The sequence below is a fragment of the Bacillus sp. FSL M8-0350 genome (assembly GCF_038593345.1).
In the GTDB taxonomy this organism is placed as follows: domain Bacteria; phylum Bacillota; class Bacilli; order Bacillales; family Bacillaceae; genus Bacillus; species Bacillus safensis.
Window position 1 is genome coordinate 1,436,640 of record NZ_CP151985.1, and the last position, 115,343, is coordinate 1,551,982.

Genomic DNA, 115,343 nt, shown 5'->3' on the forward strand with positions numbered 1-115,343 from the left:
TCCTTATTTAGACAGCTTAAATAATGGACTTACGTATGTCATTGAGCGGTTCAAAGGACAGCAAATATCTGGACATGTCAAGCTTGTCAAAGGAGAAAGGTCTGGACTTGCACAGCTTGCAGCTGATTTGCTGTAGTCCAGACCCTCTGTCTTATGTAATGATGAGCTCTTTGACACCTTTTATCGGTTGAGTGAGGTTGGACTGATCCGCGAAATAAACGTGGATTGGTCCTTCTTCTGTCATAGGCTTTCCATTTTGGCTGAAGTGTGCAATGCTTTCCATTGCCTGAGAAAGCGGCACAGCAATTGTCCCTGTTTCTGTGACAAATTCGCATGTAGCTGCATGTTTAAGCGGTTCTGCATTTTTCAGCATATCACCTAGCTTCATTCCGAAGCTGCCTGTGACGAGTCTTTCCTTTTCGTACTTCTTCTCTGTTTTTAAAGTAGGTGGAAGTGTTTGCCCTTCTCTAATCACCCGCTCTTGGTCAAGCTCCTGATCCAGCTGATTTTCTTCATTTGCTGCGCTTTTTTCAAAAAATGAATCCATTAAAAATTTGCGGTCATCAAAAATCCAGACACTTGGATCAATGGTGATCTTGTACTTTACGTTCCCCTTAATTTGAATGATGCTCATGTTCAAGACAACCCCTTTCCACCATAAATTATAGAAGTTTTCGCCTGCTTTGTCACTTTCATAAACAAGCTTCTCCTTGTACACACTAATCGTACATGAAAGATAGGAGGATGTTGGGCATGGCATGTCGTGACAATGAAGAGCTTAAGCGTTTTGTGGAGGAAGCAAAAAAAGTGGCCAAAGATGGCAAAGTAGCATCCTATATTCCCGCTCTTGCCAAAGCGGAAAAGACAGATTTATCTGTGGCTGTGTATCATGTAAGTAATACTTGCCACTCGGCAGGAGATGTAGATAAGCGCTTTACCCTTCAAAGTATTTCTAAAGTATTAGCTCTTGCGCTCGTGCTTTCAGAAGAAGGACCAAAAAAAGTCTTTCAATTTGTTGGACAAGAGCCTACAGGTGACCCGTTTAATTCAATGATTAAGCTGGAGACAGCAAGTCCGAATAAGCCGCTGAATCCAATGATTAATGCAGGAGCGCTTGCAGTCACAAGCTTAATAAGAGGGGCGACTCCGCAAGATCAGCTGAATCGCTTGCTCCGCTTTATTAGAGAGCTCGCAAATGATAAAAGCATTACATACTGCAAGGTAACAGCCGCATCCGAATTTGAGACATCGATGATTAACCGGGCTATGTGCTATTATATGAAGCAATATCATATTATTAGAGGGAACGTAGAAGAGGTCATGGATGTGTATACGAAACAATGTGCCATTATGATGAACAGCTTAGATTTGGCGAAAATTGCTTGTGTTTTTTCATTAGATGGCAGACATCCAGAGACGGGGCAGCAAATTCTTTCAAAAGATGTCGCTAGAATATGTAAAACTTTTATGGTGACGTGCGGAATGTACAATGCAAGCGGGGAATTTGCCATTAATATCGGCATACCCGCTAAAAGCGGTGTTTCAGGCGGAATTATGGGAGCGGCTCCATATGATTTTGGGATCGGAATTTTCGGTCCTGCCCTGGATGAAAAAGGGAATAGTATTGCTGGGATTAAGCTGCTTGAGCTCATGAGTGAAAAATATGAGATGAGTATCTTTTAATGATGATTGTCTTCTTTTTATTTTTACAATGCGAACTGTACAAATCTGCTTGCAATTTTGGCCGTTTCGCTTTATGATAAATAGAAGAATTAGGTACTCGCCTGGGGAACGGAGGGATACTTTTGGCGTCAGAAATTTTAGTCGATCATCGGCAAAAAGCACTGGCTTTATTAAAATTGGATGCAGAGAAAATTTTAAAATTGATCCAAGTGCAAATGGACAACTTAACGATGCCGCAATGTCCTCTTTATGAAGAGGTTTTAGATACTCAAATGTTCGGATTATCGAGAGAAATTGATTTTGCTGTCCGGCTTGGATTAGTTGATCAACATGAAGGCAAGAAACTACTCGATAAACTTGAGAGAGAGCTTTCCGCACTTCATGATGCGTTCACAAAAAAATAATGATTGAAAACTCAAACTTTCATAACACAAGTTTGAGTTTTTTTGTCCTCTCATTTCTTTTGATGGATTAACGGCAAACGGACTTGATTCTTTCATGAATGACGAACAATATAAAAGAGGTAAAACGGGATCAAACAGAGAAAATGTAGTAGAATAAGAACAGCTAAGAAGATATCAAGCAGTAGAAACAGACGTTAGGAAGAGGATTATATGTTAAAGAGAATGCTAAAATCGTATGACTACTCATTATTGTTCGCCATTATCTTAATCAGCGCATTCGGTTTGGTTATGGTGTATAGCTCAAGTATGATTACATCTGTTATCAGATACGATGCTCCGCCAGATAACTTTTTTAAGAAACAGCTCTTATTTATGATTGTTGGGGCAGCCATCTTGATCTTTACGGCATTGGTTCCATATCAGCTGTTTTCAAATAAGAAATTCCAGATTGGTATGCTGCTGCTTTCAGTTTTTTCCCTCATCTATGTGTACTTTGGCGGTCATATTGCAGGGAACGCAAGAAGCTGGATCAAATTAGGCCCTTTTAGTCTTCAGCCAGCTGAATTCGTGAAGATTGTTGTCATTATCTATCTTGCTGCGGTGTATGCCAAAAAGCAGCATTATATTGATCATATTTTAAGAGGTGTTACGCCTCCGATCGTGATTGTCTCTATCCTGTGCGGATTTATCATTTTGCAGCCGGACTATGGGACAGCCTTTATTATTGGCATGATAGCCCTTGCGATGATTTTATGCTCAGGCTTTAGCGGCAAAACGCTTGCGAAGCTGCTCGCGCTATTTAGTGCCGTAATGGTCGTCGTGACCCCATTTATTATTCTTTTTTGGGATAAAATTTTCACGCAAAATCGTCTTGGACGTTTTGAAAGTTTCCAAGATCCCTTTAAAGATGCAGGGGCTACTGGGCATCAATTGATTAATTCGTATTATGCGATTGGATCAGGCGGCTTTTTTGGACTCGGTCTAGGGGAAAGCGTTCAAAAGTACGGGTATCTTCCAGAGCCGCACACAGACTTTATCATGGCAATTATCTCAGAAGAGCTTGGCTTTTTCGGCGTGTTTTTTGTTCTCGCTCTTCTTGGTTTCATCGTCGTGAAAGGTTTTTATATTGCGAGAAAGTGTGAAGATCCGTTTGGAAGTTTGCTTGCAATAGGAATTTCCTCCATGATTGCGATCCAAACTTGTATCAATTTAGGCGGTGTTTCAGGTCTTATTCCGATCACCGGGGTGACACTTCCGTTTATCAGCTACGGAGGATCGTCCATCATTTTACTTAGCATCTGTATGGGAATGCTGCTGAATATCAGCATGTTTACTGAATATAAAGAGCGTTACAAAAAGAAAAAATCAATGAGCAAACCATCGATTGAAAAAAATGGATTGCAGAAAACTTTGAATCTTTAGAAAACAAAAGTGTACAGTTTTCATTTCTTCCTTTATTATAGAGTACATATAAAATTTTAAGGGATATGGAGGAGTGAGAATGTCACAGAGAACAATTCAAAAGGTTCTAGTTGCAAACAGAGGGGAAATCGCTATCAGAGTCTTCAGGGCCTGTACGGAGCTCAATTTACGTACAGTGGCCATTTATTCCAAAGAAGACTCGGGCTCTTATCATCGCTATAAAGCGGATGAAGCATATCTAGTTGGAGAAGGGAAAAAACCGATTGATGCCTACCTCGATATCGAGGGGATCATCGAAATTGCAAAACGAAATGACGTGGATGCGATTCATCCAGGCTACGGATTTTTATCCGAAAATATTCATTTTGCAAGACGATGCGAAGAGGAAGGCATTCAATTTATCGGCCCAACTTCCCGCCATTTAGATATGTTTGGAGATAAAGTAAAGGCGAGAGATGAAGCGAAAAAAGCTGGTATTCCAGTCATTCCAGGAAGTGACGGACCAGTTGATTCGGTTAAAGAAGTCGAAAAATTCGGTGAAGAATACGGTTACCCGTTTATTATTAAAGCTTCACTAGGCGGCGGCGGCCGGGGTATGCGGATTGTCAGAACAAAAGAAGAGCTGAAGGAAGCCTATGACCGTGCGAAGTCAGAGGCAAAAGCTGCTTTTGGAAATGATGAAGTATACGTTGAAAAGCTGATTGAGAATCCGAAACATATTGAAGTGCAGGTGATTGGTGACAATCACGGCAATATCATTCATTTATATGAGCGTGACTGCTCTGTCCAAAGGCGGCATCAAAAGGTCATTGAAGTGGCACCAAGTGTGTCTCTAACAGATCAATTGCGTGAAGATATTTGCGAAGCAGCTGTTCAGCTGGCCCAGAATGTATCGTACATCAATGCTGGGACTGTAGAATTTCTTGTTGCAAATGGAGAGTTTTACTTTATTGAAGTTAATCCAAGGGTGCAGGTAGAACACACGATCACAGAAATGATTACAGGTGTCGATATCGTCCAAACCCAAATTCTTGTTGCAAAGGGGTATAACCTTCATAGCAAGGAAGTTGGTATTCCAAAGCAAGAAGATATCTTTACACACGGCTTTGCCATTCAATCAAGGGTCACAACAGAAGATCCTCTAAATGACTTCATGCCAGATACAGGAAAAATTATGGCCTACCGATCAGGTGGGGGATTTGGTGTACGTCTTGACACAGGGAACAGCTTCCAAGGTGCGGTCATTACACCTTATTACGATTCACTATTGGTCAAGCTGTCCACATGGGCACTCACGTTTGATCAAGCGGCTGCTAAAATGGTTCGAAATTTACAAGAATTCAGGATTCGCGGAATTAAAACAAACATCCCATTTCTTGAAAACGTAGCTAAGCATGAAAAGTTCCTTAAAGGGGAATACGACACATCGTTTATCGACTCAACACCAGAACTATTTAATTTCCCTAAGCAAAAAGACCGCGGAACGAAAATGCTTACTTATATTGGTAACGTTACCATTAATGGGTTCCCTGGTATTGCGGAGAAAAAGAAGCCTCATTTTGACAAGCCAAACGTACCGAAGCTTCCTCTCCATCAAGAGATTCCATCTGGGACAAAACAATTGTTAGATACGCATGGACCTGAGGGCCTTGCCAATTGGGTAAAAGAACAAAATAGCGTCCTTTTAACCGATACAACCTTTAGAGATGCGCATCAATCTCTGCTTGCGACACGCTTTAGAACACATGATTTAAAGAAAGTTGCCCAGCCAACAGCAGGTTTATGGCCTGAGCTGTTTAGTATGGAAATGTGGGGCGGCGCTACATTTGATGTTGCGTACCGTTTCTTAAAAGAAGATCCTTGGGAACGATTGAAAGAGCTTCGTCAAGAAGTGCCAAACACGCTGTTCCAAATGCTATTAAGATCATCAAACGCTGTTGGATATACAAACTATCCGGATAATGTGATCAAAGCATTTGTGAAAGAATCAGCTGAGGCAGGCATTGACGTATTCCGTATTTTTGACAGCTTAAACTGGGTCAAAGGCATGACGCTTGCCATTGATTCTGTTCGGGAATCAGGCAAAGTGGCAGAGGCGGCCATTTGTTATACGGGGGATATTCTTGATCCATCTCGTCCAAAATACGATCTTGAGTACTATGTATCTCTTGCAAAAGAGCTTGAATCTGCCGGCGCACATATTTTAGGTATTAAAGATATGGCGGGGTTATTAAAACCGCAGGCGGCCTACGAGCTAGTCTCTGCTTTAAAAGATGAGCTTACGATCCCTATCCATCTTCATACACATGACACGAGTGGAAATGGACTGTTCACCTATGCAAGAGCGATTGATGCAGGTGTTGATATTGTGGATGTTGCCGTCAGCTCTATGGCAGGACTCACATCGCAGCCAAGTGCAAGTTCACTTTACTATGCTTTAGATGGGCATGAAAGAAAGCCAGACATGAATGTCCAATCTGTCGAACGCCTTTCTCAATACTGGGATTCCGTCAGAAAATACTATCATGAGTTCGAAAGCGGCATGAATTCACCTCATACAGAAATTTATGAGCATGAAATGCCTGGCGGTCAATATAGTAACTTGCAGCAGCAGGCGAAAGGTGTCGGTCTTGGCGAGCGCTGGAATGAAGTAAAGGAAATGTACAGACGTGTGAATGACATGTTTGGTGATATTGTGAAAGTGACACCTTCCTCTAAAGTAGTTGGAGATATGGCACTTTATATGGTGCAAAATGATCTGACAGAAGAAGATGTTTATGAAAAAGGAGCAACACTAGACTTCCCGGATTCTGTTGTGGAATTGTTTAAAGGCTATTTAGGCCAGCCGCATGGCGGATTCCCTGAAAAACTGCAAAAGCTGATTTTAAAAGGGGAAGAGCCTCTTACTGTCAGACCTGGTGAGAAGCTGAAGCCAGTGGACTTTGAAGACATTAAGAAGCAGTTCAAAGAATCTCATGACCTGACGTTAACAGAGCAAGACGCAATTGCGTATGCCTTATATCCGAAAGTCTTTTCTGAATTTGTCCAAACAGCAGAAAGTTATGGTGACATCTCTGTTCTTGATACACCAACATTCTTCTACGGGATGAGGCTTGGAGAAGAGATTGAGGTAGAAATCGAAAAAGGAAAAACCCTTATAGTCAAACTTGTATCAATTGGTGAACCGAATCCAGATGCCACAAGAGTTCTTTACTTTGAGTTAAATGGCCAGCCGCGTGAAGTGGTGATTAAGGATGAAAGCATCAAATCCTCCGTTCAAGAAAAAATGAAGGCGGACCGTTCGAATCCAAATCACATCGCCGCATCGATGCCAGGCACTGTCATCAAAGTACTCGTGGAAAAAGGGCAGAAAATTTCACAAGGTGAGCATTTGATGATCAATGAAGCCATGAAAATGGAAACGACTGTACAAGCACCATTTTCTGCGGTCGTAGATGAAATACATGTGACAAATGGAGAACCGATTCAAACCGGTGATCTGTTAATCGTATTAAAGCCTGAATAAGAAGTGAGACACATCCACCGTGATGTGTCTCAGCGTGTAGACAAACCCTCGCATTCTTTGTTAGTCCTGTGCGCTGGTGCTCACGAATGTCAAATTCGCTCTGCAAAAGTAGCTGTACTTCCTAGACTGCAAAGGTTTTCTATCACGCTGAAAAGAAGACAAAGGTCTAAAAAAGATCATTTTAGACCTTTGTCAACAATCGGAGACACATCCACCGTGATGTGTCTTTTTTGAGCGCATTAAAATGTGCAGCAGCCAGTGAGAGTGATTACACTATAGAGTGAGGTGAAGAAGGTTGGACAACATTGTTGTGATTTGGTTTCGCCGGGATATGCGATTAGATGATCATATCGCCTTATCAAAAGCGATCACATATGCAAAAAAACACGAGTACAAATTATTTGCTCTTTATCATCTAGATCCATTTTTTACTGAAATGGACCTCGATTTAAACAACGAACATTTTTTTCAAAGCTTGGCGCATTTTATCAAGAAAGCAAGAGAATCTCAAATGTATGTTCATCTTCTCTATGGTGATGTCTTGCGTGCCTTTCAGCAAGTTATCGATGTGTATGACATCAAAGCTGTCTTTTTTAATGAAGATCAAGTGGGAATCGGTCAAAAGCGTGACCATCAAGTAACCGCTTTTTTAGAAAAGAAGGGCATTCATGTATCAAAATGGCAAGATACACACCTTCACGGGGCGCAAGATATCTTAAAAAGGGATGGCACTCATTATCAAGTGTTTACTCCATACTATCAATCATGGCGAAAGCAAGAGAAGCAGCCTGTGATAAAAGTTGACAAATCATTTCTCAGCAGCGCTCATACGATTTGTGATGAGTCACTTTCACACAAAGGGAATGACAAACTACGCAGTATAATCATGAGATGCTCAAGAAAATTTGATCAAATCGGTTCACGCAAAGCGATGAACACGCTGCATGACTTTATCCAAAAAAGACTAACACGTTACCATGAAAAACGAGATATGCCATCTGTTTTTGGAACGAGCAAGCTGTCACGTTTCTTGAAAACAGGGACTATCTCAATTCGAACGATCTTTTATGCGGTACATGAGGAAGCACTGTTTGAAGACGAGGGCAGAGAAACCTTTATCAAAGAGCTGGCGTGGCGAGATTTTTACCATATGATTTATGCTCATTATCCAGAAATGAAAGAAAAAGAAATCAATTCAGCGTTTCAAGGGATGAAATGGAATGAAGATGAGACGCTGTTTGAAGCATGGTGTAAAGGTGAAACAGGCTTTCCTCTCGTTGATGCAGGGATGAGACAGTTAAATGAGGAAGGCTGGATGCATAACCGTTTAAGGATGGTCACCGCCTCATTTTTAACAAAGGATTATTTGATTGATTGGAGAAAGGGAGAATCGTATTTTGCAAAAAAGCTTGTGGATTATGATGAGGCTTCGAATATCGGAGGATTTCAGTGGGCAGCTTCTGTTGGGACAGATGCCGTGCCGTACTTCCGTATTTTTAACCCAACGACCCAGTCAAAGCGGTTTGATCCAAGCGGGGAATATATTAGAAGATATGTACGAGAGCTAGAGCATGTTGAGGAAAAATGGATTCATGAACCAAGTAAAATGCCGATAGATGAACAACGGAAATCGAGCTGTGTGCTGGGTGATACATACCCGCTGCCGACAGTTGATCACAAGGAAAGACGCAAAAAAGCCATCTCGCTATTCGAAGAAGCAAAACGACAATAAAGAATCCCCCTCTCTACATGAAAGGGGGATACAATTTTTATCTAAATGGCTCTTTGCTTTCATATTTAAACCGGGCAATAAGTAAGCAGAAGTAGCATAGTACCCCAAACAAACAAGAAATAAAGAATGAATGAGCCAGCGCGTAACCAAGTGCAAGCTGAGAATAAACAGACATCACACCTGAAATGGCTTGAAGTGTAATCAGAATGGCTGAGATAATCCACCCATAATACAGCTGCTTCTGTTCTTTATAATGTTTCAGGGCATGGAACATAGCGACAAATATCCAGACGAATAAAAGAAGTGCTGCTGCTCGGTGAGACATTTGAACCCACTGATTAAAATACGCTGGAAGCGCACCGTCTTTTGAACAAAACGGGAAGACAGAACAAGCAAGGCTTGACTTTGTATGTCTCACATAAGCGCCCGTATATACCACGATATACGTATACGTGATCAACCCATAAATATGGAACTGCATTTTTTTGCCGATATGAAGCGGCTTCACAAGCTTTGTTTCAGATCTGGTTGCTTCAAAGACAAGAAGTGCAAGCAGTAATACTGAAGCAAATGAAATGAGTGAAATACCGAAGTGCAGTGCCATCACAAGTGCGTTAGAACCAAATACGACGGCAAGAGCTCCTAACAGCGCTTGAAGCATTAAAAATATAATGGACATGATGACCAAAAATTTGGTTTCACGGAATACTGGACTAATTTTTTTCCAGCATAAGACCGCCAGTGCCAGAACAAGAATGGTGGAAACCCCTGTTGACATGCGGTGACTCCATTCGATGATGGAAGCGGGGTTCATTTCAGGAAAGAAACGACCGTGGCAAAGGGGCCACTGTCTACCGCAGCCAAGACCCGAACCGGTTTTCGTCACAAGCGCACCGCCAATCAGTACGATCAGCATCACAAACGTTGTGATCACGCTCAATAGCCTTAAAGCAAATTTCATCAAATTATTTCACCTTCTCTAAAAAACTTCTGATGTAAATGAAAACCTCACATGCTCTCAAGTTTAAGCCAAATGCGTGTTCTGTTGCAATTCATAATGACCAAAGTTCACAAAAAAATGATATGTTAGTTCACAAAGTTTACAGATTTAGAGTGCTTGATCTTTCTTTGACAGTCTGATAGAAATAGAGGAGAGAATATTTCATTTTGCACCGCCTTCTGAAACACATATATATCCTAATAAATTCACGAAAAGTTCACAAATAACTTCAAGTTTGTCGTTTATTATTTAATAGGATGTTTTTTTACAGCTGTTTATCTTGTATGATAGAGTTGTAATGATTTTACGTGTCATTCGTTCGTTTGAAGGTTTGGGCAAGGGAGGTTATACACATTGGCAAATTCCAAAACAGCCGCGGAAGCAGCTATTCATGGACAAATAGAAGAAACAACAGCGTGGAAAGATTTTCTTGCTCTGATTAAAATGGGCATCGTCAATTCCAATTTCATTACGACATTTACTGGAATGTGGCTTGCTTTTTATTTTACAGGTATGAGTTTTCTTGGAAATCTTGATATTGTGCTGTTAACAATGATTGGTTCTTCTCTTATTATTGCCGGTTCATGCGCAATTAATAATGCGTTTGACCGTGATATTGATATATTAATGGAAAGAACAAAAACAAGACCGACGGTTACAGGTAAAATTCAGCCGGGGCAAGCGTATGCATTTGGCATTCTGCTTGTTGTATTAGGACTCATTATGCTTCTGATGACAACCATTACATCAGCAGTGATTGGATTTATTGGAGTCTTTACTTATGCGGTTCTTTACACCATGTGGTCTAAACGCCATTACACGATCAATACAGTTATCGGAAGTGTATCTGGCGCGGTTCCGCCATTAATCGGCTGGACAGCTGTTACAGGTACAATCGACACAACGGCTTGGGTTTTGTTTATGATTATGTTCATTTGGCAAATCCCGCACTTCCTGTCACTTGCGATTAAGAAAACGGAAGATTACCGTAAGGCGGGCATTCCAATGCTGCCAGTTGTTTACGGCTTTGAAGTCACAAAACGCCAGATCATCATTTGGACAGCATGTCTTCTACCGCTTCCATTTTTCTTAGGTGGATTAGGATGGCCGATTGTCGCACTTGGTACATTGCTTAATATTGGATGGCTTGTTATTGGCCTTATGGGCTTTAAAATGAAAGACGTCATGAAGTGGTCGACGCTCATGTTCGTTTATTCATTAAACTACTTAACCATCTTTTTCGTAGCGATGATTATTATTACACTATTCTAGAGTGAAATACACTTTGATCACATCAAAACAATGGCTATATCTTATAACACAACATTTTCTAACAACTATGAAAGCCGCCTGATATTCAGTTCTATTTAGGCGGCTTTCTGTTTATACATAGATGGTATTTTGAGTAAAAACATCATTTTTTTATGAAAAGAGGAAATGTAAGTGCTTTTATAAGAGGCGGGGGTTATAGATGGGTGAGAAGTGATTTTATAAATAAGAGGTAAAAAGCGAAAGGCAAAGGAGATCAAGCAAAAGGGGTTGGGACAAATTATGATAAGAAAATGGCGTGTTTATTCACTGTTTCTCTTACTGACGCTCGTTTTGGCGGGCTGTGGTGAACCATACTTATCAACACTCAAGCCAGTTGGGGAAGTAGCAGATAAACAGTTTTTCCTAACGGTACTGAGTACACTTATTATGGTTCTTGTCGTCATTGTTGTATCGATCATTTTCTTTTACGTCATCATTAAATTCAAACGTTCTAAAGTGGGAGAAGATACGATTCCAAAGCAGGTGGAAGGGAACCGCAACTTGGAAATCACATGGACAGCGATTCCGATTCTTCTACTCATTATTCTCGTTGTACCTGTTGTTGCATACACGCTTGAACTAGGGGACACAAGCGCTATGGATAAGAAAAAACGAGATCCTGAAAAGACACTTGTTGTTAATGTAAGGGCCAGCTTATATTGGTGGGAATTTGAATACCCTGATTATGGGATTGTCACAAGTCAGGAATTGATCGTACCAACAGATCAAAAGGTGTATTTTAAGCTGAAAGCATCCGATGTCAAACACTCATTCTGGATTCCATCGGCTGGCGGTAAAATTGATACAAACACAGATAATGAGAACAAATTTTATTTAACCTTTGACTCGAAACGAACGAAAGATGCAGGGGAATATTTCTACGGGAAATGTGCGGAGCTTTGCGGGCCGTCACATGCTTTAATGGACTTTAAAGTTAAAACGCTTTCTCAAGATGAGTTCTTAGGATGGACGAAAAAAATGGCTGATTACAAGAAGCCTGAATCCACAAAGGATCTCGCTTTAGAGGGTGAAAAGCTATTTAAAGAGAAAAACTGCTTAAGCTGTCACGCAGTAGAGCCTGGTGACAAGCGGCCGGAAGCAGCAAGGACAGCACCAAACCTTGCGACCTTCGGAGAGCGAACGAAAGTAGCTGGAATCAAAGACATGAACAAAGAAAATGTGAAAGCATGGCTGAAAGATCCGGAAAGCTTTAAACCAGGTAATAAAATGACAGGAACGTACCCTAAATTAAATGACTCAGAAGCAGATGCACTTTACGAGTATTTAAAAGGTCTTAAAATCGAGTAACAACTAGAGCAGATATTCAAGAGGGTATGTGATCGATGTGAAGTTTTTGTTAAGAGCTCCCGAATATGTCTCTACAACCGAGAAGCCGTCATCTGTCAGACATAGTCTGCTTAAAGGATCGTGAAGAAAGACATCTATATGAAAAGGGGCAAATGGGAGATAAGAGGGGGATTTCATGGTGAGTACAATAGCTAAAAAGCGGGGGTTTGGCGCTGTCTTATGGGATTACTTGACAACGGTTGACCACAAAAAAATTGCCATATTATATTTAGTGGCAGGGGGATTTTTCTTTTTGGTTGGCGGGATAGAAGCGATGTTTATCCGTATTCAGCTAGCCATCCCTGAAAGTGATTTTGTCAGTGCAGGGGTTTACAATGAAATCATGACGATGCATGGAACGACAATGATTTTCCTTGCAGCTATGCCGCTTTTATTTGCATTAATGAATGCGGTTGTACCAATTCAAATTGGTGCACGTGACGTAGCATTTCCGTTTGTGAATTCACTTGGTTTTTGGTTATTCTTTTTCGGAGGAATTTTCTTAAACCTTGGATGGTTTATGGGCGGAGCACCTGATGCTGGCTGGACTGCATACGCTTCGCTCACGCTGAATTCAGAAGGGCATGGAATGGATTTCTATATTTTAGGTTTGCAGATTGCGGGTATTGGTACGCTGATTGCCGGGATTAACTTTCTTGCAACGATTATTAATATGAGAGCGCCTGGCATGACGTATATGAGAATGCCGCTCTTTACTTGGACGACATTTGTCGCCTCTGCACTTATTTTATTCGCATTCCCGCCGCTGACAGCAGGGCTTGCGATGCTGATGCTTGATAGAATGTTTGACACGAGCTTTTTCAATCCAGAGCTTGGAGGAAATACAATCATCTGGGAGCATTTGTTCTGGATTTTCGGACACCCGGAAGTATATATCTTGATCCTGCCGGCATTCGGAATCTTCTCTGAGATCATTCCGGTGTTTGCAAGAAAAAGATTGTTTGGTTACTCGTCCATGGTGTTCGCTACTGTATTGATTGGTTTCCTTGGATTCATGGTATGGGCGCATCACATGTTCACTACGGGGCTTGGACCTATCGCCAATGCGATCTTTGCTGTAGCGACCATGGCAATTGCGGTGCCAACAGGAATTAAAGTATTCAACTGGCTGCTCACGATATGGGGCGGTAATGTGAAGTTTACAACGCCGATGCTTTATTCTGTTGCCTTTATTCCGTCGTTCTTACTTGGCGGGGTAACTGGGGTCATGCTTGCGGCAGCTGCAGCGGATTATCAGTTCCATGATACGTATTTTGTTGTGGCGCATTTCCATTACGTCATTATCGGCGGGGTTGTATTCGGTATTCTAGCAGGTGTGCATTACTGGTGGCCGAAGATGTTTGGGAAAATACTGAATGAGAAGCTTGGAAAAATTGGCTTTGTGCTGTTTTTCATCGGTTTCCATTTAACTTTCTTTATCCAGCATTTTCTCGGTCTATGGGGCATGCCGCGCCGGGTCTTTACATTCCTGCCAGGTCAGGGTCTCGAGCTTGGGAACTTGATCAGTACGATTGGGGCACTGTTTATGTTTGTAGCTGTTGTGATCATGCTGATTAATATCATCTGGACAACAGCCAAAGGGGAGCGTGTATCGAGCGATCCTTGGGGAGATGGAAGAACACTTGAATGGGCAGTGTCTTCGCCTCCGCCAGAATACAACTTTAAACAGCTTCCGCTTGTCAGAGGACTAGATCCATTATGGATTGAAAAAATGGATGGTAAAAAAGGAATGACAGCATCTGAACCGCTCGATGATATTCACATGCCGAATAACTCCATCTTGCCTGTCATTATCTCATTCGGTCTATTTGTGTCAGCGTTTGGTTTCATGTATCGTCAAGAGCACAGCTGGGGGCTTCCGGTGATCTTCATTGGTCTTGGCATTACGTTTGCGACCATGCTGGTTAGGTCTCTGAAAGATGATCATGGATACCATATTCACAAAGAAGATTTGACTGACGACGATGATAAAGGGGTGAAAGCATAATGGAACCACAAAAAATGACGGCGGAAACCTTTCCGGCTTCTCCTGAGAAGGCCACGTTAGAAGGGAAGAATAAGTTTGTCGGGTTCTGGCTGTTTCTTGGAGGAGAAACCGTTCTGTTTGCATCGCTTTTCGCCACTTATTTGGCGCTGAAAAACTCAAATGCAGGCGGAGCAAAAACAACTGATATGTTTGACCTCACACTTGTCTTTATTGCCACAATGCTTCTATTAACGAGCAGTTTAACGAGTGTGTATGCCATGTATCATATGAAAAACTTTGCCTTTAAAAAGATGCAGCTTTGGCTTGGTATCACGGTCCTTTTAGGTGCTGGATTTTTAGGGGTTGAGATTTATGAGTTTTATCACTATGTGCATGCGTATGAGTTTACGATTACCAGCTCAGCTCTTGGTTCTTCCTTCTATACACTTGTTGGAACTCACGGAGCTCACGTTGCCTTCGGACTTTGCTGGATTACCGCTCTTATGATTCGAAATATGAGACGCGGACTTGATTTATACAATGCGCCGAAATATTATGTGGCAAGTCTCTATTGGCACTTCATTGATGTTGTGTGGGTCTTCATCTTTACCGTTGTATATTTAATGGGAATGGTGGGATAAGAATGGGAAATAAAAACACAAATCAGTCCAAAGTCGATCTTGTATATCGTAAAAAGAAAAATGCCGAGGAAATGAAGCATCAGCTCATTTCCTTCGGCTTGATGATTGGATTAACATTTGTTGCGTTTTTAACGATCGCCTCAGAAGACGTTGGAAATTGGTTCGCAGTACCATTTATTTTACTGCTTGCAGGCATTCAGGTAGCTTTTCAGCTTTATTATTTTATGCACATGAACCAAAAAGGGCATGAAACACCCGCCTTGTTTCTATACTCAGGTGTGTTTGTTGCGTTTATTACCGTATTAGCCTTTTTGACCATTATATGGTGGTAAACCCGCTTTGCCCTTGAAGGAGGCGCAGCAATGGAGAACTTAGAAATATTTGGATTTCGGGCATTATGGAGCCCTTATTATTTGACTTGTATTGTGATAGCAGCTGCTCTTTATCTGCTTCTTGTGACAAAGGGAAAGCACCGTGCGACGGTGAAAGAGAAAACGTTATTTCTGACGGGGCTTGTTCTGTTATATGCTGTGAAAGGGAGCCCAATTGATTTAATGGGGCATATTATGTTTAGTGCACATATGGCGCAAATGGCGGTGCTATACCTAGTCATCCCGCCTCTCCTTATTACAGGATTGCCTCCAGCCATATGGGAGCGGATCATTCAAACACCAGGTATTCAAGCTGTTTTCCGTTTGTTTTCCAAACCTTTAATTGCACTGCTTGGATTTAACGGATTGTTTTCGCTGTATCACATTCCGCTTGTGTTTGATTTTGTGAAAACAGATCCGTTTTACCACGCATTGATGACGGAGGTTATTTTTATCGCTGCCTTTTTCATGTGGTGGCCGCTTGTCCATAAAGTCCAAAGTCAGCCGCAGATCACAGGCATTTTGAAGCTTGGATATATCATGGCAGACGGGATATTGATGACTCCGGCCTGCGCACTCATCATGTTTAGTGAGGCACCGATCTATGCAACCTATTCAGATGCAGGCGCCTGGATACAAGCACTGCATTTATGTGTGCCAAGTGATATGCTTGCTGGCCTTGCTCTCACTGGCCCTGATATGTTCCACACCTTGCCGCTGCTAGAGGATCAGCAGCTAGGTGCCATTTTAATGAAAATTATTCAGGAGATTGTGTACGGCTCTATTCTTGCTGTTGTCTTCTTTGACTGGGCAAGAAAAGAAAGAGCGAAAGATGCCGTACCAGATGCGCTTATTCCGAAATATGAATAAAAAAAGCACAGCCATCTGGCTGTGCTTTCATCTAGGGCTAAAATAAAGAATATTTTAGCCCTTTGTTTTATGCTTCAGCCGTCATGGCTTCTAGTTTTTCCTTCAGCTGTGCAAGTGTTTTTTTGCTCGATTGGATGAGAGACTTAGGGAATTCTTCGCCTTCGCCGTATTCAACGCCATGTGGATAATAGTGTTTTCCAAGTAATGGTGTTAGAAGCTGAATGTGTGCCTTTTTGGCACCGACATCTCCTTCAGTAGCGTAGCCGGAAATCCGTAAATAAAAGGTTCCCTCTACCATGCTGTACTTTCTGTCGTACGTCACACGCTCATAATCCCATTGATCGGCTCGTACAAATCCTTCGCTTTCCATAATGAAATCTAATTTATTTAAGTCAGCTGATACCTCTTCAATCCCCGTACCTTCAAACTTCACCCAAAACCCCTCCTTATAAAATTTCCCTTTACTGACAATCATAGTATGAAAGCGTTAAACTTTCAACTGTGAAAGGTATGTTCTTTTATAAGCTGGTTACAGTAATAAAGAAAATAACGGATGGAGGAATCAACGTGAAAACGAAAAAAATCAAAGATATTATGACAAAAAAAGTAGTGACATGTCAGCAAGATGACAATACGTATGAAGCAGCAGTCAAAATGAGAGATGCTGATATCGGTGCCATTCCAGTGGTTGACGGAGATCAGCTCGTTGGGATAGTGACAGACCGTGACCTTGTGCTTAGAGGCATTGCAGAAAAAAAGCCAAACTCACAGGAAGTGGGCTCGCTGATGACAAAGGAAGTACTAACAGCTGAAGAAGATGCAACACTTGAAGAAATTGTCCGGCTCATGTCAGAGCATCAGCTCCGCCGAATTCCTGTTGTAAAAAACGGCGCATTAACAGGGATTGTCGCTCTAGGAGATTTATCAGTCGAAGATTTATCAAATGATCGCGCGGGAGAGGCACTGACAGAAATCTCTCAACAGGATCAAGATCATGGACAAGGATTTCTTCATTAAGAGGGGCATATTTTAAATTCGTGTTAAATAGGCTGTATTGTCGTTGATAAATGGAGCAAGTTTTGTTTAAATGACAGTAGAAGGTACTTTTTGTACCTTGCCAATTTAACGGAGGTGTTTATTTGAAAACTGTGCTCAAAACACTCCTCATCCTCCTGATTATATCTGGAACATACGTTCTGTTTATTCAATATGGATCTTCACCAGAAAAAGAAAACAGCAATGAACCGAAGGTGTCTAATGAAGAAACATCTAGCGATAAGCCGATCAACATCCCAAAAAAGGGACTCATGTCCTTTATGGGGAAATCTTCAAACGAAGTGCTTAAACAGCTGGGAGAACCAGATCGCATTGATCCTTCCGCATATGATTATGACTGGTGGATTTACAACCAATCGAAGAAGCACTATATTCAAGTAGGGGTAAAGGATAGTAAAGTGGTGACCTTGTTTGCAACAGGAGACGGACTGAATGTAGAACCGTTTAAAATCGGTCAAGCCACAAGTGAAGTATTTAAGAAAACACAAATTGCACCTTACATTCATGTAGAGGATGAACAAAATTCATACCGCTTTGAATTCTCAGAAGATGATATGAATACAAGACCCACTGTGAAAGTGGGAGATGATGTGTATGTTCAGCTTTACATGGATAAGTTTGAAAGCACCCTTTCAAGTATCAGGGCCTTCAACGCAGATACATTTGTGAAACAAAAGCCGTATGAGGTGGTCTATCGAGGTCAATTGATAGAACCTGAGGCGATATCAGGCGAAAAGTGGAAAGATATCGAAGCTTCCAGTCAAAAACAAATTTTTGATATGACCAATATTATCCGCCATAAGTACAACCTGCCGATCTTAAAGTGGGATGATGAAACCTCTGAAGTGGCCTTCATGCATAGTGAGGACATGAAAGAGAATCATTATTTCTCCCATGAATCTAAAAAATACGGTACGCTGAAAGACCGGTTAGAAAGAGGCGAGGTGGGCTTTCAGCTCGCAGGTGAAAACATTGCTTATAACTATGTCGATGGACCCGCAGCGGTAGAGGGCTGGCTCAATAGTGAAGGTCACAGGAAGGCATTATTAAATAAAGATTACACGCATCTTGGCGTAGGGGTAAAAGAAAAATATTACACCCAAAATTTCATCAAGAAAACATCTTAAACGAAAGCAGCTGCATGGTCGCAGCTGCTTTTTTGATGGTTAAAAAGAGGCTCACCAAAACAGATGCTGATGTATATAGTATAGTAGGCATTTGTATGGGGGGGTGAGGATATGACAAACAAGCAAAAACAAACATCCATTGATGAATTTAAACAATTCGTCAGACGCCATCCGAAGTTAATTCAAGAAGTGCAATCGCAAGAAAAAAGCTGGCAAAGTGTATACGAGAATTGGGTCATGTTTGGTGAGGAAGATGAGATGTGGTCACCTTACCGGCAATCGAAATCTGAAGATGCGAAAGAAGAAAAAGCCTCTAAGCCAAGTGAAACAGGAAAAGCAGATTTTATGTCTAAAATGGTTTCTGCTGTGAAAAAAATGGACGCTGATCAAATGAATGAACAGATTAACAAAATGAGCCAGTCTATTTCCTCTTTACAAAGCTTACTCGGCCAATTTTCATCCAATGGTTCAAAGAAAGGTTCATCTGGAGGCAGTCAGCACCCATTCTCCTTCAGGAAAGATTAAGTGAAAGGGGATGCTTCTGGTGCGAAAAGAAGTACAGGAATTTGTCATGGCCGAAGAGGAGCGAATCAAATTCATAAGGCAGCGTCCTATCTGGTACAGACAGCTGACGCGGCATCCTGAAAATCTAACGTCCTTTGAATTAGATAAAATGAACTTTTACGAAAAAACCATTCCTCATCGTGTGAGTCAGTTGAGCAATAGCGTCCAAATGGCTGAAATGATGATTCAAATGTTCCAAGCAATGCGCAATCAAAATGGAGCCGGCTGAGGCTTTTTTTGAGTTGATTAAGATGTCTATTTCCTGAGCATCCTATAAAAGTAGATGAAAGGAGAATCAGATGATGAAATGGATGCTGTCAATAGGCGCATTGCTTTTTCTTGTTACCGGGTGTCAAAGTCAACATGGAGAAGAGCAAGTGATTAAGCAAGACCCAGCAGTACCAGTCATGCAGCAGGCCCAAAGCGAAATGAAGCAGCAAGGCTTTTTGAAATACAAAGTGCAAGGGTCATCTGTCTATATAGAAAGTACACTTCAAGATTTTCATCTTCAGCCAGAGCGTCTGAAAAAGAACGAGAAGGCGGGATATTTTACAGTGTATGTAGACGGGAAACGTGCAGGGAATGAGTATACCGCGGCATTTGTGGTCAAGCATCTTTCAAAAGGAAAGCATAAAATGACCGTTGTGCTGAATTCCCGTCATCCAGAATATAAACAGAAAAGAGAAACATGGGATGTATTTGTCACGTAAAAGCATTTTCTGATCCATAGGTTTCGTGGTAAACTATGAATTGGAGGTGCAACATTTATGTATGCGACAATCGAATCTGTGGAGCTCCAAGAGGAAGCAAATCAATTGGCTGCTATGATTCTTCAGTCGGAGGAGGCTGAACATTACCGCAACTGCTTTAAGCGTCTCCAGCAAGACGAAGAAGCCCAACAAATTATTGCCCATTTTACAAAAGTAAAAGAGCAGTATGAGGATGTGCAGCGGTTCGGCAAGTATCATCCGGACTATAGAACGATCTCAAAGGAAATGCGTGAGGTCAAAAGAAAGCTAGATCTTCACGATACAGTGGTTGATTTCAAAAAAGCAGAAACAGCGATTCAATCCATCTTAGATGAGATTAGTATTGAAATCGGTCAAGCTGTATCAGCATATATTAAAGTTCCAACAGGGAACCCATATTTTGATGGTCTATCATCATGCGGCGGCGGCTGTGGATCAGGTGGCAGCTGCGGCTGTAAAGTATCTTGACGAGACTTGAATGTCTCGTCTTTTACATAATGAATGAAAAGAATTGAAAAGCGGCAGGTGAAAAGATGGAAACCAAACGTCAAGGGATGGTTGTCTGGCTGCATTCGTTAAAGCAGTCAAAAGCGCTAAGAAAATTCGGGAATGTTCACTATATTTCAAGGAAAATGAAATATGCCGTGATCTATTGTGATATGGATGATCTTGAGCGCCATATGGCTAAACTCAGCTCGTTACCATTTGTGAAACGTGTTGAGCCTTCATATAAACCTTTTATTAAATTAGAGTACGAATCCAAATTGGACAAAGCAAAAGAGTATGATTATAAGGTGGGCTTTTAAAGACACAAAAAAATCCCCGCGGCATCACCCGCGGGGTCCTTCTATTCTTAATGATTCATTAAGGAGAAGGCAAAGGGAGAGGAGAAACCGGAGGAAGAACTTATGGGGAAACGTAAGTCTTCTCCGCGGTTGGCAACAGCACCACATCAGATGCTGTTATAAGTAGTATGACCCCGGATTTCTTGATCTATACATAGAAAATGAATGAATATCCGCGCATTGTTCCTTGAGGAGTGATGTGATAAGATAATGTTGAATTTTTTGTCATAAACAATGACGAATAGAAGCAAGCAGAAAAAGTGGTGGAAAAATGAGAGTCATCTCTGGAACGAGAAAAGGCCGCACACTTAAAGCGGTACCAGGTCAATCAACAAGACCGACGACAGATAAAGTAAAAGAATCAATATTTAATATGATCGGCCCGTATTTTGATGGCGGATGGGCTCTTGATTTATTTGCAGGAAGCGGTGGTTTAGGGATTGAAGCGCTTTCTAGAGGATTCGATCATTGCATATTTGTTGATCGAGATATAAAGGCGATTCAGACGATTAAAGGAAACCTGAATCAATTGTCGCTAATGGATCAAAGTGAAGTGTTTCGAAATGAAGCAAAGCGTGCACTCGCAGCTGTTGTGAAACGAGAGGAATCCTTTCAAGCCATTTTCCTTGATCCGCCCTATAAAGATCAACAGCTAAAAGCACTTCTTGAAATGATTGACGAGCACGCCTTGTTAACAGATGACGGCGTGATCGTGTGTGAGCATGATAAAGATGTGAAGCTGCCAGAAGAAGCAGGGCAGCTCCACATCACAAGACAGGAACTGTACGGATTGACTGGTATTACGATTTATAGAAAGCGGGGAAATTAGCATGGGGAACATAGCCGTTTGTCCGGGCAGCTTCGATCCAGTTACATTGGGGCATTTGGATATCATCAAAAGAGGTGCAAAGATTTTTGATGAAGTGTATGTATGTGTATTAAATAACTCATCTAAAAAACCGTTATTTACTGTTGAAGAACGGTGTGAGCTTATTCGCCAAGCGACGAAGGAGCTGCCAAATATCAAAGTTGAATCGTTTCACGGCCTGCTTGTTGATTATGCAAAGCAAAAAGAAGCCAAAGTCATTTTACGCGGATTAAGGGCTGTGACGGACTTTGAGTATGAGATGCAAGGCACCTCAATGAACAAAGTGTTAGACGATGAAATTGAAACGTTTTTTATGATGACCAACAATCAGTATTCCTTCTTAAGCTCCAGTATTGTCAAAGAAGTAGCGAAATATCATGGGGCAGTCAAAGATCTTGTACCAAAAGAGGTAGAAGCAGCGCTGAAGGAAAAATTTAATGGATGAGTGCACCCAGCACTCATCCATTTTTTAATTTCCGATAGTACAGTGCGATATACACAATCAAGCTGCAAAGTGTGATCAAAGGACCAGCTGTCACAAGCTGATTCCAAACCACGCTGCTGAACATGACGACCTGCTGGCCTGCATCAAAGGCACCCGCTGGGAGAGCCATGTCTGATCGAGAGACATAAAGAGGCTTGAATAATAAAAAGGCAAAAACAGCTGCATAAATTCCGTGAAGCAAACGGGCGAAGAAAAACGGTTTAAAGCGGATATCGGTTGCCGCCAAAATGCCGGCGACTTGGGCTTGAACAGAAAACCCGCTGAATCCTAAAATAAAGCTGACGACAATGGTTTTAGCGAGAAGGGTGACTTCCTGTGACCCCGCCATCTGGCTTCCTAATGTGATTTCAAATAAACCGGCAATCATGGCAAGGTCTAATTCTGACGGAAGATGCATCGTTTGCAGCATATATCCGAGCCCGATGGATAAAAGGTCTGTCACATGGACAACTGACAGCATTTTGCTAAACACAGAAAATAAGATAATAAAGCCGCCAATCATAAAGAGTGTTTGGACTGATGACATGACTGCATCACTTAAAATTTGGCCGAGCGGTCTTTTCTCTGCGAGTCTTGCTGTATGAAGAGCATTGAATGCCTCTTTAAACGGCGGGAATAAAAACTTCTTGCGGCTTCTTAGGTGTGCATCATGCCGCGCTTTATACGCGCGCATCGTCACACCAACAGCGAGATTCCCTAAATAATGAGCGCTGGCGAGTACAATGCCTAAAGCTGGGTGATGAAAAAAACCAACAGCCACCGCACCGAAAATAAACAATGGATTTGATGAATTTGTAAAGGAAACGAGACGCTCTGCTTCGATCCGCGTCAGCTGCCTTTCCTGCCTCAGTCTTGTCGTTAATTTCGCACCAGAAGGAAACCCTGAAGCCATTCCCATAGCCAGTACAAATCCGCCTACACCCGGCACCCGGAAGATGGGGCGCATAAATGGCTCTAATAATACCCCGACAAATCTGACAATCCCGAAACTAATTAATAGCTCGGACAAAATAAAAAAAGGAAGCAATGATGGAAATACAACCTCCCACCACATTGCAAGTCCATTTTTCGACGCTTGCAAAGAGGCTTGTGGATGTGTAATCACAGTGGCTGTTAAAAAAATAAAAAAAGCAGCGATGAACAGAGTGTTCCATTTTTTCATGGAGATTTCGCCCCTTGCCGTTATGATCTATTGGCGAGCTCGTGATATTAGAAAAAGAAACTAGCCGAGCCTGTCTTCTATTACTATACGAGCAGTAGGGGCATGTTTAGACCTATAGATTCGTATATATGCATAGAAAGAGGAGGGTGGATTTTCATGAAGCGACCGATCATCGGGCTTGCACTAGGCTCCGGGGGTGCGAGGGGAATGGCGCATATCGGGGTATTGTCTAGTCTTGAGAAGCAAGGAATACAGGTAGATATGATTGCTGGAAGCAGTATTGGCGCACTTGTTGGGAGCTTTTATGCAGCAGGACAAGACGTAGAAAAAATGAAAAAACTTGCACTTGTCTTCAGAAGAAAGTATTATGCTGACTATACACTGCCAAAAATCGGTCTTTTAAAAGGAAATCGAATTTTGCAGCTGATTCACACGTTTACATATGGGAAAACATTCGAAGAATTAAGAATGCCCCTTGCGGTGGTTGCCTGTGACCTCGAAACAGGGGAGAAGGTTGTGTTTAAAGAAGGGTCTGTCTCACAAGCAGTCAGAGCAAGCATCAGCATTCCAGGCGTGTTTGTTCCTCACGAAATGGGCGGCAGACAGCTAGTGGATGGAGCGGTTGTTGACCGCATTCCTGTGTCTGTTTTAAAAGAAATGGGCGCAGACCTTATTATCGCCTCTGATGTATCAAGGGTGAAAAAAACAGAAAAGGCGACGAGATTATCGGATGTAATTATGCAAAGTTTGGACATCCTTCAAAATGAATTGGTCCGTCATCAAACCATTCATGCAGATCTCATGATCCGGCCGAGGCTTGAAACATTTAGCTCTAGTTCGTTCACCCAGGTTCAGGAGATGATTGAAGCTGGTGAGCTCGCCGCAGATCAACTAGCAGGTAAACTGAAAGATGTCATTGATAAATGGGAGTGTTAATCGAATGAAAAAATTGAATATTCGCTGGCTCAGCTTTTTTGTCGTTGTTCTTGTCTTATTTGGCTTAACTTTTGTTAAACTGCCGTATTACGTGACAAAGCCGGGTGATGCAACAGAGATTGCCCCTCACATTCAAGTGGACGGTGGATACGGCGAGAAGGGCAGCTTCTCTCTTATGACGATAAAAGTAGGTCCAGCCAATCCGTATACGTATTTACTTGCTAAAATGAATAAATATGACGAGATCGTCCCAGAAGAAAATATTAAAGCGGACGGAGAGTCGGATGAAGATTATATGAAAAGACAGCTTCAGCTGATGAAAAGTTCTCAAGAAAATGCCATGATTGCAGCGTATACAAAAGCAGGCAAAAAAGTAGATTATACGTTTAATGGGGTATATGCCAGCTACGTCATGAAAGGCATGCCTGCTTATGGCAAAATTGAAGTGGGCGACCGGATTAAAAGCGTTGATGGCAAGACGTATGATTCTGCTGATAAAATGGTGTCGTATATCAGCCGTCAAAAAGCTGGTACATCTGTCCGTTTTGTCCTTGAACGAAACGGCAAGGATATCACGCAGAAAGTGAAGTTAAAACCTTTTAAAGAAGAGCCGAACCGAGTTGGAATTGGCGTATCATTATTTACAGACCGAAATGTGAAAGTCTCGCCTTCCATTAAGGTCGATATTGAAAATATCGGCGGCCCGTCGGCAGGTTTAATGATGTCACTTGAAATTTATAACCAGCTGACAAAAGAAGACGAAACACATGGTTATGCGATTGCAGGGACTGGAACGATTGACGCTGATGGCACGGTCGGGCCAATTGGCGGAATAGATCAAAAGGTTGTTGCAGCAGATAAAGCAGGAAAAGATATCTTCTTTGCACCAAACGATAAAGGTGATCCAAATTCAGACTACAAAAATGCAGTGAAAACAGCAAAAGATATCAAAAGTAATATGAAAATCGTTCCTGTGGACACAATGCAGGACGCACTGAACTATTTAAACAAGTTAAAAGAGAAAGCATCTTAAGTGAAAAAAGAGCAGCCTTTATCAAAAGCTGCTCTCAGCGTGTAGAAAAACCCTCGCATTCGGTGTCAGGTCTCTGCGCCGGTACTCACGAATGTCAAATTCGCTCCGTTCCGGTGCTCGCCCTTCCTAGACTTCAAAGGTTTTCTATCACGCTGAAAAGAGGACAAAGGACTAAAATAAAGATCCTTTTAGCCCTTTGTCAACAATCAGAGAGCAGCCTTAGGCTGCTTTTTTTATCGAGATTGGAAGAGACCAGTCTCTTCATCATAGCGGATCGGTGAGGTTTTAAATTCTGCTTCTGTTAACTTTGTTTGCATTGGTTCGCTGATGGGAAGGCTGAAGACGCGGGAAGCGCGAATGTCAAGATCAAGGGCAGGATGTGAAAAGGAAGACAGCTTGCTGACAAGCGGTACGTCCAATTCCTTTTTTACAAGAGATAAGTATTGCTGACCTTTCTTTGACATACCAAGTAAACGAATGTATGGTGCTTGTTTCTCCTTTAGCAGCTCATGCATGACCGTTTTCTTCACCCTCATTAAAAGGTGCGTATTCATCCGCTGCAGCCTTGTCCACGTATATCGTTTTGTTTTCACAAGTGATAGATATTCCTCGTAGGAGGACGCATGTGTGATCGCCTTTTGCATGCGGTGTTCGATGCCTTCTTCAATTTCATAGATGCCTTCTAGTTCTGCTGTATCCATTGTGTGAAACACATGTTTTAAGAAGCTGAAATAGTCTTCTTGCGTATGTAAAAGATCATAAGAAGAATAATAGTCATGTAATTGCTTAAGCGAGGCTTCCGGGAGATAAGAGGCGACAGTTTCAAATGACCCATTCTCTTTTAAGGCTTTTCGGATGCTTGTAGCGCTTGCGATTTTCTGATGTTTAGGAAGCTCTTGATCATGATAACCGGATGCAATTCTTTGAGAGGTAGAGGGCTCTATGTGAGGAGATCTCTCTAAGATGGCTTTGACATAATGGAAGCCTAAAATGTTATTAGGCCTAGACAGATCCAGTAAGTGTTTCGGATCAATGACCTCTTGAAACGCAGCGGCAGCGGCAGCCGGATAACTAAGACCTTCTTTTACCTTTGCTTTTGTGAAAAGGTCGATTTCTTCTTTTTTCTCATGCCAAGCGTGAGCTGTTCGCTCAAATGCTTTGATGTTTCCGTCCTCACTTCCGAAAAAAAGGGAGCGGCATTTTAAAGCATCTAGAATAGACACAGCGCCGTTTGCGAAGGTTTCTGCCTTTTGCACTGCATATATGTATGGAAGCTCACACACGATGTCTACACCGTTTTGCAATGCCATTTTTGTTCGTGCCCATTTGGAGACGATAGCGGGCTCTCCGCGCTGGAGAAAGGATCCGCTCATGACGGCAATGGCTACATCTGAGGAGGTATGTGTTTTCGCCTGGCGAACATGATAGGCATGTCCATAATGAAATGGATTGTACTCGACAACAACTCCTGTTGCTTTCAATAGATGTTCCGCCTTTCTTGCTATGGTTAAATGGTCTATGCTACAGTAGCATAAGGGAAAAATGAAGCCCATTTTTTTCAGTGTAGGCATTCCGTGAACTGATGTCAAACAACGCTCTGACATCACAAAGGACTGTAAAGAAAAAATATTGACAAATAGCATGATGAAAGCTATAATCATGTTTGTTGCTCTTAGAGGTGATACAATTGAAATGGACAGTTTATCAGTTACATCAAAAAGCTAAAAACAGCTTCGATTTTCATGAGACGGTTGACTTAAATGAACTTACTAGCCTTCATTCAGATATACGTCGTATTTCACCGGTAGAGGTGAAAGGGACTGGAGTGATCGAATCAAAGCAAGTCGCATTTGATTTAACCATCACAGGTGAAATGACACTGCCTTGTTCAAGAACGCTTGTTGATGTAAATTATCCATTTGCGATTTCAACGAAAGAACTATTTGTACTTCATAAGACAGACGATATAGAAGATGAAGACGTATCTGTTGTAGAAGACGATATCATCGACTTAACGCCTATAGTCAAGGAAGAAATTCTTCTTGAAGTGCCGATGCAAATCTTTTGCGACCAAACAGACGTAAAAGGTGCTGCACCACAGGAAGGGAATGACTGGGCGGTCATTTCGGAAGATGCACATCAAAACCGAATTGATCCGCGTCTGGAAGGCTTGAAGAAGCTCTTAGAAGAAAATAATGAATCTTAACTCTTTAAGGAGGTGGGAATAATGGCTGTACCTTTTAGAAGAACTTCTAAAATGAAAAAAAGATTGCGTCGTACGCATTTCAAACTACAAGTACCTGGTATGGTAGCTTGCCCAGAATGCGGTGAAATGAAAATTTCTCATCGTGTCTGCAAATCTTGCGGAACATACAAAGGCAAAGACGTAAAAAGCAACTAATGCTTGATAAAAAAGCGTAAGGGAATCTTCCCTTGCGTTTTTTTATTTGTCTATTTTTTAGGTTTCTCTCCTGCAAATAGTCTATCTACTCTAGTAAGCGCATATGATGTGGTATTCAGATTCAGGGGGGATGATCAATTGACGATTACAAGGCAGGACGCATGGACACAAGATGAAGATTTACTTTTAGCAGAAGTCGTCTTAAGGCATATTCGAGATGGAGGAACGCAGCTTTCCGCATTTGAGGAAGTCGGGAAAGCATTGTCAAGAACAGCGGCAGCATGTGGCTTCAGGTGGAATTCATACGTCAGAAAACAATATCAGGCAGGCATTGAGCTGGCGAAAAAACAGCGAAAAGAACTGCGTAAAAAGATTGGGATTCATTCCTCGGGTTTACCACAGAATACGTTAACGATAGAAGAAAAGGCAACTTCAGATCAGGCTGAATTGACCTTGCGAGAAGTGATTCAGTTTTTAGAGAAGCTTGAAAAAGAACCGTCTGGCTCAGCTTATTTACGCGAAGAACTGGCGGACACGCAGCATCAACTGAAGTCGCTCACAGAAGAAAATGAACATTTGAAGCGGCAATTAAAAATGACGGAAGAAGATTACCGGGCACTCATTGGGATTGTTGAAAGAGTCAAACAGAATATCAACTTAAAAGAATATGCTAAATAAGAAAACGCCCCTCACAGAGAAAGGAGGGGCGTTTTGCCATCAGTGATTAAGCGGATTCACCTGTATTCTTTTGAATATGGGCAGGTTCCCAGATGAGTGGATTTTCACCTTTGTCGCGTTCCATATCATATTTTACCGCTTCAAAGCCCATTTTATCCCAAAAACCAGCAGATTTGACGCGTGGATTGGTCCGGATTGGCAGTCCGAAAGATTTGGCGAAATCAACAAGTGCCTCGCCGTACCCTTTACGCTGATACCCAGGAAGCACTTCCAGCTTCCACAGCTCTAAATAATCATGATTGTGGTCAAAATACGTTGTCGTCGAGCCGTCCACTTGATAAAGGCTCATACGTGCAACCAGCTTATCTCCAAAATAAATCCCGTAAAATGGAGAGTTGCTGTCATTTTCAATCATATTACTTTCAAGGTCTTCAAGCATGGATAGTTCTTGTATGCCATATTCCTTAAATTGTTTAAATTCCTCTAAAGTTTTGTAATTGATTAGAAGTCGTTTTACTTGTGTCATATGATCTTCCCCCTTACACACATAATGTTGACAGTGATGTCGTTGAAGGCGTTTTCATCCCATCCGCCTCAAAAAGTTTTTACACTTATTATTATAGTTTTTAAATTAAAAAAATTCAATCGCGGCGCGCCATCTGCTTTTTGCATCGCGGCTTGAAACTGTTAAAATGGTTGATATGATGAAGTAAACAGAAAAAGGGAAGTGCGGCAGTTGAACATTGGAATCATTGGCGGCGGTGCGATTGGTCTGCTTTGTGCCAGTTATTTATCACAGCATCATGACATCACTGTTTTGACAAGAAGAAAAGAACAAGCAGAGAAGATTCGAACATCAGGTATTAAGCGAACGGTAAAAGGAGACACATTCCTGGCGTCTGCGGAGGCAAGGGCAGGGATTACAGGAGTATTTGATCTGCTGATTGTGACGGTGAAATATCACCAGCTGCAAGAGGTGCTTGATGAACTATCCACATTACCTCGTCAACGAATCTTATTTTTACAAAATGGCATGGCCCACTTATTAGATTTAGAAAACTGGGACACGCCGCATTCAATATATATAGGTGTCGTAGAGCACGGGGCGATGAAGGTATCAGATCATGCAGTAAACCATACAGGGATTGGTGTCATCAAGTGGGGGGCTTTTCATCCTGAGGATGCAGCTGATGTGAGAAATGCTTTGAATGAAACGCCGGCCCAATTTCAGATGATTTATACGGATGAATGGAAAAAAGTGCTGGAGGAAAAACTGCTGGTCAATGTCTGTATTAACCCGCTCACGGCTTTATTGCATGTGAAAAATGGAGAATTGATCGCAACTCCTGCATATGAATACATGATGAAATGTGCATTTGAGGAAGCATTGTCCATTCTAGGTCTGGCTGAAAAAGAGCGGCTCTGGTCACACGTCGTTTCCATTTGTAAGAAAACGGCCGCCAATCAATCGTCAATGCTTCAAGATATCGTCAAAGGCCGTGAAACCGAAAGAAAAGCCATCGTTGGCTATCTTTTAAAAAAGGCTCAAGCTCAAGAAATTCTGGCGCCACATCTTACTTTCTTCAATCGAAGCTTGGAAGTATTGGAAAAAAAGCAAACAAAATCTTTTGAGTGAGCTCATTTACATGCTATACTTTTTTCGGGAAACTAACTATTTATTGAAGAAAGGAAGTTCTAAACATGCAATTGACTGAACTTTCCATCCGAAGTCAGAATTTATTCATACGTGATTATATAGAAGAAAAAAAAGAGATGACTGCTTTTTTTGATTATGATATACATTCTGAGCACACATGGAAAAAAAGATACGACGATCTCATGGAAATGAGCTTCCCGCGCGAGGCTTTAGCGGATTATATGAGCGCATACCACGCAAAGTTTGAATCGGCAGCGATGCGTCAGAACATTGAAAAGATCCGTGATGAACGGAGTGTCATGGTGGTTGGAGGACAGCAGGCAGGTCTACTTTCAGGACCGCTTTATACCATACATAAAATCATATCCATTATTCAGTTCGCAAAAGAAAAAGAATCAGTGCTTGGCGTTCCTGTGATTCCAGTCTTTTGGGTAGCAGGTGAGGATCATGACGTAGATGAAATTAATTTTGTCTACACATCTGGCGAAAAAGGTCCAGTCAAGCAAAAGCTGCCATTACATAACGTCAAAAAAACTGCTGCCAAAAGAACACCTCTGCATCAAGAAAAAACAGAGAAATGGCTCCGCGATGTGTTTTCAACATATGAAGAATCTGCGTATACAAATGACTTGCTTGATCAGCTTCTTCGATGTTTACGCAAATCACAAACATTTACGGATTTCTTTGAATGGATTGTATGCGACCTTTTTGAAGAAGATGGACTGCTTCTATTTAATTCAGGAGACTTAGGCGTCAAACCACTTGAGCGTACGTTATTCAAGCATATTGTTGAGACAAATGATGCGGTCACAGCTCGTTTGAATGAAACGCAGGCTGCCATGAAACGAGCGGGATATCAGCCGATCATAGAAGCTGGTGACAATCAGGCGAACCTGTTTTACGAATATGATGAAGAGCGTTTCCTTATTGAAAAAGAAAACGGCCAGTTTTCTATATCAGAAGTGGGGCTTACGTGGACAAAAGAAGAGCTTTTGCAGGAAATTGAGGAGCACCCAGAACGGTTCAGCAACAATGTGGTGACGCGTCCCTTAATGCAGGAAACCCTTCTCCCAACACTTGCTTTTATGGCAGGACACGGTGAAGTCAACTATTGGGGAGAACTGAAAGGAATTTTTGAGCATTTTGAATTAAAGATGGCACCCGTTCTTCCAAGACTGCACGTGACCATTCTTGAAAGGCACATCGATAAGAAGCTGCCGGTCAGAGAACTTTCTCTAAAAGAAGTGCTCACAAACGGAGTAAAAGAAAAGAAAGAGGCTCACTTTGAGCAAAGCCTTCCAGACAGCTTTGTTCAAGCCGTTGATCAGGCGAAACGTGAATTAGCGAATGTTCATGGCGTATTGAGGCAAGAAGCACTGGAGGTTGAACCAAACTTCGAACAGCTGCTAGATAAAAATGCCAAATTTATCGAAGACCAGCTTCAATTTGTTTATCAAAAGGTGGCGCAGCGTGTGGAAGAGAAGGAAGGTTATATCCTTCGAGACTTTGAACGGATTGAAAACAGCTTAAAACCATTAGATGCCCCGCAAGAAAGAATTTGGAATATCATGTACTTTTTAAACAAATATGGTCCAGAATTCTTCAAAACGTTCAAAAATCTGCCATTTTCATTTCGAAACAAGCAGCAAATTGTCAAACTTTGAAATAAAGTTTTAATGAACCCTGACTAGTTCAGGGTTTTTTTTTATGTAGAAACAGTGTAAAATAAGTTTTGTGGAGAGAAGTGGTGGATAGTGGAGAGTAAGGGTGAGAAAGTGGGGCTCTGATTATCATGTTCATGGGTGAATACCAACATACGATTGATACAAAAGGGCGCATGATCATCCCTGCTAAATTTAGAGACGGTCTCGGAGAACAGTTTGTGCTGACGAGAGGGCTTGATCAATGTTTATTTGGCTACCCTATGAGTGAGTGGAAACTAATTGAAGAGAAACTCAAAGCACTGCCGCTAACGAAAAAAGATGCACGTGCGTTTACCCGGTTCTTCTTCTCCGGCGCAGTTGAATGTGATCTGGACAAGCAGGGGCGCATTAACATCGCATCAAACCTACTCCAATATGCAAAACTCGAAAAAGAATGTGTGGTCATCGGCGTTTCAAATCGAATTGAGTTGTGGAGTAAGTCGATCTGGGAACAATATACAGAAGAGCAAGAAGATTCTTTTGCTGAAATTGCTGAAAACATGATTGGGTTTGATATATAATAATCCCTTGTGCAGCAAGCTTTCTACACATTCATTTCTATTTGAAAAAGGTGGGACCATAACATCATGTTTCAACATGAGACAGTATTATTAAAAGAAACAGTTGACGGTTTAAACGTCAAAGAAGACGGTACATATGTAGACTGCACGCTGGGCGGAGCAGGTCATAGCTCATATTTACTATCTCAACTATCAGAAAAAGGTACATTGATTGGATTTGACCAAGACGATGCTGCACTGGATCATGCACGAGAGAAGCTCGCAGATTCAAAAGCGAACATTCTTTTCATAAAGAGCAACTTCCGATATTTAAAAGAACGTCTGAATGAACAAGGCATTACAAGCGTAGACGGTGTGATTTTTGACCTTGGGGTTTCATCTCCTCAGCTCGACACACCAGAGAGGGGCTTTAGTTATCACCATGATGCACCTCTTGACATGCGAATGGATCAAACAGCCGCATTGTCGGCAAAACAAGTGGTGAATGAATGGCCATTTGAAGATCTAGTTCGGATTTTCTACAAATATGGGGAAGAAAAATTCAGCAAGCAAATCGCACGCAAAATTGAAGAAGCTAGAAAAAAAGCACCAATTGAAACAACAGGTGAGCTTGTCGACATTATCAAAGAAGGAATTCCCGCACCTGCAAGACGAACTGGCGGACATCCAGCAAAAAGAGTGTTTCAAGCGATCCGAATTGCCGTAAATGATGAATTGAAAGTTTTTGAAGAAGCACTAGAACAAGCAATAGAGTTACTCAATCCGAAGGGGAGAATTTCTGTCATTACATTCCATTCACTTGAAGACCGGATTTGTAAAAGTACTTTTAAAGAAATGTCTTCTCTTCCAGAACTTCCGCACGGACTACCAGTGATTCCAGAAGGACTTGAACCAAAGCTGAAGCTGATCACGAGAAAACCAATCGTTGCATCAGAACAAGAGCTGGAACATAACAACCGTGCCCGTTCAGCGAAGCTCCGAATTGCAGAAAAAAAGTAAAACGACACCATAGATGATGATAAAAAGGAGGTTTCTTATGAGTAATTTGGCTTACCAAAGAGAAGTAAAACAATATCAAACAGAGCAGCAAGGCCAATCGGTTGTTATTAAAAGAAGAGGTTCTATCACACTTGGTGAAAAAATCTTACTTGTCATGTTTGTCATGGCTCTTATGTGCAGCTCCATTCTCATCATTTCTAAAGCCTTTGCTGTCTATCACGCCAATATCGAGGTGCAGAAATTAGAGCAGCAAGTATCTTTAGAATCGAAGAAGATCACTGAGCTTCAAAAGGAAAAAGACTTGCTGAGTGAACCAGAGAGAGTCATTGATACTGCGAAAAAAGCTGGCTTAAGCATTTCGAAAGATGTTAAGAAGGTCGATTAAGATGGCGATGCCTAAAAAGAATAAAATGATGAACAGAGGCGCGGCAATTGCGAGTATTTGCTTCGCCCTGTTTTTCTTTATCATCCTTGCACGTTTTATTTATATTCAGATTACAGGAACGGTCGATGGCCAAGTGTTAGCCGCAAAGGCAAATGAACAATATCAATCGAAGAAAACACTTGAAGCGAAAAGAGGGTCTATTTTAGACCGAAATGGGAATGTGATTGCCGAGGATACGTCTGTCTATAAGCTCATTGCGATCATGAGCAAGAAAATGACGGTCGATCCAAAGCACCCGATGCATGTCGTCGACAAAGAAAAGACAGCAAAAGAGCTGTCAAAAGTCATTGATATGAGTGAAAGCGAAATTTTAAAGCGTCTGAATACAAAAGATGCGTTCCAAGTTGAGTTTGGTAAAGCTGGGAAAGACATCAGTTTTTCAACAAAAGAAAAAATTGAAAAGCTAAAGCTTCCAGGGATCGCATTTGAAAAAGACACGAAGCGATATTATCCAAACGGCATGTTTGCGTCGAATCTGATCGGTTATGCAAGATTAGATGAGGCAACGAAGGACATGTCAGGCGCGATGGGACTTGAGAAGGCGCTGAACAAATTTTTAAAAGAAAAAGACGGCTATGTGACATATAACAGTGACAGAAGCGGATGGGCTCTTCCAAATAGTAAAGAAGACATTGTCGCTCCGAAGGATGGAAAAAATGTCACGCTGACCATTGATCAAAAAATCCAAGCGTTCCTTGAAGAAAGTATGACGCAGGTTGCCAAAAAATATAAACCGAAGAAAATCATTGCCACAGTCGTTGACCCAAAAACAGGAAAGGTGCTCGCGATGGGACAGCGGCCAAGCTTTAATTTAAATGAATTAGACATTACGAATTATAACAATGATGTCATTTCATATGCGTTTGAACCAGGTTCAACGATGAAAATCTTCACACTTGCTGCGGCAATCCAAGAAGGGGTCTACCAAGGCAATGATAAATATCAATCTGGTACTTATAAAGTAGGAGGCGGCCTTGTAAGAGACCACAACAATGGAAATGGCTGGGGGAAAATTGACTTTCATGAAGGGGTTCTCCGTTCGTCTAACGTAGCTTTTGCAAAGCTGGCAAAAGAAAAATTAGGCTTCACGCGCTACGAACAATATTTGCAGAAGTTCCATTTCTATGACAAAACAGGTATTGACTTACCGAACGAAGCGTCTAGTAAAATCAATTACAGATACGAATATGACAAAGCATCGACGGCTTACGGTCAAGCGTCTGCCATTACACCGATTCAACAAATCGAAGCAGCGACAGCAATAGCAAACGGCGGAACGATGATGAAGCCATATGTCATTGATCATATTACAGACCCGAACACAAACAAAACGATTTTACAGCACGAACCAACAGTAGCTGGAAAACCAATTTCCTCTGATACAGCAAAGCAAGTCCGTGACATTTTAGGTGAGGTGGTTTCCTCGAAGATTGGAACAGGCCAGCCTTACCAAATCAAAGGATTTGACGTTGCTGGGAAAACAGGAACAGGACAAATTGGCGGTGCCGGCGGTTATCTCAAAGGAAGAAACGATTACGTCTTTTCATTTATGGGAATGGCGCCAAAAGATGATCCGAAGCTGCTCGTTTATGTCGCTGTACAGCAGCCGCAGCTGTCTGATACAGAAACTGGCTCTGCCCCAGTTGCACAAATCTTTAACCCAGTCATGAAAAATAGTCTGCTATATTTAAATATTGCACCAACAAAAACAGACGATAAAAAATCGGGCGAACAAAAAGTGAAGCAAGAAACAATGCCTTCATTCTTAGATTTAGAAGTGAAGCAGGCGGAAACAGAAGCCAAAAACAAAAACTTAACGCCTGTTGTCATCGGCGACGGCCTCTCCATTAAACGACAGTGGCCAAGTGCAGGCTCTGAATTCTCTGAAAGCCAGAAAGTTTTCTTGAAAACAGCAGGAAAAACGATAAAAATGCCTGATATGACAGGCTGGTCGAGACGGGAAGTCCTTCAATATGCATCCATTTCCGGTGTGCATATCGAAACAAAGGGACAAGGATATGCTGTCAAACAAAGTGTGAAAAGAGGATCGGAGATTTCAGATAAAGTCGTCACTGTGACATTTAAAAGTCCGAATTAACTGCAAAACCTAGCAAACCACTTGCTAGGTTTTTTCTTTTGCCGAGCGGGATAGACGAGACGTTCTACATAAGGACGGGCCTGCATATGATGGAAACAAGCCATATGTATGTAAGGAGTGAACCAGGCGTGCGAGTATCAAGTGTAACAGTGAGAAAACGATTGCTTTTCGTGCTGCTGTTTGGGGTGATCATTTTTTTCATCATAGATACTAGATTAGGATATGTACAGTTTATTATGGGCGAGAAGCTCACAAGCTTAGCAAAAGATTCATGGAGCCGGAACCTCCCGTTCGAACCAGAAAGGGGAGATATTTTGGACCGAAATGGGGTAGAGCTTGCGACGAACAAAAGTGCCCCATCTATATTGGTCGTCCCGCGGCAAATTAAAGATCCGGCAGAAACAAGCAAGAAACTGGCGGCAGTACTGAATATGTCTGAAGAGAAAGCGTACAAGCACGTCACAAAGAAAACATCCATCGAACGAATTTCTCCAGAAGGGAGAAAAGTATCTCATGAAAAAGCAAAAGAAGTCAGAGAGCTTGATTTAGATGGTGTTTATGTTGCAGAAGACAGCATCAGACACTATCCGTTTGGCAGTTTTCTTTCTCATGTGCTGGGCTTCGCTGGAATTGATAATCAAGGGTTACTTGGACTGGAAGCCTATTATGATGATGACCTAAAAGGTGAAAAAGGCTCTGTAAAGTTCTATTCCGATGCAAAAGGGCAGAAAATGCCAGATGAAGCAGATGATTATACACCGCCTAAAGATGGTCTTGATATGAAGTTAACTGTCGATGCGAAGGTGCAAACCATTATAGAACGGGAATTAGACAATGCGCAGGCAAAATATAACCCAGATGGGATGATTGCAATTGCGATGAACCCGAAGAACGGTGAAGTGCTTGGGATGTCGAGCAGACCGGATTTTGATCCAGCGGATTATCAATCAGTTGACTCGAAAGTGTTTAACCGAAATCTACCGGTGTGGAGCACATATGAGCCAGGTTCGACGTTTAAAATTATTACGCTTGCAGCAGCACTAGAAGAGAAAAAAGTCAATTTAAAACGCGATCATTTTTTTGACAGCGGTTCTGTGACAGTTGATGGTGCAAGACTTAGGTGCTGGAAAAAAGGCGGCCACGGATCACAGTCATTTTTAGAAGTGGTTCAAAACTCCTGTAACCCCGGTTTTGTTGAACTAGGCGACCGTCTAGGAAAGGATAAATTATTTTCCTATATTAAAAATTTCGGATTTGGCCAAAAAACAGGAATCGATCTTCAAGGGGAAGGGCGAGGCATTTTGTTCCCGCTGGACCGGGTTGGCCCTGTAGAGCAGGCGACAACTGCCTTTGGTCAAGGTGTATCTGTTACGCCGATACAGCAAGTAGCTGCCGTAGCAGCTGCGGTAAATGGCGGAACACTTTACACGCCGTACATTGCAAAAGAATGGATAGATCCAATCACAAAAGAGGTAGTGAAAAAGCAATCACCGATTGCCAAAAAGAAAGTGATTTCAGCAGAAACATCCAAAGAAATCAGATATGCGCTTGAAAGTGTAGTCGCTCAAGGAACTGGCCGAAATGCATTTGTTGAAGGATATCGAGTTGGCGGAAAAACAGGGACAGCACAGAAAGTAAAAGACGGCAAGTACATGGAAAATAACCACATTGTGTCGTTTATCGGGTTTGCGCCTGCTGATGATCCAAGTATCGTTGTATATGTGGCTGTAGATAACCCGAAAGGCACTATTCAATTTGGCGGGACAGTTGCTGCACCAATTGTGGGTCATATTATGCGGGACAGCCTGCCTGAGATGGGTGTGAAAAAAAGAAAAGGACAAATTGAAAAGAAGTACCAGTGGCTGGACACAAAAACCATTGAAGTACCGAATCTTGTAGGGGGATCTGTTTCAGACCTTGAATCCTTACTGATTAACCTTAAGATCGATGCTTCTGGAACGGGCAGTAAAGTGGTGAAGCAATCACCTGCTGCCGGGACAAAGGTCAAGGAAGGCTCCACCATCAGATTATACTTAAACGATGAATAATAAAGAATGAACAGAGGGTAGCCGCACTCATTCGGCTGCCTCTTTTTGTTGAAAGAGAAGGTCTGTTTGAAAAAAAGAGCCTAAAGTGTGTTTTTTCCAAGAGAAACTTAAGGAATACGCTGGATGTATCCTTTTTTTTACGATAAAATATAGACTGTGTGTTTTTTTCACAAGACATGCACGTGAACGAATTTGAGAGGTTTGATATGAAATGAAATTACAAGAACTCCTTACATACTTTAAAAGTGAAAATAACGAATTAATAAACGAAAATCCTGATATCACTTCCATTGAAATGGATTCAAGAGAGGTGAAAAAAGGGAGCCTTTTTGTCTGTATAAAAGGCTATACAGTAGATGGACACGATTATGCTGAAAAAGCGGTGAAAAGCGGGGCTGCAGCGATTGTAGCAGAACACCCTCTTAACATATCAGATGTACCAGTCATTATTGTAAAACACTCTCAAAGAGCTCTTGCAAGAATAGCTGATGCGTTTTACGAGCAGCCAACTCATAAGCTGAATCTCATCGGGATCACAGGAACAAACGGAAAAACTTCGACAACACACATGATTGAACAAATGATGAGAAAAGCTGAAAAGAAAACAGGCTTAATCGGTACAATGTATATGAAGGTGAATGATGACATTCTCGATGTGAAAAACACTACACCTGAAAGTGTCACACTTCAGAAAACCTTTAAACAGATGCTTGACCAAGATGTAGACACAGCCATTATGGAAGTATCATCACATGCACTGCATCTTGGCAGGGTACATGGATGTGATTATGATATTGCCGTTTTCACAAACCTTTCGCAGGACCATCTTGATTACCACAACACAATGGAAGAATATAAACATGCGAAAAGCTTGCTATTTTCACAGCTTGGCAGTGCCTTTCATCACGATAAGCCAAAGCATGCGATTTTAAATGCAGATGATGACGCTTCGAGTTATTATGAAAAAGTTACAGCTGCTGAAGTCATGACATATGGCTTAGAGCAAAAAGCAGATGTGATGGCAAAGAATATTCAAATCAAACCGAAGGGAACTCAATTTGATTTGATTACTCCAATTGGCACAAAAAATGTGACAGTTGCCCTCATCGGTAAGTTTAATGTGTACAACATCCTAGCAGCTGTATCAGTTGGGATCGTATCTGGCTTAACATTTGAAACGATTGTAAGTGCTATTGAAGAGCTGGAGGGAGTCAAAGGCCGATTTGAACTTGTGAACTGTGATCAAGATTTTCCTGTTATTGTCGATTACGCCCATACACCTGACAGCTTAGAAAATGTCCTGACAACGTGTAGAGAATTAACAGAGGGCAAAATTTTCTGTGTGATAGGCTGCGGCGGTGACCGTGATAAAACAAAGCGTCCTCAAATGGCCCAAATCGCTGTGAAGTATGCAGATGAACCTGTATTTACATCAGACAACCCAAGAAGCGAAGATCCTTCAGCTATTTTAAAGGATATGGAAAATGGGGTGCCAGACGCATATTATCATAGTTTTGTGAATCGCAAACAAGCCATCTTTTTTGCAATTGCCAATGCGAAAAAAGGCGATACAGTCTTAATAGCGGGTAAAGGTCATGAGACATATCAAATCGTTGGCGATCAAGTTTACGATTTTGATGATGCAAAGGTTGCTATGGACGCTATTTTAGATCTAAACAAATCTTAAAATGATGAAAAGAGTGTAATGAAATGAAGCATTTTGTACAAAAACAACATACGAAGAACGTGAATGAATACCTTAATAATGAATGTAATTTTCTGATGGAAAACGGCTTTGGAAATTCGGAAGGAGTAAAGAACGATGCTTGAACAGGTGATATTGTTTACAATCATAATGGGATTTTTAATCAGTGTTCTTTTATCCCCGATTTTTATTCCGTTTTTAAGAAGGCTTAAATTTGGTCAAAGTATTAGAGAAGAAGGACCACAGTCTCACCAAAAGAAATCAGGTACTCCGACAATGGGCGGAATTATGATTATCTTTTCTATTACCATTACAACGATTGTGATGATCAACAAATTTTCTGAGATTAGTCCAGAAATGTTTTTATTGTTATTTGTCACGCTTGGCTACGGTCTATTAGGATTTTTAGATGATTATATTAAAGTAGCGATGAAACGAAACCTAGGTTTAACATCGAAACAGAAATTAATCGGTCAAATTGTGATCGCAGTGATTTTTTATGCAGTCTTCCATTATTATCAGTTTGCAACGACGATTCGCATTCCAGGAACAGATGTCAGCTTTGATTTAGGATGGGCTTATTTTATCCTTGTCGTTTTCATGCTTGTCGGAGGTTCTAATGCCGTGAACTTAACGGATGGACTGGATGGTCTATTATCTGGAACTGCTGCAATTGCCTTCGGAGCCTTTGCTATACTGGCTTGGAATCAATCACAGTACGATGTAGCGATCTTTTCAGTAGCTGTTGCTGGAGCCGTTCTTGGGTTTCTTGTGTTTAACGCGCATCCTGCAAAAGTATTTATGGGTGATACAGGGTCGCTTGCTTTAGGCGGAGCGATTGTAGCGATTGCCATTTTAACAAAGCTTGAAATTTTGCTTGTCATTATTGGAGGAGTATTTGTTGTCGAAACGTTATCTGTTATTCTTCAAGTGATCTCCTTTAAAACAACTGGAAAAAGAATCTTTAAGATGAGTCCGCTTCACCACCACTATGAGTTAGTTGGCTGGTCTGAGTGGAGAGTAGTTGTCACCTTCTGGACAGCTGGTTTATTACTTGCTGTTTTAGGAATTTACATCGAGGTGTGGTTATAATTGAATAAGATGCAAATGTTAAAAAACGAACATGTATTAGTATTAGGTCTTGCAAAAAGCGGATATGCGGCAGCTTCAATTCTTCATGAGCATGGAGTAAATGTCATAGTAAATGACCAAAAGCCGTTTGAAGAAAATGAACCTGCTCAGCTTCTTTCTGAAAAGGGGATTGATGTCGTTTGCGGCAGCCATCCTCTTTGTATGTTCGATGATAAAGAAATTACGATTTTAATTAAAAATCCAGGAATTCCATATGAAAATGTGATGGTTCAAGAAGCGCTTCGCCGACGAATTCCAGTTTGGACGGAAATAGAATTAGCTTATCATTTAACCTCAGCTCCTTTTATTGGGATTACTGGTTCAAATGGAAAAACCACTACCACGACTTTGATTTATGAAATGTTGAAACAAGACAGTCAAAAAACTTTAGTAGCAGGTAATATTGGCACAGTTGCCAGCGAAGTCGCTGCAAAGGCAGCTGGCGATGAGTGGATCGTAACTGAACTCTCTTCTTTTCAGTTAATGGGAACAGTTGATTTCAGACCTAAAATCAGCTTAATATTAAATATTTTTGATGCACATTTAGACTATCACCACACTCGTGATGAATATGAAAAAGCAAAGCAGAAAGTATACGCACATCAACTTGAAGATGACATAGCTGTTATTAACCTCGATGATCCATCAGTCGTAAAACTGGCTGAAGCTTCAAAAGCAAAAAAAGTGTTTTTCTCAGTGAAAGAGCAAGTAGAACATGGTGCGTATATTAAAAATGGTGCGATCTACTACATGAATGAACATATCATCGATTTAAAGGATGTTGTTCTTCCTGGTGAGCATAACCAAGAAAATATTTTGGCAGCTATTTGTGTTGTGAAAAATGCAGGCTGTTCAAATGAAGCAATCGCACACGTTCTCACGACATTTAGTGGAGTGAAGCATCGTCTGCAGTTTGTAGATACAATTCAAAGCAGAAAATTCTATAACGATAGTAAAGCCACCAATATACTGGCAACAAGTAAAGCATTGTCAGCTTTTAATCAGCCGACCATTTTACTAGCTGGCGGGCTTGATCGCGGCAATGAATTTGATGAATTGAAACCTTTTATGAAAAATGTAAAAGGAATTATCACATTTGGTGAGACGGCACCTAAGTTTGTGAAGCTTGGTGAAGAACTGGGAATACATCACGTAAAACATGTCGATAATGTTGAACAAGCAGTACCTGCGGCGTTTAACATTTCTGAAGAAGAAGACGTGATTTTATTATCCCCGGCTTGTGCAAGCTGGGATCAACATAAAACATTTGAAGAACGTGGAGACATGTTTGTAAACGCCGTGCATATGCTTAAATAAGGGCTTGTCTCTCGTATGACTGACAGCCCAAATGAAATTATGCTTGGGGTGTCGGTCTCTTGACGAATAAGAAAACTTCTCCGGACTTTTTGCTTGTTGTCATTACGTTACTTTTATTGACGATTGGTTTAATTATGGTGTACAGCGCTAGTGCTGTGTGGGCATCGTATAAATTTGATGATTCGTTTTATTTTGCAAAAAGACAGCTTTTGTTTGCCGGAATCGGAGTTATCGCGATGTTTTTCATTATGCGAGTCGATTATTGGACGTGGCGGACTTGGTCAAAGATATTGATTGCTGTTTGTTTTCTCCTTTTACTGCTTGTACTTATTCCTGGTATCGGTATGGAGAGAAATGGATCAAGAAGCTGGATCGGTGTCGGTGCGTTTAGTATTCAGCCCTCTGAATTTATGAAGCTTGCGATGATTGCGTTTCTTGCAAAATTCTTATCTGAAAAACAAAAAAATATCACATCCTTTCGTAAAGGTTTCGCACCAGCATTAGGCATTGTATTTTCTGCATTTGCCATCATCATGCTGCAGCCAGATTTGGGAACCGGGACGGTAATGGTTGGAACCTGTATTATTATGATATTTGTTTCAGGTGCGAGAATTGCTCACTTTATATTTCTCGGTCTTTTAGGGCTCAGCGGATTTGCTGCACTAGTCTTATCAGCGCCCTACCGCATAAAACGAATTACATCGTACTTAAATCCTTGGGAAGATCCACTAGGCAGTGGGTTTCAAATTATTCAATCCTTATACGCTGTTGGTCCAGGCGGTCTGTTCGGAATGGGTCTCGGTCAAAGTAGACAAAAATTCTTTTATTTACCTGAGCCTCAAACAGACTTCATCTTTGCAATATTGTCTGAAGAGCTCGGCTTTATAGGAGGATCACTCATTTTGCTGCTCTTTAGTGTTCTATTATGGAGAGGCATACGAATAGCACTTGGAGCCCCAGACTTATATGGAAGTTTCCTAGCAGTTGGTATTATTTCAATGGTTGCCATTCAAGTGATGATTAATATCGCAGTTGTTACTGGACTTATCCCTGTGACAGGTATCACGCTCCCATTCCTAAGTTATGGCGGCTCATCACTGACATTAATGCTGATGGCAATTGGCGTACTCTTGAATGTAAGCAGGTACGCTAGATATTAGTGCTGCTAGTTCATGAAACCATGATGACATTTATTTTGCAAAAGTACAAAAAAATGATTTGAAGAGTAGAAATGACAGATTTTGTTTTGGAAACATGTTTTTTGACTCTTCTTTACAGGTTTTAACGGAGCCCTGTTGTTTAAAACAGGGTTTATACTTTGTTCAGAGCAGAAAAAAATTGAGGGGAAATGGTATAATGCGTATAGTAATCAGTGGAGGCGGAACAGGCGGACATATTTATCCAGCCTTAGCTTTTATTAAAGAAGTGAAAAGACTGCATCCTGATGTAGAATTTTTATATATTGGTACTGAAAATGGACTTGAAAAGAAAATTGTAGAAAGAGAAAATATCCCTTTCAAATCCATAGAAATTTCAGGTTTTAAAAGAAAGCTTTCCTTTGATAACGTAAAAACGGTGATGAGATTTCTAAAAGGCGTTCAAAAAAGCAAATCTTACTTAAAGGAATTTAAGCCAGATGCGGTCATTGGAACAGGTGGTTATGTGTGCGGGCCTGTCGTTTATGCAGCTTCTAAGCTGAAAATCCCGACCATTATTCACGAACAGAACAGCCTGCCGGGTATCACTAATAAGTTTCTAGCAAGATATGTTGATAAGGTAGCCATCTGCTTTGAAGAAGCAAAGGCACATTTTCCTTCTGAAAAGGTTGTATTTACGGGAAACCCTAGAGCCTCTGAAGTCGTCTCTATAAAAGAGGGGAAATCTCTGAAGGAGTTTGGACTGGATGAAACGAAAAAAACGGTTCTTATTTTTGGCGGAAGCCGGGGGGCTGCGCCAATTAATAGAGCAGTTATTGACATGCAAGATGGATTAAAGGCTAAGAACTATCAGCTTTTATATATCACGGGTGAGGTTCATTATGAAAAAGTGCTGAACGAACTAAAGGAAAAAGGTGCAGCACCTAATATGATCACAAAGCCTTTCTTGCATCAAATGCCGGAGTACTTGAAATCGATTGATGTGATTGTTGCAAGAGCCGGTGCCACAACGATTGCTGAAGTAACAGCCCTTGGAATTCCAACTATTTTTATTCCAAGCCCATACGTGACGGCAAATCACCAGGAAATCAATGCAAGATCACTAGAAAAGCATGACGCTGCAATCGTTTTAAGAGAATCAGAGCTTTCTGGAGAAAGCCTCCTTCATGCCATTGATGAAATTGCTGGTAATGAAGAAAAATTAAACGAAATGAGCCGTTTAACAAAAGAACTTGGAGTACCAGATGCGGCTGGACGTTTATATAATGTATTAAAAGAAATTACGACTACATGATGGAATGATATTAGGTAAGGCGGAGGGTAATATGGAGAACTTGAAGAATGAATTATTAGAAGCGCAAGTCGGTAAAGTGCTTGAAAATGAGCCGCTTGCAAATCATACGACAATGAAAATAGGCGGGCCGGCAGATCTATTGATCGTTCCTAAAGATATCGATTCAGTTAAAACGATCATGGATCAGATAAAAAAACACCACGCGGACTGGACGGTTATTGGAAGAGGGTCAAATTTACTCGTACTTGATAAAGGAATACGTGGCGTCGTCCTGAAGTTAGGCGCTGGACTTGATCACTTAACTGTAAATGAAGAAGAAATTACAGTTGGCGGCGGCTACTCTGTTGTAAGGCTTGCAACGTCTCTTAGTAAGCAGGGTCTTTCAGGGCTGGAATTTGCAGCTGGTATCCCAGGGTCTATTGGCGGCGCTGTTTATATGAACGCAGGTGCGCACGGATCTGATATCAGTAAGATTCTTGTGAAAGCGAGAATCTTATTTGAAGATGGAAGCATCGAGTGGCTAACAAATGAACAGATGAACTTTAGCTATAGAACGTCTGTCCTTCAAAAGGAACGACCAGGCATTGTTCTCGAGGCCGTGTTTAAGCTCAAACAGGATGATCGCGAGAAAATCACAAAGAAAATGCAGCAAAATAAAGACTATCGCAAGGAAACACAGCCTTATAATCGACCATGTGCCGGAAGTATTTTTCGAAATCCGCTGCCTGAATATGCAGGACAGCTTGTAGAAAAAGCGAATTTAAAAGGGTACCAAATTGGCGGAGCAAGAATCTCTGATATGCATGGCAACTTTATTGTGAACGCTGGCGGGGCTACTGCTCAAGACGTGCTGGACTTAATCCAGTACATCCAAAAGAAAATTAAAGATGACTACAATGTAGATATGCATACAGAAGTAGAAATTATCGGTGAAGCAAATTAAAAGCAAGTTTTATGAATGATGGCATCACAGGAAAACAAACGGCATGAAAGAATGCCGTTTGTTTTCTCATCAAAAGATGACCCAAAGGTGTGGACAAGCAGCTTTGAATGGGGTGAAGAATATATATGCGGCCTGATCATGAAAATGAAAAGATCGTCAATATAGAAGAACGAATTCCTAAAATTAAAGAACAAAGGAAGCAGAAAGCGAATCGGAGATTAATCTCTTTTATTCTACTGTTTTTTATCATGGTTTTAATCATTATTTATTTGCAGACACCAATCAGTAAAATTTCTTCTTTAACTATTACGGGTAATGAGCATGTCCCTACAAAACAGCTTGTGAAACTTTCCCAGATTAAAGAAGGCGAAACAGAGTTTTGGAATTTAAATAAAGATTTAACAGCAGATCATATTAAACAAAACAAACTGATTAAAAGTGTCAGTATCAAAAAACATTTTCCAAATAAGGTTAGTATTGCTGTCAAAGAATATGCCAATATTGCGTATCTTCAAAAGGGAAATTTATACTATGAGCTTCTTGAAAATGGGACAGCATTACCAGAAGAAGTCACACCAAGTCATGCAGGACCTATTTTTGTTGATTGGGACAATAAAGAGAAGCTGAAGCAAACGGTTAGATCTTTAAATCAGCTGCCAGCCTCTATTCAGGAACTCATCTCAGAAATATATTATGTGCCAACAAGCTCAAACCAGTGGCTCGTTAAATTTTATATGAATGACGGGAACACCGTGATTGCATCAATTAAAACATTCGCTGATAAAATGAAAACCTATCCTGCCATTGTAAAAGAACTTTCGCCATCTGAAAAAGGCACAATCCATATGGAAGTCGCGACGTATTTTGAAGCGTTTAAATCTAAGAAAAAGGAAGATGAACGTTGAGAGGCAAAACAGTTATATTCTCAATTGTCATGCTTGTTCTTGGTTTTCTGATTTCTTTTTCATACCAATATACTAAGCAGCATCAGGCAGATGTCATTCGAACAGAGCAATGGAAAAAAGAATACTCCTTGAAAAGTCAGCTGACAAAGCAAGAAAAGGCGAATCAGAAACTTGAAAAAGAATTATATAGTCTTCAATCACAGGTTCAAGCCACTGAGTCCAATTTGAAAAATGAAAAAGAGCAGTATTTTAATGTATTGGAAGATGTTGAGAAATACAGGATGTTTACAGGAGAGATCGGTGTAAAAGGAAAAGGGGTAAAAGTATCCCTTGAAGATGCATCTTATATCCCGAGTGGACAAAATGTCAATAATTACATTGTTCATGAGAGCCACATTTTTCATGTGATAAACGAACTGTTTATATCAGGGGCCTCTGCCGTATCTATTAATGGACAGAGAATTACACACCAATCATACATACATTGTAACGGCCCAGTTGTCACAGTTGACGGTGTTCAGCATCCAGCGCCATTTGTTATTTCTGCTATTGGTGATCCGGCTGTGTTAATACCTGCATTAAATATTGCAGGAGGAGTGGTCGATCAGCTGACAAGTGATCACATTTCGATGACGATTGAAAAAAAGGATATTCGTATGAATCCTCTTTTAAAACACAAAGATTAAAAGTGAAAAGGTGAGTGGTGTTGAGGAAAAAGAAGCCTTTACTTAGTTTGACAGCCTTAATGGTGATATTCGGCATCATGGTCTCCATCCAATTTAATTCATTGCAAAAGCCCAAAGTTCGTGATACTCGCGATGTGTGGGAGCTAAGAGAGGATTTATCTGCATCTAAAAGTAAAGAATTGGATTTACTGAAAGAAATTGATAAATACGATGAAATGCTGAAAAAGTATGGTCGTCAAGGAGATCAATCAAAAGAGGCTCAACTAACTAAAACATTAAAAGATTTAAAAGAAAAGGCTGGTTTTACAGAAGTGACAGGGGAGGGAATTGAAGTTGACATCTCTCAGCTCTTCTCCAAGGATCTGACCGGGGAAGAAGTGAAAAATATCCCGCCTGATCTTCTGAAAAAGCTAATCAACGAAGCCAATATGTATGGGGCAAAACATATTTCCATTAATGACCACCGTGTGATTAATACAAGTGTGATTCGAGATATTAATGGCACGACGAAAATGGATGGCTACAGCTTAGATGGTGATGAAGTGACCATCAAGATGATCAGCGACCAGGCCGACAAATTATACAGCCGTTTAAATGTATCAGATATTGGTGATTTGTTTGCTCAGGAAAATTTCGGCTTAAGTATTAGCCAGCCGAAGCAGCAAATTCAATTAAAAGCATATGACGGTGCAATTCAGTTAAACGAGTTGAAGCCTCTTGACGATGTAAAGGAGGGAAAATCTTAATGTGGCTTCCTGTACTTGGCTTAATCATAGGAGTTGCGATCGGTTTCTTAACAAATTTTACGATACCGAATGAGTATTCTAATTATCTTTCCCTCGCTGTACTTGCTGCGCTTGATACATTGATTGGTGGAATCAGGGCACATCTGCAAGGGGCATACGATGAACTAGTGTTTGTATCAGGCTTTTTCTTTAATATTATACTTGCAATAAGTTTAGCTTTTCTGGGCGTCCATCTTGGTGTAGACTTGTATTTAGTCGGAATGTTTGCTTTCGGCGTTAGATTGTTTCAAAATATAGCAGTTATTCGCAGAATTCTACTAACAAAATGGACAATTTCTAGAGAAAAAAAGAAAAAAAGTGAGTCATAAAAAAGGATATACATATGATGTAACGAATATTTTCAGTAATCCTAATAAAAAATGTTGATTTTTTAAGTTTTGTTACACACTTGTAAAAACACATTCATTGTATTGTTGTTCAGCAAATAATAGAATAGAAAGTATTGATATGTGAGGAGGTGCCATAGAATGAACAACAATGAAATTTACGTCAGCCTTGACATCGGTACATCCAATATAAAAGTCATCGTCGGAGAAATGGCGGATGATTCGCTTAACATTATAGGTGTTGGAAATGTCCCTTCAGAAGGGTTAAAAAAAGGATCGATTGTTGATATAGATGAGACAGTTCATTCTATTAGACAAGCATTTGAACAGGCTGAGAGAATGGTAGGTTTTCCTTTACAAAAGGCGATTGTCGGAATTAACGGAAACCACATTCATATTCAGAATACGAGCGGCGTGGTCGCAGTATCTAGTGAAAACAAAGAAATACATGCTGAAGATGTGAGACGTGTCTTAGATGCTGCACAGGTAGTATCTATTCCTCAAGAACATCTCGTCGTAGACGTTATCCCGAGACAATTTATCGTCGACGGAAGAGATGAGATCACTGATCCGAAAAAAATGCTTGGTGTTCGGCTAGAGGTGGATGGATCGTTAATTACAGGTTCTAAAACGATTCTACATAACTGGCTCCGATGTGTAGAAAGAGCTGGAATTGAAATTATGGATATTTGCTTGCAGCCGCTCGCATCGGGCTCAGCAGCATTATCGAAAGATGAAAAAAATCTAGGGGTAGCTCTCGTCGATATTGGCGGCGGATCTACAACGATTTCCGTATTTGAAAACGGGCATCTCTATTCTACTCACAGTATCCCTTTGGGCGGAGAGAACATTACAAAAGATTTGTCTATAGGACTTAGAACTTCTACTGAAGAAGCTGAACGAATCAAAAAACAATTTGGACATGCGTTTTATGATGAGGCATCGTCTGAGGAAACATTTGAAGTTTCTGTCATCGGTACCGATCAGAAACAGACGTATACACAGCTTGAGGCGGCTAATATCATCGAGGCTCGGCTGGAAGAAATCTTGCTCTTTGTGGCAGAGGAATTAAGAAATATGGGTGTCCATGATTTGCCTGGCGGATTCGTTCTAACAGGTGGACAGGCAGCTATACCAGGTATCCTTTCTCTTGCACAAACGGTCTTGCAAAACAATGTTAGAATTGCAAGTCCGAATTATATTGGGGTGAGAGAACCTCAGTATATGACAGGAGTGGGTCTGATCCACTTTGCTTATCGCAATGCAAAGATTCAGGGCAGACAAGTTGGATTCCAAATGCCGGATGAGGCGTTTCATGAAGTAGGCGCATCCATGGAGCCGGTTTCTTCTGCACCACAAGTGAAAGAAGCGCAGCCAAGACCGAAAGTAAAACAAAAAGCACAAGAAGAGACAAATAAAAAACCGGGCAAAATGAAAAAACTATTTAATATGTTCTGGGAATAGAATTAGATTTTCGACGGATTAGGAGGATTCAGCATGTTGGAGTTTGAAACAAATATAGACGGCCTAGCATCAATTAAAGTAATCGGAGTAGGTGGAGGCGGAAATAACGCTGTCAACCGAATGATCGAAAATGACGTACAAGGTGTCGATTTCATTGCAGTCAACACAGATGCACAGGCGTTAAATCTATCAAAAGCAGAAACGAAAATGCAAATCGGTGCTAAGCTGACAAGAGGGCTTGGAGCAGGTGCGAATCCTGAAGTCGGTAAAAAAGCTGCTGAGGAAAGCAAAGAACAGATTGAAGAAGTATTAAAAGGCGCAGACATGGTCTTTGTTACTGCTGGTATGGGCGGTGGAACTGGTACGGGTGCTGCACCTGTCATTGCAAAAATCGCAAAAGATTCTGGTGCATTGACAGTTGGAGTCGTGACTCGTCCTTTCACATTTGAAGGAAGAAAGCGTCAGCTTCAAGCAGTCGAAGGAATTGCTTCTATGAAAGAAGCAGTTGACACTTTAATTGTGATTCCAAACGATCGCTTGCTTGAAATTGTTGATAAAAACACGCCAATGCTTGAAGCATTCCGTGCAGCAGATAACGTGCTACGACAAGGTGTTCAAGGGATCTCAGATCTTATTGCTACACCAGGTTTAATCAACCTTGACTTTGCTGACGTGAAAACGATCATGTCCAATAAAGGTTCTGCTCTTATGGGTATCGGTGTTGCGACTGGTGAAAATCGTGCCGCTGAAGCTGCGAAGAAAGCTATTTCTTCACCACTTCTAGAAACGGCAATCGACGGTGCACAAGGTGTCATCATGAATATTACTGGTGGTACGAACCTAAGTCTTTATGAGGTACAAGAAGCAGCGGACATTGTGGCTTCTGCATCTGATGAAGATGTAAACATGATTTTCGGTTCTGTCATTAATGATAACTTGAAGGATGAAATTGTGGTAACTGTGATCGCAACTGGATTTATTGAGCAAGAGCCAGAGGTGTCAAAACCACAAAGAAATCCATTAGGGCAAGGATTAAAGCAAAATCAATCCATTCCTCAAAAACGTGAAGTAAAACGTGAGGAACATCAGCAGTCATCATCTCAGCCGAGACAAAATACACAATCAAGCGATGATACGCTGGATATCCCAACGTTCTTGCGCAACCGTAATAAACGCTAATCGAGTATCACTCATCCCCTTCCACCGGAAGGGGATTTTTTCATGTTCAATATATAAAGAAACCCGCATCACTACTAATCAAAAAGTCTTAAATGTGTTTGGATTACTTTATCTAACATATGTATTTCGACTTAGATTGATTAAGTAAAAAGAATCATTTTTAAATCCTATTACAAAAAGCGACAAAATGATGAACTTTATTTGACTACATTAAATAGAACACCATGAATCTTGTCATGAACAAAGGAAAGGGAGGAGTTAAACCCATACACTGTTTGACCATTTGAGGAGGAGGGATTTGATTGAAAGTGAAGTTTCGCAAAACCGCCGGCTATCGTTTGATGAGTCTTTTGGTGATTGGTACTTTAACGATGACAAGCTTTGGGATGGTTCAAGCAAAATCGACTTCTACCTCATATCAAGAGGAAGCTGTTTCCTCCAAGAAAACAAAAGCAAAGATCTCATCTAGATTAATGAAACAGTTTCAACAAGAAGACAAGGTGACCTTTTTAGTCAAAATGAAGGAACAAACCAATGTCAAAAAAGTGGCGAAGGATGCTGTGTCAAAAGCCAAAAAACAGAAATTAACAGCTGCTAAAACGCAGTACACAAAAAGATCAGCTGTCGTATCAGAACTAAGAGCGACGTCTGAAGAGACGCAGGAAGCGCTGCTTGCTTATTTACAAAAAGCCCAAAAGAAAAAGCAAGTGAAAGATATTCATTCGTACTATATTGTGAATGGTCTCGCTGTGACGGGAACGAAAGAAGTCATGGAAAAGGTAGCTTCCTTCCCAGAAGTAGATCAAGTGCTGCCAAATGAAATCCGTCAAATCCATCGTCCTGTTGATTTGAAGACTTCAAAGAAAAACAAACAAATCAAAGCAGCAGATGGAATCGAGTGGAATATTTCTCAAGTTCATGCCCCAGAAGTGTGGGCTTTAGGCTATGACGGAACTGGTACCGTTGTGGCAAGTATTGATACAGGTGTGGAATGGGATCATCCTGCATTAAAAGAAAAATACCGCGGATTTGACCCTGCACGTCCGAATGAACCTTCTCATGAATTCAATTGGTACGATGCAACGACAGGTTCTAAAGCGCCATACGATGATTTAGAGCATGGTACACATGTAACGGGAACGATGGTTGGCTCTGAGCCAAATGGAGAGAATCAAATTGGAGTCGCACCAGGTGCAAAATGGATCGCGGTGAAAGCTTTCTCAGAAGATGGTGGATCAGATGCTGATCTGCTTGACGCAGGTGAATGGATTTTAGCTCCAAAAGATGAAAATGGAAACCCTCATCCGGAAAAGGCACCTGACGTAGTGAATAATTCTTGGGGCGGCGGGCCTGGTCTTGATGATTGGTATAAAGATGTGGTCAATGCTTGGAGAGCAGCGGACATCTTCCCAGAGTTTTCAGCTGGTAATACGGATTTATTTAACCCTGGCGGTGAGGGATCTATTGCAAATCCTGCGAACTATCCCGAAGCCTTTGCGACGGGTGCAACAGATCAAAACAACAAACTGGGTTCTTTCTCTTTGCAAGGCCCCTCTCCATATGGGGTCATGAAACCAGATATTGCGGCCCCAGGGGTAAATATTCGTTCTTCTATTCCTGCGAAAGGATATGAGGATGGCTGGAATGGAACCTCGATGGCAGGTCCGCATGTTTCAGCTGTTGTGGCTCTTCTGCGCCAAGTACAGTCAGATCTGTCTGTTGAAGAGATCGAAGAAATTCTCATTGATACTGCAAAACCGCTGACAGATCAGCAATTCCCGGAATCCCCTAACAATGGCTATGGGGCAGGATTAGTTGATGCAAAAGAAGCCATCACAGCATTAACAGATGGAATTGGCAAGATTGAAGGACAGGTAACAAAAGAAGGAGAAGATACAGAACCACCTGTTTTTTCTCATAAAGGACCGAATGAAATTTTTGCCTCTACGCCAACACCTCTAAGTATTACAGCAGAAGATAAAGTAGCTGTGACAAATGTCTCCTTGAGCTATCAAGTGGATCAAGGGAAAAGGGAGACGCTGCAAGCAAAACGAACGGATGGAAATCATTTAAAAGGGACATATGTTGTTCAGCTCCCAGAACTTGAGGGTGAAAATGTCACGTACCGATGGATTGTGAAAGATTTTGGAGAAAATGAAGCTGCATCAGAACCGTATACGCTTCCGATTAAAACATCCATCACGACTGGCTACTCGCAAGATTTTGAAGCTTGGCCAAGTGGATGGTTCAGTGGTGGAACAAAAGATCCTTGGCAGTGGGGGAAGCCGACCACAGGTCCGAAACAGGCCTTTACTGGAGATCATGTCTACGCTACAAACCTAGACAGTCCTTATGAAAATCAAACAGATGCTCATTTATCTATGCCGATGATTGCTGTACCTGAGTCAGGCTCCGCCTTTTTACAATATCAATACTGGCATGACCTTGAAGCAAATTATGACTATGTGCATATTCATGTGCAGCCTGAGGGGGAAGATGCTGTCCAAGTGGCAGCCTACACAGGCAAAACAAGTGGATGGACAAAAGGAGAAGTAGATTTATCTGCTTACAAAGGTCAGAACGTGAGAGTTATTTTTCAGCTAAGAACGGATGGCAGTGTGACAAAAGACGGTTTTTATTTAGATGATGTGAAAATAACAGATCAAGCCTTGCCTCAAAAGGCAAAGAAACAGCTTGGCGTCATCAAAAAAGAAAAGCCAGCACAGGAGCAGAAGAAACCTGTCGATCCGAAAAGCGCAAAGCCTGCTAAAATAAAAGAAAAACATGTCCAGATGAAAAAGGAAAAAAGTGTAGATGCCCCATCTATCAAAGCTCTTCCGATGAAGGCAGAAATCAGTGTTCTTGAAAGCGGCAAGTCCACGTACACAGATGAAGCGACAGGGAGATATCAGCTTTCTCATGGTGCAGGGGAATTTACAGTGAAAGCTGAAGCATATGGCTTTGAATCACGCACACAAAAAGTCAATATTTCTGCAAATGATCAAGCAGAGGCAAATTTCTCATTACAGCCACTAGAAAAACGAACGATATCTGGCACAATTGTCAATGAAACAACGGGTGAAAAAGTAAAGGATGCTACGGTTTATCTTGTAGAGGATGCGAAAATTGAGCCGGTGAAAACAGATGAATCTGGCGAGTTTTCTCTAGAGGCATTGAGCGGTGTGTATACAGTCAAAGTATTTGCGAAAGGGTTTAAAGGATATTCGTTTACAGCCGATGTGACAGAAAAGCCGCTTGAAAAAGCAATCAAGCTGGAACCTTTCATTGGTTTTGCTGGCGAAATTGGCTACGATGACGGAACAGCTGAAAATGCACGGGCGTTCTATGATCCTGGTAATGGCTGGGCGGTGAAATTTTCATTAGAAAAAGGGAAGAAACAAGCACAGGTCACAGGGGGGCTTTTCCGTTTCTGGACAACAGAGTGGCCAGCCCCTGGCGGGAATGAATTTGCGGTTGAAGTGTATGATGCTTCTGGGAAGGACGGCGCTCCAGGTGAGAAAATTGCGGGACCTTTTAAAGCAAATGCGCTGCGTAATGGTGAATGGACAAAAGTAGATTTAGAAGATCAAGCCATTACGGTGGATGGAGATTTCTATCTTGTCTATATTCAAACGAAAAAGAATACGGAATCTCCAGGCCTTGCAACAGATGAAAATGGACCAAATGCTGAAAGAAGCTGGCAGCTGACAAGCGGTGCCTTTTCTCCTTCTCCAAAAGAAGAGGGAAATTATATGATTCGTGCGCTTGTCCAATATGAAGCAGCTGTGCCAGAAATAACATCTCCAAAGGCTGGAATGATCACGAACAAAGATGAACTGGAGATTGAAGGGAAAGCCTCTCCAGGTCTTGATGTAGCGATCTATCAAAACGATAAAGAGATTGCCAAAGTGAAAGCAGATCAGTCGGGTGCTTTCAAAGAGAAGGTTACAGTGTCAAGCGGAGAGCATGTATTCACGGCTGCTACTGTTACGGATAAAGGCGCAACGAAAAAATCCAAATCAGTCAAGGTGATCATTGATCAAACAGCCCCAGTGTTAACGATAGATACACCAAAAAAAGGGGAAAAGTCTAACAAAGAATCACTCACTGTAGAAGGAAAGGTAACGGATGATCATCTTGATCAAGTCACTGTGAATGGAAAAAAAGCAGCAATAAAAGCTGGGAAATATTCTGCAAGAATCTTGCTTGAAAACGGGAAAAATACGATCAAAGTAACAGCAAAAGATGCAGCAGGAAACAAAACGACTAAAAAAGTCGATATCGATGTTCAATACGAAGCGCCTGAGATTTCTAAGCTGACACCAGCAGAGAATGTCAATCTATCATCAGGTGAGTCTGTTAAAATTTCATTTAACAGCAGAGAAAAGCTAGACGCAACGTTTGTCATTCACATGCCGCTGACAAACGCGAGATCAAAGCTGAAAAATACAACAGAGCTGCCGCTTCGCGAGGTAGCCAAGGGAACATATGAAGGTTACTGGACAGCTACTTCTACCGCCAAAGCAAAAGGTGCAGTCATTGAAGTGATTGTGCGGGATGATTATGGAAATGTCACACGGCAAAAAGCCCCAGGCACATTAAATATCAATGAAAAATAATCCTTAAGAAAGGCACGCTTCCTTGGAGCGTGTCTTTTTCGTTTCGAATACTTGTTTGTAAGCTTGTCCGGAAGCACACTCTCTTTCTTTGTGCTCTCATTCCTCGACAAAAACAATAACAATCCACCAAAAGTTCTCTATCATCCCCAACAAGAATTGACAGACTTCCATCTCTTGGCTGTTTTATACTGGTACAAACAAGTGCAAGTACTGCTTTTGATTCTTTGTTTCAGATGAAAGGAGCAGAAGGTGGTCATTTATTTAGATGTGATTTGGCTGTTAAACTTTTGTTTTGATCTATTGCTTCTCTTACTCACTGCATTTATTCTCAAACGACAAGTAAAAAAACGGCGATATATGTTAGGAGCTCTGATTGGATCGAGCATTGTTCTCTTGCTCTTTACACCATTTGCAATGTTTGTGTCACACCCTCTAGGCAAACTGCTTTTTTCTGTCTTGATCGTGCTTGCAACTTTTGGATTTCAAAGATTTCGATTCTTTTTTCAAAACCTGTTTGCTTTTTACTTTGTCACATTTTTGATGGGAGGAGGCATGATCGGGGTTCATTCGTTTTTACAAACCAATACTGTTATTCAAGACGGGCTGCTGATTTCACAAAATGATGGCTTTGGTGATCCCATTAGCTGGCTTTTCGTTTTAACCGGCTTTCCTGCGATTTGGCTGTTTTCAAAGAAACGATTAGGAGAGGTCGGTGCGAAAAAAAGACAGTTTGATGAACAAGTCCTTGCGGAGATACACATTCAAGGAGAGACCATCCGCTTAAAGGGACTCGTCGATTCTGGCAATCAGCTGTATGATCCTATGACGAAAACACCTGTGATGATCGTTCAAGCAGATCAACTCATGTCCATTTGCGGAGAGCCATTTATAGAGCTTATGAAGCAGTCTCATCCTGTTGAAGTGATGCAAAAGCTCGATGATCAATTTCCGCTTCTTGACCGTTTAAGACTTGTTCCATATCGAGCGGTCGGTCATGATCACGGGTTTCTTCTATGCTTAAAACCAGATACGGTCATCATTTATTCAAAAACGCATATGATCCAGCCAGCCAAGTGTTTTGTAGGCATGAGTCTGAGCGGTTTATCAGCAGATCAGGAATTTCAATCCATCATTCATCCAGATATGTTAGACGGAAAAATCATCCAAGGGGTGTCTTAAGTTTTGGTGATGTCTTTTATCTTACGAGGTCAACTTGACATTTAGAAGGGAGAAGAAGATGAAAAAATTAAAATTTAAACTCACTTACTACTGGTATAAACTCCTCATGAAGCTAGGTCTTAAGAGTGATGAGATTTATTATATTGGTGGTAGTGAGGCGCTGCCGCCGCCATTATCAAAGGATGAAGAGCAGGAACTGCTTGTCAAATTACCAAAAGGTGATCAAACAGCAAGGGCTATCCTGATTGAAAGAAATTTGCGGTTGGTGGTCTACATTGCAAGAAAATTTGAAAACACAGGGATTAATATTGAGGATTTAATTAGTATTGGAACTATTGGTCTAATTAAGGCAGTCAATACATTTAACCCAGAAAAAAAGATCAAGCTTGCGACATATGCTTCGAGATGTATTGAAAATGAGATTTTGATGTATTTGCGCCGAAATAATAAAATTCGTTCAGAAGTGTCGTTTGATGAGCCGCTCAACATTGATTGGGACGGAAATGAACTGCTTTTATCAGACGTACTTGGAACAGATGATGATATTATCACACGTGATATTGAAGCAAATGTAGATAAAAAACTGTTGAAAAAAGCGCTGGAGCAATTAAATGACCGTGAAAAACAGATCATGGAGCTTAGATTCGGCTTGGTTGGCGGTGAGGAAAAAACCCAAAAAGATGTCGCTGATATGCTAGGCATTTCTCAGTCGTATATTTCAAGACTTGAAAAAAGAATTATTAAACGATTACAAAAAGAATTTAACAAAATGGTCTAAAAAAATTTTTAAAAAAGCTCTGTCCCTTTGCTGTCAAAGGAATCAACTTCTTTTCTCATGATTCTCGTCATCACTCGTGCATATTTTTCCATCCCAAGGAGATACTGAACTTTGTACAACAGCTCCTGTAGGGAGGGAAAAAAGTGTCCAGAAATAAAGTGGAAATCTGCGGAGTCGACACCTCCAAACTGCCTGTTCTGAAAAACGAAGAGATGAGAAAATTGTTCAGACAGCTGCAAGATGAGGGTGACGATACAGCAAGAGAAAAGCTAGTCAATGGCAATTTGCGGTTGGTTTTAAGTGTGATTCAGCGTTTTAACAACAGAGGCGAGTATGTGGATGATCTCTTCCAAGTAGGCTGTATCGGATTAATGAAATCAATTGATAATTTTGATTTAAGCCACAATGTCAGATTTTCAACTTATGCGGTCCCTATGATCATAGGAGAAATCCGTCGATACTTGCGTGATAACAACCCAATTCGGGTGTCTCGTTCACTAAGAGATATTGCCTACAAAGCGCTTCAGGTTCGTGAGAGGCTGATTAGTGAGACAAGCAAGGAGCCAACGGCAGAAGACATTGCCAAAGTGCTGGAAGTGCCTCATGAGGAAATTGTCTTTGCCCTAGATGCGATTCAAGATCCTGTTTCTTTGTTTGAACCGATCTATAATGACGGAGGAGATCCGATTTATGTGATGGATCAAATTAGTGATGATCGGAACAAAGACACACAATGGGTAGAGGAATTGGCCTTAAAAGAGGGAATGCGCAGATTGAATGATCGAGAAAAAATGATTCTCCGCAAACGCTTCTTCCAAGGAAAAACGCAAATGGAAGTCGCTGAAGAGATCGGGATTTCTCAAGCACAAGTCTCAAGACTTGAAAAAGCAGCCATCAAACAAATGAATAAAAACATCTTTTAAAGCCGCCGCTTCATGTGCGGCTTTTTTCATTCTTGGAAAGAGCACGTCTCTAGTATTGACTCTGTTATTTTTTTCATTTAATCTGTTTTTAACAAATGTTATTTTAGATATCATTTGTTAGGGAACACTTAAGCGGAAAGAAGGGTTATTATGACATTCCATGATGAAAGAAGGCTGCTCATTAAGGTTGCGCATATGTATTATGAAGAAGGCGCCACTCAATCTAAAATAGCAGAAGCGGTTGGGGTTAGCCGTTCGCTCATATCGAAATATTTGGCAAAAGCACGTGAAGCAGGAATCGTGGAAATCATTATTCATGATGAAGTGAATCAACAATATGGATCATTAGAAAGAAAAATAGAGCGGAAATATGGGCTGCGAGAAGTCGTCTGTGTGGAAACGCTCAGTCAAGAAACAACAAAAAGCCGAATTGGCGCTGCGGCGGCAGGCTTTTTATTAAAAGTCATGAAGGATGGACAAGTCATCGGTTTTTCCTCAGGAACCACTTTGTATGAAATGGCGAAAGCGCTTACGTCAGTTCAGCACTACCCATCCGTGACATTTGTTCCTCTAGTCGGGGGTGTGGGAAACGAAGATGTTGATATCCATGCCAATTATATTATTGCGAGATGCACAGAGGCACTCAAATCTAAATGTGAGTTTTTACATGTGCCTGTCATGCTTGATACGAAAGAAGCGAAGGATGTACTGATTCGGCAGCCGTCAATCAAAAAAGTGATTGAACTAGGAGAATCATCAAATATTGCGGTTGTCGGGATTGGCGGGGTTCCGCAGCATTCAACGATGGTGAAATCTTATATGACAAGCGGAGAGGAGGATATTCTTCAAGCGAAGGATGTAGCGGGTGACATTTGCTATAACTTTATTGATCACCAAGGGGAAGTGTATCCTCACCCATGGAACAACAGGGTAATGGGCATAAGCCCGCAAAAGCTGAAAGAAATCCCGCTAGTCATTGGTGTCGCTGGAGGAGAAGAAAAAATTGAAGCGATCCGGGCAGCATTAGAAGGTGGATTAATTCATGTATTAATTACGGATGAACGAACAGGAGATGCCTTATTAAAGTAACTACCTAATCATATTAGGTAGTTTTTTTGAGCCTTTAGACTCAAAAAGATTGAAAATTTTATCGATTTTATCTTGACACAAAGTTGACACATCATATAAACTAAGTTCATAACAAATGATAAATAAAATAACAAATGTTACAAGAAGCAGATTTTTGTTAATTTTTATAACATTTGTTAAAAGTTTCAGATTATTTTTCTAGCAATCTACACGAGAAGCAAGAAAACCTGAAAGGATGATTTAGATGTCAATCTATCAACAGTTGTTAGCTCGAGAACGCAGTGGAGATCCAATCAAAGTAGGAATTATTGGGGCAGGCCAAATGGGCTTTGGACTTATTTCACAAATTTCTAAAATTCCAGGCATGATTGTAGCAGGTGTTTGTGATATTCACCTTAGTGCAGCAGAGAAGGCAGCGAATTTTTACAAGCAGCATGCGAAGCCGCATCAAATGGTCGTCACAAATGATTATAGAGAAGTAATTCAATCAGATTTTGTGGAAGTTGTCGTAGATGCAACAGGAGTACCAGAGGTCGGAGCAAACATTTCTTTGGAAGCGCTTAATTCAAAGAAACATCTCGTTCTTTTAAATGTAGAAGTTGATATTACCATCGGTTTGGTGATGCATAAATTATTCACAAATGCAGGACTTGTTTATTCTGGATCAGCTGGAGACGAACCGGCAGCAACACTAGAATTATATGAATTTGCAAAAACAATGGGACTTGAGGTGCTCGTTGCTGGGAAAGGCAAGAACAACCCATTCTTCCCAGAAGCAAATCCAGATACGTGTAAAGCAGAAGCAGATAGTAAACATATGAGTGCGCATATGCTCGCTGCCTTCCAAGACGGAACAAAAACAATGGCAGAAATGAACTTATTAAGTAACGCGACAGGGCTTTTGCCAGATAAAGTCGGTATGCACGGAGTCGAAGCAAATTTAGAGAATGTAGCAGATAAATTGAATCAAAAACAACAAGGCGGCGTGCTCGATAACTTCGGAGTCGTTGAATATGTAAACGGACTTGCTCCAGGCGTATTCGTTATCGTCAAGAGTGATCTAGAGCCAGTAGATGAAGAGCTTCGTTACTTAAAAGTTGGAAAAGGTCCTCACTACACGCTTTACCGTCCTTTCCACTTAGCGAGCCTTGAAACACCTGTTACGATCGCAAAAGCGGTCTTACAGCATGATTCATCGATCCACCCGATTGGTGTACCAGTCTCAGAAACAGTCGCTGTTGCGAAAAGAGATATTAAAGCAGGAGAATCACTTGACGGAATTGGCGGATACTCCGTAAGAGGTGTACTTGAAACACATCAAGACATGAAAACGAACGGTCACATTCCAATTGGCTTAATCAGCGGAAAAGTTGTAGCGAAAAAAGACATCAAATTAGGACAGTTCCTTACTCATGATGATGTAGAGCTTGATTCAAACACAACCGTCTGGAAGCTGCGTTCATTACAAGATCACTTATTTCAATCATAAGGACGTGAAGCTATGGAAAAATTAGCAATCGTACTTTGTATCATTCTCATTGTGCAATATGGGTTATCTTTTATCCAAATCAAGTATTACCGCAAAAGCATGGACTCACTGATTGATGACTACAGAGGGAAACAAGGCTATCACTTATTTTCAGGAATGGAACGGCGCAAAGTTGGCCCTGGGGCCATTGCGCTCATCATTGTGGATGAATCGTATATCATTCAAAAATGCCATGTGCTTGGCGGCGTGTCGATCTTATCTAAATTTAAAGAAGTCCCTGCATATGAAGGCAAGCATGTAGGGGCTGTGCTGGACGAGCACCATATGATGAAGAAGACGTTGAAAAAGCGCAAAAAAGCGCCAGCTGTCATGCAAGCACTTTCCATGGCGGCTGAGCAGGCACTTGTCTCGATTTCGAAAAAAAATATAACAAATGTGAACTAAGGAAAGGGGAGATGAAACATGGAATGGATTCAATGGTTTGGAGAGCACTTTATCGGAATGTTTGAAGCCGGCGGAAAGCAGTTCATGGGTCTAATTACAGGTATCGTTCCAACGCTTGTTGTGTTACTTACTTTCACTTATGCTGTCATGAAATTTATTGGAGAAGAGCGAGTGAATAGAGCCATTCAGTTTGCAGCGAAATATACCATTTTGCGCTACACGTTAATGCCGATCTTATCTGTTCTTATTTTGACAAACCCAATGGCTTATACGTTTGGCCGCTTCTTACCTGAAAAACAAAAACCAGCATTCTATGATTCAGCTGTTTCATTTGTTCATCCGGTGACATCACTGTTCCCGTATGCCAACGCAGGAGAACTATTTGTCTACTTAGGAATTGCGAACGGGATTAAAGAAGCTGGATATTCAATGTCAGAGCTTGCTGTTCGTTACTTCTTAGTCGGGATCGTCGTCATTTTACTACGCGGAATCATTACTGAATGGATTACAAAATATTTAGCAGGAAAAATGAAAGCGAATTCACAATAGGGGAGGGTTAGACATGACAAACCACAAAGTATTTGTTGCAAAAGGTGCTGGCGGATGGGGAGAAGGCTTAGAGCTTGAACCAACTGGTAAAAGAAGAAAGGTTGTTTCCATTACAGGGGGAGGCATTCACCCGGTTGCACGTAAAATTGCAGAAATGACAGGGACAGAAGCATGTGACGGCTTTAAAAACTCTATACCAGAAGATGAAATGATGTGTGTTGTCATTGACTGCGGTGGAACAGCGCGAATCGGACTTTATCCAATGAAACGCATTCCTACTGTAGACGTTTTGGCATCCTCTCCTTCTGGGCCGCTTGCTAAACATATTACAGAAGATATCTTCGTATCAGGCGTAACAGAAAAAGATATTTCCTATGCAGAAGCATCTGATGGTGAGGCGAAAGCAGAAGGTCAGGAAAACAGTGAGTCGATTGACAAAGAGAATTTCAAAGAAACGTATGCAAAGCTGAAAGAGGAAAATATTGAGCGGCAGGAAAAAGGCAATTTCCTGATGAGGTTCTCACGCGGAATCGGGAAAGTCACCGGTACGTTCTACCAGGCCGGCCGTGATTCTGTTGATATGCTTTTGAAAAACATTATTCCTTTCATGGCATTTGTCAGTATGTTAATTGGAATTATCAATTATACAAAAATCGGTGACCTGATTGCCCATTTTCTATCACCTTTGGCAGGATCTCTTTGGGGGCTCTTACTGCTCGTTGTGGTCTGTACACTGCCGTTCCTATCACCTGTCTTAGGACCTGGAGCAGTCATTGCCCAAGTCATCGGTGTTCTGATTGGTAGTCAAATTGCACTAGGAAACATTCCGCCTCAATTTGCACTTCCTGCACTATTTGCCATCAACGGCCAAGTAGGGTGTGATTTTATTCCAGTGGGGCTGTCACTTGGTGAAGCGAAGCCGGAAACGGTACAATATGGGGTACCAGCTGTTTTGTATAGCCGTCTTATTACAGGGGTTCTATCTGTTGTGATCGCATACGTTGCCAGCTTCGGTATGTATTAAGTATTAAAGGAGGAATCGAGATACATGGTAACACAATCTGTCGTAAAAGAAATTGGGATCTTAGTCCCTCAATTTAAAGAAGATAAGCTGATTGTTTTATTTGGACCCGCAGCGCCGCAGGAATTAAGAGATATGTCTGTCATTCATGAGTTCGAGCATCTAGAAGAAGAGCCGCTGAAGCTGGGCGGAACCATTCAAGTGGGCGATCAAACGTACACGATCACAGCCCTCGGCAATAAAGCAAATGATAACTTTAAAGAGCTCGGCCATATTTCGATCTACTTCCAAGAACCGTTTGATGATGTATTACCAGGCGCTGTTTTTGCATCCCCCCACACGTTTCCTGATATAAAAGAAGGCGTACGAATTGAAATTTCGTAACCATGTAAAAAAAGCTGTTCCTAATTAGGAGCAGCTTTTTTATATGAGGTTTACCAGAAAGAGCATTTACGATATGCTGTAAACATTCATTATTTGTATATTCAGAATTTTTAATCAGGAGGAAGTTATGGTGTCACTTGAATTGAAGAATGTTTCATTAAAAAGAAATGGGAAATGGCTGCTGCAGTCTATTGACTGGCAGGTGAACAAGCAGGAACACTGGGTGCTTTACGGTTTAAATGGTGCGGGAAAAACCGCTTTATTAAATATGCTCTGCTCCTATTATTTCCCCACGTCAGGCGAGATGACAGTGCTGGGACATGTCTTTGGCAAGGAAGCTCTTGGTGAAAAGCTCAGGAGGAAAATTGGTCTCATCTCAGCGGGACTTGAAAAGAAATTGCATAGAGACGACAATGCTTTTGAAATTGTACTTAGCGGCGCATTTGCTTCTATCGGGCTTTATGAAACCCCGACAGATGAAATGAGAGAGAAAGCCATTGATCTATTAAAAGCATTTGGTTCATTCAAATATGCCAACAGAACATATGAAACCCTCTCACAGGGAGAGAAGCAAAAAGTCTTGATTGCGAGGGCTTTAATGAATGATCCGCAGCTTTTGATTTTAGATGAACCTGTGACGGGTCTTGATTTTTTAGCAAGAGAGCAAGTGCTGGAAACCATCTCATTTATTGCAGCAAAGCCTGATGCGCCTACTTTGCTCTATACGACCCATCATGCAGAGGAGATTCTGCCTGTTTTTCAGCACACCTTATTATTAAAAGATGGATCTGTTTTTGATCAAGGAGAAACAAAAGAAATGATGACAAGCGGCTTGCTTTCTTCTTTTTTTGAATGTCCGGTAGATGTCATGTGGAGAAATGGCCGTCCGCATTTAAGTAAATTGTAGATAAAAGAAACTATTGGTCTGCGTCCCTGCTTTTCCATCATACATATTATAGTAGAAAACGAAAGGCGGGGAAGGACAGATGATCAGTATTTCTGAATTCCAAATCAAGGATGTCGTCGATGTATCCAGCGGAAAAAAACTAGGCACCATTGGGGACATTGATATTAATGTGACAAGCGGCAAAATACAAGCGATTATTATTGGCGGCACAGGGAAAATGATGGGATTTTTCGGAAAAGAAGAGGAAATGATCGTCCCTTGGCGAAATATAGTAAAAATTGGCGAAGATGTAATACTTGTCCGATTGTCTTCTTAATTCATATAACTCCTCAATGAATCATTCAATTTTTCCTTAAAACAAGCTCTCCATTCTCAGCAAACAATGTCTTTTTCGGGTAAAAAGATTACGTTTTCATATCAATTTGAAAAAAAACCTGCAGAAAGGGCACATTTGAGTGTAATATTTAATGAATCCCACTAACTGTCTATGCATGTCTTGTGGTAAAATAGGAGCGATATAAAGAGAGATGAATGAAAGGTGGGAGGCAGCTTTGACACACAAATATGACCCCTTTCAGCAGAAATCACCATATGCAATGACCATTCATGATTGGACGAACATGACATGTTCTGGAAAAGAGGTATTGGCCGGATTTACGACAAAAAATGGCGGCTTCAGCCTACCTCCATATCAATCATTGAACACTGGACTCCATGTAGGAGATGATGCTTCTAGTGTTCAAATGAATCGTCAAGTCATAGCAGATGCTGCTGCTGTGCCGCTCTCTGATTGGGTGTTTGCAGACCAAACACACGAGGATCGCATCCTGAAAGTCACCAAGGAGCAAAGAGGAAGAGGAAGTCTTCATTATCATGAGGCACTGCCTGGTACAGACGGTTTATATACCTCTGAGACGAACATGATGCTCGCTCTTTGTTTCGCTGATTGTGTTCCGCTTTATTTTCTAGCTCCGCAAAACGGATTAATTGGAACGGCTCATGCCGGCTGGAAAGGAACCGTCAAGCAAATTGGTGCAAAGATGGTTGATGAATGGGTCCGCCAAGAAGGTGCCAAGGCCGATCATATCCAAGTCGTCATTGGACCATCCATTGGCAGCTGCTGCTACATAGTCGATGACGCAGTCATGGATCAAGTGAAACAGCTTCCTTTTTCAACAGAGGATGTGTATTCCGAGATTTCACAAGGACAATATAAAATTGATTTGAAAACATTAAACAAAAACGTATTGCTTCATGCAGGAATAAAAGAAGAAAACATACATGTCAGTTCGATGTGCACAAGCTGCAATGATCAGCTATTCTTCTCACACCGGCGTGATCAAGGCAAAACAGGACGTATGATGTCTTTTGTCGGGTTTAAGGAGGCATAAGTGCAATTGAATGTACGAGAGAATCTCAGACAAATAAATGAACAAATAAACGAAGCATGTAAAAGAGCCGGTAGACATCCAGCAGATGTATCGGTCGTTGCTGTGACAAAGTATGTCTCAATTGAACGAGCACAAGAAGCCAAAGAAGCAGGAATTATGCATTTTGGTGAAAATCGTGACCAAGGGTTACTTGAAAAGCAGGCGGCCATAACCGATGAAAACATTAGCTGGCACTTCATCGGCAGTTTACAAACACGTAAAGTGAAATCTGTCATTCAGACAATTGACTACTTACATTCGCTCGACAGGATGTCTCTTGCGAATGAAATTGAAAAAAGAGCGGATCACACAGTTCGCTGTTTTGTACAGGTGAACACGTCACTTGAGGAGTCAAAACACGGCTTGAAAAGTGAAGACGTCATTCCGTTTGTGAAGCAGCTCGCTGATTTCAAACAGATTGAAATTGCTGGACTGATGACGATGGCTCCATTTACAGATGATCACACTGTGATTCGAAACTGTTTTAAAACATTAAAAAACCTTCGAGAAGAAGTAAAACATCTTAACCAAGTAAATGCACCTTGTCAGCATTTATCGATGGGCATGTCAAATGATTTTGAAATCGCAATTGAAGAAGGTGCGACATTCGTTCGGATTGGCTCTTCACTTGTTGGAAATGAAACAGGAGGTGCGTGACATGAGCATAAAAAATAAGTTTAAAAGCTTTTTCACTCTTGACGATGAAGAGTATGAGTACGAATATATTGATGAAGAAAGAGAACCCGTTCAAGAAGAAAAAGGAACGAAGGACAAAGCAGCATTTCAAGATCGTCCGCAGACAGGAAAACAAAATGTTGTCAGCTTGCAAAGCGTGCAAAAATCCTCTAAAGTGGTGTTAAGTGAGCCGCGTGTTTATGCAGAAGCGCAGGAGATTGCAGACCATATTAAAAACAGACGTGCAGTCGTCGTGAATTTGCAGCGCATTCAGCATGATCAAGCAAAGCGAATCATTGACTTCTTAAGCGGAACCGTTTATGCAATCGGTGGAGACATCCAGCGTATTGGCTCGAATATATTCCTCTGCACACCTGATAATGTAGATGTATCTGGCACAATATCAGAGCTATTGACAGAGGAAGAACCTCAGAGGTGGTAAATCATAGTGATTCTAAATTTCATTTTTAATATTTTAGGAACGGTATTAACGATTTACTCATTCGCGATTATTATTTACATCTTTATGTCATGGGTGCCATCTGCAAGAGAAACTGTGTTTGGCCGTTTTCTGACAAATATTTGCGAACCGTATTTAGAACCATTTCGTAAAATTATTCCGCCAATCGGCATGATTGACATCTCGCCGATTGTGGCATTGCTTGTGATTCGTTTTGCATCATCATATGGACTAACTGGTCTTTACAATATGATTGTGCGCTTCATGTAAACAGGCTGCCGGGCTTGGCACTGCCAGGCTCTTTTACATAAGAGGGGAACAAAATGAGCGATATCTATCAGCATTTTAGAAAAGACGAACAGCCATTTGTTGACCAAGTGTTAGGCTGGAAAAAAATCGCACTCGACCAATATCGAATGAAATTAACAGATTTTCTTGATCCGCGTGAGCAATTTATTACTGAATCCGTCATCCAGCATGGCGAAGAACTTGGGATCATGTTTTTTGGCGGGTATGAGGGAGCGGAGCGCAAAAGAGCTCTCATTTATCCTGATTATTTAGAACCTTCTATTCAAGATGTTGAGCTGTCATATTTTCAGGTGAACTATGCGAAAAAGTTTATTTCCTTAGAACACCCGAAGCTTCTCGGCTCATTGATTGGGACAGGCTTGAAGCGTCAAAAATTCGGAGATCTATTATTTTCAGAGGAAGATGTGCAATTTATTTGTACAAGTGATGTCGCCGATTTTGTGCGGGCGCAGCTGACACATGTTGGCAGAGCAGCCGTTTCATTAGAGGAAATCACGCAGGCAGAAATAAAGCCAGTGATCACGAAGACTGATATCAAAGAAGATACCATTTCTTCACTTCGGCTGGATGCTGTATGCGCTGCTGTCAGCCGTCAGTCTCGGCAAAAAGCACAGCTTTTAGTCAAAAATGGGCTTGTCAAAGTCAATTGGAAAGTCACTGAGGACCCTTCCTTTACAATCGGTGAAGGCGATCAGCTCTCTGTTCGGGGATTTGGCCGCTTTAGCCTCAAAACGATTGATGGGAAAACCAAAAAAGATAAATTCAAAGTAACATTTGAGCTTCTGACATAACGAACTTGAATCTGGAGGTGGCGAGGTTGCCATTAACACCTAATGATATTCATAATAAAACGTTCACAAAAAGCTTTCGTGGCTATGACGAAGACGAAGTAAACGAGTTTTTAAGCCAAGTACGTAAAGACTACGAGATCGTACTTCGTAAAAAGAACGAGCTTGAAGACAAAGTAAACGAGCTTGACGAAAGACTAGGTCATTTTGCAACAATTGAAGAGACATTAAACAAATCGATTCTTGTGGCGCAGGAAGCAGCGGAAGACGTAAAGCGTCATTCTGATAAAGAAGCAAAATTGATTATTCGTGAAGCAGAGAAAAATGCAGACCGTATTATCAACGAAGCGCTGTCAAAATCAAGAAAGATTGCAATGGAAATCGAAGAGCTGAAGAAACAGTCGAAGGTCTTTAGAACTCGCTTCCAAATGCTCATCGAAGCGCAGCTTGATCTTCTGAAAAATGACGATTGGGATCATTTACTGGAATATGAAGTAGACGCTGTCTTTGACGAAAAAGAATAAGCGCATCATCTTGACATGACGTGCTCATGTTGCATATAATACCATCATAAATTAACAAGAGATAAACGTTTGAAAGGGACACTCGCAGCTGTCACATGCGTAATAAAGCGAATCAGGGATGGTGGAAGCCTGACATTACGAGACGCTGCAATGAGATCACCCCTTTAGTTCCTTTTCTGAAAAAACCAGTAAGAAAAGGCGTCTGATCACGTTACGATTTTTGAGTGGATAAGCGGCTCTTTCATATCGCTTGTCTAAAAGGGTGGTACCGCGAGACAAGCCTTCTCGTCCCTTATGGGATGAGAGGGCTTTTTTTATTGTTTTTTAATCAGAATTTGCATGTGGAGGAATGGGTATGAACTACAAAGACACCTTATTAATGCCGAAAACAGAATTCCCGATGAGAGGGAACTTGCCGAACAAAGAGCCTGAAATCCAAGAGGAATGGGCAGAGAAAGACATCTATCAAATGGTTTTAGAGCGGACTAAAGGACGCCCGACGTTTATTTTGCATGATGGACCTCCATATGCGAATGGTGACATTCATATGGGGCATGCACTCAATAAAATCCTAAAAGATTTTATCGTCCGTTTTAAATCAATGAACGGGTACCATGCACCGTACGTACCGGGCTGGGATACACACGGGTTGCCAATTGAAACAGCTCTCACTAAAAATAAAAAAGTAAAACGCAAAGAAATGTCTACAGCAGAATTCCGCAAACTATGCGAGGAGTATGCTTGGAAGCAAATTGAAGGTCAGCGCAGCCAGTTTAAGCGATTAGGCGTCAGAGCAGACTGGGACAATCCGTATGTCACATTAAAGCCTGAATACGAAGCGCAGCAAATTCTTGTCTTTGGTGAAATGGCGAAGAGAGGCTATATCTATAAAGGATTAAAGCCTGTTAACTGGTCTCCTTCAAGTGAATCAGCCCTCGCTGAAGCGGAAATTGAATATAAAGACAAACGTTCACCATCGATTTACGTTTCGTTTAAAGTAAAAGATGGCAAAGGCGTTCTTGAAAACGGCGAACAATTCATTATCTGGACAACAACACCTTGGACGCTTCCTGCAAACCTTGGCATTTGTGTTCATCCAAACTTAGAGTACAGTGTTCTTCAAGTAGGTGCTGAGCGATATGTTGTCGCATCTGAGCTCGTTGAACAAGTGGCAAAAACGCTTGGCTTTGAAGAGTATGAAGTCGTGAAAACATTAAAAGGAAAAGAATTAGATAACGTCGTTGCAGAGCATCCGATTTATGGTAGAGATTCTCTTGTGATGCTTGGCGAGCACGTGACAACTGATGCGGGAACTGGCTGTGTTCACACAGCACCAGGCCACGGGGAAGATGACTTTATTGTCGGTATGAAATACGGTCTTGATGTGCTCTGTCCAGTGGATGAAAAAGGTGTGATGACAGATGAGGCGCCTGGTTTTGAAGGACTATTCTACGAGGATGCCAATAAAGCCATCACAGAACAGCTTGAAGCAAAAGGTGCGCTGAAAAAGCTCGACTTTATCACACACTCCTACCCGCATGACTGGAGAACGAAAAAACCAACGATTTATCGTGCGACAGCTCAGTGGTTTGCATCTATTAAAGATTTTAGAGAAGCGTTATTAGACAATATTAAAGAAACAAAATGGGTTCCAGCATGGGGAGAAACACGCCTGTTCAATATGGTGCGTGACAGAGGTGACTGGTGCATTTCAAGACAGCGTGTATGGGGCGTTCCAATTCCAGTCTTTTATGCGGAAAATGGTGAGCCGATCATCACGGACGAAACCATTCAGCATGTATCTCAATTATTTAGAGAGCACGGCTCGAATATTTGGTTTGAAAAAGAAGCAAAAGAGCTATTGCCAGAAGGCTTTACACATCCAGGCAGCCCAAATGGTGAATTCACAAAAGAGCAGGACATCATGGATGTATGGTTTGATTCCGGTTCTTCTCACCAAGCTGTTTTAGAAGAAAGGGATGACCTAGTCCGTCCGGCAGATCTTTATCTTGAAGGCTCTGACCAATATCGCGGCTGGTTTAACTCCTCTTTATCAACAGCAGTTGCTGTTACTGGAAAAGCACCATATAAAGGGGTCCTAAGCCACGGTTTTACGCTTGATAAAGAAGGACGTAAGATGAGTAAATCATTAGGCAATACGATTGATCCAACGAAGGTCGCGAAGCAGCTTGGTGCAGAAATTCTTAGACTTTGGGTATCTTCTGTCAACTATCAAGCCGATCATCCAGTGTCTGATGATATTTTGAAACAAGTAGCAGAAGTCTATCGTAAAATCCGTAACACCTTCCGCTTCCTGCATGGAAACTTATTTGACTTTGACCCAGCAGTTAATGCCGTGCCAGTAGAAGAGCTTCGCGAAGTGGATCAATACATCATGATCAAATTAAACAAATTGATTGATAAAGTGAAAAAAGCTTATGATGATTACGAATTTGCGGTCGTCTATCATGCGATTCACAATTTCTGTACGATTGAGCTCAGCTCTTTCTATCTCGATTTTGCAAAGGACGTCGTCTACATTGAGCATGCCGATCATCCAGACCGCCGCAGCATGCAGACGGTCTTCTACGAAACATTAATGGCTTTAGTGAAGCTGACTGCACCAATTCTTCCGCATACCGCAGATGAATTATGGAGCCACTTAAGCTTTGTTGAAGAGCCAAGTGTTCAGTTAACAGATATGCCAGAAGGTGTGCTAGTTCCTCAAGCTGAAGCGACAGAAACGAAGTTTGACCGCTTTATGGAGGTACGTGACGATGTGCTAAAAGCGCTGGAGATTGCGCGTAATGAGAAAGTCATCGGACGTTCACTTGAAGCAAGTGTGACGCTTTATGCGACAGATGAAGTGAAAAACCTTCTTGCATCCATTAAAGAAGATGTGAAGCAGCTCTTTATCATCTCTGAATTAACGGTAGAAGATGAGCAGCATGCAGATACATCAGCGCCTGAATATACATCAGGACGAATTGTGGTTCAAAAAGCAGAAGGAGAACTGTGCGAGCGTTCCCGCATTATTTCAAAAGACGTTGGGGCAAATCCGAAATACCCAACATTGTCGCTGAAAAATGCTGAAATCGTGGAGAAATATTACCAGAATTAACAATGCGATATCACAAGCTGGCGCCCCGTCATATACGGGGCGTTTTCTTTTATGAGAAAATGACAGCGTTTAGAACGAAAGGAAAAATCTTATGGCTTTAAAGTGACTAGTCGGGGCAACAATATGATTATCACGACAGGGCAGGAGTTGAAATAGCGACATGAATGGCGATCTAGAGACGATTTACACGGAACTCCTTCAAATGAAAGAAGAGCTGCAATCTAAACTGTTTGAATACGCATCATTTCGTTCACCCGCTGAGCATGTCACATTGAATGAGGTCAAAACGACCACGCTTCTTTATCACATCAAAGAAGAGCTGCAAGATGTGTCTCTCGCTATTGCAAAAATTGAACAAGGAACCTATGGCATATGTGAGGCAACAGGAGATGTAATTCCGCTTGAACAAATGAGCATTCTTCCTACCGCCCGCACGGCTGACGACTTTTTATATCATAAGCAATACGAGAAAAAAGCATTCACTCCTTATCCTTACGAATCGAATGATTCTCATTTTGAAGCCTTCCACATGTAGGGAGGTTTTTGTCTGTCAACTAAAGTTTCTTTACTCCTTCCTGTTTTCTTGATAAAATGCTTAAAGATCAAAGTATGAAGATGGAGGAACGTGTGTGTTCTATTACATAATCGCATTCGTTATCATTTGTTTAGACCAATTAACAAAATGGCTCATTGTCAAAAATATGATGCTCGGTGATTCTGTTCCAGTCATTGATGGATTCTTTTATATCACGTCTCACCGAAATTCAGGAGCCGCATGGGGAATTCTCCAAGGGCAAATGTGGTTTTTCTATGTGATCACACTCGTTGTTATTGCGGGAATTGTTTATTACTTGCAAAAACATGGACAAAAGGACAAGCTGCTGGGAGTAGCGCTGGCCTTAATGCTTGGCGGAGCGATCGGCAACTTTATTGACCGTATTTTCCGTCAGGAAGTGGTTGATTTTGCTCATTTCGTATTTGGGGATTATCACTACCCAATCTTTAATATTGCAGATTCTTCTCTCTGTGTAGGGGTTATTCTGCTCTTCATTCAAATGCTGTTAGATGGAAAGAAAAATAAGGAGTCAACTACATGAATCAAGTAAATATTGCCGTTTCAGAAGAACAAACGAGTGAACGGCTAGATAAATTTTTAAGCACGACAGAACCAGAATGGTCAAGAACCCAAGTCCAGCAATGGGTAAAAGATGGGCTGATCGAAGTAAACGGGAAACAAGTAAAGGCCAATTACAAAGTACAGGCTGGGGATCAAATCAAAGTGGAGATTCCAGATCCGGAAGCGCTAGATGTAGAAGCAGAACCAATGGATCTTGATATTTATTATGAGGATGCAGATGTGTTAGTCGTAAATAAACCACGAGGAATGGTCGTTCATCCAGCGCCGGGTCATGTGTCAGGAACACTTGTAAATGGACTGATGGCACATTGCAAAGACTTATCAGGGATTAACGGTGTGATGCGTCCTGGAATTGTCCACCGAATTGATAAAGATACGTCTGGGCTGTTAATGGTCGCGAAAAACGATATGGCACATGAGTCACTCGTCAATCAGCTGGTGGCTAAAACTGTTACAAGAAAGTATACGGCTGTTGTCCACGGTATTATCCAGCATGATACAGGAACAATTGATGCACCAATTGGCAGAGACAAAAAAGACCGCCAAAGCATGACGGTCACAAAAGAAAATGCAAAACAAGCCGTTACTCACTTTGATGTGATTGAACGCTTTAAAGACTTCACGGTTGTCGAATGCCGTCTTGAAACAGGAAGAACACACCAAATTCGTGTTCATATGAAATATATCGGCTACCCTCTTGCAGGAGATCCGAAATATGGGCCGAGAAAAACAGTCGATTTTAATGGACAGCTGCTGCATGCAGGTGTTTTAGGATTTGATCATCCTAGAACAGGAGAATATATCGAGTTCACAGCACCAATACCAGCTGATATGCAGGCTTTTATCGATTCATTAAGAAATAACGATTGACAGGCCGTGCTTTTTCTGAAATAATAAACAAAGAAATTGAGATTCTTTAAAACAGTCCAGAGAGGCTGAGAAGGATAACGGATCAATTTGTGCACGCATATGCACAAATGAACGCCCCTCTCTGCCCTTTGCAGAAGGGGCTTTTTATTTGTCAAAAAGAGGTGTAAAAGATGGAACAAAAAGCAGTCATTCTTGATGAACAAGCGATTAGACGAGCGCTTACCCGAATTGCACATGAAATGATTGAGCGCAACAAAGGGATGAAGGATGTCATCCTTGCCGGGATCAAGACAAGAGGCATACATCTTGCAAAGCGCCTTGCAGAGCGCATCGAGCAAATTGAAGGGAATCCAGTCACTGTGGGTGAACTTGATATTACGCTATACCGTGATGACCTGACAAAAAAGACAGACAACCAAGACCCGCTTGTAAAGGGTGCAGACATACCAGCTGACATTAATGACAAAACACTTATTGTTGTTGACGATGTCCTGTTTACAGGCAGAACCGTCAGAGCCGCTATGGATGCCCTTGTGGATGTAGGAAGACCATCTTCCATTCAGCTGGCTGTGCTCGTTGACCGGGGACACCGGGAGCTGCCGATTCGAGCGGATTATATCGGGAAAAACATTCCGACTTCAAAAGCAGAGACAGTCATGGTTCAGCTCAATGAAGTAGATCAGAACGACCTTGTCGCTATATATGAAAAATAACCTTTTTAAATGCATTCCAGTGAGTTTGCAAAGAGGGCAATAACAGAGACACCGAGCACACGGATAACATGACGTGTCTGGTTTTTCTAGGCCTCTTTGCGCATACTCGCAAAGAGGCTTTTTTAATGAAAAAGGACACATCTAGGAGGAAAATCATGAGTCAGCAAAAAGCCAATTTAGGCATTCGAGATATCCCAAAACCATTCACATGGCTGTCACTTAGCCTTCAGCATTTGTTTGCGATGTTTGGTGCGACCATTCTTGTACCAAAAATCATTGATATGAGTCCAGCCGTCGCGCTCATCTCAAGCGGTGTGGGAACGATTGTTTACTTAATTATCACAAGAGGACAAATTCCGGCGTATCTTGGATCGTCCTTTGCCTTCATCGCCCCCATACTGAATGTTAAAGCAACGGGCGGCCCTGGAGCCGCAATGGTTGGCGCCTTCATGGCGGGTGTCGCTTATGCACTCATCGCCCTGTTCATTAAATGGCTCGGCACAGGCTGGCTGATGAAGCTTCTGCCGCCGGTTGTCGTAGGACCAGTCATTATGGTCATCGGACTCGGACTCGCTGGAACAGCAGTCAACATGGCGATGTATGTTGATCCGAATGCCACCGAGCTAGTTTACAGCCTCAAGCACTTAATGGTTGCTGGCTTCACACTGGCTGTGACCATTATCAGTATGATTTTCCTAAGAGGATTCCTTAGCTTAATCCCAGTATTAATCGGCATCATCAGCGGCTATCTCTTTGCCTTAACTCAAGGCATTGTGAACTTCCAGCCGGTCATTGACGCAAAATGGTTTGCTGTACCAGACTTCGTCGTGCCATTTGTCGACTATACACCTGATGTGACCTTAAGCATTCTCACAGTGATGGTGCCGGTAGCCTTTGTCACAATGTCTGAGCATATCGGCCACCAAGTGGTGTTAAGTAAGGTCGTAGGACAAGATTTTATTAAAAAACCAGGTCTTCATCGCTCCATTTTAGGAGACAGTGCGGCAACGATCTTCGCTTCACTTATTGGCGGACCGCCAACAACAACTTATGGAGAGAACATTGGCGTACTTGCCATCACAAGAGTGTTCAGTATCTTCGTCATCGGCGGAGCAGCGGTGTTTGCGATCTGCTTCGGTTTTGTAGGAAAAATATCAGCATTAATCAGTACAGTGCCGTCCGCGGTGATGGGAGGCGTTTCGTTCCTGCTCTTTGGAATCATTGCTTCAAGCGGCCTGAGGATTCTGATTGATCATAAAGTGAATTTTGAAGAAAAGCGTAATCTCATTATCGCATCAGTCATCCTAGTCATTGGGATTGGCGGGGCATTCATTGAGGTGAAACAAATCAATCTTACCCTATCTGGAATGGCACTTGCTGCGATTACGGGTGTCCTGTTAAATCTGATCCTGCCGCATCAAAAAGCAGAAGATGACAACTCAAATGAATCAAATACAGAAAACCTTTTAAAAGAAGTCCAGTGAGGCTGACAAGGGTTCTAAATGGAGCAGAATGCACGAAAGTGCCGCTGTTTCTTTTGGAGAACCCTAAGCTGCCGAGGCTTAGGGTTTTTTTGAACCTGAAAGTGATGAAAAACTAGAGGGGGAAGAAAAAATGAATGATTTATCGACAATGAGCAGCTTATCAAAAGAAGAGATATTACAGCTGATTGAAGAAGCAGCTGCACTCAAAAAGGGGAAACAAGAACATGGATTAGCCGGAGAATTTGTGGCAAACCTCTTCTTTGAACCAAGCACAAGAACACGTTTTAGCTTCGAAGTAGCCGAGAAGAAACTTGGGATGAATGTCCTGAGCTTAGATGCAGCAAGCACCTCCGTTCAAAAGGGCGAAACACTTTACGATACGGTAAAAACACTCGAATCGATCGGAGTAAAGGCATGTGTGATCAGAGACAGCACCGATGAATATTATAATGAGCTGATTGGAAAGGTTGGAATTCCCATCATCAATGCAGGAGATGGCTGCGGACAGCATCCAACCCAATCACTGCTTGACCTCATGACCATCTTTGAAGAGTTTAGCGGCTTTGAAGGCTTAACGATTTCGATTCATGGAGACATCAAACATAGCAGGGTGGCAAGATCAAATGCTGAGGTTTTAACGAGGCTGGGAGCGACAGTCCTCTTTTCAGGGCCTGCTTCCTTCCAGGATGAACAAAACCCTCACGGAACCTATGTCCAAGTAGATGAAGCCATCGCACAATCTGATGTGGTGATGCTGCTTAGAATCCAGCATGAACGGCACGCTGAAAAAATGGGCAGTGAAGATTACTTATCAACTTATGGATTAACAGTAGACAGAGCAAACAAAATGAAAGAACGCGCGATTATTATGCATCCAGCACCAGTAAACAGAGGTGTTGAAATAGATGATTCATTAGTAGAGTCCAAGCAGTCAAGGATTTTCAAACAAATGGAAAATGGTGTTTATATCCGAATGGCCGTATTAAAAAGAGCTTTTCAAAATAGCACACTACATCAAAAAGGGAGAGATTCTGTCTATGTCATATCTCATTAAAAACGGTTTTATCTTAACAAGCACAGGTGAAAGAGTGCAGCAGGATATTAGGGTAAAAGGAAAAGTGATTCAAGCGATTGGTCACCTAGAAAGAGAAGACGGAGAAGAGGTTATTGATGCAGCAGGGCTATTTGTGTCACCAGGCTTGATCGATCTGCATGTGCATTTAAGAGAGCCGGGCGGAGAGAAAAAGGAAACGATTGAAACAGGCTCTAAAGCAGCCGCAAGAGGCGGATATACGACGATTGCAGCGATGCCGAATACAAGGCCGGTTCCAGATACAAAAGAGCAAATGGAATGGCTGATGAATCGAATCGAAGAGACCTCATCTGTGAGAGTGCTGCCATACGCCTCCATCACAACGAGGCAAATTGGGGAAGAGATGACGGATTTTGCAGCACTAAAAGAAGCAGGCGCCTTTGCTTTTACAGATGACGGTGTCGGCATCCAAACAGCAGGCATGATGTACGAAGCGATGAAACAGGCAGCAAGTCTTGATCAAGCGATTGTGGCGCACTGTGAAGATAACTCGCTCATTTACGGCGGGTGCGTTCATGAAGGAGAATTTTCAAAAGCAAATGGGTTAAACGGAATACCGTCCATTTGTGAATCGGTGCATATAGCAAGGGATGTTCTTTTAGCAGAAGCAGCGAACTGTCATTATCATGTATGTCATATCAGTACGAAAGAATCTGTGCGGGTCGTACGCGATGCAAAAAAAGCAGGCATCCGTGTGACGGCTGAGGTGTCACCGCATCACCTGCTGTTGTGTGATACGGACATTCCAGGTCTTGATACAAATTATAAAATGAACCCGCCGCTCAGAGGAAAAGAGGATCGCGAGGCATTGATCGAGGGACTGTTAGATGGAACGATTGATTTCATCGCAACAGACCATGCGCCGCATACAGAAGAAGAAAAGAACGAAACCATGCAGCGTGCCCCGTTTGGAATTGTGGGACTTGAAACAGCGTTCCCGCTTCTGTATACACGATTTGTCAAAACAGGCGAATGGACATTAAAAGAACTCGTTGATTATATGACAATCAAACCAGCAGAAGCATTTTCTCTTCCATACGGAAAGCTTGAAGAAGGACACATAGCTGATATCACACTCATTGATTTAAACAAAGAAATGGCAATCGATAAAACAAGCTTCTTATCTAAAGGGCAAAATACACCGTTTGACAAATTGACTGTATCAGGATGGCCGGTCATGACACTTGCATCTGGGAAAGTCGTTTATGAAGAGGGGAGACTAGTAAAATGAAGAGACGTTTAGTGCTAGAAAACGGAACAGTATTTGAAGGAACAGGCTTTGGCAGCTTAGAACCATCAGTCGGAGAAGTCGTCTTTAATACAGGGATGACGGGCTATCAAGAAATTTTATCTGATCCATCATACTGCGGACAAATTGTCACACTGACTTACCCGCTTATCGGCAACTATGGCATTAACCGTGATGATTTTGAATCGATCACACCGTTTGTGAAAGGGCTGATTGTGAAAGAGCTTTGTGAAAAGCCTTCAAACTGGCGCTCTTCATATTCACTCGATGAATATTTAAAAATGAAAAACATTCCGGGGCTGAGCGGAATCGATACACGGAAGCTGACTCGAATGATTCGAAGTGCAGGCACTTTAAGAGGGGCATTTGCAGGACCTGATGAACAAGTAGAAGACGTTGTCCGCCGCCTTCAAACATTGCAGCTGCCAACAGATCAAGTGAGTCAAGTATCTGTGAAAAATGCGTACCCAAGCCCAGGCAGAGGAAAAAGAATTGTCCTTGTCGATTTCGGCATGAAGCACGGTATTTTGCGCGAGCTCAATAAACGTGACTGCGACGTCATTGTGGTGCCATACAACATCACTGCAGATGAAGTGCTGCAGCTAAAGCCTGATGGCATCATGCTTTCAAACGGACCTGGAGATCCCGTGGATGTACCGGAAGCCGTTGAGATGATTCAGCAATTGATTGGAAAGGTGCCGCTCTTTGGTATATGCCTCGGGCATCAATTATTTGCTCTAGCGTGCGGTGCAAGCACAGAAAAAATGAAATTTGGCCACAGAGGATCAAACCATCCGGTGAAAGAACTAGCAACTGGCAAGGTGACACTGACGTCTCAAAACCACGGCTACACGGTTAGCAGTATTAACGAAGACGTGCTCGAAGTCACACATATTGCCCTAAACGACAATACGATTGAAGGATTAAAACATAAAGAAGCACCAGCATTCACTGTTCAGTACCACCCAGAAGCATCACCGGGTCCAGAAGATGCAAACTACTTATTTGACCAGTTCATGGAAATGATTCATACGACTGAGAAAGAAGGGGAAGAAGTATGCCAAAACGCGTAGACATCAAAAAGATTTTAGTAATCGGATCAGGTCCTATCATCATCGGTCAGGCAGCGGAGTTTGACTATGCAGGCACACAGGCTTGCTTAGCACTAAAAGAAGAGGGCTATGAAGTCGTTCTTGTCAACTCTAACCCTGCAACCATCATGACAGATACAGAAATGGCTGATAAGGTATACATCGAACCACTGACACCAGAATTTTTAACACGAATCATTCGAAAAGAACGCCCTGATGCAATCTTACCAACGCTTGGCGGGCAAACTGGATTAAACCTTGCAGTTGAATTATCAGAGCTTGGCGTATTAGCTGAATGCGGCGTTGAAGTACTCGGTACAAAGCTGTCAGCCATCCAAAAAGCAGAGGATAGAGATTTATTCCGTAATTTAATGAATGAACTAAATGAGCCAGTACCAGAAAGTGAAATCATTCATAACCTTGAAGAAGCGATGGCGTTCACGGATCAAATCGGTTTCCCTGTCATTGTCAGACCAGCCTATACATTAGGCGGAACGGGCGGCGGTATTTGTACAAACGAGCAAGAACTGAAGGAAATCGTTGAAAACGGTCTGAAGCTTAGCCCAGTCACACAATGCTTACTTGAAAAAAGCATTGCCGGCTTTAAAGAAATTGAATATGAAGTCATGCGAGACAGCGGTGACCATGCAATCGTTGTTTGTAACATGGAAAACTTTGACCCTGTCGGAATCCATACAGGTGACAGTATTGTTGTAGCACCAAGCCAAACGTTAAGTGACCGAGAATATCAGCTGCTTCGAAATGTGTCGCTTAAGCTGATCCGTGCACTTGGCATTGAAGGCGGCTGTAATGTTCAGCTGGCACTTGATCCAAACAGCTTTCAATACTATATCATCGAGGTAAACCCGCGTGTGAGCCGTTCCTCTGCGCTTGCGTCGAAAGCGACAGGCTATCCAATAGCCAAATTGGCAGCGAAAATTGCTGTCGGCTTAACGCTTGATGAAATGATGAACCCAGTCACAGGTAAAACCTATGCAGCCTTCGAGCCGGCACTTGACTATATCGTTTCTAAAATACCGCGCTGGCCGTTCGATAAATTTGAATCTGCGAACAGACGTCTTGGTACGCAAATGAAGGCAACTGGTGAAGTCATGGCGATCGGCCGCACATTAGAAGAGTCTCTTCTAAAAGCTGTACGTTCACTTGAAGCCGATGTGCATCACATTGAATTAAAAGATGAAGCAGACATCACAAATGAAGTGCTTGAAAAGCGGATTATCAAAGCGGGAGACGAACGATTATTTTATATCGCTGAGGCACTTAGAAGAGGCTATACAGTCGAACAAATACATGAATTCTCAAAAATTGATTACTTCTTCCTTCATAAGCTGGAAGGCATCATCGTCTTTGAGAAGACATTAAAAGAAAACAAAGGCAATACAGACGTATTAAAAGAAGCAAAAGAAAAAGGCTTCTCAGATATCTACATTAGCCGCGAGTGGAATATGAACGAAGCGGATGTCTACAAGCTAAGACAAGAAGCAGGCATTGTACCTGTATACAAAATGGTGGATACATGTGCGGCAGAATTTGAATCAGAGACACCTTATTTCTACAGCACGTATGAAGATGAAAATGAATCAGAACGGACTGACAAGAAAAGCGTCATCGTATTAGGTTCAGGTCCTATCCGAATTGGACAAGGAGTTGAATTTGATTATGCGACCGTTCACTCTGTGTGGGCAATTAAACAAGCAGGCTATGAAGCGATCATTATTAACAACAACCCTGAAACGGTTTCAACAGACTTTAGTATTTCAGATAAGCTTTACTTTGAACCACTCACTGTAGAAGATGTCATGCACATCATCGACCTTGAACAGCCTGAAGGAGTCGTTGTTCAGTTCGGCGGACAAACGGCGATCAACCTAGCAGACGAATTATCAAATAGAGGGGTGAAAATTCTTGGAACTTCTCTAGAAGACCTAGACCGCGCAGAAAACCGGGACAAGTTTGAACAAACGTTAGAAACACTCGGTGTGCCGCAGCCTAAAGGGAAAACAGCAACGTCTGTGCCTGAAGCTGTAGCGATTGCCAATCAAGTCGGCTACCCAGTCCTTGTCCGTCCTTCCTATGTATTAGGCGGCCGCGCGATGGAAATTGTGTATCAAGAAGCTGAGCTTCTTCACTACATGGAGAATGCGGTGAAGGTTAACCCGCAGCATCCAGTGTTAATTGACAAGTATTTGACAGGAAAAGAAATTGAAGTAGATGCCGTGTCTGATGGAGAAACTGTCGTAATCCCAGGCATTATGGAACACATTGAAAGAGCCGGAGTTCACTCTGGTGACTCGATTGCGGTCTATCCGCCGCAAACATTGTCTGAGGACATCAAAGCAAAGATCGCAGAATACACGATCAAGCTTGCAAAAGGACTCAACATTATTGGGCTTTTGAACATTCAGTTTGTCCTATCAAAAGGTGAAGTGTATGTACTTGAAGTGAACCCGAGATCAAGCCGGACGGTTCCTTTCTTAAGTAAAATTACAGGCATCCCGATGGCAAACCTTGCGACAAAAGTCATCTTAGGAGACAAGCTCAAAAATTATGGCTACGAAGAAGGGCTTCACACAGAGCAAGAAGGAGTGTACGTCAAAGTTCCAGTCTTCTCTTTTGCAAAATTAAGAAGAGTGGATATTACACTCGGGCCTGAAATGAAATCAACAGGTGAAGTCATGGGGAAAGATGTCACGATCGAAAAAGCCTTATATAAAGGATTGATTGCATCTGGTATTCAAATTCCTAAAGACGGAACAGTTCTTCTGACAGTGGCTGATAAGGATAAAGAAGAAGGACTTGAGATCGCAAGAAGATTCCATTCGATCGGCTATCATATTTTAGCAACAGAAGGAACGGCGAATTATTTAAAACAAGCCTCCATTCCATCAAGTGTGGTCGGCAAAATTGGAGAAGAAGGCAAAAATCTTCTCGATGTCATTCGAAACGGGGAAGCCCAATTCGTGATCAACACATTAACAAAAGGAAAACAGCCGGCAAGAGACGGCTTTAGAATTAGACGTGAATCTGTTGAAAACGGAGTGGCCTGCTTAACGTCCCTAGACACAGCAGAAGCCATTTTAAGAGTGCTTGAGAGCATGACATTTAGAGCGGATGAAATGCCAGAAGTGAAAACGAATGCTGAGGTGACAGTAACGATATGAAAAAAGCATACTTGACGGTCGTCTCGAACCGAGAGATCGCTGATCATATTTACGAAATGACATTAAAAGGTGACCTTGTGGACTCCTTTCAAACGGCTGGACAATTTCTTCATCTTAAGGTCAGTGAATCCATGACACCGCTGCTGAGAAGACCGATCAGTATTGCCAACATTCATGCCGAGCAAAAAGAAGCAACCATCATTTACCGCGCAGAAGGAGAGGGCACAAAGCTCCTCTCCCAAAAGCGGGAGGGAGAATCAGTCGATGTATTAGGGCCGCTTGGAAACGGGTATGATCCTTCAGTCGTCAAGCCCGGAGAGACGGCATTACTAGTCGGCGGCGGAATTGGCGTACCGCCTCTATATGAACTGTCCAAGCGTTTAACGAAAAAAGGCGTCATCGTAAAGCATGTCCTCGGCTTTCAATCGAAAAAGGATGTATTTTACGAGGAGAAATTTCAAGCACTCGGCGATACGTTTATTGCAACGGTTGATGGCACATATGGTGCTAAAGGCTTTGTAACAGATGTGATAAAAGAGCAAAACCTGAGCTTTGATGTGCTGCTCTCCTGCGGTCCAACACCTATGCTAAAAGCGCTGAAAGACACGTATCCTGATAAGCCCGTCTACATTTCGATGGAAGAACGAATGGGCTGCGGGATTGGTGCCTGCTTTGCATGTGTCTGTCATACCGATCAGCTCGACAAACCTTACGTCAAAGTCTGTCTTGATGGACCTGTTTTTAAAGCAGAGGAGGTGGCATTGTCATGCTAAACGTTGAGTTACCGGGATTATCTTTAAAGAATCCAATTATCCCTGCATCAGGCTGCTTTGGATTTGGGAGAGAATTTGCATCCTTATATGACCTATCATTACTGGGCGGTATCATGATCAAAGCCACAACCCTTGAACCGAGATTTGGCAATCCGACACCAAGGGTAGCCGAGACAGGAGCTGGTATGCTCAATGCAATCGGACTTCAAAACCCAGGTCTAAAAGGCGTGCTTGAAAATGAATTGCCTTGGCTCGAGCAGTTTAATACACCTATTATTGCGAATGTTGCTGGCTCACAGGTTGAAGATTATGTTGAAGTAGCCAAGCAAATCAGCCAAGCCAAAAATGTTCATGCCCTTGAACTGAATATTTCTTGCCCAAATGTTAAAACAGGCGGGATCGCCTTTGGTACAGATCCAAATATGGCGGCGTCATTAACAAAAGCAGTCAAGAAAGTCTCTTCTGTTCCTGTCTATGTCAAACTGTCACCTAACGTAGCCAATATTGTGGAGATTGCTCAAGCGATAGAAGCTGCTGGAGCGGATGGACTCACCATGATTAACACATTAATCGGGATGCGTTTAGATTTAAAAACGGGGAAACCCATTCTTGCCAATAAAACAGGCGGATTATCAGGACCAGCTGTCAAACCTGTCGCTGTGCGCATGGTGCATGAGGTGAGTCAAGAGGTTTCTATTCCGATTATCGGGATGGGCGGAGTGCAAAGTGCTGAAGATGTACTTGAATTTTTACTAGCAGGTGCAAGTGCAGTAGCTGTCGGTACAGCCAATTTTGTGAATCCATTTATTTGCCCGGAAATCATTGAAGAGCTGCCAAATGTGTTGGCAGCATATGGTTATTCATCTGTAGAAGAATGTATCGGAAGGAGCTGGAAACATGAAGCACTTGCCCATCATCGCGCTTGATTTTCCATCAGGGCAGGAGGCGCTTGCCTTTTTAGATCCCTTTGAAGGGACACCATTATTTGTGAAGGTCGGCATGGAGCTGTTTTACCAAGAAGGACCTGCCATCCTTGATGAGCTGAAAGAAAAAAATTGCCGCATTTTTCTCGATTTAAAATTACATGACATTCCAACAACGGTGCAAAAAGCGATGAACCGTCTTGCCGCACTTGGCGTTGATTTGGTCAATGTGCATGCTGCTGGCGGGAAACGAATGATGCAGGCTGCATTAGAGGGACTTGAAAGCGGGACTCCTGCTGGACAAAGCCGCCCAGGCATTATTGCAGTGACCCAGCTGACTAGTACGTCAGAAGATATGATGAGAAAAGAATTACTCATTGACCGTCCGCTGCAAGAGACTGTTATCCGGTACGGACAATTAGCATATGAAAGTGGGCTGGACGGGGTTGTTTGCTCTGTTCATGAATCTAAAGCACTTCATGAACATATCTCACCATCCTTTCTCACTGTAACGCCAGGAATTCGCTTACCGAATGATCAAACCGATGACCAAAAGCGTGTGGCGACACCTGCCTATGCAAAAGAGCAAGGTGTTTCACAAATCGTTGTCGGAAGATCAATCACAAAAGCTGATAAACCAATAGAAGCCTATCATCAAATTTTGAAAGAGTGGGAGTGACTGCCAGATGAAATCAAAAATCGCGAAACATCTATTACAAATCAAAGCGGTCTCATTAAAACCAGACGAACCGTTTACATGGGCGAGCGGTATAAAATCACCGATCTATTGTGATAACCGCCTCACATTATCATATCCAGAAGTCAGACACGACATTGCGGAAGGTCTAAAAGATTTAATTCTCACTCATTTCAAGGGAGCAGAGGTTGTCGCGGGTACTGCAACAGCAGGCATTCCGCATGCGGCATTAGCAGCAGACCGCTTGAACATCCCGATGTGTTATGTCAGAAGTAAGCCGAAAGCACACGGAAAAGGAAATCAAATTGAAGGGGCTGTATCGAAAGGCCAAAAGGTTGTCGTCGTTGAAGACCTTATTTCCACAGGAGGCAGTGTGCTTGAAGTGGTCGCTGCTCTTCAAGCTGAGGGCTGCGAGGTACTAGGAGTTGCCGCAATCTTCACATACGGACTGCCAAAAGCAGCAGCCGCTTTTCAAGAAAAAAATATTCCGTATGTCACCCTGACAGACTATGACACATTGACAGACGTGGCACTTGAACTGAAAGCGATTGAGCCGTCTGCGATGAACAAACTAAAACGCTGGAGACAAGATCCGTCCTCTGAATCTTGGATGGAAGAAACGGTCTGAAAAGAAGAAAAAGGACTAGAATGAAGAGCATTTTAGCCTATCGTTAACAAAAGCTGTGCCTGCCCGCACGGCTTTTTTATTTGGGTAAAAATAGTAAAATAGACTCAAATTTTAATAAAAACTAATCCTATCAATAAAGTCGGGTTGACTTTTGTTTGAATTGTGTTAATATTTAAGACAAATTGAAACTCTTATCCAGAGAGGTGGAGGGACTGGCCCGATGAAACCCGGCAACCTGCGATTCGCAAGGTGCTACTTCCTGCAAAATGATTCTATTTTGAAAGATAAGGAAATCGTGAGCTTCCTCATCTTTCTTTCGGACTGAAAGAAAGTTTTTTTATTTTAACGGTGAGGAGGAAGAGGAGATGGAAGTGAAACAAAATCAGGATGAGGACTTAGTAAAGCATATGCAAGAACTGATTGGGGATATGAAATTCGGTTCAATTACGTTAATTGTTCAGGACGGTCAAGTGATTCAAGTGGAAAAAAACGAAAAAATTAGATTGAAGTAGTGCGGAAATTAGCAATATGAGCGGTACTCCGGAAGGGGAGAAATCATGTTAACTTATGAAAATTGGCAAGAGCCGTCCATTACATTTCAAGAGGATGATTTGTATAAAGGAGCCCTGTCTGTACTGAAATGGGCGTACGGTCATTATGGTGACCAGCTCGTGTATGCGTGCAGCTTTGGCATCGAGGGCATCGTTCTAATTGATCTGATTGCAAAAGTAAAAAAAGATGCGAGAATTGTCTTTTTAGATACAGGTCTGCATTTTAAGGAAACATACGACACAATTGATGCGGTAAAGGAAAGATACCCGGGTTTAGACATTGTATTGAAAACGCCTGAGCTGACGGTTGAACAGCAAAATGAGCAGCACGGTGATGAATTATGGAAAACAAATCCTCAAAGCTGCTGCCATATGCGTAAGGTCATTCCTTTGCAAGAAGCTCTCTCTGGTTATCCAGCATGGCTTTCCGGTTTAAGAAGAGAGCAGTCACCAAAACGAGCAGGGACGAATTTCTTAAATAAGGATGAAAAATTCAAATCAGTGAAAGTATGTCCGCTCATCCATTGGACGTGGAAGGACATATGGAGATATGCATCTAGAGAGGAACTTACTTATAATCCGCTGCATGACCAAGGATATCCAAGTATCGGCTGTGCACCGTGTACACAGCCAGCATTTACTGCAGATGATCTGCGTTCTGGCAGATGGTCAGGAACAGCAAAGACAGAGTGCGGATTACATGAGTAAGGGAGCATAATGTATGGAAATCGCCGCAATTTTATTTAGTCTATTCTTTGCTTTAAACATAGGCGCAAGCGGGGCAGCTGCTTCTATGGGCATTGCGTATGGATCAGGTGCCATTCAAAAGCCCATTTATGCACTCAGTTTTTGTGCAGTGGGGATTTTAGCAGGTTCAGTGATTGGCGGCGGCGAGGTCGTCAAAACGATCAGCTCTGGTATTATGCCAGAATCAGTCATTACAATTGAAATCGTTTGTATTATCATTGGTTCTGCTGCACTATCACTTTTCATAGCGAATCTCATGGCGATTCCTTTATCAACAAGTGAGGTCACAGTAGGGGCTGTGGTTGGTGTGGCAGTCGCGTATAAAGTATTGTTTGTGAAATCCATTTTAGTGATTGTGGCATTTTGGATCATCATCCCGCTTTTTGCCTTTCTTTTTACCTTTGCTGTCGTCAAAATCATCAGAATGTTCCCTAAACGGAAGCTGTCTAAAAAAGGCACAGCTATTTTATCTGTCGTATTAATCCTCAGCGGATTTTTAGAGGCATTTTCAGCCGGTATGAACAATGTGGCAAATGCCGTCGGCCCGCTCGTCGCTTCAGGCGTTTTGTCAGTTGGGCAGGGAACACTTTACGGCGGAATCTTCGTCGCAGCAGGGGCCCTCTTGCTAGGCAGAAGAGTGCTGGAAACAAACGGAAAGAAAATTACCCGCTATCAAACAGGCGAAGGGATTTTACTTTCGAGTACCGGTGCCGGCCTTGTCATCGTCAGCTCTATTTTTGGGCTGCCCGTTCCACTTACGCAAATCACCTCCTCGTCTATCATCGGGCTTGGAATGGCAAAAGGCGGGCCTAACATTTTTCACAAACATGTTGTGAAAAAAATGCTGAAAGTATGGGTGGTCTCACCTTTTTTATCACTCAGCCTCTCGTATTTGCTTGTGAGCCTTTTCTTAAAAGGAGACTATTACTCTATCTTTATCATGATGAGTGTACTGCTTGCCTCACTTGGTGCGCTGAGTCTGATGAAGGCAGTCAAAAATGAAAGCAGCTCTATTCATGAACAGGGCGGCGGGATTTAACCATAAATCCGACTATTAACATCTAATAAATATGAACATTGAGAGGAAGATGAACAAATGAGTTTAACACCACATGGTGGCGTATTAATTAATCGACTAAATGAAGAATATGATCTCAGCACGGCTGCGAAGGAAATTGAACTAGATGCGATTTCCTTTGCAGACCTTGAACTCATTGCAATTGGCGGATATAGTCCAATTGAAGGGTTTTTAACAAAAGCTGATTATGAAGCAGTTGTAAGCAGTATGCGGCTAGCAAGTGGTGTCGTTTGGTCTCTTCCTATTACACTGCCAGTGACAAAAGAAAAGGCGGCGGAAATCCATCAAGGCGATATCGTGCGCTTATCCTACAATGGAACTGTATATGGGGTCATTGAAGTAGAGGATCAATACACACCAGATAAAGAAAAAGAAGCGGTGAATGTCTATAAAACAGATGACCGCAATCATCCAGGCGTGAAAAAATTATTTGAACGCGGCGATACTTACATTGGCGGAAAAATTACACTGACGAAACGCAGTGAAAAACCATTCCCTCAATTTACGTATGAGCCAGAAGAAACAAGACGTCATTTTAAAGATAACGGCTGGAAAACCATTGTTGGTTTCCAAACGAGAAACCCTGTTCATCGTGCTCATGAATATATTCAAAAAACAGCACTGGAAACAGTCGATGGTTTATTTTTAAATCCGCTTGTCGGTGAAACAAAATCTGACGACATCCCGGCAGATGTAAGAATGAAAAGCTATCAAGTATTATTGGACGGTTATTATCCAAAAGACCGCGTCTTTTTAGGTGTTTTTCCTGCTGCAATGCGTTATGCTGGACCAAAGGAAGCCATTTTTCATGCGCTAGTGCGGAAAAATTATGGCTGCACCCATTTTATTGTTGGAAGAGATCATGCAGGTGTTGGAGACTATTATGGCACATACGAGGCGCAGGAACTATTTGATCAATTTACAAGCGAAGAAATCGGCATTACTCCATTAAAATTTGAACACAGCTTCTACTGTAATACATGTGAAGCGATGGCCACTCCAAAAACGTGTCCTCACGACAAAAGCGAGCATGTCATTCTTTCAGGTACAAAGGTTCGAACAATGCTGAGAAACGGTGAATTACCACCAAGCACGTTCAGCCGAAAAGAAGTCATTGAAACATTAATCGAAGGATTAAAAACGACGGTATCTTAATGGGAGGGTATGACATGAGCAACGAACATATCGTGTGGCATGATTCATCAATTACAAAAAAAGAATATCAGCAGAAAAACAATCATACGAGCGGCATTATCTGGCTTACAGGTCTAAGCGGGTCAGGTAAATCAACGATCGCGAATGCAGCTGCAAGAGAGCTGTTTGAACAAGGCTACCAAGTCACAGTTCTTGACGGCGATAACGTGCGGCACGGACTCAATAAAGATCTAGGGTTTTCAGATGATGACAGAAAAGAAAACATCCGCCGGATCGGAGAAGTAGCAAAACTATTTGTGGAGCAAGGGACGATTGTCATCACTGCTTTTATTTCTCCATTTCAAGAAGACCGCCACACTGTCAGACAGTTGGTCGAAGATGGGGAATTTCACGAAGTATTTGTCAAATGTGATCTGAACGTGTGTGAAGAGCGTGATCCAAAAGGGTTATATAAAAAGGCGAGAAACGGTGAAATTCCGTTTTTCACTGGAATCGATTCACCGTATGAAGAGCCTGCTGCGCCTGAGCTCGTATTAGATACAGGGGAATTATCCCGTGAGGAATCTAAACAGCGTCTTGTTGATTATGTAAAAGGAACAACGAAATAATCGCCTGATGGCAGGGGGAGAAAAGCAAGATGGGGAAAGTATACATTGTGGGTGCTGGACCCGGTGACCCAGATTTAATAACATTAAAGGCCCATAAGGCGATACAGCGGGCAGATGTCATCTTATATGATCGTCTTGTCAATCAAGAAATTCTCGCCCATGCCAAACCGGAGGCGGAATTGATTTATTGCGGCAAGCTGCCAAATCATCATACAATGAGACAGGAAGCCATCAATGAAGCGCTTGTGGCTCATGCAAAGGAAGGGAACGTTGTCGTTCGGCTGAAAGGCGGCGACCCCTTTGTCTTTGGCCGCGGCGGTGAAGAAATCGAATGCCTAGCTGAGCACGGAATTCCGTATGAGGTCGTCCCAGGAATTACTTCTGGGATTGCAGCGGCTGCTTATGCGGGCATCCCTGTGACACATCGTGAATTCAGCTCAAATGTTGCTTTTGTCACGGGTCACTATCAAAAGGATGAACATTTTGAAGAAAAGTGGGAGGCGCTGGCTACAGGGATTGATACTCTTGTGATTTACATGGGTGTCAAAAACGTGGAAAGAGTGCAGCGCCTGCTTTTGAAAAATGGACGGGACCCTGAAACACCCGCTGCATTTATACACTGGGGAACCACAACGAGACAAAAGACAACGTGCTGCACGGTGGCGACACTGTCTGAAACCGTTGAAAAAGAAGGGATCGAGCATCCAAGTTTAATTGTTGTTGGAGATGTCGTTCATTTTCATCAAAAGCTGAACTGGTTTGAACCTGCATTCATCGAGAAATGAGAATGATAGAGAAAAGACACGTGCATACATCGTGTCTTTTCGTCTGATGAAAACAAGTGAGAGGGAGGAGCCGCATGAAACAAGCTGTCCTTTATGTTGGGCATGGAAGCAGGGTAAAAGAAGCACAAGATAAGGCCATTTCTTTTATGAAAAGCTGTATGCCGTTAGTGAAAGCAGATATACAAGAAATTTGTTTTTTAGAGCTGACGGACCCTTCTATAGAAGAAGGATTTGAGGCCTGTGTGAAAAAAGGAGCGACACACATTGCAATCGTCCCGCTCCTCCTTTTAACTGCCATGCATGCCAAATCGGATATCCCGGTCGAAATTGAGAAAGTGCATGCGCGTTTCCCGCAAGTGAAGGTCACATATGGAAAGCCAATCGGCGTGAATCAAGAAGTAACAAAAGCGGTTGCCGCAAGAATTGAAGAAGCAGGATATCAAGGCGAGCGCGCGCGGATTCTTTTAATTAGCCGCGGGAGCTCTGATCCGGATGTGAAGCGAGATGTGTTTGGCATTGCAGACGATGTCCGAAATCTGCTTCCGCATGCAGAGGTTCTTCCGTGTTTTATTACAGCATGTGAGCCAAATTATCGAGATGTTCTCGCGCAGTTATCAGCAGAAGACGATGGGCCTGTCTATCTCGTTCCTTACTTGCTGTTTACGGGGATTTTAATGAAAGAAATTGAAAGTGAAGCCGCTCAGGCGAGAAAGCGGCTGAAAGATGTCCGGGTATGCCGGTATATTGGCTTTCATCCGCATGTCAAATCGGCTTATATTGAACGCGTGCAAGAAACCATTTTAAACAAAGACGATGCGTTTCGTTTCCGAGGAGAAATCCATGCTTCCAGTCCATCTTGATTTAACCAATAAACAAGTGGTCATCGCCGGCGGCGGATCTGTCGCGTTAAGAAGAGCAAAGGCATTGTGTACGGAGTCTTGCCAGATAACCGTTGTGAGTCCTAATATTTCTGAAGAGATGGAACGCCTCATTGATACATATGCGCTCAATTGGAAGGAAAAGAAAGTAGACGCTGAAGATTTAAAGGATGCGTTTTTCATTGTTGCTGCTACAAACGACTCTTCGGTAAATGAATGGATTGCACAAACAGCACAGCCTCACCAGCTCGTGAATTGTGTGAGCCAATCTGAGCTCGGCAATGTGATGGTGCCGAAGGTTGTCAAAGCAGGAAAAGTGACGATTTCAGTTTCTACAAGCGGTGCAAGCCCCGCCCGGACAAAACAATTGGCTGCGGCAATTGAATCCTTGCTTGAACAAGAGGATATTGACGCACTTGATGCACTTTACATCGAAAGAAAAAAACGACAAAGAAAAAGCCGATAAAATCGGGGACTGACCCTCGATTTTATCGGCTTTTTTATTTATTTTCTCAGCTTGAGCACAAGATCTTCGTCAGGCGTGACAAATAATGTTTGCTGCTGATCATACGTAACAAAGCCAGGCTTTGCTCCGTTTGGTTTTTTCACATGCCGGATTTTCGTATAATCGACAGGAACGGAGCCGGACTCTTTTGCCTTCGAGAAGTAGGCGGCAATTTGAGCCGCTTCAAGCAGCGTTTGTTCATCAGGTGCTTGGTGGCGGATGACGACATGTGATCCAGGAATATCCTTTGTATGCAGCCAAATATCATCACGAGCAGCTGCCTTTGTAGTCAAATACTCGTTTTGTTTGTTGTTTTTTCCGACTAAAATTGGTATGCCTTGGGACGATTCATACGTTTCGAGCTGAATGGCCGCCGGTTTTTTCTTTTTGGCGTGGCGCTTTTGTTTGGCGCGCAAATATTTTCCTTCAACAAGCTCTTCTCTCATTTCCTCTAAATCCTTCGGTGAAGCAGAGGACAGCTGCTGAATCAGCTCTTCAAAATAAGCAATTTCTTCATGTGTCCGCTTAATTTGTTCATTTACAGCTTCTACAGCATTTTTTGCCTTTTGATATTTTGTGAAATATGCCTGTGCATTTTCAGAAGGGGTTTTATTTGTTTTGAGCGGGATCGTGATTTCTCCGCCGTCTTCATCGTAATAATTGATGACAGTCGCTTCTTTATCCCCTTTTTTAATCGCATATAAATTGGCTGTTAACAGCTCACCATAGAGCTGATATTTGTGTGCATCTTGGGATTCTTCAAGTGTTCTTTTTAGCTTTTTCAGCTTGTTTTCATTTTTCTTTTTTTCATTGACGACAAATCGTTCAAGGTCTGCCGCCTGCTGTTTGACTCTGTCTCTTTCTGCTTTTCCGAAATAAAAGCGGTCAAGCAGCTGGCTGAGTGAGTCGAATGTCTTCATCTCGCCATGGACATGCTGAAGCTCTAATAAATAGAAATACTCTTTTCCGTCTTTTCTTGTGAGCTGCGGTGTAAAAGAATGCATGCGAATGAGCTGGAACATGTCGAGCAGTGTATTTGGAATCGTTTCTTGATTGGCAAGACCGGCCCGGTGTACAACTTCCTTTGCAAACAGCGGGGAAACCCCAGAGAAGGTATCGACAATTTGATTTGCGATCTTTCCTTCTTGAAAGCGTAAATGCTTCAAAATATCATCCTTTGTCACGTCAAAAGGATTCAATTTTTGCTGCGCAGGCGGCAGAAGGTATTCGTGACCAGGAAGCACCGTTCGATAGCTGTTCACAGATGGAGAAAGGTGTTTCAAACCATCAATGATCTGCTGCGTTCCATCCTCTACAAGAATGAAATTACTATGACGTCCCATGATTTCAATGTAAAGCTTACGCGTCTGCTCATCGCCAATTTCATTTCTGCTTCTTACATGAAGCACGATCACCCGGTCAAATCCAATCTGTTCAAAACGTTCAATGAAGCCGCCCTCAAGATGCTTTCTGAGGAGCATACAAAACATTGGCGGCTCGCTTGGATTGTCGTATTGATGCTCAGTGAGCTGCACTCTCGCATAGCTCGGATGAGCCGATAAAAGGAGCTTATGATTTTTCCCGTTTGCCCGAATATGAAATATCAGCTCGTGCTTATATGGCTGATGGATTTTAGAAATCCTCCCGCCAGTTAATGTCTCTTGCAATTCATTTGTCATACCATATGTAAAAATGCCGTCAAATGACATGTTGGATACACCCTCTTCTTTCACACAAATCTACTGAAAGAACTTCCGTTTTCTCGTTCTTTAGGCAGTCTTATTATTATAGCATGATTTAGGACGAGTCTGAATAAACTGGCTTATAGAACACTGCATATGAGAGAGAACAAAAGAGGAGTGGACGAGGTCAAATGAATTGGCATGAACTGAACCAAACCGATTTATTAAAAACAATGAATACATCGATAGGTGACGGACTGTCAGAAAAAGATGTACAAAAGCGGCTTGAAAAACACGGGCCAAATGAATTGCAGGAAGGAAAAAAGGCGTCGGCTCTGATCATTTTTTTAGCACAGTTTAAAGATTTCATGGTGTTAATCTTGCTTGCAGCAACAATCATTTCTGCCTTTTTAGGAGAATACATTGATGCTGTTGCGATTGTAGCCATTGTTTTGATTAATGGTGTACTCGGTTTTTATCAAGAACGCCGGGCGGAGAAATCCCTTCAAGCGTTAAAAGAATTATCAACTCCGCACGTGTATGCAAGAAGAAATAATGAATGGGTCAAGATCCCGTCTAAACATCTCGTGCCAGGGGATATTGTGAAATTTTCAAGCGGAGACCGGATTGGGGCAGATATTAGATTACTAGAAACAAAGAGCTTAGAAATCGAGGAGTCCGCTCTCACTGGTGAGTCCATCCCAGCGGTCAAACACGCAAGTCCGCTTTCAAGCGGCCATGTCTCTCTCGGAGATTTGACGAACATGGCCTTTATGGGGACGCTTGTCACTAGAGGCAGCGGCGTAGGGGTTGTCATTGGTACAGGAATGAATACGGCGATGGGACAAATTGCCGGCATGCTGGATGCAGCAGGTAATATGGAAACGCCGCTGCAAAGACGTCTCGAGCAGCTTGGGAAAATTCTGATTGTGGCTGCTTTATTTTTAACGGTGCTCGTTGTTGTTCTCGGGGTTGTGCAAGGACATGAACTGTATCATATGTTCCTAGCGGGAGTATCTCTTGCTGTTGCGGCGATTCCAGAAGGCTTGCCGGCGATCGTCACTGTTGCACTTTCCCTAGGGGTGCAGCGGATGATCAAACAAAAATCGATTGTCAGAAAGCTCCCCGCGGTGGAAACACTCGGCTGCGCGTCAATCATTTGCTCAGATAAAACAGGAACGATGACGCAAAATAAAATGACCGTGACCCATGTGTGGGCAGAGGGGAAAACGTGGAATATTTCTGGCACAGGCTACGAGCCATCCGGTGACTTTACCTTGAACGGAGAAATCGTCCATGCTGACAAGCACCCAAGCCTGCAAAAGGTGTTATTATACGGGGCGCTTTGTAATACATCGACCATCGTTGAAAAAGACGGGGAGATGAGGCTTGATGGAGATCCGACAGAGGGGGCGCTTCTCACCGCAGCACGTAAAGCGGGTTTTACAGAGCAATTCATTGAAGCTGGATTTCATGTCATTGAGGAGTTTCCTTTTGATTCAGAAAGAAAGATGATGTCAGTCGTCGTTGAAACGAATCAAAAAGAGCGGTATGTCATTGCAAAAGGTGCGCCGGATGTACTAATGAACCGTTCAAGTCATATCATGCACGGCGGGCGCACAGCTTCTTTTTCAGCCACTCACAGGCAAGAAACAGAAGCTGCAATTCAAGGCTTAGCAAGACAGGCGCTTAGAACCATTGCCATTGCCTATAAAAAAGTCGGTCTGACAGACAAAATCACCTCTGTACAGCAGGCTGAAACCGATTTAACATTGATCGGGTTAGAGGGCATGATCGATCCACCGCGCCCTGAAGTCAGACGAGCGATTAAAGAGTGCCGGGATGCCGGGATTAAAACGGTCATGATTACAGGCGACCACGTAGAAACGGCCAAAGCGATCGCCAAAGACTTAAGCCTTTTACCGAAGCAAGGACTGGTGCTTGACGGGAAGGCACTTGATCAGATGAGCGACAAAGAGCTTGAGCAAACGGCTGAAAATGTATACGTCTTTGCCCGGGTTTCCCCTGAGCATAAACTAAGAATTGTCAAAGCCTATCAAAAAAATGGTCATGTTGTGGCGATGACAGGTGACGGGGTCAATGATGCGCCTGCCATTAAACAAGCAGATATCGGCATCTCCATGGGCATCACTGGAACAGACGTAGCCAAAGAAGCGTCTTCTCTTATTTTACTTGACGACAACTTTGCGACCATAAAATCCGCCATTAAAGAAGGCCGGAATATTTATGAAAACATTCGTAAGTTTGTCCGTTATTTGCTGGCATCAAATGTCGGAGAAATTTTGGTCATGCTGTTTGCGATGCTCCTCGCGCTGCCGCTGCCGCTCGTTCCTATACAAATCTTATGGGTAAACCTTGTCACAGATGGTCTGCCGGCTATGGCACTTGGCATGGATAAGCCAGAAGGCGATGTCATGAAGAGAAAGCCGCGGAATGTGAAAGAGGGCATTTTTGCTAGAGGGCTTGGCTGGAAGGTCATCTCAAGAGGATTCCTCATCGGGCTTGCGACCCTTTTGGCATTTATATTTGTGTATCACCGCGATCCAAACAACCTGCAATATGCACAGACTGTCGCATTTAGTACGCTTGTTTTGGCGCAGCTCATTCATGTATTTGACTGCCGCAGTGAACGGTCCATTTTTGAACGTAATCCATTTGGGAACCTTTATTTGATCGGTGCGGTTTTGTCATCACTTTTACTCATGTTTGTGGTCATTTATTACCCGCCGCTTCAGCCGATTTTCAAAACGGTGGCGGTTGCACCAATTGATTGGCTGCTGATCATTGGGATGTCTGCACTGCCAACTTTTTTACTGGCAGGATCACTTTTGACAAGAAAAAAATAATTGATTATGGTATAATTTTGAGGTAATAGTGTCTGCTATTACCTTTTTCATTTTATTAATATGAAAGAATCGGGTGTTTTGACATGATACGCAGTATGACGGGATTCGGCCAAGCGAGTAAAACGGATGGAGAACTGACAGTGTCAGTTGAGCTAAAATCGGTCAATCACCGTTTTAAAGAGGTTCATGCCCGTTTGCCGAGGCCGCTTTTATATTTCGAAGATACATTAAAAAAAATCATTCTTCGTCACGTGCAGCGCGGTAGAATTGAGCTGTTTGTCACGATTGAAGGCGGTAAACTAGCAAGCCGGTCCTTACAGATCGACTGGCCGCTGCTTGATGAATACATGAAAGCCGCAAAAGACCTCGAAGAACGCTATCACATTTCAGGCATTCAGCATGCACATGACTTATTGGGGCTGGAGCTTGCCGTTCAGGTGGAAGAGTCAGCCAGCCGAAATGAACAGTTAGAGCAGCTGCTGATGGAAGCTTGCGAGGCTGCTGTCAAGGAGCTTTGCTTCATGAGAGAGCAAGAGGGCGCATCACTTCAAAAAGACTGTGAACTGAGGCTTTCTGAATTAGAGGCCTATACAGAAGAAATCAAAGTCTTTGCACCAGAGGTTGTGAGTCAGTACAAAGAACGATTGAATCAGCGATTGCAAGAATGGATCGGAGAGGCGCTTGACGAGAGCAGACTAACGACAGAGGCTGCCATTTTTGCTGACCGGTGTGACATTACAGAAGAGATTACGAGACTGAAAAGTCATTTTCAGCAGTTCCAGCAAATCTTGCTGCAAGGCGGTGCTGCCGGCCGAAAACTTGACTTCCTTGTACAGGAGCTCAACCGTGAAGTGAACACCATTGGATCAAAAGCGAACCATCACCATTTAACAAAGCTGGTGGTTGAAATGAAAAGTGCTATTGAAAAAATAAAAGAACAAGTGCAAAATATAGAATAGTCATTGTGTATGCTGTTTACAGTGCGTCTCTTTCGGCGAGACTAGAGACGTTTATATTACAGGGGGACGAAAGAAGATGACCATAAAGTTGATCAATATCGGATTTGGAAACATCATTTCAGCGAATCGGATGATTTCGATCGTCAGTCCGGAATCAGCACCGATTAAACGAATGATACAAGACGCAAGAGATCGAGGCATGCTCATAGATGCTACATACGGAAGAAGAACCCGTGCTGTTGTCATTATGGACAGTGACCATGTCATCTTATCTGCCGTTCAGCCTGAGACTGTCGCGCAAAGACTTTCTGTAAAAGAAGAAATCATAGATGAAGGGCAGGGGTAATACGCCATTATGAAAGAAAGAGGACTTTTAATCGTTCTCTCTGGACCTTCGGGAGTTGGAAAAGGAACGGTCAGACAAGCCATTTTCTCCCAGGAAGATACGAAATTTGAATACTCTATTTCTGTGACGACACGCAAACCGCGTGAAGGTGAAAGAAATGGTGTCGATTATTTCTTTAAAACCAGGGAAGAATTTGAACATATGATTGAAAACAAAAAGCTGTTAGAATGGGCAGAGTACGTCGGGAATTACTACGGCACGCCTGTTGACTATGTAGAACAGACATTAAGCGAAGGAAAAGATGTTTTCCTTGAAATTGAAGTGCAAGGTGCACTTCAAGTAAGAGAAGCATTCCCGGAAGGTCTTTTTATTTTCCTTGCACCGCCTAGTCTTTCAGAACTTCAAAACCGTATCATTACTCGCGGTACAGAATCTGAGGAGCTCATTCGAAACCGAATGGCTGCTGCGAAAGAAGAAATTGAAATGATGGATGCTTACGACTATGTCGTTGAAAACGATGATGTCGAGCTTGCTTGTGAAAGAATCAAAGCGATCGTCCTTGCAGAACACCTGCGCAGAGACAGAGTCGCACCAAGATATAAAAAAATGCTGGGGGTAGAATAAACCATGTTAGATCCTTCAATTGACTCATTGATGAACAAACTTGATTCAAAATATACACTTGTAACAGTGTCGGCACGCCGTGCACGTGAAATGCAGATCCATCAAGATCAGCAGATTGAAAACACAAAGTCTTACAAATTCGTAGGCAAAGCACTAGAAGAAATTGACGCTGGTCTTTTGACATTTGAAAAAGAGGATCAAGAATAACACATCGCTTCTGCAATGCAGATACGATACGTTCAAAAAAGTCAAAACTATGATTGGTTTTGACTTTTTTGAATTGTAGACGAATTTGTGAAAAAGGCCGTTAAGGGGGACAAACAAATGTTACAGTCAAAAAATATATTGCTCGGTGTCAGCGGAGGAATCGCCGTATATAAAGCAGCAGCACTTACTAGTAAACTCGTACAAGCAGGCGCAAATGTAAGAGTGATTATGACGGAATCTGCTCGTGAGTTTGTGTCTCCGCTTACCTTCCAAGCACTGTCTCGGCATGAGGTATATGTAGATACATTCAAAGAAAACAATCCAAAAGTCATTGCACATATTGACGTAGCTGACTGGGCCGATCTCATTCTTGTTGCCCCTGCAACAGCACATACGATTGGTAAAATGGCCGCTGGACTTGCAGATGATATGCTCACAACGACTTTGCTTGCTTCTACAGCGCCTGTATGGGTCGCACCAGCGATGAATGTGCATATGTATGATCACCCGGCTGTGAAACGGAACATTCGCACATTATATGAAGACGGCTACCGGTTTATTGAGCCGAGTGAAGGTTATTTAGCCTGCGGGTACATTGGAAAAGGGCGATTAGAAGAGCCTGAAAAAATTGTGGAACACATCCGGGCCTTTTTTGAAGAGCCAAAAAGCTTACCGCTCTCAGGTAAAAAAGTTGTGGTGACAGCAGGTCCTACACGTGAAGTGATCGATCCTGTCCGGTTCTTTACAAACCGTTCTAGTGGAAAAATGGGCTATGCGATTGCAGAGGCTGCTCAGCAAATGGGTGCAGATGTTACGCTGATTTCTGGACCTGTTTCTTTAACTGAACCTGACCATGTACATGTAGTGCACGTTGAATCAGCTGAAGAGATGTATCATGCTGCGCTAGATGTATACGGGGAAGCTGATCTTGTCATTAAATCAGCAGCTGTCGCCGATTACACCCCTGTCACGACATATGCTCATAAAATGAAAAAACATGCCGGCGCTCTGGACATTGAATTCACCCGGACAAAAGATATTTTAAAAGAACTGGGGAAAAGAAAAGAGCATCAAGTGCTGGTCGGATTTGCAGCTGAAACGCAGGATGTAGAATATTATGCGAAAAAGAAAATTGAATCCAAGCATCTAGATATGATTGTGGCCAATAACGTCACTAAAGAAGGTGCAGGCTTTGGCACAGATACCAATGTGGCAGCAATCATCAAAGCAGATGGAACGAAAAAAGAGCTGCCAATGATGAGCAAAAAAGACCTCGCTTTTGAAATTTTAAAGGAGGCAATAATGCTGCTTCCAAAAGAGCGTGATCGCGAATGATTGCTGAAGTCATCGTAGATGTCACAACGAAAGCCATTGACCGGCCATTTGATTACCGTGTACCAGATCGATTCAAAGATCTCGTCAAAGCGGGAATGAGGGTGGTCGTTCCCTTTGGCCCGCGGAAGATTCAAGGGTTTGTGACAAAAGTCAAAGAGGAAACAGACATCAAGACAGGAAGCATTAAAGAGATAGTCGATTTATTTGATTTATCACCTGTTCTGACAGATGAGCTACTGGAGCTTTCTCACTGGCTGACGGAAAAAACATTGTCCTATCATATTACGGCACTTCAATCGATGCTGCCCGCAGCCATGAAGGCAAAGTATGAAAAAGAAATACAGGTGTTATCAGAGGAAGAACTTCCGCAGTCATTGAAAGAGCTTTTCGGTCAGCGAGAGAGCATTCTTTATGCTGACATCCCGTCTGAACAATTAAAACAGATTCAAAAGCATGTCCAAAAAGGTCATCTAGAGGTGAGATACCATGTCTCGCAAAAATCTGGAAAGAAAAAGGTCCGCATGCTCCAGCTGGCTGTATCGAAAGAAAAACTTGAAGAAAAGCAGCAGCAGCTAAAGAAAAATGCGGTAAAACAAAAGGCACTGATCTCCTACTTGCTTCAAGCGGGAGAGGCAGCCTTTTTAGCGAAAGACTTGCAGCAGCAAACAGGCGCGAGTTCTCAAACGCTTAAAACCTTTATTCAAGAAGGGTTGTTAACAGAAAGCTATGAAGAGGTCTACCGGGATCCTTATCGTGACCGGGAGTTTACACCATCTGCATCACTTGATCTCACGCCTGAGCAAAGAGAGGCGGCAAAACATATTCATCAAGCAGTCAGTGAGAATCAGCACGAAACCTTTTTACTGCACGGAGTGACAGGAAGCGGCAAAACGGAGATTTACTTGCAGACAATTGATCATGTTCTTCAAAAAGGCAAAGAAGCGATCGTTTTAGTTCCTGAGATTTCGTTAACCCCTCAAATGGTGCAGCGATTTAAAGAACGATTTGGCTCAAATGTGGCTGTTCTTCACAGCGGCTTATCGACAGGAGAAAAATATGATGAATGGCGGAAGATTCATCGCAAGGAAGTCAAGCTTGTCGTTGGCGCAAGATCTGCTGTTTTCGCTCCATTTGAAAATTTAGGCATGATTATTATAGATGAAGAGCATGAATCCTCTTATAAACAAGAAGAAATGCCTCGTTACCATGCCAAGGATGTCGCCATTGAACGAGCAGTGCGGCATCAATGTCCAGTCGTATTAGGCAGTGCAACACCTTCACTTGAAACCTATGCACGTGCAAAAAAAGGCGTCTATACATTGCTGCCGCTCAAGCACCGCGTCAACCAGCAGCAGATGCCGCACGTTTCGTTAATTGATATGAGAGAAGAACTAAGAAATGGCAACCGCTCCATGTTCTCAGAAGAATTAATGATCAGGTTAAAGGAAGTGCTTGAAAGAAAAGAACAAGCCGTTTTATTTCTGAACAAAAGAGGCTATTCATCCTTTGTGATGTGCCGTGATTGCGGATATGTGGAGCAATGTCCTCATTGCGAAATTTCTCTCACCTATCACAGATATCAAAAACGGCTGAAGTGCCATTATTGTGGTCACGAAGCTCCAGTACCTTCTGAATGTCCAGAATGCCACAGTGAGCATATTCGCTATTTTGGAACTGGCACGCAGCGAGTAGAAGAAGAACTGACAAAGGTATTGCCTGAGGCGCGTGTGATCCGAATGGATGTGGATACAACGTCTCGTAAAGGTGCTCACGAAAAGCTTCTTACGTCTTTTGGCAATAAAGAAGCGGACATTTTGCTCGGGACGCAGATGATTGCAAAGGGGCTGGATTTCCCAGATGTCACACTTGTTGGTGTTCTCAGTGCGGATACATCCCTTCACATCCCTGATTTTCGTTCAAGTGAAAAAACATTTCAGCTTCTCACACAGGTCAGCGGCAGAGCAGGGCGCCATGAAAAAGCGGGCTCGGTTATTATTCAATCGTATACGCCTTCTCACTATAGTATTGAATTAACGAAGCAGCATGACTATGAAGCCTTTTATGAACATGAGATGCTGCATCGCCGCCACCAGTCCTATCCGCCTTATTACTTTTTGGCGATGGTGACAGTGTCACACGAAGAAGTGACGAAGGCAGCACATGTCACTGATCAAATTGTCCAGTTCCTAAAAATGAACTGTGCACCGAATACTCGAATTCTTGGTCCGGCCGCATCGCCAATCGCTAAGATCAAAGATAGATATCGGTATCAATGCGTGATAAAATACAAAAGGGAAAATGAACTGGCAAGTTTACTACGGAAAATACAAGACCATTATCAAAAGGAAATGGAACAAAAACAATTGATGATTTCAATAGATATGAATCCATATATGATGATGTAAAACGGAGGGCTGTAAGTGGCAGTAAAACCAATAGTCATACATCCGGCAGAAGTGCTTGAACAAAAGACAGAGCGCGTCGGTACGTTCGATAAAAAGCTTAAAAAACTGCTGGATGATATGTATGATACAATGCTTGAGCTGGATGGAGTTGGACTAGCAGCACCACAAATCGGTATTTCAAAAAGAATCGCTGTTGTAGATATCGGAGAAGAATCTGGCAGAATTGACTTAGTGAACCCCGAGGTGCTTGAAGTAGAAGGAAGCCAGACAGATATTGAAGGCTGCCTGAGCTTTCCATCTTTATACGGCACTGTAGAGAGACCGAACTATGTGAAGGTAAAAGCCTTTGATAAGAAAGGCAAACCATTTACAATAGAAGCAGACGGATTTTTAGCAAGAGCTTTATTGCACGAAATTGATCATTTAGACGGCATTTTATTTACGTCAAAAATCATTGAAACTTATACAGAAAAAGAACTTGCGGAAATGGAAGGGTGAAGAAAATGGCACGTATCGTATTTATGGGAACCCCTGATTTCTCAGTACCTGTGCTGCAAACACTGATAACAGAAGGATACGAAGTGGTAGGGGTTGTCACGCAGCCAGACCGCCCAAAAGGAAGAAAACGAGTGCTCACACCGCCTCCTGTAAAAGTGGAAGCCTTAAAGCACGGCATTCCTGTGTTGCAGCCTGAAAAGGTGCGCCTTGATGAAGAAATTGATAAGGTGCTTGCCTTACAGCCGGATTTAATCGTCACAGCGGCATTTGGACAAATTTTACCAAAGCGATTACTCGATGAACCTAAGTTTGGCTGTATCAATGTTCATGCCTCGCTGCTGCCAGAACTAAGAGGCGGCGCGCCGATCCATTATGCGATCCTTCAAGGCAAAAAGAAAACAGGCGTTACCATCATGTACATGGTGGAAAGACTTGATGCAGGTGACATGATCAGTAAAGTAGAAGTAGAAATCGATGAATTAGACAATGTCGGAACATTGCATGACAAATTAAGTGTTGCAGGTGCCGCGCTGCTAAAAGATACGGTGCCAAATGTTCTGAGCGGGTCTATTTCTCCGATTCCGCAAAATGAAGAAGCGGCCACATATGCACCAAATATTAAGCGGGAGCAAGAAAGATTAGACTGGACAAAAACCGGCGAAGAGCTTTACAACCAAGTTCGCGGGCTAAATCCTTGGCCAGTTGCCTATACTGAATGGAACGGCGCTCATCTAAAAGTATGGGAAGCGAAAAAGGTTCCGCTTCAAGCGCAAGAAGAACCCGGGAAAGTGATTGAGCTTCAAAAAGAAGGTCCGGTCATTGGAACTGGGAATGAGCAAGGCCTTTTATTAACAGGTGTGCAGCCAGCTGGTAAGAAAAAAATGAGCGGCGAAGACTTCTTAAGAGGCGCAAATATCGAAATTGGACAGAAATTAGGGTTAATGAATGAAGAAAAGTAATGTGAGAGAAGTAGCGCTGGACGCTTTAATCAAACTCGAACAAAACCAGGCTTACAGTAATTTGCTGTTGCAGTCAGTCATGAAAGATAAAGACTTAGCTGATCAGGACAAACCGCTGTTAACAGAGCTTGTATATGGTACACTGCAAAATAAGCTGGCATTAGATTATATGCTGACGCCCTTTGTGAAAAAACCGCAAAAGGTCGCTCCATGGGTGATGCAGCTTTTGCGGATGTCTCTTTATCAAATGGTGTACCTTGAAAAAATACCAGATCGTGCAGCCATTCATGAAGCTGTCGAGCTAACGAAAAAGCGCGGACACAAAGGCATTTCTTCACTTGTGAACGGTGTTCTTCGTTCCGTGCAAAGAGAAGGCGTTCCGTTATTTGATGCGATCAAAGATCCCGTAAAGCGGCTGTCCATTGAGACAAGCCACCCATTATGGCTTGTGCAGGAGTGGGTTCAGGCGTACGGGTTTGAAGCGGCAGAAAGCATGTGCCGCATTCATTTAGTCCCGCCAAAGCAAACCCTTCGTGTCAATCGAATGAAAATTGACCGCACGGCACTGCAGCAAAAACTAATGGATGCAGGTATTGAAACGGAGCTTGGCGACTTATCTGAAGATGCACTTAAGCTCATGAAAGGGTCCATCGTCTCAACCCCTTCTTTTCAAGAAGGCTATGTGACGATACAAGATGAAAGCTCCATGCTTGTCGCAAGAGCGCTCGACCCTCAGCCAGGAGAAACGGTGCTTGACGCCTGTGCGGCTCCTGGCGGAAAATCAACACATATTGCAGAACGTATGAACGATGAGGGCAAAATTGTTTCTCTTGATTTACATGAACATAAAGTGAAACTCATCAAACAAGCAGCAAAACGTCTGAACCTTACTCACATTGAGGCAAAAGCACTTGATGCAAGGAAAGCGGCAGACTATTACAGCGAAGCTTCGTTTGACCGTATTCTCATTGATGCACCGTGTTCCGGTTTTGGCGTCATTAGACGAAAACCAGATATGAAATATACAAAGTCACAAGAAGACTCAGCAAGGCTTGCAGCTATCCAGCAGGCCATTTTAAAGGAAACGGCCCCGCTTTTAAAACCGGGCGGAACCCTTGTATACAGTACGTGTACAATGGACCCAACAGAAAATCAACAAGTGATTCATGCGTTTTTACAAGAACACCAAGACTTCGAACCCGATCTATCTCTTAATGAACGGCTGCCTGAGCAGGTTGCTCCGTTTGTTCAAAACGGAAGTGTACAAATTCTTCCTCATTATTTCGGAACAGATGGTTTCTTTATTTGCAGCATGAGAAAGAAGGGATAAAAAATGACAGAACAAAAAGTAAGAAAAGAACTGAAGACAGAAATGCCGTCGATCTACTCATTTGAGCTTCACGAAATGAAAGAATGGTTAAAAGAACAAGGCGAAAAGCCTTTCCGCGCAGCCCAAATTTTCGAGTGGCTTTATGAGAAACGTGTGACATCCTTTGACGATATGTCTAACCTTTCAAAGGATTTAAGAGAAAAATTAAAAAATCAATTTGCGATCACCACATTAAAAACCGTGATCAAACAAACGTCTCAAGACGGAACGATCAAGTTTTTATTTGAATTACATGATGGCTATACGATTGAAACAGTGCTGATGCGCCACGAATACGGCAACTCTGTCTGTGTCACAACTCAGGTTGGCTGCCGAATTGGCTGTACATTCTGTGCATCTACACTTGGCGGGTTAAAACGAAATCTTGAAGCAGGAGAAATCGTTGCTCAAGTATTGAAAGTGCAGCAGGCACTTGACGAAACAGATGAGAGAGTCAGCTCGGTTGTCATCATGGGAATTGGCGAACCGTTTGATAACTTTGACGAAATGCTTGCTTTCCTTAAAATCATCAACCATGACAACGGCTTAAATATTGGCGCGCGTCACATTACAGTGTCGACAAGCGGAATCATTCCAAAGATCTATCAATTCGCTGATGAGCAAATGCAAATCAATTTTGCTGTCTCTCTGCATGCACCGAACACAGAGATCAGAAGCCGTCTGATGCCGATCAATAAGGCATATAAGCTGCCAAAATTAATGGAAGCCATTGAATACTACATTCAAAAAACGGGTAGACGTGTCAGCTTTGAATACGGCCTGTTTGGCGGAGTAAATGATCAAGTTCATCATGCAGAAGAGCTTGCAGACTTATTAAAAGGAATCAAGTGCCACGTGAACCTCATTCCGGTGAACTATGTACCGGAAAGGGATTATGTAAGAACACCGAGAGAACAAATCTTCCTATTTGAAAAAACGCTGAAAGAACGCGGCGTAAACGTAACGATTAGACGAGAGCAAGGCCATGATATTGATGCTGCTTGCGGTCAGCTAAGAGCGAAGGAGCGTCAGGAAGAGACGAGGTGACGAATGTTGATAAGGGCAGCCTTTCAAACCGATACAGGAAAAGTCCGTCAGCATAATGAAGATGATGCAGGTATTTTTGAAGCAAAAGAAGACACCCTTCTAGCTGTTGTAGCAGATGGAATGGGAGGTCATCTTGCTGGTGATGTCGCCAGCAGGATGGCCGTCTCTTCTTTAAAAGAATACTGGGAAGAAACATCTTCAATCCCAGCAAAACCAGCAGAGCAAGAAAGCTGGTTAATCTCAAAAATTAGTGACATTAATGATCAAGTATATGAACATGCGAAAAACAATGAGGAGTGCCAAGGAATGGGGACGACCATTGTTTGTGCGCTCGTTCATTTGCAAACGGTCACAATTGCCCATATTGGAGACAGCCGCTGCTACTTGCTAAGAGAAGGAGCACTGACCCAGCTTACGGATGACCATTCACTTGTAAATGAGCTTGTGAAAACAGGTGAAATTTCTAAAGAGGATGCAGAATATCATCCAAGAAAAAACGTGCTCACAAAAGCATTAGGGACAGATAAACACGTTCAAATTGATGCACATACTTTTGAAGTGGACCCAGGAGATCAAATCCTGCTTTGCTCAGATGGTTTATCCAATAAAGTAGAAGAAGAGAATTTGATTCATATTTTAACGCAAACGACCGCACCAGATGAAAAAGTAACAGCATTAATCCAAACAGCGAATGACAACGGCGGTGAAGATAACATTACAGCAGTATTGTTAGAAATCTCCTCCCAGCCAGAGGAGGGTGACAGCAAGTGTTGATCGGAAAACGGATCAGCGGCCGTTATCAGATTCTTCGCGTCATAGGCGGAGGCGGAATGGCAAACGTTTATTTGGCGGAGGACATGATTTTAGATCGCGAAGTTGCGATTAAAATTTTGCGCTTTGACTTTGCAAGCGATGATGATTTTATTAGACGTTTCCGGCGCGAGGCGCAATCAGCCGCAAGCTTAGATCATTCAAATATTGTCAGCATCTACGATGTAGGGGAAGAAGATGACATTTATTATATTGTCATGGAATATGTCGAGGGGATGACGCTGAAAGAATACATACACGCCAATGGCCCGCTTCATCCGAAAGAAGCCGTTCGCATTATGGAGCAAGTCGTTGCGGCGATGGAAGAAGCCCATGCAAAGCAGCTCGTCCACCGGGACATTAAGCCTCACAATATATTAATAGACAACATGGGAAATATTAAAGTCACTGATTTTGGGATTGCCATTGCACTCAGCTCAGCGACCATCACCCACACAAATTCGGTCCTAGGATCCGTGCACTATTTGTCTCCAGAACAAGCACGCGGAGGTCTTGCGACGAAAAAGTCAGACATCTATTCACTTGGAATTGTGCTCTATGAACTCATTTCTGGACGCATGCCATTTGAAGGGGAATCAGCTGTCAGTGTTGCGCTGAAGCATTTGCAATCAGAGCCGCCATCTGTCAGAAGGTGGAATCCTTCTGTTCCACAAAGCGTGGAAAACATCATTTTAAAGGCAATGGCCAAAGATCCATTTTATCGATATGAAGATGCATCTGAAATGCAAAAAGATCTGCAAACTGCTTTCGACCCTTCAAGACTAAAAGAAAAACGCTTTGTCATTGAAGAGGATCATGAAGCAACGAAAGCGATCCCAATCATTCAAGATCATCAAGTCGATCAAGACAATGAAAAAACAGCTGTCCATCCGGTGCAAAAACCGAAGAAAAAAGAGAAACAAAAGCCGAAAAAGAAACGAAAAAAATGGCCTTGGGTTGTGGCATCCATCCTGTTTATTCTAACTGCTGCGACCATTTTAGCTATCACTGTGTTTCCCGGACTGCTCTTTCCAAAAGATGTTGAGGTCTCTGATGTATCTGGCATGACGATTGAAAAAGCAGAGGACACCTTGAAGAAAGCCGGCTTTACCGTCGCCTCTGAACCAATTGAGATCGCTGATGAAAAAATTGAAAAAGGGCTTGTCGTCAAAACAGACCCGAAAATCGGCACAAAGGTAAAAGAAGGAACCGAGATTCAGCTTTACCAAAGTACTGGCAAAGAAAAGACCGAATTACCTGATGTAACAGGTGAAAAGGTTGATAAAGCAAAAGAATTATTAGAGAAAAAAGGGTTTAAGCAAGTTGTTGTGGAGGAAGTAAATGATAATGACACCGAATCTGGGATTGTCATGGAACAGAAACCTTCAGCGAGTACTGAGCTTGTGGCAGCAGATGAAGAAGTGACGTTGACGGTCAGCATAGGTCCTGCCGATATTACATTGCGGGATTTAACGACATATAGTAAACAGGCTGCATCGAATTATTTAGAGGATAACGGATTAAAGCTTGATGAAAAAGAAGCGTATTCTGATGATGTGCCAAAAGGTGAGGTAATGAAGCAGGAACCAGGAGCTGGTACTGCTGTGAAACCAGGTGATACGGTTAAAATCACCTTCTCACTCGGACCGAAGAAAAAACCGGCTAAAACGGTGACTGAGAAGATTGCCATCCCGTATGAACCAGTCACTGAAGGGCAAGAAATGACCGTTCAGATTTCCATTGACGATGCTGAGCATAGCATTTCTGATTCATATGAAACCTTTAACATCACTGCACCAACTGAACGGACCATTAAATTTAAGATTGAACCAGGTCAAAAAGGATACTATCAAGTGACAGTTGATGATAAGGTCGTAAGCTCTAAAACGATCGAATACCCTGACGATGAATAAAGGAGGGACTTTATGCCTGAGGGCAAAATTATTAAAGCATTAAGCGGATTTTATTATGTGCTCGATGAGTCTCTAGAAAGTGGAAAAGTGATTCAGTGCAGAGCGAGAGGTATTTTTCGGAAAAACAAAATCACACCTCTTGTTGGAGATTATGTTGTATATCAAGCGGACAACGATAAAGAAGGCTACTTATTAGAAGTAAAAGAGCGGACAAACGAACTTGTTCGTCCGCCTATTAGTAACGTCGATCAAGCGGTGCTCGTTTTCTCTGCGACAGAACCAACCTTTAGCACATCGCTTTTAGACAGATTTCTAGTGCTGGTGGAAGCAAATGATATTAAGCCGATTATCTGTATCACAAAAATGGACTTATTGAAAACAGATGAAGAGCTTGAAAGTATTCAAGGCTATGCAGAGGACTACCGGCAAATTGGATATGATGTTCATGTAACATCCACGATCGAGGGAGACGGAATTGAAAAGCTGACCTCGCATTTTCACAATAAAATCACTGTATTTGCCGGTCAGTCTGGTGTAGGTAAGTCCTCTCTTTTAAATGCGATGAGTCCTGATTTGGCGCTGAAAACCAATGATATTTCCTCTCATCTTGGAAGGGGGAAGCATACGACAAGACATGTCGAACTCATTCGTACAGCAGAAGGGCTCATTGCAGATACACCTGGCTTTAGCTCGCTCGAATTTACCGGCATCGAAGCGGAAGATTTAGGCCTTTACTTTTTAGAAATTAAAGAGCGGAGTGCAGATTGTAAGTTTAGAGGCTGTCTGCACGTGAAAGAGCCTGGCTGTGCGGTAAAAGGCGCGGTCGAACAAGAGCAAATCAGAGCGTATCGCTATCAGCATTATTTAGAGTTTTTAACTGAAATCAAAGACAGAAAGCCGAGGTACTAACTCATGGTTTATATTGCCCCTTCCATTTTATCAGCAGATTTCGCCAATTTGGAGAAAGATATCCGTGATGTGGAACAAGGCGGAGCGGATTACATTCATATCGACGTGATGGACGGCCATTTTGTACCGAATATTACATTTGGACCGAATGTTGTGGAAGCGATCAGACCGCATACAAAGCTGCCGCTCGATGTTCACTTAATGATTGAGCAGCCAGACCGGTATATTCCTGCATTCGCAAAAGCAGGTGCTGACATTATTTCTGTCCATGTAGAAGCTTGTCCGCACTTGCACAGAACGATACAGCACATAAAAGAACAAGGCGTAAAAGCAGGCATCGTCTTGAACCCGCACACACCTGTTTCTCAGATTGAGCATGTATTAGAGGATGTAGACCTTATCTTATTCATGACGGTGAATCCTGGTTTTGGCGGACAGGCGTTTATTCCATCTGTCCTCACGAAGGTAAAAGAAGTGAAGTCCCTTAGCGAACAAAAGGGCTTATCAGACTTACTCATAGAAATAGACGGCGGTGTCAATGTAGAGACTGCAAAGAGCTGTAAAGAGGCGGGCGCTAACTTACTTGTGGCCGGCTCAGCGATATACGGTAAAAACAACCGTGCAGCAGCCATTCAGGCCATTCGAGAAGCGTAAAAAAAGGAACCAAAGTCACTCTGATCTTTGGTTCTTTTTACATGGAGAGGAGCGTATATCATGCACATACATATCGTAGCCGGCGGTCCTTTTGATTACATCCCGCCCCTTGAACATGAAGCATCACAGGACGATATTCTCTGGGTCGGTGTAGACCGGGGGACGCTCTTTTTACTAGAGCACGGCATCATGCCTGCCAAGGCTTTTGGTGATTTTGACAGTGTGACAGAAGAAGAGCTTTGCGAGCTGAAAAAGAAATTGCCTGCCTTGAATGTATTTCAGGCTGAAAAAGATGAAACCGATTTAGAGCTTGCGTTGAACTGGGCCATGCGCCAGCACCCTGCGCATATTCACATTTACGGCATTACAGGAGGAAGGGCTGATCACTTTCTAGGAAATATTCACCTTCTATATCAAGGCATTCAGCACAAGCAGAACGTCACTCTTGTAGATAAGCAAAATATCATTCAAATGTTTGGTCCTGGTACATACGAAATAAAAGAAGACCCTGATAAAAAATATGTGTCGTTTCTGCCCTTTGGTACATCGGTTGAAAAGCTGACATTAAAAGGTTTCAAATATCCTCTGAAAAATTGTCATATTGAGCCTGGTTCCACACTATGTATTAGTAACGAACTCATCCACTCAAATGGTACTTTTTCTTTTCATGAAGGCATATTAATAATGGTAAGAAGCAAAGATTGACCAACCTATCAATGTGGATGGCTGATTAAGCTCAATTGTGCTGCAAGCGGTACTTTTAGGAGGGGGACAAAATGAAATTTTATACAATCAAACTGCCTAGATTTCTTGGCGGCATTGTCCGTGCGATGCTTGGTTCATTTAAAAAAGATTAATGAGTAATCTCCTTTATTTCCACATAAAAACGCCTGCTACAGTTTATTGTAGCAGGCGTTTACTCTTCTTGCTTATACACGCTCAACTTTACCAGATTTCAAAGCTCGAGCTGATACATATACTCTTTTAGGCTTACCGTCCACTAGAATACGAACTTTTTGAAGGTTCGCGCCCCATGTACGTTTTGTAGAGTTCATTGCGTGAGAACGGTTGTTCCCAGCTTTTGTTTTTCTGCCTGTAATAACGCATTTACGTGCCATTTGTTTCCCTCCTAACTGCGAAAACATCATCATATTCTTCATATACGTACTTAGAGATGCCTCAAGATACTTTAATAATTTACCACAGCTTCAAGGGGTTTGCAAGGATTGTTTACTCCTCTTTCAAGAAAAATACCTTGACATCTTGATAAAAAATCAAGGCTATAGTATAAGTAGGATTGGGTCGGATTGAATGATTTCTTTTAAAAAGAAGGGTCTTATAGTAAAATAGTGATAACTCAGGGCAATTTCTCAAAAAGGGGGAACCAATGTGTCCATTGAACTTAGAACGAAATACGGACAAATTGATATATCAAATGAAGTCATTGCAATGGTGGCAGGAGGCGCTGCGATCGATTGCTATGGTATTGTTGGCATGGCGTCCAAAAACCAAATCAAGGACGGCTTGACGGATATTCTCCGCAAAGAGAACTTCAGCCGGGGTGTTCTTGTGCGTCAGAAAGAAGACCGCATTCATATTGATATGTACATCATCGTCAGCTACGGTACAAAAATATCAGAAGTCGCACATAATGTTCAAACGAAAGTCAAATATACGATTCATCATACAATTGGACTTTCTGTTGACTCGGTCAACATTTATGTACAAGGAGTAAAAGTTACGAACCCGTAGTAAGGAGGAAATATATTGTCTATTAGAAATCTTGATGGCCGCTCATTTGCAAAAATGATTCTTGCAGGTGCTCACCATCTTTCTCAAAACGCACAAATTGTGGATGCGTTAAATGTTTTTCCAGTGCCAGACGGAGACACGGGGACAAATATGAATTTGTCGATGACTTCAGGGGCAAAAGCAGTTGAAGAAACAAACACCGATCATATTGGGAAGGTCGGCGTGGCCCTGTCAAAAGGGTTATTGATGGGCGCAAGAGGAAACTCTGGCGTGATCCTGTCACAGCTCTTTAGAGGTTTCAGTAAACATATTGAACAAAAAGAAACAATTGATGCAAAAGAATTTGCTCTTGCCTTACAGGCGGGTGTTGATACAGCATATAAAGCCGTGATGAAACCGATTGAAGGAACGATCTTAACAGTTGCAAAGGATGCAGCAAAGAAAGCGGTTGCTGTTTCAGCAGCAGAGGATCAAATTGACCGCGTTCTAGAGTTAACGATTGAGGAAGCAAGAGCATCACTTGATCGAACGCCAGATCTGCTTCCTGTCTTAAAAGAAGTGGGTGTTGTCGATAGTGGAGGTAAAGGACTTCTATGCGTATATGAAGGTTTCCTTGCTTCATTAAGAGGTGAAGAGCTTCCTCCTAAATCGGCTTCTTTACCTACGCTAAAAGAACTCGTTAGTGCAGAGCATCATAAAAGTGCACAAAGCCATATGAACACAGAAGATATCGAATTTGGCTACTGTACTGAATTTATGGTGAAATTTGAAGAAGACAAACAGTCCTTTGATGAGAATGCCTTCAGAGAAGACTTAAGTGAATTCGGAGATTCACTTCTTGTGGTGTCTGACGATACACTGGCGAAAGTTCATATTCATGCCGAGCAGCCAGGAGATGTTTTATCATATGCACAGCGCTACGGCAGCTTGATTAATATGAAAATTGAAAACATGAGAGAGCAGCATAGCTCAATCGTGAACGAAGAAAGAGAACATGTGCCTACTGCACCAAAAGCACCTGCTGCTGAAAAACAGCGCTTTGGTGTGGTCAGTGTCGCAATGGGAGAAGGAATTGCTGACTTGTTCAAAAGCATCGGAGCTTCCGTCGTCATTGAAGGCGGGCAGACGATGAATCCGAGCACAGAAGACATTGTCACAGCAATAGAAAGCGTACATGCCGAAACCGTCTTTATCTTACCTAATAATTCTAATATTGTCATGGCAGCTAAACAGGCGGCAACTGTCTCAAACCGTGAGGTCGTTGTCATTCCGACGAAGACCGTTCCTCAAGGAATGTCGGCACTTCTTTCTCTCAATGAAACAGCTTCAAATGAAGACAATGAAAGAGCGATGCTAGAAGCGATTGACCATGTGAAAAGCGGGCAAATTACCTTTGCAGTAAGAGATACTCAAATTGATGGAATCGACATTGCGAAAGGTGACTATATGGGTCTGTTCAACGGGAAAATCACGTTAACAGCGAAAAATCAATTAGATGCAGCAAAAGAACTTCTAACCAAAATGGTGACAGAAGATGATGAGATTGTCACCATCATTAAAGGAGAAGATGCATCATCTGATGAGCTGGATGCACTGCAAGCCTTTATTGAAGAAACATTTGAAGATGTAGAAGTTGAAGTCCACGATGGAAAACAGCCGCTTTATTCATATATTTTAGCGGTTGAATAACGAAAGAAGGGCAAATAAAGCCCTTCTTCTTCTTTTGCAATTTTTTACTAGCCATTCAACGGTGAAATGAGTTGCGGGAAACGAATGAATCCATTAGTCTAAAGAAAGAACCAAACCATACGCGAGTGGTGATGAGAGGGGAAGACCTATGAAATTTAGAAGTGTGTTTGATATTATTGGACCTGTCATGATTGGGCCATCAAGTTCGCACACAGCGGGTGCGGCTCGTATAGGGAGAGTAGCCCGCAGCTTATTTGGAAGAGAACCGAAACGAATTGTCGTTTCATTTTATGGTTCTTTTAAAGATACGTATAAAGGACACGGTACAGATGTCGCCATTATCGGCGGTGTTCTTGACTTTGATACATTTGATGAACGAATCAAAACAGCGATTGATATTGCAAAAAGCAAAGAGATTGACATTGAATTTAAAGAAGAAGAGGCGGTGCCGGCGCATCCGAATACAGCAAAAGTAGAGATTTCAGATGCGAACGGAAGCCTTGAACTAATCGGGATTTCCATCGGCGGAGGTAAAATTGAAATCACAGAATTAAATGGCTTTGAGCTCAGGCTCTCAGGGAATCATCCTGCTATTCTTGTGGTTCATAACGATCGCTACGGGACGATTGCGGCAGTTGCCAATGTCTTAGCGAAATTCGCCATCAACATCGGTCATATGGAAGTGGCGCGTAAAGATGTCGGGCAAGAGGCACTGATGACGATTGAAGTAGATCAAAATATTGACCCAGCTGTCCTATCAGAGCTAGAAACGCTGCCAAACATTATTCAAGTTACACAAATTGCAGAGTAACAACAAGGAGGTTATGAATGATGTTTAAAAACGTCAAAGAACTCGTGCAGCTAACAGAAGAACGGAATACCTCCATTTCAGAAATTATGATTGTGCAAGAAATGGAAGTGACAGGGAAGTCACGTGAGGAAATTTTCTCCCAGATGTACCGCAACCTAGAAGTGATGGAGCAGGCCGTTGAAAATGGGCTGAAGGGTGTGAAATCATTATCAGGCTTAACAGGCGGAGATGCAGTCAAACTTCAAGCCTATATCGCATCAGGCAAAACACTGTCTGGTCATACGATATTAGATGCTGTCAGTAAAGCAGTTGCAACAAATGAAGTCAATGCTGCAATGGGAACCATTTGTGCCACGCCTACAGCAGGCTCAGCAGGTGTTGTACCAGGTACGTTATTTGCAGTAAAAGAAACATTAAAGCCAACAAAGGAACAAATGGTCAGATTCCTATTTACTTCTGGCGCATTTGGTTTTGTTGTGGCGAATAACGCCAGCATTTCCGGTGCAGCAGGCGGCTGTCAGGCAGAGGTAGGTTCTGCATCAGGGATGGCGGCAGCAGCTATTGTCGAGATGGCAGGCGGGACACCGCAGCAATCTGCAGAAGCGATGGCGATTACACTGAAAAATATGCTTGGACTTGTTTGTGATCCTGTAGCGGGACTTGTCGAGGTACCGTGCGTGAAACGAAATGCAATGGGTGCATCTAACGCCATGATTGCAGCAGACATGGCTCTTGCCGGCATCACAAGCCGCATTCCATGTGATGAAGTCATTGATGCGATGTACAAAATCGGTCAAACGATGCCAACGGCTCTTCGCGAAACAGCCCAAGGCGGTCTCGCAGCGACACCGACAGCAAGAGAGCTTGAAAAGAAGATTTTCGGAGGTGTGACCTCATCTCGTGATACAGAAACTGCAAGATAATGTCTCTGTCCTGAAGGGGATTGGAGAGGAAACCGAAAAAACACTCAATGAACTTGGAATCTACACAGTAGCCGATTTACTCGGCTACTTTCCTTATCGATATGACGACTATGAGCTTCGTAACTTAGAAGAAGTAAGGCATGAC

General features: G+C 42.3%; 115 protein-coding genes and 1 riboswitch (2 of these 116 cut by a window edge). Of the genes, 107 read left to right on the forward strand and 8 right to left on the reverse strand.

Annotated features, from left to right (window positions below):
- A protein-coding gene (locus tag NSS80_RS07345) for a PhoH family protein (RefSeq protein WP_025092370.1) crosses the window boundary here: on the forward strand, positions 1-136 show its 3' portion. Its footprint begins 1,187 nt before the window's first position; only the last 136 of its 1,323 coding nucleotides appear in the window; its start codon lies beyond the left edge, outside the window; it ends in the stop codon at positions 134-136.
- Positions 137-151: 15 nt separating this feature from the next.
- On the opposite strand, the gene NSS80_RS07350 is transcribed toward NSS80_RS07345, so the two are convergent.
- The gene (locus tag NSS80_RS07350) at positions 152-634 is read right to left on the reverse strand and encodes a hypothetical protein (protein ID WP_041117287.1); all 483 of its coding nucleotides are present in this window, start codon (positions 632-634) and stop codon (positions 152-154) included.
- Positions 635-753: 119 nt separating this feature from the next.
- Here NSS80_RS07350 and glsA point away from each other — a divergent pair, with 119 nt between their 5' ends.
- The 5 genes from glsA (at position 754) to NSS80_RS07375 (ending at position 8,767) form a co-directional block, all read left to right on the forward strand.
- A complete protein-coding gene (glsA, locus tag NSS80_RS07355; RefSeq protein WP_041117288.1) occupies positions 754-1,683 on the forward strand; it encodes a glutaminase A in 930 nt (309 codons plus the stop codon).
- 122 nt (positions 1,684-1,805) lie between these two features.
- A complete protein-coding gene (locus tag NSS80_RS07360) occupies positions 1,806-2,087 on the forward strand; it encodes a YlaN family protein (protein ID WP_041117290.1) in 282 nt (93 codons plus the stop codon).
- A gap of 210 nt (positions 2,088-2,297) precedes the next feature.
- Positions 2,298-3,509 (forward strand): putative lipid II flippase FtsW, encoded by a 1,212-nt coding sequence (ftsW, locus tag NSS80_RS07365; protein ID WP_041117291.1) that lies wholly within the window; start codon positions 2,298-2,300, stop codon positions 3,507-3,509.
- 79 nt (positions 3,510-3,588) lie between these two features.
- On the forward strand, positions 3,589-7,035 hold the full coding sequence (gene pyc, locus NSS80_RS07370; protein ID WP_041117293.1) for a pyruvate carboxylase: 3,447 nt from the start codon (positions 3,589-3,591) through the stop codon (positions 7,033-7,035).
- A 295-nt stretch (positions 7,036-7,330) separates the two neighbouring features.
- The gene (locus NSS80_RS07375) at positions 7,331-8,767 is read left to right on the forward strand and encodes a deoxyribodipyrimidine photo-lyase (RefSeq protein ID WP_227001716.1); all 1,437 of its coding nucleotides are present in this window, start codon (positions 7,331-7,333) and stop codon (positions 8,765-8,767) included.
- 37 nt (positions 8,768-8,804) lie between these two features.
- Here the strand turns inward: NSS80_RS07375 and NSS80_RS07380 are convergent, their stop codons facing one another.
- Positions 8,805-9,728 carry a heme A synthase gene (locus NSS80_RS07380; RefSeq protein ID WP_041118118.1) on the reverse strand — a complete coding sequence of 308 codons (924 nt, stop codon included), beginning with the start codon at positions 9,726-9,728 and terminating at the stop codon, positions 8,805-8,807.
- A 393-nt stretch (positions 9,729-10,121) separates the two neighbouring features.
- Between NSS80_RS07380 and cyoE the strand changes: the two genes are divergently transcribed.
- The 6 genes from cyoE to ctaG all read left to right on the forward strand — a co-directional run bounded on the left by cyoE (position 10,122) and on the right by ctaG (position 16,294).
- On the forward strand, positions 10,122-11,039 hold the full coding sequence (gene cyoE / locus NSS80_RS07385; RefSeq protein WP_003211774.1) for a heme o synthase: 918 nt from the start codon (positions 10,122-10,124) through the stop codon (positions 11,037-11,039).
- Positions 11,040-11,318: 279 nt separating this feature from the next.
- On the forward strand, positions 11,319-12,386 hold the full coding sequence (gene coxB, locus NSS80_RS07390) for a cytochrome c oxidase subunit II (RefSeq protein ID WP_034281662.1): 1,068 nt from the start codon (positions 11,319-11,321) through the stop codon (positions 12,384-12,386).
- 175 nt (positions 12,387-12,561) lie between these two features.
- On the forward strand, positions 12,562-14,433 hold the full coding sequence (gene ctaD / locus NSS80_RS07395) for a cytochrome c oxidase subunit I (RefSeq protein WP_034281664.1): 1,872 nt from the start codon (positions 12,562-12,564) through the stop codon (positions 14,431-14,433).
- Positions 14,430-15,053, forward strand: coding sequence for a cytochrome c oxidase subunit III (gene ctaE, locus NSS80_RS07400; RefSeq protein WP_087977219.1), 624 nt, complete (start codon positions 14,430-14,432; stop codon positions 15,051-15,053). The genes ctaD and ctaE overlap by 4 nt, the downstream gene beginning before the upstream one ends.
- A 2-nt stretch (positions 15,054-15,055) precedes the next feature.
- Positions 15,056-15,385 carry a cytochrome c oxidase subunit IVB gene (gene ctaF, locus NSS80_RS07405; RefSeq protein ID WP_024426910.1) on the forward strand — a complete coding sequence of 110 codons (330 nt, stop codon included), beginning with the start codon at positions 15,056-15,058 and terminating at the stop codon, positions 15,383-15,385.
- 30 nt (positions 15,386-15,415) lie between these two features.
- On the forward strand, positions 15,416-16,294 hold the full coding sequence (gene ctaG, locus NSS80_RS07410; protein ID WP_317222058.1) for a cytochrome c oxidase assembly factor CtaG: 879 nt from the start codon (positions 15,416-15,418) through the stop codon (positions 16,292-16,294).
- Between the two features lie 67 nt (positions 16,295-16,361).
- On the opposite strand, the gene NSS80_RS07415 is transcribed toward ctaG, so the two are convergent.
- On the reverse strand, positions 16,362-16,727 hold the full coding sequence (locus tag NSS80_RS07415; RefSeq protein ID WP_024426911.1) for a YugN family protein: 366 nt from the start codon (positions 16,725-16,727) through the stop codon (positions 16,362-16,364).
- A 161-nt stretch (positions 16,728-16,888) separates the two neighbouring features.
- Here NSS80_RS07415 and NSS80_RS07420 point away from each other — a divergent pair, with 161 nt between their 5' ends.
- From NSS80_RS07420 to coaD, 9 genes are all read left to right on the forward strand, one after another.
- Positions 16,889-17,311 (forward strand): CBS domain-containing protein, encoded by a 423-nt coding sequence (locus NSS80_RS07420; protein WP_029707658.1) that lies wholly within the window; start codon positions 16,889-16,891, stop codon positions 17,309-17,311.
- A 122-nt stretch (positions 17,312-17,433) separates the two neighbouring features.
- Complete coding sequence (locus NSS80_RS07425) at positions 17,434-18,477, forward strand: CAP domain-containing protein (RefSeq protein WP_024426913.1); 1,044 nt, start codon at positions 17,434-17,436, stop codon at positions 18,475-18,477.
- A 111-nt stretch (positions 18,478-18,588) separates the two neighbouring features.
- On the forward strand, positions 18,589-19,002 hold the full coding sequence (locus NSS80_RS07430) for a YlbD family protein (RefSeq protein WP_024426914.1): 414 nt from the start codon (positions 18,589-18,591) through the stop codon (positions 19,000-19,002).
- Between the two features lie 19 nt (positions 19,003-19,021).
- Positions 19,022-19,270 (forward strand): YlbE-like family protein, encoded by a 249-nt coding sequence (locus tag NSS80_RS07435; protein WP_024424278.1) that lies wholly within the window; start codon positions 19,022-19,024, stop codon positions 19,268-19,270.
- Positions 19,271-19,343: 73 nt separating this feature from the next.
- A complete protein-coding gene (locus NSS80_RS07440) occupies positions 19,344-19,751 on the forward strand; it encodes a hypothetical protein (protein WP_024426915.1) in 408 nt (135 codons plus the stop codon).
- A gap of 57 nt (positions 19,752-19,808) precedes the next feature.
- Complete coding sequence (locus NSS80_RS07445) at positions 19,809-20,258, forward strand: YlbF family regulator (RefSeq protein WP_007499807.1); 450 nt, start codon at positions 19,809-19,811, stop codon at positions 20,256-20,258.
- A gap of 65 nt (positions 20,259-20,323) precedes the next feature.
- Positions 20,324-20,596 (forward strand): YlbG family protein, encoded by a 273-nt coding sequence (locus NSS80_RS07450; RefSeq protein ID WP_024424276.1) that lies wholly within the window; start codon positions 20,324-20,326, stop codon positions 20,594-20,596.
- Between the two features lie 280 nt (positions 20,597-20,876).
- Complete coding sequence (rsmD, locus tag NSS80_RS07455) at positions 20,877-21,464, forward strand: 16S rRNA (guanine(966)-N(2))-methyltransferase RsmD (protein WP_254967935.1); 588 nt, start codon at positions 20,877-20,879, stop codon at positions 21,462-21,464.
- Position 21,465: 1 nt separating this feature from the next.
- Entirely contained in the window at positions 21,466-21,948 is a 483-nt protein-coding gene (coaD, locus tag NSS80_RS07460) for a pantetheine-phosphate adenylyltransferase (RefSeq protein ID WP_024426917.1), read from the forward strand.
- A gap of 13 nt (positions 21,949-21,961) precedes the next feature.
- On the opposite strand, the gene ylbJ is transcribed toward coaD, so the two are convergent.
- Positions 21,962-23,170: a sporulation integral membrane protein YlbJ gene (ylbJ, locus tag NSS80_RS07465; protein ID WP_317222057.1), complete on the reverse strand. Its 1,209-nt coding sequence runs from the start codon at positions 23,168-23,170 to the stop codon at positions 21,962-21,964.
- Positions 23,171-23,326: 156 nt separating this feature from the next.
- On the opposite strand from ylbJ, the gene NSS80_RS07470 reads away from it, so the two are divergent.
- Both NSS80_RS07470 and NSS80_RS07475 read left to right on the forward strand, forming a co-directional pair.
- Positions 23,327-24,106, forward strand: a complete 780-nt coding sequence (locus NSS80_RS07470) for a patatin-like phospholipase family protein (RefSeq protein ID WP_041117300.1) — start codon at positions 23,327-23,329, stop codon at positions 24,104-24,106.
- 4 nt (positions 24,107-24,110) lie between these two features.
- On the forward strand, positions 24,111-25,139 hold the full coding sequence (locus NSS80_RS07475; protein ID WP_024426920.1) for a SepM family pheromone-processing serine protease: 1,029 nt from the start codon (positions 24,111-24,113) through the stop codon (positions 25,137-25,139).
- 233 nt (positions 25,140-25,372) lie between these two features.
- Here the strand turns inward: NSS80_RS07475 and NSS80_RS07480 are convergent, their stop codons facing one another.
- Positions 25,373-26,620, reverse strand: a complete 1,248-nt coding sequence (locus NSS80_RS07480) for a nucleotidyltransferase (protein ID WP_041118120.1) — start codon at positions 26,618-26,620, stop codon at positions 25,373-25,375.
- 206 nt (positions 26,621-26,826) lie between these two features.
- Here NSS80_RS07480 and NSS80_RS07485 point away from each other — a divergent pair, with 206 nt between their 5' ends.
- The 3 genes from NSS80_RS07485 (at position 26,827) to gerR (ending at position 28,218) form a co-directional block, all read left to right on the forward strand.
- A complete protein-coding gene (locus NSS80_RS07485) occupies positions 26,827-27,345 on the forward strand; it encodes a DUF177 domain-containing protein (RefSeq protein WP_019743276.1) in 519 nt (172 codons plus the stop codon).
- Between the two features lie 21 nt (positions 27,346-27,366).
- Positions 27,367-27,540, forward strand: a complete 174-nt coding sequence (rpmF, locus tag NSS80_RS07490; RefSeq protein ID WP_008354700.1) for a 50S ribosomal protein L32 — start codon at positions 27,367-27,369, stop codon at positions 27,538-27,540.
- 138 nt (positions 27,541-27,678) lie between these two features.
- Entirely contained in the window at positions 27,679-28,218 is a 540-nt protein-coding gene (gene gerR, locus NSS80_RS07495) for a sporulation-specific transcriptional regulator GerR (protein WP_041117302.1), read from the forward strand.
- Positions 28,219-28,264: 46 nt separating this feature from the next.
- Here the strand turns inward: gerR and NSS80_RS07500 are convergent, their stop codons facing one another.
- Positions 28,265-28,744: an N-acetyltransferase gene (locus NSS80_RS07500; protein WP_007499784.1), complete on the reverse strand. Its 480-nt coding sequence runs from the start codon at positions 28,742-28,744 to the stop codon at positions 28,265-28,267.
- Positions 28,745-28,954: 210 nt separating this feature from the next.
- On the opposite strand from NSS80_RS07500, the gene NSS80_RS07505 reads away from it, so the two are divergent.
- From NSS80_RS07505 to NSS80_RS07795, 59 genes are all read left to right on the forward strand, one after another.
- Entirely contained in the window at positions 28,955-29,854 is a 900-nt protein-coding gene (locus NSS80_RS07505) for a 2-dehydropantoate 2-reductase (protein ID WP_034281680.1), read from the forward strand.
- 65 nt (positions 29,855-29,919) lie between these two features.
- Entirely contained in the window at positions 29,920-31,539 is a 1,620-nt protein-coding gene (bshC, locus tag NSS80_RS07510; RefSeq protein ID WP_317222056.1) for a bacillithiol biosynthesis cysteine-adding enzyme BshC, read from the forward strand.
- A 128-nt stretch (positions 31,540-31,667) separates the two neighbouring features.
- Complete coding sequence (mraZ, locus tag NSS80_RS07515) at positions 31,668-32,099, forward strand: division/cell wall cluster transcriptional repressor MraZ (RefSeq protein ID WP_003211163.1); 432 nt, start codon at positions 31,668-31,670, stop codon at positions 32,097-32,099.
- Between the two features lie 66 nt (positions 32,100-32,165).
- A complete protein-coding gene (gene rsmH / locus NSS80_RS07520) occupies positions 32,166-33,098 on the forward strand; it encodes a 16S rRNA (cytosine(1402)-N(4))-methyltransferase RsmH (RefSeq protein WP_024426925.1) in 933 nt (310 codons plus the stop codon).
- A 37-nt stretch (positions 33,099-33,135) separates the two neighbouring features.
- A complete protein-coding gene (ftsL, locus tag NSS80_RS07525) occupies positions 33,136-33,483 on the forward strand; it encodes a cell division protein FtsL (RefSeq protein ID WP_024424265.1) in 348 nt (115 codons plus the stop codon).
- 7 nt (positions 33,484-33,490) lie between these two features.
- Positions 33,491-35,641 carry a penicillin-binding protein gene (locus tag NSS80_RS07530; RefSeq protein WP_317222558.1) on the forward strand — a complete coding sequence of 717 codons (2,151 nt, stop codon included), beginning with the start codon at positions 33,491-33,493 and terminating at the stop codon, positions 35,639-35,641.
- A 128-nt stretch (positions 35,642-35,769) separates the two neighbouring features.
- Entirely contained in the window at positions 35,770-37,689 is a 1,920-nt protein-coding gene (locus NSS80_RS07535; RefSeq protein WP_024424263.1) for a stage V sporulation protein D, read from the forward strand.
- Between the two features lie 211 nt (positions 37,690-37,900).
- Complete coding sequence (locus tag NSS80_RS07540; protein ID WP_024424262.1) at positions 37,901-39,376, forward strand: UDP-N-acetylmuramoyl-L-alanyl-D-glutamate--2,6-diaminopimelate ligase; 1,476 nt, start codon at positions 37,901-37,903, stop codon at positions 39,374-39,376.
- Between the two features lie 135 nt (positions 39,377-39,511).
- Entirely contained in the window at positions 39,512-40,486 is a 975-nt protein-coding gene (mraY, locus tag NSS80_RS07545; protein ID WP_003211854.1) for a phospho-N-acetylmuramoyl-pentapeptide-transferase, read from the forward strand.
- Positions 40,487-41,842, forward strand: coding sequence for a UDP-N-acetylmuramoyl-L-alanine--D-glutamate ligase (gene murD, locus NSS80_RS07550; protein ID WP_041117311.1), 1,356 nt, complete (start codon positions 40,487-40,489; stop codon positions 41,840-41,842).
- Positions 41,843-41,901: 59 nt separating this feature from the next.
- Positions 41,902-43,002: a stage V sporulation protein E gene (gene spoVE, locus NSS80_RS07555; RefSeq protein ID WP_024424259.1), complete on the forward strand. Its 1,101-nt coding sequence runs from the start codon at positions 41,902-41,904 to the stop codon at positions 43,000-43,002.
- Between the two features lie 196 nt (positions 43,003-43,198).
- The gene (gene murG, locus NSS80_RS07560; protein WP_034623688.1) at positions 43,199-44,293 is read left to right on the forward strand and encodes an undecaprenyldiphospho-muramoylpentapeptide beta-N-acetylglucosaminyltransferase; all 1,095 of its coding nucleotides are present in this window, start codon (positions 43,199-43,201) and stop codon (positions 44,291-44,293) included.
- A gap of 31 nt (positions 44,294-44,324) precedes the next feature.
- Complete coding sequence (gene murB / locus NSS80_RS07565; RefSeq protein ID WP_041117313.1) at positions 44,325-45,236, forward strand: UDP-N-acetylmuramate dehydrogenase; 912 nt, start codon at positions 44,325-44,327, stop codon at positions 45,234-45,236.
- 125 nt (positions 45,237-45,361) lie between these two features.
- On the forward strand, positions 45,362-46,141 hold the full coding sequence (locus tag NSS80_RS07570) for a cell division protein FtsQ/DivIB (RefSeq protein WP_024424256.1): 780 nt from the start codon (positions 45,362-45,364) through the stop codon (positions 46,139-46,141).
- Positions 46,138-46,827 (forward strand): DUF881 domain-containing protein, encoded by a 690-nt coding sequence (locus tag NSS80_RS07575; protein ID WP_024424255.1) that lies wholly within the window; start codon positions 46,138-46,140, stop codon positions 46,825-46,827. Before NSS80_RS07570 ends, NSS80_RS07575 begins: the two co-directional genes overlap by 4 nt.
- Positions 46,828-46,847: 20 nt before the next feature.
- Positions 46,848-47,573: a DUF881 domain-containing protein gene (locus NSS80_RS07580; RefSeq protein ID WP_041117315.1), complete on the forward strand. Its 726-nt coding sequence runs from the start codon at positions 46,848-46,850 to the stop codon at positions 47,571-47,573.
- Positions 47,573-47,941 carry a small basic family protein gene (locus NSS80_RS07585; RefSeq protein ID WP_003210988.1) on the forward strand — a complete coding sequence of 123 codons (369 nt, stop codon included), beginning with the start codon at positions 47,573-47,575 and terminating at the stop codon, positions 47,939-47,941. Before NSS80_RS07580 ends, NSS80_RS07585 begins: the two co-directional genes overlap by 1 nt.
- A gap of 159 nt (positions 47,942-48,100) precedes the next feature.
- On the forward strand, positions 48,101-49,423 hold the full coding sequence (gene ftsA, locus NSS80_RS07590; protein WP_024424253.1) for a cell division protein FtsA: 1,323 nt from the start codon (positions 48,101-48,103) through the stop codon (positions 49,421-49,423).
- 33 nt (positions 49,424-49,456) lie between these two features.
- Positions 49,457-50,602: a cell division protein FtsZ gene (ftsZ, locus tag NSS80_RS07595; protein WP_024426931.1), complete on the forward strand. Its 1,146-nt coding sequence runs from the start codon at positions 49,457-49,459 to the stop codon at positions 50,600-50,602.
- Between the two features lie 308 nt (positions 50,603-50,910).
- Positions 50,911-55,221, forward strand: coding sequence for a S8 family serine peptidase (locus tag NSS80_RS07600; RefSeq protein ID WP_317222557.1), 4,311 nt, complete (start codon positions 50,911-50,913; stop codon positions 55,219-55,221).
- A 249-nt stretch (positions 55,222-55,470) separates the two neighbouring features.
- Positions 55,471-56,400: a sigma-E processing peptidase SpoIIGA gene (gene spoIIGA / locus NSS80_RS07605; protein WP_024426933.1), complete on the forward strand. Its 930-nt coding sequence runs from the start codon at positions 55,471-55,473 to the stop codon at positions 56,398-56,400.
- Positions 56,401-56,458: 58 nt separating this feature from the next.
- The gene (gene sigE / locus NSS80_RS07610; protein WP_007499746.1) at positions 56,459-57,178 is read left to right on the forward strand and encodes an RNA polymerase sporulation sigma factor SigE; all 720 of its coding nucleotides are present in this window, start codon (positions 56,459-56,461) and stop codon (positions 57,176-57,178) included.
- 143 nt (positions 57,179-57,321) lie between these two features.
- Entirely contained in the window at positions 57,322-58,101 is a 780-nt protein-coding gene (gene sigG, locus NSS80_RS07615) for an RNA polymerase sporulation sigma factor SigG (RefSeq protein ID WP_024424250.1), read from the forward strand.
- Positions 58,102-58,251: 150 nt separating this feature from the next.
- Positions 58,252-59,190, forward strand: coding sequence for a sugar-binding transcriptional regulator (locus NSS80_RS07620; protein WP_317222054.1), 939 nt, complete (start codon positions 58,252-58,254; stop codon positions 59,188-59,190).
- A 244-nt stretch (positions 59,191-59,434) separates the two neighbouring features.
- A complete protein-coding gene (locus NSS80_RS07625) occupies positions 59,435-60,679 on the forward strand; it encodes an SAF domain-containing protein (protein ID WP_024426935.1) in 1,245 nt (414 codons plus the stop codon).
- 12 nt (positions 60,680-60,691) lie between these two features.
- Positions 60,692-61,123: a transcriptional regulator GutM gene (locus NSS80_RS07630; protein ID WP_024424247.1), complete on the forward strand. Its 432-nt coding sequence runs from the start codon at positions 60,692-60,694 to the stop codon at positions 61,121-61,123.
- Positions 61,124-61,141: 18 nt separating this feature from the next.
- Entirely contained in the window at positions 61,142-61,672 is a 531-nt protein-coding gene (locus tag NSS80_RS07635; protein WP_024424246.1) for a PTS glucitol/sorbitol transporter subunit IIC, read from the forward strand.
- A 13-nt stretch (positions 61,673-61,685) separates the two neighbouring features.
- On the forward strand, positions 61,686-62,696 hold the full coding sequence (locus NSS80_RS07640; protein ID WP_024426936.1) for a PTS glucitol/sorbitol transporter subunit IIB: 1,011 nt from the start codon (positions 61,686-61,688) through the stop codon (positions 62,694-62,696).
- A gap of 24 nt (positions 62,697-62,720) precedes the next feature.
- Positions 62,721-63,077 (forward strand): PTS glucitol/sorbitol transporter subunit IIA, encoded by a 357-nt coding sequence (locus NSS80_RS07645; protein WP_007499733.1) that lies wholly within the window; start codon positions 62,721-62,723, stop codon positions 63,075-63,077.
- 130 nt (positions 63,078-63,207) lie between these two features.
- On the forward strand, positions 63,208-63,984 hold the full coding sequence (locus NSS80_RS07650) for an ABC transporter ATP-binding protein (protein WP_041118122.1): 777 nt from the start codon (positions 63,208-63,210) through the stop codon (positions 63,982-63,984).
- Between the two features lie 79 nt (positions 63,985-64,063).
- Positions 64,064-64,300: a YlmC/YmxH family sporulation protein gene (locus NSS80_RS07655; RefSeq protein ID WP_008344958.1), complete on the forward strand. Its 237-nt coding sequence runs from the start codon at positions 64,064-64,066 to the stop codon at positions 64,298-64,300.
- 235 nt (positions 64,301-64,535) lie between these two features.
- Complete coding sequence (pgeF, locus tag NSS80_RS07660; protein WP_024426938.1) at positions 64,536-65,375, forward strand: peptidoglycan editing factor PgeF; 840 nt, start codon at positions 64,536-64,538, stop codon at positions 65,373-65,375.
- 6 nt (positions 65,376-65,381) lie between these two features.
- Positions 65,382-66,071, forward strand: a complete 690-nt coding sequence (locus NSS80_RS07665) for a YggS family pyridoxal phosphate-dependent enzyme (RefSeq protein ID WP_041118124.1) — start codon at positions 65,382-65,384, stop codon at positions 66,069-66,071.
- A gap of 1 nt (position 66,072) precedes the next feature.
- Entirely contained in the window at positions 66,073-66,531 is a 459-nt protein-coding gene (gene sepF, locus NSS80_RS07670) for a cell division protein SepF (RefSeq protein WP_024424241.1), read from the forward strand.
- A gap of 6 nt (positions 66,532-66,537) precedes the next feature.
- Positions 66,538-66,819: a YggT family protein gene (locus NSS80_RS07675; RefSeq protein ID WP_024424240.1), complete on the forward strand. Its 282-nt coding sequence runs from the start codon at positions 66,538-66,540 to the stop codon at positions 66,817-66,819.
- A 53-nt stretch (positions 66,820-66,872) separates the two neighbouring features.
- On the forward strand, positions 66,873-67,649 hold the full coding sequence (locus tag NSS80_RS07680; protein WP_024424239.1) for an RNA-binding protein: 777 nt from the start codon (positions 66,873-66,875) through the stop codon (positions 67,647-67,649).
- 26 nt (positions 67,650-67,675) lie between these two features.
- The gene (locus tag NSS80_RS07685) at positions 67,676-68,170 is read left to right on the forward strand and encodes a DivIVA domain-containing protein (protein WP_008344947.1); all 495 of its coding nucleotides are present in this window, start codon (positions 67,676-67,678) and stop codon (positions 68,168-68,170) included.
- 355 nt (positions 68,171-68,525) lie between these two features.
- Entirely contained in the window at positions 68,526-71,291 is a 2,766-nt protein-coding gene (gene ileS / locus NSS80_RS07690; RefSeq protein WP_041117323.1) for an isoleucine--tRNA ligase, read from the forward strand.
- 160 nt (positions 71,292-71,451) lie between these two features.
- Positions 71,452-71,826: a hypothetical protein gene (locus NSS80_RS07695; protein ID WP_024424237.1), complete on the forward strand. Its 375-nt coding sequence runs from the start codon at positions 71,452-71,454 to the stop codon at positions 71,824-71,826.
- A 94-nt stretch (positions 71,827-71,920) separates the two neighbouring features.
- The gene (lspA, locus tag NSS80_RS07700) at positions 71,921-72,388 is read left to right on the forward strand and encodes a signal peptidase II (RefSeq protein ID WP_024424236.1); all 468 of its coding nucleotides are present in this window, start codon (positions 71,921-71,923) and stop codon (positions 72,386-72,388) included.
- The gene (locus NSS80_RS07705) at positions 72,385-73,299 is read left to right on the forward strand and encodes an RluA family pseudouridine synthase (RefSeq protein ID WP_024426940.1); all 915 of its coding nucleotides are present in this window, start codon (positions 72,385-72,387) and stop codon (positions 73,297-73,299) included. Before lspA ends, NSS80_RS07705 begins: the two co-directional genes overlap by 4 nt.
- A 170-nt stretch (positions 73,300-73,469) precedes the next feature.
- Positions 73,470-74,012, forward strand: coding sequence for a bifunctional pyr operon transcriptional regulator/uracil phosphoribosyltransferase PyrR (pyrR, locus tag NSS80_RS07710; RefSeq protein ID WP_024424234.1), 543 nt, complete (start codon positions 73,470-73,472; stop codon positions 74,010-74,012).
- A gap of 155 nt (positions 74,013-74,167) precedes the next feature.
- Positions 74,168-75,496: a solute carrier family 23 protein gene (locus NSS80_RS07715; protein WP_041117325.1), complete on the forward strand. Its 1,329-nt coding sequence runs from the start codon at positions 74,168-74,170 to the stop codon at positions 75,494-75,496.
- 130 nt (positions 75,497-75,626) lie between these two features.
- Positions 75,627-76,550 (forward strand): aspartate carbamoyltransferase catalytic subunit, encoded by a 924-nt coding sequence (locus tag NSS80_RS07720; protein ID WP_041117327.1) that lies wholly within the window; start codon positions 75,627-75,629, stop codon positions 76,548-76,550.
- Positions 76,534-77,820, forward strand: a complete 1,287-nt coding sequence (locus NSS80_RS07725; protein WP_024424231.1) for a dihydroorotase — start codon at positions 76,534-76,536, stop codon at positions 77,818-77,820. Before NSS80_RS07720 ends, NSS80_RS07725 begins: the two co-directional genes overlap by 17 nt.
- Positions 77,817-78,911: a carbamoyl phosphate synthase small subunit gene (locus NSS80_RS07730; protein WP_024424230.1), complete on the forward strand. Its 1,095-nt coding sequence runs from the start codon at positions 77,817-77,819 to the stop codon at positions 78,909-78,911. The genes NSS80_RS07725 and NSS80_RS07730 overlap by 4 nt, the downstream gene beginning before the upstream one ends.
- On the forward strand, positions 78,896-82,111 hold the full coding sequence (gene carB / locus NSS80_RS07735) for a carbamoyl-phosphate synthase (glutamine-hydrolyzing) large subunit (RefSeq protein WP_041117329.1): 3,216 nt from the start codon (positions 78,896-78,898) through the stop codon (positions 82,109-82,111). Before NSS80_RS07730 ends, carB begins: the two co-directional genes overlap by 16 nt.
- Positions 82,108-82,884: a dihydroorotate dehydrogenase electron transfer subunit gene (locus NSS80_RS07740; RefSeq protein WP_041117331.1), complete on the forward strand. Its 777-nt coding sequence runs from the start codon at positions 82,108-82,110 to the stop codon at positions 82,882-82,884. Before carB ends, NSS80_RS07740 begins: the two co-directional genes overlap by 4 nt.
- Positions 82,878-83,810, forward strand: a complete 933-nt coding sequence (locus NSS80_RS07745) for a dihydroorotate dehydrogenase (protein ID WP_041117333.1) — start codon at positions 82,878-82,880, stop codon at positions 83,808-83,810. Before NSS80_RS07740 ends, NSS80_RS07745 begins: the two co-directional genes overlap by 7 nt.
- Entirely contained in the window at positions 83,782-84,486 is a 705-nt protein-coding gene (gene pyrF, locus NSS80_RS07750) for an orotidine-5'-phosphate decarboxylase (RefSeq protein WP_041117335.1), read from the forward strand. Before NSS80_RS07745 ends, pyrF begins: the two co-directional genes overlap by 29 nt.
- A gap of 7 nt (positions 84,487-84,493) precedes the next feature.
- Positions 84,494-85,132, forward strand: a complete 639-nt coding sequence (gene pyrE, locus NSS80_RS07755; RefSeq protein WP_024424225.1) for an orotate phosphoribosyltransferase — start codon at positions 84,494-84,496, stop codon at positions 85,130-85,132.
- Between the two features lie 188 nt (positions 85,133-85,320).
- A riboswitch (SAM riboswitch) is annotated at positions 85,321-85,423 on the forward strand.
- A gap of 74 nt (positions 85,424-85,497) precedes the next feature.
- Positions 85,498-85,644 carry a YezD family protein gene (locus NSS80_RS07760; RefSeq protein WP_073205135.1) on the forward strand — a complete coding sequence of 49 codons (147 nt, stop codon included), beginning with the start codon at positions 85,498-85,500 and terminating at the stop codon, positions 85,642-85,644.
- A 45-nt stretch (positions 85,645-85,689) separates the two neighbouring features.
- Positions 85,690-86,391 (forward strand): phosphoadenylyl-sulfate reductase, encoded by a 702-nt coding sequence (locus NSS80_RS07765; RefSeq protein WP_024426945.1) that lies wholly within the window; start codon positions 85,690-85,692, stop codon positions 86,389-86,391.
- 13 nt (positions 86,392-86,404) lie between these two features.
- The gene (locus NSS80_RS07770) at positions 86,405-87,469 is read left to right on the forward strand and encodes an inorganic phosphate transporter (RefSeq protein ID WP_041117338.1); all 1,065 of its coding nucleotides are present in this window, start codon (positions 86,405-86,407) and stop codon (positions 87,467-87,469) included.
- Between the two features lie 57 nt (positions 87,470-87,526).
- Positions 87,527-88,663: a sulfate adenylyltransferase gene (sat, locus tag NSS80_RS07775; protein ID WP_041117340.1), complete on the forward strand. Its 1,137-nt coding sequence runs from the start codon at positions 87,527-87,529 to the stop codon at positions 88,661-88,663.
- 14 nt (positions 88,664-88,677) lie between these two features.
- Complete coding sequence (gene cysC, locus NSS80_RS07780) at positions 88,678-89,271, forward strand: adenylyl-sulfate kinase (RefSeq protein WP_034281722.1); 594 nt, start codon at positions 88,678-88,680, stop codon at positions 89,269-89,271.
- 29 nt (positions 89,272-89,300) lie between these two features.
- Entirely contained in the window at positions 89,301-90,056 is a 756-nt protein-coding gene (gene cobA / locus NSS80_RS07785) for a uroporphyrinogen-III C-methyltransferase (RefSeq protein WP_024426949.1), read from the forward strand.
- A gap of 74 nt (positions 90,057-90,130) precedes the next feature.
- Positions 90,131-90,916, forward strand: coding sequence for a sirohydrochlorin chelatase (locus NSS80_RS07790; RefSeq protein WP_317222053.1), 786 nt, complete (start codon positions 90,131-90,133; stop codon positions 90,914-90,916).
- Positions 90,897-91,400 carry a bifunctional precorrin-2 dehydrogenase/sirohydrochlorin ferrochelatase gene (locus NSS80_RS07795; RefSeq protein ID WP_041117344.1) on the forward strand — a complete coding sequence of 168 codons (504 nt, stop codon included), beginning with the start codon at positions 90,897-90,899 and terminating at the stop codon, positions 91,398-91,400. The genes NSS80_RS07790 and NSS80_RS07795 overlap by 20 nt, the downstream gene beginning before the upstream one ends.
- Before the next feature lie 38 nt (positions 91,401-91,438).
- Here NSS80_RS07795 and NSS80_RS07800 read toward each other — a convergent pair whose 3' ends face one another.
- On the reverse strand, positions 91,439-93,148 hold the full coding sequence (locus NSS80_RS07800) for an NFACT RNA binding domain-containing protein (RefSeq protein ID WP_041117346.1): 1,710 nt from the start codon (positions 93,146-93,148) through the stop codon (positions 91,439-91,441).
- 164 nt (positions 93,149-93,312) lie between these two features.
- On the opposite strand from NSS80_RS07800, the gene NSS80_RS07805 reads away from it, so the two are divergent.
- The 17 genes from NSS80_RS07805 to spoVM all read left to right on the forward strand — a co-directional run bounded on the left by NSS80_RS07805 (position 93,313) and on the right by spoVM (position 110,880).
- On the forward strand, positions 93,313-95,988 hold the full coding sequence (locus NSS80_RS07805; protein WP_041117347.1) for a calcium-translocating P-type ATPase, SERCA-type: 2,676 nt from the start codon (positions 93,313-93,315) through the stop codon (positions 95,986-95,988).
- An 83-nt stretch (positions 95,989-96,071) separates the two neighbouring features.
- Positions 96,072-96,947, forward strand: a complete 876-nt coding sequence (locus NSS80_RS07810; protein ID WP_034281735.1) for a YicC/YloC family endoribonuclease — start codon at positions 96,072-96,074, stop codon at positions 96,945-96,947.
- Between the two features lie 76 nt (positions 96,948-97,023).
- Positions 97,024-97,293 (forward strand): extracellular matrix/biofilm regulator RemA, encoded by a 270-nt coding sequence (remA, locus tag NSS80_RS07815; protein ID WP_008344898.1) that lies wholly within the window; start codon positions 97,024-97,026, stop codon positions 97,291-97,293.
- A 9-nt stretch (positions 97,294-97,302) separates the two neighbouring features.
- The gene (gene gmk, locus NSS80_RS07820; protein WP_024424214.1) at positions 97,303-97,917 is read left to right on the forward strand and encodes a guanylate kinase; all 615 of its coding nucleotides are present in this window, start codon (positions 97,303-97,305) and stop codon (positions 97,915-97,917) included.
- Between the two features lie 3 nt (positions 97,918-97,920).
- Positions 97,921-98,124, forward strand: a complete 204-nt coding sequence (gene rpoZ / locus NSS80_RS07825; protein ID WP_003211647.1) for a DNA-directed RNA polymerase subunit omega — start codon at positions 97,921-97,923, stop codon at positions 98,122-98,124.
- 117 nt (positions 98,125-98,241) lie between these two features.
- The gene (gene coaBC / locus NSS80_RS07830) at positions 98,242-99,459 is read left to right on the forward strand and encodes a bifunctional phosphopantothenoylcysteine decarboxylase/phosphopantothenate--cysteine ligase CoaBC (protein ID WP_041117349.1); all 1,218 of its coding nucleotides are present in this window, start codon (positions 98,242-98,244) and stop codon (positions 99,457-99,459) included.
- Entirely contained in the window at positions 99,456-101,864 is a 2,409-nt protein-coding gene (gene priA, locus NSS80_RS07835; protein WP_041117351.1) for a primosomal protein N', read from the forward strand. The genes coaBC and priA overlap by 4 nt, the downstream gene beginning before the upstream one ends.
- Positions 101,865-101,879: 15 nt before the next feature.
- Positions 101,880-102,362: a peptide deformylase gene (def, locus tag NSS80_RS07840; protein WP_034281741.1), complete on the forward strand. Its 483-nt coding sequence runs from the start codon at positions 101,880-101,882 to the stop codon at positions 102,360-102,362.
- A 5-nt stretch (positions 102,363-102,367) separates the two neighbouring features.
- Positions 102,368-103,321: a methionyl-tRNA formyltransferase gene (fmt, locus tag NSS80_RS07845; protein WP_034281743.1), complete on the forward strand. Its 954-nt coding sequence runs from the start codon at positions 102,368-102,370 to the stop codon at positions 103,319-103,321.
- Positions 103,308-104,651 carry a 16S rRNA (cytosine(967)-C(5))-methyltransferase RsmB gene (gene rsmB / locus NSS80_RS07850; RefSeq protein ID WP_041117354.1) on the forward strand — a complete coding sequence of 448 codons (1,344 nt, stop codon included), beginning with the start codon at positions 103,308-103,310 and terminating at the stop codon, positions 104,649-104,651. Before fmt ends, rsmB begins: the two co-directional genes overlap by 14 nt.
- 3 nt (positions 104,652-104,654) lie before the next feature.
- Positions 104,655-105,737: a 23S rRNA (adenine(2503)-C(2))-methyltransferase RlmN gene (gene rlmN / locus NSS80_RS07855; protein WP_024424208.1), complete on the forward strand. Its 1,083-nt coding sequence runs from the start codon at positions 104,655-104,657 to the stop codon at positions 105,735-105,737.
- A gap of 3 nt (positions 105,738-105,740) precedes the next feature.
- Positions 105,741-106,511, forward strand: coding sequence for a Stp1/IreP family PP2C-type Ser/Thr phosphatase (locus NSS80_RS07860; RefSeq protein WP_034281746.1), 771 nt, complete (start codon positions 105,741-105,743; stop codon positions 106,509-106,511).
- Entirely contained in the window at positions 106,505-108,460 is a 1,956-nt protein-coding gene (gene pknB, locus NSS80_RS07865; RefSeq protein WP_024426959.1) for a Stk1 family PASTA domain-containing Ser/Thr kinase, read from the forward strand. The genes NSS80_RS07860 and pknB overlap by 7 nt, the downstream gene beginning before the upstream one ends.
- 12 nt (positions 108,461-108,472) lie before the next feature.
- The gene (gene rsgA, locus NSS80_RS07870; RefSeq protein ID WP_041117357.1) at positions 108,473-109,369 is read left to right on the forward strand and encodes a ribosome small subunit-dependent GTPase A; all 897 of its coding nucleotides are present in this window, start codon (positions 108,473-108,475) and stop codon (positions 109,367-109,369) included.
- 3 nt (positions 109,370-109,372) lie between these two features.
- Entirely contained in the window at positions 109,373-110,023 is a 651-nt protein-coding gene (rpe, locus tag NSS80_RS07875; RefSeq protein WP_041117359.1) for a ribulose-phosphate 3-epimerase, read from the forward strand.
- Positions 110,024-110,083: 60 nt separating this feature from the next.
- On the forward strand, positions 110,084-110,728 hold the full coding sequence (locus NSS80_RS07880) for a thiamine diphosphokinase (protein ID WP_041117361.1): 645 nt from the start codon (positions 110,084-110,086) through the stop codon (positions 110,726-110,728).
- Positions 110,729-110,799: 71 nt separating this feature from the next.
- Positions 110,800-110,880: a stage V sporulation protein SpoVM gene (spoVM, locus tag NSS80_RS07885; protein ID WP_008354550.1), complete on the forward strand. Its 81-nt coding sequence runs from the start codon at positions 110,800-110,802 to the stop codon at positions 110,878-110,880.
- 72 nt (positions 110,881-110,952) lie between these two features.
- On the opposite strand, the gene rpmB is transcribed toward spoVM, so the two are convergent.
- Positions 110,953-111,141, reverse strand: a complete 189-nt coding sequence (gene rpmB, locus NSS80_RS07890) for a 50S ribosomal protein L28 (protein WP_003212514.1) — start codon at positions 111,139-111,141, stop codon at positions 110,953-110,955.
- 271 nt (positions 111,142-111,412) lie between these two features.
- Here rpmB and NSS80_RS07895 point away from each other — a divergent pair, with 271 nt between their 5' ends.
- The 5 genes from NSS80_RS07895 to recG form a co-directional block, all read left to right on the forward strand.
- Entirely contained in the window at positions 111,413-111,775 is a 363-nt protein-coding gene (locus tag NSS80_RS07895) for an Asp23/Gls24 family envelope stress response protein (RefSeq protein WP_008344871.1), read from the forward strand.
- A gap of 15 nt (positions 111,776-111,790) precedes the next feature.
- A complete protein-coding gene (locus tag NSS80_RS07900; protein ID WP_342498451.1) occupies positions 111,791-113,464 on the forward strand; it encodes a DAK2 domain-containing protein in 1,674 nt (557 codons plus the stop codon).
- A 148-nt stretch (positions 113,465-113,612) separates the two neighbouring features.
- Positions 113,613-114,275: an L-serine ammonia-lyase, iron-sulfur-dependent subunit beta gene (sdaAB, locus tag NSS80_RS07905; protein ID WP_024424201.1), complete on the forward strand. Its 663-nt coding sequence runs from the start codon at positions 113,613-113,615 to the stop codon at positions 114,273-114,275.
- Between the two features lie 20 nt (positions 114,276-114,295).
- Positions 114,296-115,198: an L-serine ammonia-lyase, iron-sulfur-dependent, subunit alpha gene (gene sdaAA / locus NSS80_RS07910; protein WP_024424200.1), complete on the forward strand. Its 903-nt coding sequence runs from the start codon at positions 114,296-114,298 to the stop codon at positions 115,196-115,198.
- Positions 115,176-115,343 carry the start of an ATP-dependent DNA helicase RecG gene (gene recG / locus NSS80_RS07915; protein WP_217008589.1) on the forward strand. The gene runs 1,881 nt beyond the window's last position, so the window shows 168 of its 2,049 coding nt (coding positions 1-168); the start codon lies at positions 115,176-115,178; its stop codon lies off the right edge, out of view. The genes sdaAA and recG overlap by 23 nt, the downstream gene beginning before the upstream one ends.

Bases quoted from the DNA above. Each gene is read 5' to 3' on its own strand.
- NSS80_RS07430 (WP_024426914.1), top strand. From the start codon at position 18,589: ATGACAAACAAGCAAAAACAAACATCCATTGATGAATTTAAACAATTC.
- rpoZ (WP_003211647.1), top strand. From the start codon at position 97,921: ATGTTAGATCCTTCAATTGACTCATTGATGAACAAACTTGATTCAAAA.
- NSS80_RS07880 (WP_041117361.1), top strand. From the start codon at position 110,084: ATGCACATACATATCGTAGCCGGCGGTCCTTTTGATTACATCCCGCCC.
- NSS80_RS07380 (WP_041118118.1), bottom strand. From the start codon at position 9,728: ATGAAATTTGCTTTAAGGCTATTGAGCGTGATCACAACGTTTGTGATG.
- NSS80_RS07680 (WP_024424239.1), top strand. From the start codon at position 66,873: ATGAGCGATATCTATCAGCATTTTAGAAAAGACGAACAGCCATTTGTT.
- ctaF (WP_024426910.1), top strand. From the start codon at position 15,056: ATGGGAAATAAAAACACAAATCAGTCCAAAGTCGATCTTGTATATCGT.
- ftsA (WP_024424253.1), top strand. From the start codon at position 48,101: ATGAACAACAATGAAATTTACGTCAGCCTTGACATCGGTACATCCAAT.
- NSS80_RS07470 (WP_041117300.1), top strand. From the start codon at position 23,327: ATGAAGCGACCGATCATCGGGCTTGCACTAGGCTCCGGGGGTGCGAGG.
- NSS80_RS07725 (WP_024424231.1), top strand. From the start codon at position 76,534: ATGTCATATCTCATTAAAAACGGTTTTATCTTAACAAGCACAGGTGAA.
- NSS80_RS07645 (WP_007499733.1), top strand. From the start codon at position 62,721: ATGGTAACACAATCTGTCGTAAAAGAAATTGGGATCTTAGTCCCTCAA.
- ftsZ (WP_024426931.1), top strand. From the start codon at position 49,457: ATGTTGGAGTTTGAAACAAATATAGACGGCCTAGCATCAATTAAAGTA.
- pyrE (WP_024424225.1), top strand. From the start codon at position 84,494: ATGAAATCAAAAATCGCGAAACATCTATTACAAATCAAAGCGGTCTCA.
- bshC (WP_317222056.1), top strand. From the start codon at position 29,920: ATGCAATTGACTGAACTTTCCATCCGAAGTCAGAATTTATTCATACGT.
- NSS80_RS07715 (WP_041117325.1), top strand. From the start codon at position 74,168: ATGAGTCAGCAAAAAGCCAATTTAGGCATTCGAGATATCCCAAAACCA.
- rlmN (WP_024424208.1), top strand. From the start codon at position 104,655: ATGACAGAACAAAAAGTAAGAAAAGAACTGAAGACAGAAATGCCGTCG.
- priA (WP_041117351.1), top strand. From the start codon at position 99,456: ATGATTGCTGAAGTCATCGTAGATGTCACAACGAAAGCCATTGACCGG.
- ctaD (WP_034281664.1), top strand. From the start codon at position 12,562: ATGGTGAGTACAATAGCTAAAAAGCGGGGGTTTGGCGCTGTCTTATGG.
- ftsW (WP_041117291.1), top strand. From the start codon at position 2,298: ATGTTAAAGAGAATGCTAAAATCGTATGACTACTCATTATTGTTCGCC.
- sdaAB (WP_024424201.1), top strand. From the start codon at position 113,613: ATGAAATTTAGAAGTGTGTTTGATATTATTGGACCTGTCATGATTGGG.
- NSS80_RS07570 (WP_024424256.1), top strand. From the start codon at position 45,362: ATGCGGCCTGATCATGAAAATGAAAAGATCGTCAATATAGAAGAACGA.
- NSS80_RS07445 (WP_007499807.1), top strand. From the start codon at position 19,809: ATGTATGCGACAATCGAATCTGTGGAGCTCCAAGAGGAAGCAAATCAA.
- pyrR (WP_024424234.1), top strand. From the start codon at position 73,470: ATGGAACAAAAAGCAGTCATTCTTGATGAACAAGCGATTAGACGAGCG.
- NSS80_RS07630 (WP_024424247.1), top strand. From the start codon at position 60,692: ATGGAAAAATTAGCAATCGTACTTTGTATCATTCTCATTGTGCAATAT.
- NSS80_RS07585 (WP_003210988.1), top strand. From the start codon at position 47,573: ATGTGGCTTCCTGTACTTGGCTTAATCATAGGAGTTGCGATCGGTTTC.
- NSS80_RS07760 (WP_073205135.1), top strand. From the start codon at position 85,498: ATGGAAGTGAAACAAAATCAGGATGAGGACTTAGTAAAGCATATGCAA.
- NSS80_RS07635 (WP_024424246.1), top strand. From the start codon at position 61,142: ATGGAATGGATTCAATGGTTTGGAGAGCACTTTATCGGAATGTTTGAA.
- carB (WP_041117329.1), top strand. From the start codon at position 78,896: ATGCCAAAACGCGTAGACATCAAAAAGATTTTAGTAATCGGATCAGGT.
- NSS80_RS07440 (WP_024426915.1), top strand. From the start codon at position 19,344: ATGAAATGGATGCTGTCAATAGGCGCATTGCTTTTTCTTGTTACCGGG.
- NSS80_RS07350 (WP_041117287.1), bottom strand. From the start codon at position 634: ATGAGCATCATTCAAATTAAGGGGAACGTAAAGTACAAGATCACCATT.
- sigE (WP_007499746.1), top strand. From the start codon at position 56,459: ATGAAAAAATTAAAATTTAAACTCACTTACTACTGGTATAAACTCCTC.
- glsA (WP_041117288.1), top strand. From the start codon at position 754: ATGGCATGTCGTGACAATGAAGAGCTTAAGCGTTTTGTGGAGGAAGCA.
- NSS80_RS07500 (WP_007499784.1), bottom strand. From the start codon at position 28,744: ATGACACAAGTAAAACGACTTCTAATCAATTACAAAACTTTAGAGGAA.
- ftsL (WP_024424265.1), top strand. From the start codon at position 33,136: ATGAGTAATTTGGCTTACCAAAGAGAAGTAAAACAATATCAAACAGAG.
- rsmB (WP_041117354.1), top strand. From the start codon at position 103,308: ATGAAGAAAAGTAATGTGAGAGAAGTAGCGCTGGACGCTTTAATCAAA.
- NSS80_RS07475 (WP_024426920.1), top strand. From the start codon at position 24,111: ATGAAAAAATTGAATATTCGCTGGCTCAGCTTTTTTGTCGTTGTTCTT.
- NSS80_RS07770 (WP_041117338.1), top strand. From the start codon at position 86,405: ATGGAAATCGCCGCAATTTTATTTAGTCTATTCTTTGCTTTAAACATA.
- NSS80_RS07420 (WP_029707658.1), top strand. From the start codon at position 16,889: ATGACAAAAAAAGTAGTGACATGTCAGCAAGATGACAATACGTATGAA.
- ctaG (WP_317222058.1), top strand. From the start codon at position 15,416: ATGGAGAACTTAGAAATATTTGGATTTCGGGCATTATGGAGCCCTTAT.
- murG (WP_034623688.1), top strand. From the start codon at position 43,199: ATGCGTATAGTAATCAGTGGAGGCGGAACAGGCGGACATATTTATCCA.
- NSS80_RS07860 (WP_034281746.1), top strand. From the start codon at position 105,741: ATGTTGATAAGGGCAGCCTTTCAAACCGATACAGGAAAAGTCCGTCAG.
- NSS80_RS07450 (WP_024424276.1), top strand. From the start codon at position 20,324: ATGGAAACCAAACGTCAAGGGATGGTTGTCTGGCTGCATTCGTTAAAG.
- ileS (WP_041117323.1), top strand. From the start codon at position 68,526: ATGAACTACAAAGACACCTTATTAATGCCGAAAACAGAATTCCCGATG.
- NSS80_RS07800 (WP_041117346.1), bottom strand. From the start codon at position 93,148: ATGTCATTTGACGGCATTTTTACATATGGTATGACAAATGAATTGCAA.
- cysC (WP_034281722.1), top strand. From the start codon at position 88,678: ATGAGCAACGAACATATCGTGTGGCATGATTCATCAATTACAAAAAAA.
- NSS80_RS07720 (WP_041117327.1), top strand. From the start codon at position 75,627: ATGAATGATTTATCGACAATGAGCAGCTTATCAAAAGAAGAGATATTA.
- pyrF (WP_041117335.1), top strand. From the start codon at position 83,782: ATGAAGCACTTGCCCATCATCGCGCTTGATTTTCCATCAGGGCAGGAG.
- NSS80_RS07530 (WP_317222558.1), top strand. From the start codon at position 33,491: ATGCCTAAAAAGAATAAAATGATGAACAGAGGCGCGGCAATTGCGAGT.
- ylbJ (WP_317222057.1), bottom strand. From the start codon at position 23,170: ATGAAAAAATGGAACACTCTGTTCATCGCTGCTTTTTTTATTTTTTTA.
- NSS80_RS07655 (WP_008344958.1), top strand. From the start codon at position 64,064: ATGATCAGTATTTCTGAATTCCAAATCAAGGATGTCGTCGATGTATCC.
- rsmH (WP_024426925.1), top strand. From the start codon at position 32,166: ATGTTTCAACATGAGACAGTATTATTAAAAGAAACAGTTGACGGTTTA.
- mraY (WP_003211854.1), top strand. From the start codon at position 39,512: ATGCTTGAACAGGTGATATTGTTTACAATCATAATGGGATTTTTAATC.
- NSS80_RS07540 (WP_024424262.1), top strand. From the start codon at position 37,901: ATGAAATTACAAGAACTCCTTACATACTTTAAAAGTGAAAATAACGAA.
- NSS80_RS07730 (WP_024424230.1), top strand. From the start codon at position 77,817: ATGAAGAGACGTTTAGTGCTAGAAAACGGAACAGTATTTGAAGGAACA.
- NSS80_RS07705 (WP_024426940.1), top strand. From the start codon at position 72,385: ATGAATCAAGTAAATATTGCCGTTTCAGAAGAACAAACGAGTGAACGG.
- NSS80_RS07805 (WP_041117347.1), top strand. From the start codon at position 93,313: ATGAATTGGCATGAACTGAACCAAACCGATTTATTAAAAACAATGAAT.
- NSS80_RS07795 (WP_041117344.1), top strand. From the start codon at position 90,897: ATGCTTCCAGTCCATCTTGATTTAACCAATAAACAAGTGGTCATCGCC.
- sdaAA (WP_024424200.1), top strand. From the start codon at position 114,296: ATGTTTAAAAACGTCAAAGAACTCGTGCAGCTAACAGAAGAACGGAAT.
- fmt (WP_034281743.1), top strand. From the start codon at position 102,368: ATGGCACGTATCGTATTTATGGGAACCCCTGATTTCTCAGTACCTGTG.
- cobA (WP_024426949.1), top strand. From the start codon at position 89,301: ATGGGGAAAGTATACATTGTGGGTGCTGGACCCGGTGACCCAGATTTA.
- coaBC (WP_041117349.1), top strand. From the start codon at position 98,242: ATGTTACAGTCAAAAAATATATTGCTCGGTGTCAGCGGAGGAATCGCC.
- NSS80_RS07740 (WP_041117331.1), top strand. From the start codon at position 82,108: ATGAAAAAAGCATACTTGACGGTCGTCTCGAACCGAGAGATCGCTGAT.
- murB (WP_041117313.1), top strand. From the start codon at position 44,325: ATGGAGAACTTGAAGAATGAATTATTAGAAGCGCAAGTCGGTAAAGTG.
- pyc (WP_041117293.1), top strand. From the start codon at position 3,589: ATGTCACAGAGAACAATTCAAAAGGTTCTAGTTGCAAACAGAGGGGAA.
- sepF (WP_024424241.1), top strand. From the start codon at position 66,073: ATGAGCATAAAAAATAAGTTTAAAAGCTTTTTCACTCTTGACGATGAA.
- NSS80_RS07810 (WP_034281735.1), top strand. From the start codon at position 96,072: ATGATACGCAGTATGACGGGATTCGGCCAAGCGAGTAAAACGGATGGA.
- rpmB (WP_003212514.1), bottom strand. From the start codon at position 111,141: ATGGCACGTAAATGCGTTATTACAGGCAGAAAAACAAAAGCTGGGAAC.
- remA (WP_008344898.1), top strand. From the start codon at position 97,024: ATGACCATAAAGTTGATCAATATCGGATTTGGAAACATCATTTCAGCG.
- coxB (WP_034281662.1), top strand. From the start codon at position 11,319: ATGATAAGAAAATGGCGTGTTTATTCACTGTTTCTCTTACTGACGCTC.
- NSS80_RS07620 (WP_317222054.1), top strand. From the start codon at position 58,252: ATGACATTCCATGATGAAAGAAGGCTGCTCATTAAGGTTGCGCATATG.
- spoVM (WP_008354550.1), top strand. From the start codon at position 110,800: ATGAAATTTTATACAATCAAACTGCCTAGATTTCTTGGCGGCATTGTC.
- sat (WP_041117340.1), top strand. From the start codon at position 87,527: ATGAGTTTAACACCACATGGTGGCGTATTAATTAATCGACTAAATGAA.
- rsgA (WP_041117357.1), top strand. From the start codon at position 108,473: ATGCCTGAGGGCAAAATTATTAAAGCATTAAGCGGATTTTATTATGTG.
- NSS80_RS07745 (WP_041117333.1), top strand. From the start codon at position 82,878: ATGCTAAACGTTGAGTTACCGGGATTATCTTTAAAGAATCCAATTATC.
- mraZ (WP_003211163.1), top strand. From the start codon at position 31,668: ATGTTCATGGGTGAATACCAACATACGATTGATACAAAAGGGCGCATG.
- rpmF (WP_008354700.1), top strand. From the start codon at position 27,367: ATGGCTGTACCTTTTAGAAGAACTTCTAAAATGAAAAAAAGATTGCGT.
- rpe (WP_041117359.1), top strand. From the start codon at position 109,373: ATGGTTTATATTGCCCCTTCCATTTTATCAGCAGATTTCGCCAATTTG.
- NSS80_RS07625 (WP_024426935.1), top strand. From the start codon at position 59,435: ATGTCAATCTATCAACAGTTGTTAGCTCGAGAACGCAGTGGAGATCCA.
- NSS80_RS07765 (WP_024426945.1), top strand. From the start codon at position 85,690: ATGTTAACTTATGAAAATTGGCAAGAGCCGTCCATTACATTTCAAGAG.
- NSS80_RS07695 (WP_024424237.1), top strand. From the start codon at position 71,452: ATGAATGGCGATCTAGAGACGATTTACACGGAACTCCTTCAAATGAAA.
- coaD (WP_024426917.1), top strand. From the start codon at position 21,466: ATGGGGAACATAGCCGTTTGTCCGGGCAGCTTCGATCCAGTTACATTG.
- NSS80_RS07640 (WP_024426936.1), top strand. From the start codon at position 61,686: ATGACAAACCACAAAGTATTTGTTGCAAAAGGTGCTGGCGGATGGGGA.
- gmk (WP_024424214.1), top strand. From the start codon at position 97,303: ATGAAAGAAAGAGGACTTTTAATCGTTCTCTCTGGACCTTCGGGAGTT.
- NSS80_RS07790 (WP_317222053.1), top strand. From the start codon at position 90,131: ATGAAACAAGCTGTCCTTTATGTTGGGCATGGAAGCAGGGTAAAAGAA.